This is a genomic window from Pseudomonas sp. R5(2019) (assembly GCF_009905435.1).
In the GTDB taxonomy this organism is placed as follows: Bacteria; Pseudomonadota; Gammaproteobacteria; order Pseudomonadales; family Pseudomonadaceae; genus Aquipseudomonas.
This window is the reverse complement of record NZ_JAAAMT010000010.1, coordinates 57,511-147,959: the sequence shown is the minus strand read 5'-3', so window position 1 is coordinate 147,959 and position 90,449 is coordinate 57,511. Positions and strand designations below refer to the sequence as shown.

Below are 90,449 nucleotides of genomic sequence, written 5' to 3'. Positions count from 1 at the left end.
CGCCCCATCGCGGCCAGGTCCGCTCCTACAAGTCCGCGCGGTTCGTGTAGGAGCGGACCTGGCCGCGATGGGGCGCGAAGCGGCCCCAAAATCGTAGATTCAATCCACACCATGCCGACGCAACGCCCATTCCACATGCTCGCGCACCAGCTCTGACGGGTAATCCCGGCGCGCCTTCAACGCCTCTATCACCGCAATCGTCGACGGCGCATTCCCCAGCCCCACCGCCAGGTTCCGCAACCAGCGCTCATACCCCGCCCGCCGCAACGGCGAGCCTTCGGTACTGCTCAAAAACGTCTCCTCATCCCACAAGAACAATGCTGCCAGTTGCGCATTGTCGAGGTTGTGCCGTGGCTTGAAATCGCTCTCGCCGGAAGGGCGGGCAAAGCGGTTCCACGGGCAAACGATCTGGCAATCATCGCAACCGAACACGCGGTTGCCGATCAGCGGCCGCAGCTCTTCGGGGATGGCGTTTTTCAGCTCGATCGTCAGGTAGGAAATGCAGCGACGAGCGTCCAGCACATAAGGGCCGACAAAGGCATTGGTCGGGCAGATGTCCAGGCAGGCGCTGCAACGACCGCAATGCTCGGTCGTGTGTGGAGCGTCGACCGGCAACGGCAAATCGACAAACAGTTCGCTGAGGAAGAAGTAACTGCCGGCCTTGCGGTTCAGCACCAGCGTGTTCTTGCCGATCCAGCCCAGCCCGGCCTGTTCGGCGATGGCCTTTTCCAGCACCGGGGCGCTGTCGACGAAGGCGCGGTAGCCAAACGGGCCGATCGCCTGTTGAATACGCTCGGCCAGTTGCTGCACGCGCTTGCGGATCAGCTTGTGGTAGTCGCGCCCCAGTGCATAGCGGGAAATGTAGGCCTTTTCCGGCTGGGCCAGGCGCTGGGCCATTTCGGTGTCGCCGGGCAGGTAGTCCATGCGCAGCGAAACCACGCGCAAAGTACCGGGTACCAGCTCCTCGGGGTGCGAGCGTTTGCTGCCATGGGCGCCCATGTATTCCATCTCGCCGTGGTAACCGGCGGCCAGCCAGCGCTCCAGGTGTTTTTCGTGCTCGCCGATGTCCAGGCCGGCAATGCCAACTTGTTGGAAGCCCAGTTCGCGGCCCCAATCCTTGATTGACTGGGCCAGGGCGGGGAGGTCGGCGGTGAGAGCAGGCATGCGAAGAAGGAAACCGGAGCTGAGGTGCGTATAATTCTGCCAGACATCGCCCTCCATAGTGGACTTATGCTGCCCTCTACCCCCTGTTTACCCGACGCTCTGTATACCGCCGCCCAGGTTCGTGATCTGGATGCCCGGCTGATCGCCGCCGGAACGCCGGGGTTTGAGCTGATGCAACGCGCCGCCCACGCCACCTGGCGCGCCGTGCGTCGGCAGTGGCCGCAGGAGCGGGTGTTGACGGTGTTGGCGGGGCGGGGCAATAACGCCGGTGACGGTTATCTGGTGGCTGAACTGGCTGAACGTGCCGGTTGGCAGGTGGAAATACTGGCGGTGGCGGATCCCGCCTCGCTGGTCGGTGACGCCGCGCAAGCCTGCGCCCAGGCTCGTGCCTGTGGCGTGGCGATCTGGCCTTGGGCCAACCACCGCAGCCTTGAAGGCATAGTGGTCGATGCCTTGCTGGGTACCGGCTTGAGCGGTGATGTACGCGGTCCGTACGTCTATGCGATCGAAGCGATCAACCAGAGCGGCTTGCCGGTGGTCAGTGTCGATATCCCCTCGGGCCTGTGTGCCGACACCGGGCGCGTGCTGGGTTGCGCGGTACAGGCTGACCTGACCGTCAGCTACATCGGCCTCAAGCTCGGCCTGTTCACCGCCCAGGGGCCAGATTGTGTGGGCCAACTGGTGTTCGATGACCTGCAGGCCGATCCGGTCATCGTGGCTCAGATGCCCCCTGTCGCCACACGCCTGGACATCGTCAATCTTCCGCGACTGCACGCACGCAAGCCCACGGCCCATAAAGGCCAGTTTGGCCGTGTACTGGTCATCGGCGGCGACAGCGGCATGGGCGGTGCAGCGCTGCTGAGCGCCGAAAGCGCCTTGCGTAGCGGTGCCGGCATGGTGTCGTTGGCGACCCGTGTCGAACATCTTTCCGCGGCGCTGGTCCGTATCCCGGAGGTGATGACGTCGGGTGTCAGCTCTGCCAATCAGTTGATGGCGCTGACCGAAGCCGCCTCGGTGCTGGTCGTTGGGCCCGGCCTGGGGCAGACCGGCTGGTCGCGCAGCCTGCTTTCGGCGGCTGCCGGCACGCCAAAGCCGCAAGTCTGGGATGCCGATGCGCTTAATTTGCTGGCCACAGGAACCGTGCGCCTGCCGGCAGGCAGCGTGATCACGCCGCACCCGGGGGAAGCGGCACGCTTGCTGGGAATCAGCACGGCGCAGGTTCAGGCGGATCGGGCAGGCAGCGCGCGAGCACTGGCGCATCAATTTGAAACGATTTGTTTGCTCAAGGGCGCCGGCACCTTGATCGCCGCCCCGGACGGGCGCCTGGCGTTGTGTGATCGCGTCCACCCGGCGATGGCCACGGCAGGTCTTGGGGACGTGCTGGCCGGTCTGCTGGGGGCTTTGCTCGCTCAGGGCTTGTCAGCCTGGGACGCCGCCTGCCTGGGTGCCTGGCTGCATGCCTGTGCCGGAGAGATTCAAGGGGAGCGGGGGCGTGGGCTGGCTGCCAGCGATCTTGTCCCCACCATTCGTCAGTTGCTTGAGGAGCACACACCGTGTCAGAAGTAACCCTGTTCCTGGCCGATGAACACGCCATGCACGAATTGGGAAAACGCATTGCCGAGGTCACTCGGGGGAATGGCTTGATTTTCCTCGAAGGGGACCTGGGGGCCGGTAAAACCACGCTTTCGCGAGGGATTATCCGTGGCCTGGGGCATACCGGAGCAGTCAAAAGCCCGACCTTTACCCTGGTCGAGCCCTACGAAGTCGGTGATGTGCGGGCATTCCACTTTGATCTGTACCGGCTGCTCGACCCCGAGGAGCTGGAATATATGGGCATCCGTGACTACTTCGACGGGGACCCCTTATGCCTGATCGAGTGGCCTGGCAAGGGTGAGGGCTTTTTGCCAAAGCCCGACCTGACCATTACCATACGCCCCCATGCAGGCGGGCGTTCGCTGAGCTTGTCGCCATTGGGGTCGCGTGGCGAGTCTTGGTGTGCCGTTCTGGCATTGGAATTCAAATAACTTAATGGGGATTGGTATGCGCATTCGCGCACTGGTTGCTGTCGTTGGATTACTGCTGACGGCCGTAACCGTGGACGCTTTGGCCGTCACGCAAGTCAAAAGCGTACGCTTGTGGCGAGCTCCGGATAACACTCGCCTGGTCTTTGACCTGTCGGGTCCTGTGCAACACAGTGTTTTTACCTTGACCTCGCCGGACCGGCTGGTCATCGATATCAACGGCGCGACACTGGCGGCACCGTTGCAGGTGTCGACCTCCAACACTCCGATCACCAGCATGCGCTCTGCCCAGCGCACGCCAACTGACCTGCGGGTGGTCATTGACCTGACCAAATCGGTCACGCCCAAAAGCTTCACCCTGGCGCCGAACCAGCAGTACGGCAATCGCCTGGTCGTCGATCTGTTCGACCAGGAAGCCGATGCCGCGCCTGCTCCGCCAACGCCTGCCGTTGCGACCGCGCCTGCCGTGCCGGTGACGCCTGCGCAGCCCGCGATCAAGCTCACCCCGGTGCCCAACGGCAAGCGCGACATCGTCATTGCCATCGATGCCGGTCATGGCGGCGAAGATCCGGGTGCGTCCAGCTCGCGTGGCCAGCACGAGAAAGACGTGGTGCTGTCGATCGCCAAGGAACTGCAACGCCAGATCAACACCGATAAAGGCTTCCGCGCCGAGTTGACCCGCACCGGCGACTACTTCATTCCATTGCGTAAGCGAACTGAAATCGCCCGCAAGAAAGGCGCCGACCTGTTTATCTCCATTCACGCCGACGCGGCGCCTTCAACGGCCGCCTTCGGTGCTTCGGTGTTCGCCTTGTCCGAGCGTGGCGCCACGTCGGAAACAGCTCGCTGGCTGGCCGACAGCGAAAACCGTTCCGATCTGATCGGAGGCGCCGGCAACGTCAGCCTTGATGATAAGGATCGTATGCTGGCGGGCGTCTTGCTTGACCTGTCGATGACTGCGTCGCTGACCTCCAGCCTTAACGTCGGCCAGAAAGTGCTGAACAACATCAGCCGGGTCACGCCACTGCACAAGCGCCGGGTCGAGCAGGCAGGCTTCATGGTGCTGAAGTCGCCGGATATCCCGTCGATCCTGGTCGAAACCGGTTTTATCTCCAACGCCAACGAAGCCTCCAAGCTGCAAACCACCAGCCATCAACAGGCGTTGGCTCGCTCGATTCACAGCGGCGTGCGCCAGTTCTTCCAGCAGAACCCGCCACCGGGCACCTACATTGCCTGGCTGCGTGACTCGGGCAAGATCGCCCAGGGGCCGCGCGACCATACCGTACGCCCCGGCGAAACCCTGGCCATGCTGGCAGTGCGCTACGAAGTGCCGATTGCGGCCCTGCGCAACGCCAACGAGCTGAAAACCGATGAACTGAAGGTCGGGCAGAACCTGAGCATTCCAGGCACCGCGCTGGCGGCCCAGCAATGAGCGCCTCAGCCCGCATCCAGCTGCTCAGCCCGCGGCTGGCGAACCAGATTGCCGCCGGCGAGGTGGTCGAGCGACCGGCCTCGGTCATCAAGGAGCTGTTGGAAAACAGTCTCGACTCCGGTGCCAAACGCATCGATATCGAGGTCGAGCAGGGCGGCGTCAAGCTGCTGCGCGTACGAGACGACGGCGGCGGGATTTCTTCCGATGACCTGCCGCTGGCCCTGGCACGCCATGCCACCAGCAAGATCCGTGATCTGGAAGACCTCGAAAGGGTGATGAGCCTGGGCTTTCGCGGTGAAGCCCTGGCGTCCATCAGCTCGGTCGCCCGATTGACCCTGACGTCGCGTACCCGAGATGCCGAACAGGCCTGGCAGGTCGAGACCGAAGGCCGCGACATGTCGCCCAGGGTGCAGCCAGCGGCTCACCCGGTCGGCACCTCGGTAGAAGTGCGCGATCTGTTCTTCAACACCCCGGCCCGGCGCAAGTTTCTCAAGACCGAGAAAACCGAGTTCGATCATCTGCAGGAAGTCATCAAGCGCCTGGCGCTGGCCCGCTTCGACGTGGGCTTCCACCTGCGCCACAACGGCAAGACCATCCTCAGCCTGCATGACGCCGCGGACGACACCGCGCGCGCTCGTCGGGTCGGGGCGGTCTGTGGCCCGGCCTTTCTCGAACAGGCCCTGCCGATTGAAGTCGAGCGTAACGGCCTGCACTTGTGGGGCTGGGTCGGTTTGCCGACGTTCTCTCGCAGCCAGGCTGACCTTCAATATTTCTACGTGAACGGCCGAGCGGTGCGCGACAAACTGGTCGCCCACGCGGTGCGCCAGGCTTATCGCGATGTGCTGTTCAATGGCCGGCACCCGACCTTCGTGCTGTTTTTTGAAGTGGACCCGGCCGTAGTCGACGTCAACGTCCACCCGACCAAGCACGAAGTGCGTTTTCGCGATGGCCGCATGGTCCATGATTTCCTGTACGGCACCCTGCATCGGGCACTGGCTGACGTTCGCCCTGAAGACCAGCTGGCGGCGCCGGCGACGGTCACCGAAATGGTTCGCCCAAGCGGCTTGCAGGCGGGTGAGTTCGGCCCTCAGGGTGAGATGCGCCTGTCCGCCAACCTGCTGGAACAACAGCGGGTCGAGCCAGCGGCGCGCATGCCGGGCACCGGCGCGGGTGCCGGTTACCAGTATTCGCCGCGGCCGTCGCAGCCTTCGCCAATCCCGCTGGCAGAAAGCCAGGGCGTCTACCGCGAGTTTTTCGCGCCGCTGCCCGGGGCGCCAGCATCCGGTGTGCCGGCCAATGGTTCACTGCCCGAAAGCCAGGGTGATATTCCGCCGCTGGGCTACGCACTGGCGCAACTGAAGGGCATCTACATCCTCGCCGAGAACGCCCAGGGGCTGGTGCTGGTGGACATGCATGCGGCGCATGAGCGCATTATGTACGAGCGTCTTAAAGTGGCGATGGCCAGCGAAGGCCTGAGCGGCCAGCCGTTGTTGGTGCCCGAATCCCTGGCCCTCAGCCAGCGCGAGGCCGATTGCGCCGAAGAGCACGCGGCCTGGTTCCAGCGCCTGGGCTTCGAGCTGCAGCGCCTGGGCCCGGAAACCCTCGCCATCCGCCAGATTCCGGCACTGCTCAAGCAAGCCGAGGCCAATCGGCTGGTGCAGGACGTGTTGGCCGATCTCATGGAGTACGGCACCAGTGACCGTATCCAGGCGCATCTGAACGAATTGCTCGGCACCATGGCCTGTCATGGCGCAGTGCGGGCCAACCGGCGTCTGGCAGTGCCGGAGATGAACGGCCTGCTGCGCGACATGGAAAGCACCGAACGCAGCGGCCAGTGCAACCACGGCCGCCCGACCTGGACTCAGCTCGGGCTGGATGATCTGGACAAATTATTCTTGCGCGGTCGTTGAATATGAGTGCTCTTCCCCCGGCGATATTTCTGATGGGGCCGACCGCCGCCGGCAAAACCGACCTTGCGATCGAGTTGAGCCGTGTGCTCCCGTGCGAACTGATCAGCGTCGATTCGGCGCTGGTCTACCGCGGCATGGACATCGGCACCGCCAAGCCCTCGAAAGAGGTATTGGCTGCTCATCCTCACCGTCTGATCGACATACTCGACCCGGCGCAAAGTTATTCGGCGGCGCAATTTCGCGCCGACGCACTGGCGGCCATGGCCGAGATCACTGCGCGTGGCAATATTCCGCTGCTGGTGGGCGGCACCATGTTGTATTTCAAGGCATTGGTGGATGGGTTGGCCGACATGCCGGCCGCCGATCCACGGATTCGTGCCGAAATCGAAGCCGAAGCCGAGCGTCTGGGATTGCAGGCATTGCACGAGCAACTGGCCGCGGTAGACCCGGTGTCGGCAGCGCGTATTCACCCCAATGATCCACAGCGACTGATTCGTGCGCTGGAGGTTTATCGGGTCAGCGGTATGAGCATGACTTCACATCGCGAGCGACAATCTGCGCAAAGTACCGCAGCCGCCGCATCGGGAAGCAGTCAATTGCCCTATACTGTCGCAAATCTGGCGATAGCACCCAATGATCGCCGGGTATTACATGACCGAATTGCACTGCGATTCGAACACATGCTGGAACATGGCTTCATTGACGAGGTCAGAGCGCTGCGGGTCAGAAGTGACTTGCATGCCGGTCTGCCGTCTATACGTGCAGTAGGCTACCGCCAAGTCTGGGATTACCTAGATGGCAAGTTGACAGCATCGGAAATGCAGGAGCGCGGCATTATTGCCACTCGCCAGTTGGCGAAGCGGCAATTTACCTGGTTACGCAGTTGGGCTGATCTTCACTGGCTGGACAGCCTGGCATGTGACAATCTGCCACGGACCTTGAAATACCTCGGAACGGTCTCCATATTGGACTGAGTCCTTGCAATTGCCGTCTATCCTTGGGGGTGGGGCGGCTTGAGCCATCAGATTTCTATTATTTTTTTACTATTGATCCTTACAGGAGTGCGGCATATGTCAAAAGGGCATTCGCTACAAGACCCTTACTTGAATACTTTGCGGAAAGAAAAAGTTGGGGTTTCGATCTATCTGGTCAACGGCATCAAACTGCAAGGCACGATCGAATCGTTCGACCAGTTCGTGATCCTGCTGAAAAACACCGTTAGCCAGATGGTTTACAAACACGCCATCTCGACAGTTGTCCCGGTTCGTCCGATCCGCCTTCCAAGCGCTTCCGACACTGAACACGGCGACGCTGAACCAGGTAACGCCTGATAGGAGTCTGCTTTGTTCTTTGAGCGCCACGGTGGTGGTGAACGGGTCGTTCTCGTTCATTTGGATGGTCAGGACCCTGAGGCGCGCGAAGACCCGCAGGAGTTCCAGGAGCTCGCAGTTTCGGCTGGCGCCGATACCGTCGCGTTCGTCAATGTGGCGCGGCATCAGCCCACAGCCAAATACCTGATTGGCAGCGGCAAGGTCGAGGAGTTGCGCGACCTGGTCAAAGCCGAACAGGTAGATCTGGTGATTTTCAATCACACCCTCACGCCCAGTCAGGAACGTAACCTCGAACGTGTTTTCGAGTGTCGCGTGCTCGACCGTACCGGGCTGATTCTCGATATTTTCGCGCAACGCGCCCGTACCCATGAAGGCAAGCTGCAGGTCGAACTGGCCCAGCTCGAGCACATGAGCACTCGCCTGGTGCGAGGCTGGACTCACCTTGAGCGGCAGAAGGGCGGTATTGGTCTGCGTGGCCCGGGTGAAAGCCAGCTGGAAACCGACCGGCGCCTGTTGCGGGTGCGCCTGCGGCAAATCAAGGCACGCCTGGAAAAGGTCCGCAGCCAGCGCGAGCAAGCGCGGCGCGGGCGCAAACGTGCCGATATCCCTTCCGTTTCGCTGGTGGGCTACACCAACGCCGGCAAATCCACGCTCTTCAACGCCGTGACCGAATCCGAGGTCTACGCGGCCGACCAGCTGTTCGCGACCCTCGACCCGACCCTGCGCCGGCTCGAGCTCGACGACGTCGGGCCGATCGTGCTGGCCGATACGGTAGGGTTTATTCGTCATTTGCCGCACAAGCTGGTCGAGGCGTTTCGAGCTACGCTCGAAGAGTCGAGCAACTCCGACCTGTTGCTGCACGTGATCGACGCCCATGAGCCTGAGCGCATGCAGCAGATCGAACAGGTCATGGCGGTGCTCGGTGAGATCGGGGCTGAAGGCTTGCCGATCCTTGAGGTGTATAACAAACTCGACCTGCTTGAAGGCGTAGAGCCACAGATTCAGCGTGATGCCGATGGCAAACCGCAGCGGGTCTGGGTTTCAGCCCGAGACGGACGAGGCCTGGACTTGTTGGCCCAGGCCGTTTCCGAATTGCTGGGTGACGATTTGTTCATCGGCACCTTGCACTTGGGTCAGCGTTTTGCTCGACTGCGGGCACAGTTCTTCGCGCTGGGGGCGGTTAAAAGTGAAGAGCACGATGAAGAAGGCGGTAGTCTGTTGGCGGTACGTTTGTCTCGAGTAGAGTTCAATCGTCTGGTCAGCCGCGAAGGGATGGAACCGCTGGAATTTATCGAGCAACACACTTTGCAATAAAAGCCTGACAAAGCGGTTGTACTGCTGTGACAGGCATTCTGTAGCATTGGTCGGCGCGCCGTGGGTGCGTCTTTGCTTTATCAGATGGAGAGCGCTATGGCTTGGAATGAGCCGGGTGGCAACTCGAATAATCAGGACCCTTGGGGTGGGCGCCGTGGCGGCGACAAGAAAGGGCCGCCGGATCTCGACGAAGCCTTCCGCAAGCTACAGGAAAGCCTGAACGGTTTGTTCGGTGGCAACAAGAAACGCAGTAACGACAGCCCAGGCAAGGGCGGCGGCTTTGGCTTGCTCGGTATCGGCCTGGCCGTGCTGGCGGCCATCTGGCTGTACAGTGCCGTGTATGTCGTGGACGAGCAGGAGCAGGCCGTTGTGCTGCGCTTCGGCAAATACTACGAAACCGTCGGTGCGGGTCTGAACATCTACTTCCCGCCCATCGATCGCAAGTACATGGAAAACGTCACGCGTGAGCGTGCCTACACCAAGCAGGGCCAGATGCTGACCGAAGACGAGAACATCGTCGAAGTCCCACTGACCGTGCAGTACAAGATCAGCAACCTGCAGGATTTCGTGCTGAACGTCGATCAGCCTGAAGTCAGCCTGCAGCACGCAACCGACAGTGCCCTGCGCCACGTGGTGGGTTCCACCGCCATGGACCAGGTGCTGACTGAAGGTCGTGAGCAAATGGCCGGCGAAATCAAGGAGCGTCTGCAACGCTTCCTCGATACTTACCGTACCGGTATCACCGTGACCCAGGTCAACGTGCAGAGCGCGGCAGCCCCGCGTGAAGTGCAGGAAGCCTTTGACGACGTGATCCGTGCCCGTGAAGATGAGCAACGTTCGCGCAACCAGGCTGAAACCTACGCCAACGGCGTTGTGCCGGAAGCCCGTGGTCAGGCCCAGCGGATCGTTGAAGATGCCAACGGCTATCGTGATGAAGTCGTCTCTCGCGCCAAGGGTGAGGCTGATCGCTTTACCAAGCTGGTGGGCGAGTATCGCAAGGCTCCGGAAGTAACGCGTCAGCGCCTCTACCTGGAAACCATGCAGGACGTCTTCAGTAATACCAGCAAAGTGCTGGTCAGCGGTGAAAGCGGTTCCAACAACCTGCTGTATCTGCCGCTCGACAAGATGGTCGAGGGTGCACGCGGCAGCGCTGCGTTGTCGAGCACGCCAACGGTCACCAACGAAGCGTCCAATCGCGCACCGGACAGTCCACAAGCGCGTGAGCCGCGTACCAGGGAGAGCCGCTGATGAGCAATAAATCACTGATCGCCCTGATCGTGGGCGTGGTGCTGGCGGTCGTGGCCTGGAACTGCTTCTACATCGTTGCCCAGACCGAACGTGCCGTGTTGCTGCAATTCGGTCGTGTGGTTCAGGCCGATGTCCAGCCTGGTCTGCACGTCAAAGTGCCATACGTGAACAAGGTGCGTCGTTTCGACGCGCGGCTGATGACCCTCGATGCGCCGACCCAGCGGTTCCTGACCCTGGAGAAGAAAGCTGTGATGGTCGATGCCTACGCCAAGTGGCGGGTGAAAGATGCCGAGCGCTTCTACACCGCGACCTCGGGCCTGAAGCAGATTGCCGACGAGCGCCTGTCGCGTCGTCTGGAGTCGGGTCTGCGTGACCAGTTCGGCAAGCGCACCCTGCACGAAGTAGTGTCGGGTGAGCGTGACGCACTGATGGCTGACATCACTGCTTCGCTCAACAAGATGGCCAATAAAGAGCTGGGTATCGAAGTCATCGATGTCCGGGTCAAGACCATCGACCTGCCCAAGGAAGTCAACCGCAGCGTGTTCGAGCGGATGAGTACCGAGCGTGAGCGTGAGGCGCGTGAGCACCGGGCCAAGGGTAACGAGTTGGCCGAAGGTATTCGTGCCGACGCCGACCGTCAGCGCCGCGTGCTGCTGGCCGAAGCCTACCGTGAATCGGAAGAAACCCGCGGTGACGGCGATGCGCAGGCAGCGGCGATCTATGCCAAGGCGTACGGCCAGGACCAGGAGTTCTACGCGTTCTACCGTAGCCTGCGTGCCTACCGTGAAAGCTTCGACAGCAAGAGCGACGTGCTGGTGCTGGATCCGAGCAGCGACTTCTTCAAGTTCATGAACAAGTTCAAGCCCTGATCGAACCACTCCGCCGGGCACCTAAAATGCCTGGCGGGGTGATCCTTTGAGAAAACGGGTGTATGATGCGGCAGCCGGGAAATTCCCGGCTTTTTTGCGTCTGCAAGATCGATTGGCCGTTTCAGGCCCCAGGTACTGCACAGCGCGCACCTAGCGACTGTCGTAGACGGCCTGGCAAGGATTTCGAGGATATTGGCCCAAGGTGACTGACTGAACAGCGGTCGCCGGATATTGTCTGCCGATATCTGCTTCACTCAAGGCCGCCCCGCAGGGTCGGTCGCCCGGATCATAGGGGAATGGCGTAATGGCAACGGTAGACCGCTGGCTGCTGCCAGATGGCATCGAAGAAGTATTGCCGCCGGAAGCGGCGCGTATCGAAGTGGCGCGTCGCCAGGTGCTGGATTTGTTCCAGAGCTGGGGTTACGAGTTTGTCGTCACCCCGCATATCGAATACCTGGAGTCACTGCTGACCGGTGCCGGCCAGGACCTGGATCTGCGCACCTTCAAGGTGGTTGACCCGCAATCGGGCCGGCAGATGGGCTTTCGCGCCGACATCACACCGCAGGTCGCGCGTATCGATGCGCATACCTTGCGCCGCGAAGGACCGAGTCGCCTGTGCTATGCCGGCAGCGTGCTGCATGCGCAACCGCGGGCGCTGTCGACCTCACGCAGCCCGATCCAGCTGGGCGCCGAGCTGTACGGCGACGCCAGCCCGGTCAGCGACGTTGAAGTGATCAGCCTGATGCTGACCATGCTGCAATTGGCTGACGTGCCGGATGTCCATATGGATCTGGGGCATGTCGGTATCTACCGCGGCCTGGCGCGCGCAGCCGGTTTGTCCGGCTCGGTTGAGCAGCAGCTGTTCGATGCCCTGCAGCGCAAGGCCATCGATGAAGTGATCGCCTTGACCGCCGACCTGCCAGCGGATCTCGCCGGCATGCTGCGGGCGCTGGTGGAGTTGTGTGGTGGTCGTGAGGTGCTTGAGGCTGCGCGTCTGCGTCTGGCTGATTCGCCTGCAGCGGTGTTGGCGGCGCTCGACGATCTGGTCGAGATTGCTGATCGCCTGGCGGCACGGTTTCCGCAGATCCCGCTGTATTTCGACCTGGGCGAATTGCGCGGCTATCACTACCACACCGGTGTGGTGTTCGCGGTGTTTGTGCCTGGCGTTGGCCAATCGATCGCCCAGGGTGGTCGTTATGACGATATCGGTGCCGATTTTGGCCGTGCGCGGCCAGCCACCGGTTTCTCTACGGATTTGAAGACCCTGGTCACACTGGGGCGTGCCGAGGTCGTGTTGCCCTCGGGTGGCATCTGGATGCCAGACAGTACGGACGCAGCCCTCTGGCAGCTGGTTTGCCAGCTGCGCAGCGAAGGTCAGCGCGTGGTCCAGGCCTTGCCTGGGCAGCCGCTGAGCGCCGCTGGAGAGGCGGACTGCGACCGACAATTGATTCAGCAGAACGGGCTTTGGCAGGTACTGCCGCTGGCTTCCTGAGTTTTCCCGCCGGCTTGCGGCCGGCGCCAAGTTTGCGCGAATGAGGACAAGTGTTATGGGTAAGAATGTCGTAGTCCTGGGCACCCAATGGGGTGATGAGGGCAAAGGCAAGATCGTTGATCTGCTGACCGAACATGCTGCCGCCGTAGTGCGCTATCAAGGTGGCCACAACGCCGGTCACACGCTGGTGATCGACGGTGAGAAAACCGTTCTGCACCTGATCCCGTCGGGTGTTCTGCGCGAAGGCGTGCAGTGCCTGATCGGTAACGGCGTGGTGGTTGCACCCGACGCGCTGATGCGCGAAATCATCAAGCTGGAAGAGAAAGGCGTACCGGTGCGTGATCGCCTGCGTATCAGCCCGTCCTGCCCGCTGATCCTGTCCTACCACGTTGCCCTGGACCAGGCGCGTGAAAAAGCCCGTGGCGAGCATAAAATCGGTACTACCGGTCGCGGCATCGGCCCGGCTTATGAAGACAAGGTGGCGCGTCGTGGCCTGCGCATCGGCGACCTGTTCCACCGCGAGCGTTTCGCCGCCAAGCTGGGCGAGCTGCTGGACTACCACAACTTCGTGCTGATCAATTACTACAAAGAACCTGCAATCGACTTCCAGAAAACCCTGGACGAGTGCATGGAATACGCCGAACAGCTCAAGCCAATGATGCTGGACGTGACTGCCGAGCTGCATCAGCTGCGTCGCGCTGGCAAGGACATCATGTTCGAAGGTGCCCAGGGTTCGCTGCTGGACATCGACCACGGTACCTACCCGTACGTCACCAGCTCCAACACCACCGCCGGCGGCATCGCTACCGGTTCTGGCGTTGGTCCGATGTACCTGGACTACATCCTGGGTATCACCAAGGCCTACACCACTCGTGTTGGCTCGGGCCCATTCCCGACTGAGCTGTTCGACGACGTCGGTGCCTTCCTGGCCAAACGTGGTCACGAGTTCGGTGCGACCACTGGCCGTGCTCGTCGTTGCGGCTGGTTCGATGCCGTGATCCTGCGTCGCGCCATCGACGTCAACAGCATCTCGGGCCTGTGCCTGACCAAGCTGGACGTGCTTGACGGCCTGGAAACCATCCGCATCTGCGTGGGTTACCAGAACGCCGACGGCGCCGTCATCGACGCGCCGACCGACGCCGACAGCTACATCGGCCTGGAGCCGGTGTACGAAGAAATGCCGGGCTGGAGCGAGTCGACCCTGGGTGCCAAGACCCTGGAAGAACTGCCGGCCAACGCCCGTGCCTACATCCAGCGTGTGGAAGAGCTGGTCGGCGCGCCGATCGACATCATCTCCACCGGCCCGGACCGCAACGAGACCATCGTTCTGCGTCACCCGTTCGCCTGATACAGCGTTGATGTAAAAGACAAAGGGCCCCGCTGGGGCCCTTTGTCGTTTCACGACGCTAACACCGCCGGTAAGCCGTACGTTGTAGGGGCTTTTGATGTAGGAGCCAGGCTTGCCTGCGATGAATTCAGCACAGTGGGCCAGCATCACCGCGGCGCCTTCATCGCGAGCAAGCTCGGCTCCTACAGCTTTTGTGTTAAAGGCTGTGGGGATTGCTTCCAGCCATAGAATCACCCACAAGATCAAAAGCGCCTCCGCTTGGCTGATGTGGCGAGGCCATGCGGCATGCCCAGCCACAGCGTTCAGGGGGCGGCTCAAGCGCTGCGCTGGCGCATCGGTCTGGGTCTGGCGCTTGTTGGTGCTGTTGGTGCTGTTGGTGCTGGCGGTGGTGCGGTGGCGGCCCAGCTCAAAGCCAGCCTGGGCCAGTTCCGCGCCTGATCAGGCGCGGTTCAGGTACATGCGGGTGGTCAGGATATACACCGGCAATCCGGACACCAGTACCAGCAGGGCGGCATAGGGCGCGGCTGCGGCAAACTCGACGTTGGCGGTGTGTGCCCAGACCTCGGTTGCGAGGGTGGTCATGCCGGTCGGGCTGAGCAGCAGCGTGGCGGTCAGTTCCTTCATGGCGTCCAGAAACACCAGGGCAAAGGCGGCAGCCAGCGCCGGGAAGATGATCGGCAGGGTGACTCGGCAGAACGCACTGAACGGCGAAGCGCCGAGGGTCCTTGCCGCCTCTTCCAGCTGCGGAGCAGCCTTGGTCAAGGCCGTGCGTACCGGCGCCTGGGCCAGGGGTAGAAACAGCAGCGCGTAGGCCAGCAACAGCAAACCGGTGGTCTGGTACAGCGCCGGCACATAGTGCAGCGCGAAGAACACCAGGGTCAGGGCGATGACCAGGCCCGGCAGTGCATGCAGCAAGTACGGCAGCCGCTCCGCCCAAATCGCCAGATGCCCACGGTAGCGCACCACCAACAGGCTCACCGGCAGTGCCAGCAACAGGCTCAGGCCTGCACCGCCCAGTGAGACCGACAGCGAGGTGAGCAAGGCGCGGGTAATATCGGCCACCGGAAACGCCGCTGACGAACCGACTTTCAGCCAGTAGGCCAGCATCGCCAGCGGTATGCCACTGCCCAGTACGGCCAGCAGCAGGCAATACAACTGCCCAACCGGCATCAGCGCACCCATGGTTAACGGCGCGGCGCGGCGGGCGACGCCCTGGCCGATCCGCACATGCCGCCCACTGCCTCGCACCTTCAGTTCCAGCCAGAGCATCGACAGGCACATCACCAGCAGCACTGCGGAAAGCATCGCCGCATTGGCGTTGCTGAATTCCAGCTCGAACTGTTGGTAGATGGCCGTGGTGAAGGTCTGCAGGCCCAGAATCGACAGGGCGCCAAATTCCACCAGCATGTGCAGGGCAATCAGCAGGCTGCCACCAAGAATCGACGGCCAGAGCAAGGGCAGGGTGATCCGGAAGAACACGCCCCAGCGGTTTTGCCCCAGGGTACGGGCCGATTCCTCAAGAGAGGTGTCGAGATTGCGCAGCGTCGCGGCGACCGGCAGGAACACCAACGGGTACTTTGACAGGCTCATCACCAGAATCGCGCCGCCCAGGCCTTCGAAGCGCGGGCTCAGCGATACCCAGGTGAAGCCGCTGACAAATGCTGGCATGGCGAACGGCAAGCACAGAATCACCCCCCAGAGGCGCCGTCCGGGCAAGTCGCAGCGCTCCAGCAGCCAGGCCAGCGACAGGCCGATCAACGCACAGGCCACGGTTACGCCGGCCATCAGTGCCAGGGTATTGCGCATCAAGCCCCAGACGAAAGGGCGCCAGAGCAGGTGCAGCGCTTCACGCCAGCCGGCTTCCCAGGTCTTCATGCCCACGTACAGCAGGGGCAACAGGCTCAGGCCAACCAGAAACAGCACAGGCAGGACGACCCAGATTGAGGGCCGTTTGCCGCGCGGTACGAATACCGCGGCGGCGGGCAGGGTCATGCTCATCAGAGCAGGCCAACTTCGCGTTCGAGGTCAAGGGCTTCCTCAGCGTTGCCCAGATCCGCGGGAGTGATTTTCGGCGGACGCAGGTCTTCGAAAGGCTTCAAGCCCTGATCCGAGACCATGCCTTTGTGCAGCGGGTACTCGGCGGTGGTCTGAGTAATGACCCGCTGGCCTTCTTCGCTGGCCATCCAGGCCAGCAGCGCCTGGGCTTCCTTGGGGTGCTTGCTGGCTTTCACCGCGGCTGCACTGGAGATGGTCACCAGACCGCCGGCGTCGCCATCGGCGAGGTAGTAAAGTTTCGAATCCAGCTGGCCGCGCTCTTTCTTGAGGGCGTACCAGTAGTAGTTGTTCACCAGCACGGCGGCGACTTCACCGTTTTCCACGGCCTTCAGTGCAACCATGTTGTTGGTGTAGGTTTTGCCGAAGGCCTTGAGGCCTGTCAGCCATTCTTCAGCCGCTTCGCGGCCATGCAGCTTGAGGATGGCGACCGCCTGTTCCTGGAACGCGCCGCTGGTAGGAACGAACCCGACCTTGCCGTCCCACTCGGGGTCGGCGAAGTCCATGACCGACGGTGGCAAGTCTTTTTCAGCGATGACTTTGGGGTTGAAGGCAACCACCCGGGTGCGTGCAGTCACGCCCATCCAGGTGCCGTTACCGGCTACGTATTCCTTGGGCAGCACTTGCAGGGTGCTATCGTCGATCTTTGCCAGCAAACCCAGTTCGCCCAGATTGTTCAAAGGTGGCGATTCTTCGGTGTAAATCACATCGGCAGGCGAGCGGTCACCTTCTTCGATGATCTGGCTGGCCAGCTGGTTGCTGCTGCCTTTGCGGATATTGATATGAATGCCGGTCTTGGCCTCGTAGGCCTTGGCGATGGCTTCGCCGATTTCCTTGTGCTGGCCGTTATACAGGGTCAGGGATACCGAATCGGCGGCCATGGCCTGAGGTGCACCGAGCATCAGGGCGAAAATGGAGAGCGCCAGGCCGCGCAAAGTCGGGCTATTGCGAAACGTCATGCGGGTATTTCCTCGCTTACGGGCTACAAATTTTGTAACAATAATAAACGATATCGTTTCTCAAGTGCGCTGATGAGGCAAATTTCATCAGCAACCTATCGAAGTTTTCCCGCTGTGGTCAGGCTTATTGCGAAGGGAGTTGTACGAAGAGAGGGGGGGGTAGAAACGAAAAAACCCGCTTTCGCGGGTTTGATCTGAATATGGTGCCCAGAAGAAGACTCGAACTTCCACGACCGTAAGGTCACCAGCACCTGAAGCTGGCGTGTCTACCAATTTCACCATCTGGGCAAATGAAGCGGTGTAGCTTGTAACGAAAACAGTGTAGCGTGTTGCAGTAAATTTCAGAAGCGCTTGGCAGTTCTGAAACTTGAAATTGGTGCCCAGAAGAAGACTCGAACTTCCACGACCGTAAGGTCACCAGCACCTGAAGCTGGCGTGTCTACCAATTTCACCATCTGGGCATTTCATTGAGGCTACAGGATGCTTAACATCGTGCCGCTTCTCAACTATAACGACGGTGGCCGTCGTTGTGGTGCGCACTATACGGATGCCCTTGAGGGCTGTAAAGCCCCGATCAAGAAAAATTTTCAAAATTCCAAGCTGTTGTTTCTTGGGCGCATTTTGGCTGCGCTCAGGGCCATGGTGAGGGGCTGTCCAAGCCCGAAATTTCCGGTTTCAATACGCCTATGCCAAACTAACCCTTATATAGACAAGGTGAACCCCTCCTAATGGCCGATTGGCAGTCCCTCGATCCCGAGGCCGCTCGTGAAGCGGAAAAATACGAAAACCCTATTCCTAGCCGTGAGCTGATCCTCAAGCGCCTCGACGAGCGCGGTTCGCCCGCAGCCCGAGAGCAGCTGGTGGAAGAGTTCGGCTTGACCACAGAAGACCAGATCGAGGCCCTGCGCCGCCGTTTGCGCGCCATGGAGCGGGACGGTCAATTGATCTACACCCGCCGCGGCACCTACGCGCCGGTCGACAAGCTGGACTTGATCCTGGGCCGCATCAGCGGCCACCGCGACGGTTTCGGCTTCCTGATTCCCGATGACGGTACGGACGACCTGTTCCTGAGCCCGGCGCAAATGCGCCTGGTGTTCGACGGCGACCGTGCCCTGGCCCGGGTCTCCGGCCTGGACCGCCGTGGCCGGCGTGAAGGCGTGGTGGTCGAAGTCATCTCCCGTGCTCACGAGCAGATCGTCGGTCGCTACTTCGAAGAAGGCGGCATCGGCTTCGTGACCCCCGACAACCCCAAGGTCCAGCAGGAAGTGCTGGTGACGCCTGGGCGTAATGGCGGGGCCAAGGTCGGTCAGTTCGTGGCGGTGAAAATCACCCACTGGCCGACTCCGCGCTTCCAGCCGCAAGGCGATATCGTCGAGGTGGTCGGCAACTATATGGCGCCGGGCATGGAAATCGACGTTGCCCTGCGCACCTACGATATTCCCCATGTCTGGCCTGAGGCCGTGCTCAAGGAAGCCGCCAAACTCAAACCGGAAGTGGAAGAGAAGGACAAGGAAAAGCGCGTCGACCTGCGCCACCTGCCGTTCGTCACCATCGACGGCGAAGACGCGCGTGACTTCGACGATGCCGTGTTCTGCGAACCGCTGAAAAAGTTGCGTCTGTTCTCCGGCGGCTGGCGCCTGTATGTGGCAATCGCTGACGTCTCCAGCTACGTGAAACTCGGCTCGGCGCTCGATGCCGAAGCCCAGGTACGTGGCAACTCGGTGTATTTCCCCGAGCGCGTCGTGCCAATGCTGCCTGAGCAGCTGTCCAACGGCCTGTGCTCGCTGAACCCGCAGGTGGATCGCTTGGCCATGGTCTGTGAAATGACCATCTCCAAGACCGGTCAGATGGTGGATTACCAATTCTATGAAGCGGTGATTCACTCCCACGCGCGCCTGACCTACAACAAGGTCAGCACCATGCTCGAGCACTCGCGCACTTCCGAAGCCAAGCAGCTGCGCGGCGAATACGCTGACGTGGTACCGCACCTCAAGCAGCTGTATGCGCTGTATCAGGTGTTGATCGGTGCGCGCCATATCCGCGGTGCGATCGATTTCGAAACCCTGGAAACCCGCATCATCTTCGGTTCCGAGCGCAAGATTGCGGAAATCCGTCCGACCATTCGCAACGACGCTCACAAGCTGATCGAAGAGTGCATGCTGGCGGCCAACGTCGCGACCGCGGAATTTCTCAAGAAGCACGAAATCCCGGCGTTGTACCGTGTCCATGATGGCCCGCCACCGGAGCGCCTGGAAAAACTGCGCGCCTTCCTGGGTGAGCTGGGCCTGTCGCTGCACAAAGGCAAGGACGGTCCGTCGCCCAAGGACTACCAGGCCCTGTTGGAGCACGTCAAGGACCGCCCGGATTTCCACCTGATCCAGACGGTGATGCTGCGTTCGCTGAGCCAGGCGGTCTACAGCGCCGATAATCATGGCCACTTCGGCCTGAACTACGAGGCGTACACCCACTTCACCTCGCCGATCCGGCGTTACCCGGACCTGCTGGTGCACCGCGCCATTCGCAGCGTGATCCGCTCCAACAAGGATACCCCGCACGCCAAGCGTGCCGGCGCCATGACAATCCCCAAGGCGCGGATCTACCCATACGACGAACCGGGCCTGGAGCAGTTGGGTGAGCAGTGCTCGATGAGCGAGCGCCGCGCCGACGAAGCCACCCGCGACGTCGTCAACTGGCTCAAGTGCGAGTACATGAAGGATCGCGTCGGCGAAGCCTTCCCGGGAGTGATCACGGCCGTGACCGGTTTTGGCCTGTTCGTCGAACTGACCGACATCTATGTCGAAGGCCTGGTGCACGTCACCGCGTTGCCGGGTGATTACTACCATTTCGATCCGGTCCATCACCGTCTTTCCGGCGAGCGCACCGGGCGCACCTTCCGTCTCGGCGACACGGTAGAAGTGCGGGTCATGCGCGTCGATCTGGATGAGCGCAAGATCGACTTCGAGATGGCTGAAAAAACCATCAATGCACCGATCGGTCGCAAGCATCGCCAGACTGAAGCGCCGGCTGCCAAAACAGCCCCAGCTTCCAAGGCACACGCTTCAAAGGCGCCGGCGAAAAAGGCCCCGACCAGCAAGGCGAGCGAGAACAAGGCCAGTGAGTCTGCGCCTATCAAGCCGCCGCGCCGGTCCAGCAAGTCCAGCGAAAGCAGTGATGCCTATCGCGCATCCGATGCGGCGGCGAAGAACGCCGAAGTGCGTAAAAGCCGCGAATTGAAAAAGGCGTTGCTGGCCGAAGCCAAGGGCAACCATGCCGCGGGCAAGACCTCCAGGGCGGCCGATGGCAAGCCATCCAAGCCGACCAAGCATCGCAAGGGCCCGTCCAAGGCGGGCAAACCCAAGGGTAAATCATGAGTCAGCTGGAAAAGATCTACGGTGTTCATGCTGTAGAGGCGTTGTTGCGTCACCACCCCAAGCGGGTCAAGCAAATCTGGTTGTCCGAGGGCCGTAGCGACCCGCGTGTGCAGCCATTGATCGAGCTGGCCGCGCAGAACCGTGTGGCGGTTGGCCAGGCCGAGCGGCGTGAGCTGGATGCCTGGGTGGAGGGTGTGCACCAGGGCGTAGTGGCAGATGTCAGCCCCAGCCAGGTCTGGGGCGAGGCAATGCTCGAAGAGTTGCTCGATCGCACTGAAGGTGCGCCGCTGCTGCTGGTGCTCGACGGCGTGACTGACCCGCACAACCTGGGCGCCTGCCTGCGCACTGCCGATGCGGCGGGTGCGCTGGCCGTGATCGTACCCAAGGACAAGTCCGCGACCTTGACGCCAGCGGTGCGCAAGGTGGCCTGTGGCGCGGCGGAAGTGATTCCGCTGGTGGCCGTGACCAACCTGGCGCGCACCCTGGAAAAACTCCGGCAACGTGGCCTGTGGGTCGTCGGCACCGCCGGTGAAGCCGAGCAGGAGCTGTACCAGCAAGACCTGACCGGCCCGACCATCCTGATCATGGGGGCCGAAGGCAAGGGCATGCGCCGCTTGACCCGCGAGCACTGCGATTACCTGGTCAAGTTGCCGATGGCCGGTAGTGTCAGCAGCCTCAACGTATCGGTGGCCACGGGCGTCTGTCTGTTCGAAGCCGTTCGTCAGCGTCAGATCAAGGCTGCCAAAGCGTCCTGATTTGATGTCGTGGTGAGTTCAATTCGCGGGTAAACCCGCTCCCACAAAGGCTCCCCGCACTATCAGCGGGAAATCCTGTGGGAGCGGATTTATCCGCGAATGAAGGCGCCGCAATTTCCAGCCTGCCACTGCTCAAATAATCACCAATTCCCTTGCGCGCCCTTGAGCGCTTCTCTACAATTGCGCCCCTTGCCATGACGGCAGGCGCGCATGTGCCTCACCCCAAGGCAAGACACACAGTGTCTTTTCACTCCTTGTCTGACCGCTCTGGCGGCAGGCTACAACCCGTAAGGAGCATTCATGCGTCATTACGAAATCATCTTTCTGGTCCACCCTGACCAGAGCGAGCAAGTCGGCGGCATGGTTGAGCGTTACACCAAGCTGATCGAAGAAGACGGCGGCAAGATCCACCGTCTGGAAGACTGGGGCCGTCGTCAACTGGCCTACGCAATCAACAATGTTCACAAGGCTCACTACGTGATGCTGAACGTTGAGTGCACCGGCAAGGCCCTGGCCGAGCTGGAAGACAACTTCCGCTACAACGATGCCGTGATCCGTAACCTGGTCATCCGTCGCGACGAAGCCGTTACCGGTCAGTCCGAGATGCTCAAGGCAGAAGAAAACCGCAGCGAGCGCCGTGAGCGTCGTGACCGTCCTGAGCATGCTGACAGCGCCGATGGCGATGACAGCGACACCAGCGACGCCAGCGATAACGCTGACGAGTAATCCACGGACCTTTTGAGGAGCCAATTACATGGCACGTTTCTTCCGTCGTCGTAAATTCTGCCGCTTCACTGCTGAAGACGTGAAAGAGATCGATTACAAAGATCTCAACACCCTGAAAGCTTATGTATCCGAAACCGGCAAGATCGTTCCAAGCCGTATCACCGGTACCAAAGCTCGTTATCAGCGTCAGCTGGCTACCGCTATCAAGCGCGCCCGCTTCCTGGCCCTGCTGCCCTACACCGACAGCCACGGCCGCTGAGACCGGGTCGTCGACAAGCAGCAAGGGATAGAGCATGCGAGCGTTAGCTGATTTCATCATGCGCGGTCGCATGCAGGCCACTCTGGTAGTGGTCGGTTGTGCGGCATTGCCGCTGTTGTTCTGGTTGAGTGCTGCCGCGGGAGCCCTGGTGTTTCTGCGGCGCGGAATGAGAGACGCTTCTGGCGTCCTCGTCTGGGCTCTGCTGCCGGCCTTGGTCTGGTGGTTTTTCGGTGAGCCGCGCACCTTGATGGTGCTGCTGGGAACACTGGGGTTGGCCGCCGTGTTGCGTGCCAGCGAGTCCTGGGTCCGCGTGCTGCTGGTCAGCATAGCGCTGGGCCTGGTGTACGCAGTGGTACTGGGCGCGGTGTTCCGCGAACCCATCGAAGCCATGGCGCAAGCGCTGGAAAAGCTCTTGCCGCAAATGCTCGATGGGATCTACCAACAGTTGTCGGTAGAAGAGCGAGCGCGCCTTGGAGCCCTTATTGCACCGGTGCTCACTGGCCTGATAGCGGCGTTGCTGCAAGCCGTCAGCCTGCTGGCCCTGATGTTGGGGCGTTACTGGCAGGCAGTGTTGTATAACCCGGGTGGTTTTGGCCGCGAATTTCGCGCCGTCCGAATCCCGAGGGGGCCAGCGTTGTTGTTGCTGGTGTGCATGCTGGTGGGGCCCAACTTCGGGCCACAGCTGGCCATGTTGACGCCGTTGTGCAGCATACCGCTGGTGTTCGCCGGGCTGGCCCTGATGCATGGGCTGGTGGCGCAAGGCCGACTGGGCAAGTTCTGGTTGGTGGGCTTGTACGTGACACTGCTGCTGTTTATGCAGCTGATCTATCCGTTGCTCGTGGTGTTGGCCATTGTCGACAGCCTGATTGATTTTCGCGGTCGGATGGCACCTAAAAATGGTGCTGATGACGGTTCCGCGAACGGTGAAGGTTAAAAGTTAAGAGGTTATTACCAAATGGAACTGATCCTGCTGGAAAAAATCGCCAACCTGGGCAACCTGGGCGATAAGGTAAATGTTAAGGCTGGTTACGGCCGTAACTACCTGCTGCCATTCGGCAAAGCCACCGCTGCGACCGCTGCCAACCTGGCTGCTTTCGAAGAGCGTCGTGCTGAGCTGGAAAAACTGGCTGCAGACAAGAAGGCTTCTGCCGAAACTCGCGCTGCCCAACTGGCTGAGCTGGAAGTGACCATCACTGCCACCGCTGGCGACGAAGGCAAGCTGTTCGGTTCGATCGGCACTCACGACATCGCTGACGCACTGACCGCCTCGGGCGTTGAAGTGGCTAAAGCTGAAGTTCGTCTGCCGAACGGCACCATCCGTAACGTTGGCGAATACGACGTAGCCGTGCACCTGCACAGCGACGTTGAAGCTACCGTACGCGTTGTCGTCGTAGCCGCCTAAGACTGACTGGCACCCTCGGTGTCGGGCAGTTAACATCGGGCACGATCCTGTTTACAGGTCGTGCCCTTTGTATTTTCTGTATCCCTAGAATTCCAAGTGGACATGAACGAGATAACAGCCCCCGAGCAATATGATCTGCAAACCGCTGCCCTGAAGGTACCGCCGCATTCCATCGAGGCCGAACAGGCCGTGCTCGGTGGTTTGATGCTGGACAACAACGCCTGGGAGCGGGTGCTCGATCAAGTTTCCGATGGCGACTTCTACCGGCATGACCACCGCCTGATCTTCCGCGCGATCCACAAGCTGGCTGACCAGAACACCCCGTTTGACGTGGTGACCCTGCACGAGCAGCTGGACAAGGAAGGCACCAGTTCGCAAGTCGGTGGCCTGGGCTACCTGGGCGAGCTGGCGAAGAACACCCCGTCGGTCGCCAACATCAAGGCCTATGCCCAGATCGTTCGCGAACGGGCGACCTTGCGTCAGCTGATCAGCATCAGCAACGAGATCGCCGACAGCGCTTTCAACCCGCAAGGGCGCAACGCCGCAGAGATCCTCGACGAAGCCGAGCGGCAGATTTTCCAGATTGCCGAGGCCCGGCCAAAAACCGGTGGCCCGGTGGGTGTCAACGAGCTGTTGACCAAGGCCATCGACCGCATCGATACCCTGTTCAACACCGACAGCGCCATTACCGGCCTGTCGACCGGCTACACCGACCTGGACGAGAAAACCAGCGGCCTGCAACCGGCCGACCTGATCATCGTCGCCGGTCGTCCGTCGATGGGTAAAACCACCTTCGCCATGAACCTGGTGGAAAACGCCGTGCTGCGCAGCGAGAAGGCGGTGCTGGTGTACTCGCTGGAGATGCCAGGTGAATCGCTGATCATGCGGATGCTGTCCTCTCTGGGTCGAATCGACCAGACCAAGGTTCGATCCGGCCAGCTGGACGACGACGACTGGCCGCGCCTGACCTCGGCGGTCAACCTGCTCAACGACCGCAAGCTGTTCATCGACGATACCGCCGGCATCAGTCCCTCGGAGATGCGCGCGCGTACCCGGCGTTTGGTGCGCGAGCACGGTGAAATCGGCCTGATCATGATCGACTACCTGCAGCTGATGCAGATCCCGGGCTCCAGTGGCGACAACCGCACCAACGAGATCTCCGAGATCTCCCGCTCGCTCAAGGCCCTGGCCAAAGAGTTCAACTGCCCGGTGGTGGCACTGTCGCAGCTCAACCGTTCCCTGGAACAGCGCCCGAACAAGCGCCCGGTGAACTCCGACTTGCGCGAATCCGGAGCGATCGAGCAGGACGCCGACGTGATCATGTTCGTGTACCGCGATGAGGTGTACCACCCGGAAACCGAGCACAAGGGCATCGCCGAGATCATTATCGGCAAGCAGCGTAACGGCCCCATCGGTTTCATCCGCCTGGCCTTTATCGGCAAGTACACGCGCTTTGAAAACCTTGCGCCGGGCAGTTACAACTTCGACGACGACGAGTGATGTTGTAGCGCCTGTTCGGGCCTCTTCGCGAGTAGGAGCAGAGCTTGCTCGCGAAGTGGCCAACACAATTTCCGACCGCTCTCGTCGGAATTGGTTAATTTTTGTGCTATTCTCCGCCCCCCGCGATTTTCCTATCTTCACCAACACCGGTCATCGACATGCAAGCAGCCAAGCCGTTATTCGACTATCCAAAGTACTGGGCCGAATGTTTCGGGCCAGCACCTTTCCTGCCCATGAGCAGGGAGGAGATGGATCAGCTTGGCTGGGATTCCTGCGACATCATCATTGTTACCGGTGATGCCTATGTCGACCATCCGTCGTTTGGCATGGCAATTATCGGCCGCCTGCTGGAAGCCCAGGGCTTTCGCGTGGGCATCATTGCCCAACCCGACTGGCAGTCCAAAGACGACTTCATGAAGCTCGGCGAGCCGAACCTGTTCTTCGGCGTCGCGGCCGGCAACATGGACTCGATGATCAACCGCTACACCGCCGACAAGAAAATCCGCTCCGACGACGCCTACACCCCTGGCGGCCTGGCCGGCAAGCGCCCGGATCGCGCCAGCCTGGTCTACAGCCAGCGCTGCAAGGAAGCCTACAAGCACGTGCCGATCGTGCTCGGTGGCATTGAGGCGTCGTTGCGCCGCATCGCTCATTACGATTACTGGCAGGACCGCGTCCGCCATTCGATCCTGATCGACGCCTGCGCCGACATCCTGCTGTACGGTAACGCCGAACGTGCCATTGTCGAAGTGGCCCAGCGCCTGTCCTACGGCGAGAAAATCGAAACCATCACGGACATCCGCGGTACCGCATTCGTACGTCGCGACACGCCTGAAGGCTGGTACGAAGTCGACTCCACGCGTATCGACCGTCCGGGCAAGATCGACAAGATCATCAACCCGTACGTCAACACCCAGGACACCCAGGCCTGCGCCATCGAGCAGGAAAAGGGGCCGGTTGAAGACTCGAACGAAGCCAAGGTCGTGCAGATTCTGGCGAGCCCGCGGATGACCCGGGACAAAACCGTGATCCGCCTGCCGTCTTACGAAAAAGTCCGCTCCGACGCGGTGCTGTATGCCCACGCCAACCGTGTGTTGCACCTGGAAACCAACCCGGGCAACGCGCGTGCGCTGGTGCAGAAGCACGGCGAAGTGGATGTGTGGTTCAACCCGCCGCCCATCCCCATGACCACCGAAGAAATGGACTACGTGTTTGGCATGCCTTACGCACGTATTCCTCACCCGGCTTATGGCAAGGAAAAAATCCCTGCCTACGACATGATTCGCTTCTCGGTGAACATCATGCGCGGCTGTTTCGGTGGCTGCACCTTCTGCTCCATTACCGAACACGAAGGCCGGATCATCCAGAACCGTTCGGAAGACTCGATCATTCGCGAGATCGAAGAAATTCGCGACAAGGTACCAGGTTTTACCGGTGTTATTTCCGACCTCGGCGGCCCGACCGCGAACATGTATCGCATCGCCTGCAAGAGCCCCGAGATCGAATCCGCTTGCCGCAAGCCGTCATGCGTGTTCCCGGGAATCTGTCCGAACCTGAACACCGATCATTCGTCCTTGATCCAGTTGTACCGCAGTGCCCGCGCCTTGCCTGGGGTGAAAAAGATCCTCATCGCCTCGGGCCTGCGCTATGACCTGGCCGTCGAGTCGCCGGAGTATGTGAAGGAGCTGGTTACCCACCACGTGGGCGGCTACCTGAAGATCGCTCCGGAGCACACCGAAGAAGGGCCGCTGAACCAGATGATGAAGCCGGGCATCGGCTCCTACGACAAGTTCAAGCGGATGTTCGAGAAGTATTCGAAAGAAGCGGGCAAAGAGCAGTACCTGATCCCGTACTTCATCGCCGCGCACCCGGGCACCACCGACGAAGACATGATGAACCTGGCCCTGTGGCTCAAGGGTAACGGCTTCCGTGCCGACCAGGTCCAGGCCTTCTATCCGTCGCCCATGGCGTCGGCGACGGCCATGTACCACTCGGGCAAGAACCCGCTGCGCAAGGTCACCTACAAGAGCGATGCGGTGACCATCGTCAAGAGCGAAGCCCAGCGCCGTCTGCACAAGGCCTTCTTGCGTTACCACGACCCGAAAGGCTGGCCGATGCTGCGTGAAGCGCTGGAGCGCATGGGCCGCGCCGACCTGATCGGGCCTGGCAAGCATCAGTTGATCCCGCTGCACCAGCCGGCGACCGACAGTTACCAGAGCGCACGCCGCAAGAACTCGACCCCGGCCGGTAGCCACAAGGTGGCGAAGGAGTCGAAGATCCTGACCCAGCACACCGGCCTGCCACCGCGTGGCAGCGACGGCGGCAACCCGTGGGACAAGCGCGAGCAGGCCAAGGCCGCTGCGTTCGCCCGCAACCAGCAGGCTGCCAAGGAGCGCAAGGAAGCCGCCAAGGGTGGCAAGGGCAAGAAGAAGCCCACGCGCCAGCCTGTCGTTCCTCGCTGATTCGGCAACCCTCGCGACTGTAGGAGCCAGGCTTGCCTCAATGCCGGTCAGTTAAGGCGAGATCCATGTGGGAGCGGATTTATCCGCGAATGAAGGCACCGCGCAATGCCAGAAAAACCGCGGTGTCTGGATTCGCGGATAAATCCGCTCCCACAGGTTTTCGGCGCTCTATTCCTTAGCTGACCGGCATTGAGGCTTGCCTGCGATGCAGGCGCTGCGGTTTGTCTGCATGACCTCGGTGAGGCCATCGCCAGCAAGCTGTGCTCCTACCCGGGTCCCCACGAACTTCCCCGATCGCTTCAATTCTGTGCAACTCTTGCACCGCAGGTTCGGCCGCGTGCAGTTTCAGTGCGCCGCCGTGCCCGATTGGCAAGGAATTGCCAAGCCGCGCTACATGGCACAAGTCTTGCGCGATTTGGCTATCATTCGGGGTTCGCAGGAGGCACGCCGTGTCGATTCATGTCGCATTGCATCACGTCACGCATTACCGCTATGACCGCGCCGTGGAGCTCGGCCCGCAAATTGTTCGCTTGCGCCCCGCTGCGCACAGCCGCACGCGGGTTCTGTCCTATTCCTTGAAAGTGTTGCCCGAGCAACATTTCATCAACTGGCAACAAGACCCGCAGAGCAACTACCTCGCCCGGTTGGTCTTTCCGGAAAAAACCGAAGAGCTGCGCATCGAAGTCGACCTGGTCGCCGAAATGGCGGTGTTCAACCCGTTCGACTTTTTCCTTGAGCCTTACGCCGAAAAAATCCCGTTCAGCTACGGGCGCGATGAAAAGCATGAGCTGGCGCCTTACCTGGAGCAGCTACCGCTGACGCCGAAATTCGCCGACTACCTGGCTGCCATCGATCGCAAGCCGACCGCCAGCGTCGATTTCCTCGTCGCCCTCAACCAGCGCCTCAGCGAAGACATTCGTTACCTGATCCGCATGGAGCCGGGTGTACAAACGCCTGAAGAGACGTTGGAGAATGCCTCAGGCTCTTGCCGTGATTCCGCCTGGTTGCTGGTGCAACTGTTGCGTCACCTGGGCCTGGCAGCGCGATTCGTTTCCGGCTACCTGATCCAGCTGACAGCCGATGTGAAAGCCCTCGACGGGCCATCGGGCACCGAAGTGGATTTCACTGACCTGCATGCGTGGTGCGAGGTTTACCTGCCGGGTGCCGGCTGGATTGGCCTGGACGCCACCTCCGGGCTGTTCGCCGGCGAAGGGCATATCCCACTGGCTTGCAGCCCCGATCCTACTTCCGCGGCGCCCATCACCGGCCTGGTTGAGCCGTGCGAATGTGAGTTCTCCCATGAGATGGCGGTGGAGCGGCTGTGGGAAGCGCCCCGCGTCACCAAACCCTATAGCGAAGAGCAGTGGGCGGCGATTGTTGCCCTGGGTCGGCAGATCGACGGCGACCTGCTCAAGCACGACGTGCGCCTGACCATGGGCGGCGAACCGACCTTCGTCTCGATCGACGACCCCGACGGCGCCCAGTGGAACACCGCGGCCCTGGGCGACGACAAGCGTCGCTTGTCGGCCGAGCTGTTCGAGCGCCTGCGCAAACGCTATGCGCCCAAGGGCTTGGTACATTTTGGCCAGGGCAAGTGGTACCCCGGCGAACAACTGCCACGCTGGTCGCTTAACTGCTTCTGGCGCCGCGACGGGCAGCCGGTCTGGCAAAACACTGCGCTGATCGCCGATGAAACCCAAAGTTACGGTGCCGACGCCGAGCTGGCCGGGCGCTTTCTGGCCAGTGTCGCCGAGCGCCTGAAATTGCCGGCCCGCTATGTGTTCCCCGCCTACGAAGACAACTTCTACTACCTCTGGCGCGAGGGCAACCTGCCGGTCAACGTCACCGCGCAAGACTCACGACTGGAAGACGAACTGGAGCGCCAGCGACTGCGCAAGGTCTTCGCCCAGGGGCTGGACAAGGTCATCGGCCAGGTCCTGCCGCTGGCGCGCACGGCCAGTGGTGAACGCTGGCAGAGTGGCCGCTGGTATCTGCGCGATCGCCACTGCCGGTTGGTGCCGGGCGATTCGCCATTGGGCTATCGCTTGCCACTGGCGTCGCAGCCCTGGGTGTCAGCGGCGGAATACCCTTTTGTCCACCCGGTCGATCAGAACCAGACATTCGCGCCGTTGCCTGCTCGAGAGCAGCTGCTGGGCGCAAGTGCCGGTGTCGATTCAGAAGAACGGGTGCCCAAGGTCGATCAGTCGGCTGACTGGCTGACCCGCACCGCACTGTGCGCCGAAGCACGGGACGGGCGGCTGTACCTGTTCATGCCACCGCTGGAGCGGCTGGAAGATTATCTGGAACTGGTCGCCACGGTCGAAGCGACTGCCCGGGAGCTTGATTGCCGGGTGCTGCTTGAGGGCTACGAGCCGCCGTCGGACCCGCGGCTGGCCAACTTCAAGGTCACGCCCGACCCGGGTGTGATCGAAGTGAACGTGCAGCCTTCGTCAAGCTGGGATGAACTGGTCGAGCGCACCGAGTTCCTCTACGACCAGGCCCGCCTGACGCGCCTGAGCAGCGAAAAATTCATGGTCGATGGCCGTCACACCGGCACCGGTGGCGGTAACCACTTCGTGCTCGGCGGCGCGACGCCTGCGGACTCGCCGTTCCTGCGTCGGCCAGACGTGCTGCGCAGCCTGATCAGCTATTGGCACAACCATCCCTCCTTGTCGTACCTGTTTTCCGGCTTGTTTATCGGCCCGACGTCCCAGGCGCCACGGGTCGACGAGGCACGCAACGACTCGCTCTACGAGCTGGAAGTGGCCTTCTCGCAATTCCCGCCGGTCGGTCAGGACTGCCCGCCCTGGCGGGTGGACCGGTTGTTGCGCAACCTGCTGATCGATGTCACCGGCAACACCCACCGGGCCGAGTTCTGCATCGACAAGCTGTACTCGCCCGACAGCGCTTCCGGCCGGCTCGGCCTGCTGGAATTGCGCGCCTTCGAAATGCCCCCTCATGCGCGCATGAGCCTGGTTCAGCAACTGCTGTTACGGGCGCTGGTGGCGCGCTTCTGGCGTGAGCCTTACGCGCCAGCCAAGCTCGCCCGCTGGGGCACCGAGCTGCACGACCGCTTCATGCTGGCGCATTTCATCGAGCAGGATTTTTCCGACGTGATCAATGAGCTCAATGCGGCCGGTTATCCGCTGCAGGCTGAATGGTTCGCGCCGCACCTGGAGTTTCGTTTCCCCAAGGTCGGCGACTACGCCGTCGCCGGGATCGAACTGGAGCTGCGCCAGGCGCTGGAGCCCTGGCATGTACTGGGCGAGGAGGGCAGCGCCGGCGGTGCCGTGCGTTATGTGGATTCGTCGCTTGAGCGCATGCAGGTCAAGGTCCGCGGGTTGTCGCCACAGCGTTATCAACTGACCTGCAATGGGGTCCCGGTACCGCTGCAGCCGACCGGCAAGGTGGGTGAGTATGTGGCCGGCGTGCGTTATCGCGCCTGGCAGCCGGCCAGCTGCCTGCAACCGACCATCCCGGTGCATGCACCTCTGGTGTTCGATGTGCTCGACACCTGGATGCAGCGTTCGCTGGGTGGCTGTCAGTACCACGTTGCGCACCCGGGCGGGCGTAACTACGACACCTTCCCGGTCAATGCCAACGAGGCCGAGAGCCGCCGCCTGGCGCGCTTCTTCCGCCTCGGGCACACACCCGGGCAGCAGACCGTTGTCCCGCTGCGGATCAACGACGAAATGCCGATGACGCTGGACCTTCGTTGGTACTAAGGAAGGAGGTGGCCGCATTCCGACCGTCATCGGAGTGCGGTACTCTGAGCGCTACCGCCGTTATTGAGCATTTCTATGGCTGACCTGCTGGATCACTACCCGCTGAACGCGGGCACCTATCATGAAATGCTCGACGCCAGCGGCGCCTTGCGACCGCACTGGCGGCGGATGTTCGAACAGCTGCAGCGCAGCGGCCCGGCGCTGATTGCCCAGCGCCAGGCGCTGTTGGCCCGGCAGATCCAGGAAAACGGCGTGACCTACAACGTCTACGCCGACCCCAAGGGCGCCGACCGGCCGTGGGAACTGGACCTGCTGCCGCACCTTATACCCGCCGAAGAATGGCGGCAGATTTCCGCGGGCATTGCCCAGCGCGCGCAATTGCTCAATAGCGTATTGGCCGATATCTACGGGCCGCAGCAGCTGATTGCCGATGGCCTGTTGCCAGCCGAGCTGGTCTATGGCCACAACAACTATCTCTGGCCGTGCCAGGGCATCACGCCGCCCGACGGGACCTTTCTGCATGTGTACGCCGTGGACCTGGCGCGCGCCCCGGATGGGCGCTGGTGGGTCACCGCCGACCGCACCCAGGCACCGTCGGGTGCCGGTTATGCGCTGGAGAATCGCACCATCGTCTCCCGGGCCTTGCCTGATCTTTACCGCGACTTGCGCGTGCAACACCTGGCCAGCTATTTCCGCACGCTGCAAGAAACCCTCGTGCGTCTGGCGCCTGTCGATAACGAGCCGCCGCTGGTGGTGCTGCTGACTCCAGGGCGTTTCAACGAGAGCTATTTCGAGCACTTGTACCTGGCGCGTCAGCTGGGCTACCCGCTGGTCGAGGGCGGTGACCTGACCGTGCGCGACGCCACGGTTTACCTCAAGACCCTCACCGGCTTGCGTCGGGTGCATGCGATCATGCGCCGGCTCGACGATGATTTTTGCGACCCGCTGGAGCTACGCACCGACTCGGCACTGGGCGTGCCCGGTTTGCTGCAGGCCGTGCGGCAGGGGCGGGTGCTGGTGGCCAACGCGTTGGGTAGCGGTGTGCTCGAATCACCTGGCCTGCTCGGTTTTTTGCCGACCATCAACGAGAAGTTGTTTGGCGAAGAGTTGATCCTGCCCACGATTGCCACCTGGTGGTGCGGCGAAGCCCCGGTGCTGGCCCAGGCGCTGGAAAAACTGCCGGAGCTGCTGATCAAACCGGCATTCCCGTCCCAGAGCTTTATGCCGGTGTTCGGCCGCGATCTGGACGACAAACAGCGCCAGGCTTTGGCCGGGCGCATCCAGGCGCGCCCCTACGCCTATGTCGCTCAAGCCCTGGCGCAGTTGTCCCAGGCGCCAGTTTGGCAGTCCGAAAAAGGCCAACTGCAACCGCGGGCCATCGGCATGCGGGTGTACGCCGTGGCCAGCGCCGATGGCTATCGGGTGCTGCACGGCGGGCTGACGCGGGTTGCGGCGCAAGCCGATGCCGAAGTGGTGTCGATGCAGCGCGGTGGTGCCAGCAAGGACACCTGGATTCTCGGCGATGCCGCACCAGTCGGTGACCAATGGCGTGCCCAGTGCACGCTGGGCGTGCGCGACCTGATTCGCCGGGACCCTTACTTGCCGTCACGGGTGGTGGAAAACCTGTTCTGGTTCGGCCGCTATTGCGAGCGCTGTGATGGCTTGGCGCGTTTGCTGCGGATCATCCTCGCGCGCTATGTCGATGGCGATGATCCGTTGGCGTTGCAGGCGGCTGTCGAACTTGCTGAAAGCCTGTCGCTGTTGCCCGAAGAGGGCACCTTGCCGGAGCGGCTGATGGCGGCCCTGCTGGGTGAGGACTGGGCCTTCAGCCTGCGCGCCAATCTGCAGCGGCTGCAATGGGCGGCCTCGCAGGTGCGCGGCAAGCTGTCGCGGGAAAACTGGCAGGCACTGGTCGAACTGCAACGCGAAGCCAGCGCGCTGGAGGCCGACGAGTCGGACTTTGGCGAATTGCTGGACTTTCTCAACCGCCTGGTGATGTCGCTGGCGGCGCTGTCCGGGTTCGCCCTGGACGACATGACCCGTGACGAGGGCTGGCGCTTTTTGATGACCGGGCGGCGCATCGAGCGCCTGCAGTTTCTCAGCGGCAGCCTGGCCGGCTTTCTGCGCGGCGTAGCCGTGTTCGACCAGGCCGGGCTCGAGTGGCTGCTGGAGCTGGGTAACAGCAGCATCACCTACCGCTCACGTTATCTGGCAGTGCCGCAGCTGATTCCGGTGCTCGACCTGCTTCTGCTCGACGAGCAAAACCCCCACGCCGTGCTGTTCCAGCTCAAGCTGGTGACTCGCTCGCTGGCGCGCCTGAACAAAGCGTTCGGCTCGCCCCGCGAGCCGGGCATGGCCATGCTCGCCGAGCGTCTCGGGCATTTCGACCTGGGTAGCCTGGAAAACCCGCTGTTCGGCGCCCCCAGCGTGCGCGCGGTGCTCGACGGCCTGGCCGACCTGCTGCAGACCATCTCCGACGCCAGCAATCAGGTCTCTGACCGTTTGGGCTTGCGCCATTTCGCCCACGTCGACGATGTCAGTCAGCAAACCGTATCGGTCTGAACCATGAGCGCCCATTACCAGATTATTCACGACACCCATTACCACTACGACAGCCCGGTGTCGCTGGCGCAGCAGCTGGCGCATTTATGGCCGCGGGCCTGCGACTGGCAGCAGTGCGCCAAGCAACAGTTGCAGATCAGCCCCCAGCCCTCCAGTCGTTTGGATGAGCTGGACGTGTTCGGCAACCCGTTGACCCGCCTGGCCTTCGAGCGCCCTCATGACGAACTGCGCGTCAGCGCGCATCTTTGGGTCGAAGTGCTGGAGCGCAAAGCGGTGGATTTCGATGCCTCGCCGGCCTGGGAGGCGACTCGTGATGCGCTGGCGTTCAGCGGCTTGCCGATGTTGCCGGAACATTTGCAGGCATGCCGTTACCGCTTCGAATCGCCGTATGTGCACTTGAAAAAGGGCTTCGTGCAGTTTTCCGACAGCTGCTTCCCGCCCGGTCGGCCGTTGCTGCTGGGGGCCCGGGCGCTGATGGAAAAGATTTTCAGCGAGTTCACCTTCGATGCCGAGGCGACTCAGGTCGCCACGCCCTTGCTCGAAGTGCTGGAGCGTCGGCGCGGTGTCTGTCAGGATTTCGCCCACTTGATGCTCGCCTGCCTGCGCTCGCGCGGGCTGGCGGCGCGCTATGTCAGCGGTTACCTGCTGACCCAGCCGCCGCCGGGGCAGCCACGGCTGATCGGCGCCGATGCCTCGCACGCCTGGGTGTCGGTGTATTGCCCGGCCGCTGGCTGGGTGGATTTCGATCCGACCAATAATATTCAGCCCGCACTGGAACACATCACCCTTGCCTGGGGGCGCGATTTCACCGATGTGTCACCGTTGCGTGGGATCATTCTGGGCGGCGGCAGCCATGACCCGGAAGTGCGGGTCACGGTCATGCCGGCGGAGGAGGGCTTGCTGTGAAAGATCGGTCGGTCATTCCGACCGGGTGAATTCGTGGGTGCTGCCGCAGGCGCCATAGGCATAGGCGGCGAGCAGGCTACGGAAAAGACTATTGAGGTGCATGGCAGACGCTCCGTTCGGGTGTTGTCTGATCATAGTGTCTCAAGGCATTATTGACCGATTGGTTAACTTGATGGGGGCCATAGAGGCAAACTCGCTGCTTGAACACCGTTGATGCAGGTCACTGGAACCGGCTCAGGATTCGGGCAGTTTTCATTCCAATAAAACCCTGCTTGGAGATGTACCATGCTTGCCAAAGTCATAGCGTTTTCCGTGCTGGCTGTCGCCAGTGGTCAATTGCTGGCCGCTGAATGCGCGGTAACCGTTGATTCCACCGATCAGATGGCCTTCAACACCAAGGCCATCGAAATCGACAAGAGCTGCAAGACCTTTACCGTCAACCTGGAACACTCGGGTTCCCTGCCGAAAAACGTCATGGGCCACAACTGGGTGCTGAGCAAAGAGGCTGACATGCAGCCGATCGCGACCGACGGCTTGAGCGCCGGTATCGACAAGGGCTACCTGAAGGAAGGTGATGCACGCGTTATCGCGCACACCAAGATCATTGGCGGCAAAGAGAAAGATTCGGTGACCTTTGATGTGTCCAAGCTGGCCGCCGGCGAGAAGTATGGTTTCTTCTGCTCGTTCCCGGGGCACATCTCGATGATGAAAGGCACGGTTACCCTGAAGTAATCGGCGGCCTCAAAAGATTCGCGGCGGTCCGCCGGACCGCCGCGAATGGGGCTCTGCCAAAGGCCCTGATTCAATCAAGGTGCAAACGGCAACTCACGCTTGTGCTGGGTCTTGCGGTAGGTCCCGGCGATAATCTCGAAGGCTTCCTCGCGCACCGGTTCACCGTGCAGGAACGCATCAATCTCCACATAGGTCACCCCATGCGAGGCCTCGTCCGGTTTGCCCGGCGCCAGGTCTTCAAGGTCTGCGGTCGGCACTTTCTCTACCAGTGATTCCGGCGCCCCGAAGCTGCGGGCGATGGCGCGCACCTGGTTTTTCACCAGGCCTGACAAGGGGGCCAGGTCGCAGGCGCCGTCGCCGAACTTGGTGAAAAAGCCCATCACCGCCTCAGCCGCATGATCGGTACCGATCACCAGCCCTTGATAGGCGCCAGCGACGGTGTATTGCGCGACCATGCGCATGCGCGCCTTGGTGTTGCCCAGCACGAAGTCCACCGCGGCCTCGTGACGCCCATCCAGAGCCTTCACTTCCGTGGCCAGGGATTTGACTGCCGGACCGATATTGATGGTGTGACATTCGTCCGGGGCGATGAAGTCGATGCAGGCCTGGGCGTCGTGTTCATCGTGCTGCACTTGATAGGGCAGGCGCACGGCGATAAAGCGGTAAGCCCCATCGCCCGTGCTGGCGCGCAGTTCCTTGACCGCGCGTTGCGCCAGCAGGGCTGCGGTCAGTGAGTCGACCCCGCCACTGATGCCCAGCACCAGGGTCTTGAGCCCGGCATTCTTCAGGCATTGCTGGATGAACGCGACGCGCCGGGCCACCTCGGCCTGCAATGCCTGGGCATCGGCGAAGGGCGGCTGGACATTGAGCGCGCGGGCAATCTCTTGCTGTACGGCTTGCATGGTTCACTCCTTGGGAGAATCGGGAACTTTGAAAACATGGCGCAGGTAGGCGACGAAGTTGGGGTCGCGACACTGGGTCTTGGCCGCTTCATCGGAAATCTTGGCAACCGGCGAGCCGTTGCAGTCGGTCATTTTAAGCACGATGCTCATGGGCGCCACCCCCGGAATGTCACAGGTCAGGTGGGTGCCAATGCCGAAACTGACATTGATGCGCCCGTGCAGGGCGCGGAATATTTCCAGTGAGCGGGGCAGGGTCAGGCCATCGGAAAACACCAGGGTCTTGGTCATCGGGTCGATGCCCAGGTGCTTGTAATGAGCGATGGCTTTTTCGGCCCAGCGCACCGGGTCGCCGGAGTCATGGCGCAGGCCGTCGAAGAGCTTGGCAAAGTAAAGGTCGAAGTCGCCCAGAAATGCATCCATGGTGAGGGTGTCGGTCAGGGCGATGCCCAGCAGCCCCCGGTATTCCCGGACCCAGCAGTCGAGCGCGGCAATCTGGCTGTCGATCAGCCGCGGGCCCAGTTGCTGGTGGGCCATGATCCACTCATGGGCCATGGTGCCCAGCGGCTTGATGTTCATCTCGCGGGCCAGGTGCACGTTGCTGGTGCCGACAAAGCGACCCGGGAAGTCGTGCTTGAGCACGCTGACCACTTCTTCCTGCACCCGGTAGGAAAACCGCCGGCGGGTGCCGAAATCAGCCACCTGCAAGCCATTGAGTTCGTCCTGGCTGGCGTTGGCGGTGAGCCAGTCGAACTTGCGATACAGCTGCTCGCGTACCTGTTCAAGCGTGATATCGGCATACCGGGAGCGGTTGCGCACTTCGGTGATGATGGCCAGCAGCGGCACTTCAAACAGGATCACATGCAGCCATGGCCCACGCAGGCGCAGGCACAGCTGGTCGTCTTCAATGCCCAGATGCAGGTAACGCAGGTTGAAGCGGAACAGGCCGAGAAAGCGCAGGAAGTCTGGCTTCAGGAAATGGATGGTTTCCAGGAATTCCAGCTGCTCGGCGCTCAGGCTCAATTCGCTGAGGCGCTCGATCTGGTGACGGATTTCGTCGAGATAAGGCCGAAGGTCTTCGCCGTTGCGGCAGCGCAACTCCCATTCCACGTCCACATTGGGGTAGTTGTGCAGCACCGCTTGCATCATCGTCAGCTTGTATAAATCGGTGTCGAGCAAGTTTTGCACGCTGCGATCGGCGAATGCGCTCTCGCTCATATAAGGCTCCCGGCGGGCTTGCGCTGGCAGACAGGCGCCGGCGCTCAGCAAGGTCTCCATTGTGCCAGCCTTTTTCCCGCTGTGCCGGGTCGAGCCGTTTAGAGCGCTGGCAACGTGTTTGGACCGGCAGTTACGGGGCAATCGTCTAGCCTGTAGTGGTGCGAGCTGTAGCAAATGCGCACCGTCAGTGTGCACTTCCGTTACGCACGTTGTTACAGGTTGGTTGCACGTAAACAGGTGTCCAGGTTGCAATGATGGCGCCTGAAGGTTGCGCCTTTTTGTCTCTTAAGGTTTCACCATTACCGTTCCAGACGGTTGCACGACCCATAACAAAAGGACCAAAACGCTCTAAGAACAAGTTGATAGCGACTTTTTCCAGAATAAAAAAACGATGGCACGGCGCTTGCTCGGACCTTCGTGCTAGATCGTGCTGAAGTTGTAGTGCCAACCAAAAAAACATCAGGAGCACCACTCATGTCGCAGACGTTTTACAGGAAAGGTTTTCTGGCGCTGGCCGTGGCTACGGCAATGGGCGTTTCTTCGTTTGTTCAGGCCGACATCAAGATCGGTGTGGCGGGGCCGATGACCGGTCCCAGTGCATCCTTTGGCGAGCAGTACATGAAAGGCGCGCAGCAGGCGGCCGACGACATCAACGCCGCAGGCGGTGTGAATGGCGAGAAGATCGTGCTGGTCAAGGGCGATGACGCCTGCGAGCCGAAGCAGGCCGTCGCCGTGGCCAACCGTCTGTCCGACCAGGACAAGGTGGCCGGTGTTGTCGGGCACTTCTGCTCGTCATCGACCATCCCGGCTTCTGAGGTTTATAACGAAGCTGGCATCATTGCCATCACCCCAGGCTCCACCAACCCTGCCGTTACCGAGCGCGGCCTGGACGCCATGTTCCGTATGTGCGGGCGTGACGACCAGCAAGGCATCGTGGCCGCTGATTACATCATTGACGTCCTCAAGGGCAAGAAAGTGGTCGTGCTGAACGACAAGGACACCTACGGCAAAGGTCTGGCCGATGCGACCTCGGCCCAACTGAAAAAACGTGGCGTCACGCCCGTGTTTGAAGAAGGCCTGACCCGTGGCGAGAAAGATTTCAACGCCGTGGTGACCAAAATCCGTCAGAACGGCGCTGATGTGGTGTTCTTCGGCGGCCTGCACCCTGAAGCCGGCCCGTTGGTCCGTCAGATGCGCGAGTCGGGCCTCAAGGACGTCCATTTCGTGTCTGACGATGGCATCGTGACCGACGAAATGGTCAAGACTGCGGGTGGCCCTCAGTTCGTTGACGGTGTCTACATGACCTTCGGCGCCGACCCGCGTCTGGTCCTGGACAGCAAGCAGGTTGTGGAGAACTTCCGCAAGACCGGCTACGAGCCCGAAGGCTACACCCTGTACGCCTATGCCTCGGTACAAACCCTGGCGGCCGCTTTCAACGGCGCCAAGTCCAACAAGGGCGAAGATGCCGCCAAGTGGCTGAAGGCCAACCCGGTGCAGACCGTCATGGGTAAAAAAGAGTGGGACTCCAAGGGCGACCTGAAAGTCTCCGACTATGTGGTCTACCAGTGGGACAAAGACGGCAAATACCACCAGCTGGAAAAACAGAAGTGACCGCTGCGCCGCGCCTGACCGAACGTCGGGCGCGGCGCGGTTTTATTGCCGCACTCGTCTTTTCTCGTAGATATGCACAAACCCTGCGCTGCGAGGACTGCTATCGGCCGTCCGCCGTGGTCAGCGCTTGTGCAATCTCATCACCGTGAGATTGCGTTATGGATGGTATTTTCCTGCAGCAATTGATCAATGGTCTGACCCTCGGGTCCGTCTATGGTCTGATCGCCATCGGCTACACAATGGTCTATGGCATCATTGGCATGATCAACTTCGCCCACGGCGAGGTTTACATGATTTCCGCTTACCTCGCGGCAATCAGTCTGGCCCTGCTGGCTTACTTCGGCATTGAGTCCTTCCCGTTGCTGATGCTCGGCACACTGGTCTTCACCATCGTCGTCACCGGCGTCTATGGCTGGGTCATCGAACGGGTCGCCTACAAGCCATTGCGCAACTCCACTCGCCTGGCACCGCTGATCAGTGCCATTGGTATTTCCCTGATCCTGCAAAACTACGCGCAGATCAGTCAGGGCGCACAGCAACAAGGTATCCCCACCCTGCTCGAAGGCGCCTTGCGCCTGGATGTTGGTGACGGTTTCGTTCAGCTGACCTACACCAAGATCTTCATTCTGATCGCCGCTTTTGTCGGCATGGGCCTGCTGACTTACGTCATCAAGTTCACCAAGCTTGGGCGTATGTGCCGCGCGACCCAGCAGGACCGCAAGATGGCCTCGATCCTCGGTATCAACACCGACCGGGTCATTTCCTACGTGTTTATCATCGGCGCCGCCATGGCCGCGCTGGCCGGGGTGCTGATCACGTTGAACTACGGCACCTTTGACTTCTATGCCGGCTTCATCATCGGCATCAAGGCCTTCACCGCAGCGGTACTGGGCGGTATCGGCTCGCTGCCGGGAGCGATGCTGGGCGGGATTGTGCTGGGTGTTTCGGAGTCGCTGTTCTCCGGCCTGGTCAACTCTGACTACAAAGACGTATTCAGTTTCTCACTGCTGGTGCTGATCCTGATTTTCCGTCCCCAAGGCCTGCTGGGTCGCCCACTCGTGGCGAAGGTGTAAGTATGTCTGCTACCGAAAACAACGCTATTGATATCAAGCGAAGCCTCATCGATGCCGTGCTCGCCGGGCTGATCTCGTTGATCGTGTTCGGCCCGATCGTGGGTGTGGTGCTGCAAGGCTACAGCTTCAATCTTGAGCCGGTGCGCGTCGCCTGGCTGGTGGGCGCGGTGATGGTCGGGCGCTTTTTTCTCAGCCTGTTCCTGCAAACGCCCAAGGGCTTGGGCATCCTGGAGGGCTTCGAGAGCAGCGGCTCCGGCGTGCACGTGCTGGCGCCGGACTACAAGTCGCGGCTGCGCTGGATCATCCCGGCGCTGATCGTGATCGCCATCGTCTTTCCGTTCTTCGCCAACAAGTACCTGCTGACCGTGGTGATCCTCGGGCTGATCTACGTGCTGCTGGGCCTGGGGCTGAACATCGTGGTGGGTCTTGCCGGTCTGCTCGACTTGGGTTACGTGGCGTTCTACGCCATCGGCGCCTACGGCCTGGCGCTGGGTTACCAGTATCTGGGGCTGGGGTTCTGGACGGTGCTGCCGCTGTCGGCCCTCGCTGCGGCGTTGGCGGGATGTTTATTGGGCTTTCCGGTGTTGCGAATGCACGGGGACTATCTGGCCATCGTGACCCTGGGCTTTGGTGAAATCATTCGCCTGGTGCTGAACAACTGGCTGTCGTTCACCGGTGGTCCGAACGGCATGCCCGTGCCGTCACCGACCTTCATGGGTCTGGAGTTCGGTCGCCGTGCCAAAGAAGGCGGAGTGCCGTTCCATGAGTTTTTCGGGATCGACTACAACCCCAACCTGAAATTCCTGTTTATCTACATCGTGTTGTTTCTGGTGGTGCTGGCGGTGTTGTACATCAAGCATCGGCTGACCCGCATGCCCGTCGGGCGCGCCTGGGAAGCGCTGCGCGAAGATGAAATCGCCTGCCGCGCCATGGGCCTGAACCACGTGCTGGTCAAGCTTTCGGCCTTCACCCTCGGGGCGTCCACCGCCGGGCTTGCCGGGGTGTTTTTTGCCAGCTACCAGGGCTTCGTGAACCCGTCCTCGTTCACCTTCTTCGAGTCAGCGCTGATCCTCGCCATTGTGGTGCTCGGTGGCATGGGCTCGACGGTGGGGGTGGTCATGGCGGCGTTTGTGCTGACCGTCGCGCCGGAACTGTTGCGCACCTTCTCCGAGTACCGGGTGCTGCTGTTTGGCGTGTTGATGGTGTTAATGATGATCTGGCGGCCACGCGGCCTGATTCGTATCAGCCGTACCGGTGTGACCCCACGTAAAGGAGTGGCGCCATGAGCGATGATGTCATCCTCTCGGTCGATAACCTGATGATGCACTTTGGCGGGATCAAGGCGCTCAGCGATGTCAGCCTGAAGGTCAAGCGCAATTCGATCTTCGCCCTGATCGGGCCCAACGGTGCCGGCAAGACGACGGTGTTCAACTGCCTGACCGGTTTCTACAAGGCTACCGGCGGGCATATCGAACTCAATGTGCGCGATACGAAAACCGACGTCATCAAGTTGTTGGGCGAACCGTTCAAGCTCACTGACTTTGTCTCGCCACCTCAATTTGCCAGCCGCCTGTTCTACAAAATGTTCGGTGGCACCCACCTGATCAACCGCGCGGGCCTGGCCCGTACGTTCCAGAACATTCGTCTGTTCAGGGAAATGTCGGTGGTGGAAAACCTGCTGGTGGCCCAGCACATGTGGGTCAACCGCCACCTGGTCTCGGGCATCCTCAACACCAAGGCCTACCGCAAAGCTGAGAGCGACGCGCTGGATCACGCGTTCTACTGGCTGGAAGTGGTGGACCTGGGGGATTGCGCCAACCGCCTGGCCGGGGAGCTTTCCTACGGCCAGCAGCGACGCCTGGAGATCGCGCGGGCCATGTGCACCCGGCCGAAAATCATCTGCCTGGACGAACCGGCCGCCGGCCTCAACCCGCAAGAAACCGAACGGCTCAGCGCGATCATCCGCCACCTGCGCGATGACCACGACCTGACCGTGGTACTGATCGAGCACGACATGGGCATGGTAATGAGCATTTCCGACCACATCGTGGTGCTGGACCACGGCAACGTGATTGCTGAAGGTGTACCTGAGCAGATCCGCAAAGATCCGAAGGTGATCGCGGCCTACCTGGGTGCTGACGAAGAGGAGCTGGTATGAGCGAACCGATCCTCGAATTCAAGGATGTCGACGTGTTCTACGGGCCGATCCAGGCCCTGAAAAAAGTCTCACTGCACATCAACGAGGGTGAAACGGTCAGCCTGATCGGCTCCAACGGCGCGGGCAAGTCCACGCTGTTGATGTCGATTTTCGGCCAGCCACGGGCCAGCCATGGGCAGATCACCTACCGTGGCACCGACATCACTCACAAGTCGGCCCACTACATCGCCTCCAACGGGATCGCCCAGTCACCGGAAGGCCGGCGGGTGTTCCCCGACATGACGGTGGAAGAAAACCTGATGATGGGCACCATCCCGATCGGGGACAAGTACGCCAGCGAGGACATGCAGCGCATGTTCGAGCTGTTCCCGCGGCTCAAGGAACGGCGCAACCAGCGGGCCATGACCATGTCCGGGGGCGAGCAGCAGATGCTCGCCATCGCCCGGGCCTTGATGAGCCGGCCCAAGCTGCTGCTGCTCGATGAACCGAGCCTGGGGTTGGCACCGATCGTGGTCAAACAGATCTTCCATACCCTGCGAGAGCTTGCCTCCACCGGTATGACCATCTTCCTGGTCGAGCAGAACGCCAACCACGCGTTGAGGCTGTCGGACCGGGGCTATGTGATGGTCAACGGGCAAATTCGCCTGACCGGCACGGGCAAGGAGTTGTTGGTCAACGATGAGGTGCGCAATGCCTACCTTGGCGGTCACTGACCACTGATAAGCGTCAAAAAAACGCCCTGGCCTTTAAAAGCCGGGGCGTTTTCTTTCATCCACAGTTTTGTGGACAACCCATTCGTCAAGTGCGCAAAACGCGACACAACGTCGCTGAAATTCATGCTTTTGTCATGAGGTGAAGTTGTCCACGGTTGCTGTGGAGCTGATTGTGGGTAACTTGGGAGCATATGGCTGGAGGCCTTTATTTCCGTGGCTTTGATAGGGGTGGTTGTTTTTTGATCAGCACTTTTTTGCTGGCCTGAAAGGGGTTTTGTCAATCCTTTTATCCACCACTGTCCAGGGCCGCTCATACGCATTCCAGGCTGTGGATAACTCTGTGGGCAATCGTTGGAAAGAGCGACGCAGACGGCGTAGTTGCTGGCCTGCGGCCATTGGATGGTGGCACTGGGTTGCACCCCTTTAGCGAACCTCGGCATTGGCAGCGGCAAAGTCAAGGACAATACTCAGATTCAGGCGCTTGATCCCTTGTGGACAAAGGCCTGTGGGCAATTTGAGTTGCCCCCGGTTTTTGTGGAACCGCTTGTGGATAAGATGAGCACAACCCGCGCCGGACCAGCCAGGGCAAGGCTTTGCGGTGGCTGTACATTTTTCGTACAGTTGCACTGACGACTTGCTGACGCGGCGGGGGCCGGGCATGCTTCAGGGCTTGCCGCCTGCCGCCACTTTTAGGAGAACACGATGACTTCCACTGTATTCATCACCGGGGCCACCTCAGGGTTTGGCGAAGCCTGCGCGCGCCGTTTTGCCAAAGCCGGCTGGTCGCTGGTGCTGACGGGTCGCCGCGAAGAGCGCCTCAATGCCCTGTGCGCGGAATTGTCCAGGCAGACCAAGGTGCTCGGCCTGGTGCTCGACGTGCGTGATCGCAAGGCGATGGAAGCGGCCATCGAAGGCCTGCCGCCGGAATTCGACAAACTGCGCGGGCTGATCAACAACGCCGGCCTGGCCCTGGGCGCGGACCCTGCACCCAAGTGCGACCTGGATGACTGGGACATCATGGTCGACACCAACGTCAAAGGCCTGATGTACAGCACCCGCCTGCTGCTCTCGCGCCTGATCGCCCACGGCAAGGGGGCCAGCATCGTCAACCTGGGTTCTGTGGCGGGTAATTACTCCTACCCTGGCAGCCACGTGTATGGCGGCACCAAGGCCTTCGTCGGGCAGTTTTCGCAGAATTTGCGCTGCGACCTGCAGGGGACGGGCGTGCGAGTCACTAACATCGAACCCGGCCTGTGTGAAAGCGAGTTCTCGCTGGTGCGCTTCGGCGGCGACAAAGCCCGCTACGACGCCACCTACGCGGGCGCTGACCCGATCCAGCCGCAGGACATTGCCGAGACCATCTTCTGGGTCATGAACCAGCCGGCTCACATCAACATCAACAACATTGAGCTGATGCCAGTGAGCCAGACCCTGGCCGGGTTTGCGATTGAGCGCAGCAAGGGTTGATACCTATTCGCAGGCAAGCCTCATGTAGGAGCGGACCTGGCCGCGATGGGCCGCGCAGCGGCCCCTTTGGCCAGTGACATCTGCGACTCAGCTTGCGAGTGCAGGTGGTTTCAGAATCGCCGGGGCCGCTTCGCAGCCCATCGCGGCCAGGTCCGCTCCTACAGGGACGTCTGTGACTGTACTAGGGCTTGCCCGCGAAGCTTTTAAAGGTCGCCCAATGCATCCTGCAGGCCGATATAGCAAGTTGCCAGGTGGTACGGCGTAGTCGATGGCATGTCATGCCGGCTGACCGCGCCACTGGCATCGCGGCATTCGTACCAGCCACCGGCATGCAGGAAATTCGCCTGCAGCGCCTCTAACTGCTCGAGCACGGTGGTTTCGCTGTTCGGGCGAAGGGTCAGCGCGCGGATGTATTCGGCCTTGGCCCAGATGCGCTGGGTGGCGTCACGGGCCTGGCCCTGAGCGTCCAGCATCGCCAGCACCGCGCCGTCGCGTACCCCATGGAGTTCGGCATAACCGAATGCGCGTTCCAGCGAGCGGTGCAGCGGGCTGCCATTGAGCAACGGCGACGATGCCAGCAGATAAAACCATTCGAACTGATGCCCTGGTTCAAACCAGTTATCCACAGCCCCGCGCGGTTTCTCCAGCATCACCCCATGGGTGGGCTCGATAAAGCCTGCCTGCATGGCGTTGGTCAGCGCCAGCAGCGCCTGTTTGACTGGCTCGTCTTCGCGCACTTGCAGCGTTGCCAGAAAGGCTTCGGCCAGGTGCATCAACGGGTTTTGCAACGGGCCGCTGCCCAGGGGCGACCAATCTTCATCCAGGCTCGCTTCATACAGGCCATCGCCTGTGGAAAACCGTTCGGCCACCACGCTCAGTGCGGCGTTGAGCGTCGATTCCACCAAGGGTTCGCGCACCTTGGCCCAGTAATGAGCGCAGGCAAAGACGATAAAGGCGTGGGTGTAGAGGTCCTTGCGCCGATCCAGCGGCTGGCCGCTGGGGTCGATGCTGTAGAACCAGCCACCGTGTTCGGCGTCGTGGAAGTGCCGTTGCAGCGAGCGGAACAGCGCGGCGGCGCGCTCGGCGGCGCCGGGTTCGTCGATTCGGCTGGAAAACAGGAACAGTTGCCGGGCGCAGGCCATGGCCCGATAGCGCTGCGGTGGCAGCGGCTGGTGCTGTGCATCCAGGGCCTCGAACGGCAGGGCAAGGTCTGCATTCCATCCCGGCCCTTGCCAGAGCGGCACGATCGTCTGCGCAAAGTGCTGTTGCACAGTGGCGAAGGTGGCGGACAGGGTGGCGCGCAAGGAAAGGTCGGGCATTGGCTGATGTCGTCACGGAGTTTGGGCGACATGGTAGCAGGAGGATGGGAGCGCTCCCACAATTGTGGGAGCCCTTGGTTACAGCGTCAGCCAGCCAACAACCACGCACCGGTCAGCGCCGAGGCCGCGCCGGCGAGGCGCACCAGCAGCGCGGCGGCCTGCGGCAGCACGCGGACCACGAAGAATCCGGCGGCGTGCAGCGCAGCGGTGGCGGCGACAAAACCGAAGGCATACGCCCACGGGCTGGTCATCTCGGGAATTTCCAGGCCATGGGCCACGCCGTGGAACAGCGCGAACAGCGCCGTCGCCAGTACCGCCAGGCTTACCGGTGGGCGAACCGCCAGCGCTACCGCCAGCCCCAGCGCCAGCACCGAGGCGGCGATGCCGCTTTCCATCGCCGGCAGTTCCAGCCCGCTAAAACCCAGCAAACCCCCCATCAGCATGGTGCCGACAAAGGTGCACGGCAGCGCCCAGCGGGCCGCGCTTTGTTGCTGTGCCGCCCACAGGCCGACCGCCACCATCGCCAGCAAGTGATCAAGCCCGCCAATCGGGTGGCTGATGCCGGCCACCAGGCCGTTGTCGCCATGGCCGGGGTGGGCGAGTGCCAGGCCAGGGGCGAGCAGCAGGGGTAACAGGCACAGCAGTTTTTTCAGCGACATCGGTCAGCTTCCTTGTAGTGAAGAGGTGATCAGGCTGCGGTCAACAGGCCTTGGCGTTCGATAAAGGCAATGATCTCTTCCAGCCCTTGGCCGGTTTTCTGGTTGCTGAACACGAAGGGCTTCTCGCCGCGCATGCGGCGGGTGTCGCCATCCATCATTTCCAGCGAGGCGCCCACCAGCGGCGCAAGGTCGATCTTGTTGATCACCAACAGGTCGGACTTGCAGATCCCCGGGCCGCCTTTGCGCGGCAGCTTGTCGCCGGCCGACACGTCGATCACGTAAATGGTCAGGTCCGACAGTTCCGGGCTGAAGGTAGCCGAGAGGTTGTCGCCGCCGGATTCGACCAGAATCAGGTCCAGGCCGGGAAAGCGCCGGTTGAGCTGGTCGACCGCTTCCAGGTTGATTGAAGCGTCTTCGCGGATGGCGGTGTGCGGGCAGCCGCCGGTTTCCACGCCAATGATCCGCTCCGGCGCCAGGGCCTGGTTGCGCACCAGAAAGTCGGCATCTTCGCGGGTGTAGATATCGTTGGTGACCACAGCCAGGTTGTAGCGCTCGCGCAGGGCCAGGCACAGGGCCAGGGTCAGGGCTGTCTTGCCGGAGCCGACCGGGCCGCCGATACCGACGCGCAGGGGTTGGGTATTCATCAGGGTTCTCCTAGGAACGGAACAGGCGGCTGTATTGGCGCTCATGGGCCATGCTCGCCAGCGACAGGCCGAAGGCGGCGCTGCCAAGGTGTTGGGGGTTGAGGTCGGTGGCGATCTGCCGGGCCTGTTGCAGCAACGGCAGCAGTTCGCTGGTCAGACGCTGAGCGGCTTGCTGGCCCAGCGGCAGGGTTTTCATCAACACGGCCAGCTGGTTCTCCAGCCAGCTCCAGAGCCAGGCGGCCAGGGCGTCCTGTGGGCTGATCTGCCAGGCACGCGCCGCCAGCGCCCAACCGAGGGCCAAGTGCGGTTCGTGGATGTCGGCGAGAAAGCGTCGGGCAGCCGTGTCCAGCTCCGGTAAGCCTTCGAGCAGCTGTTTGAGGGAATAGCCCATCTGCCGGCTTTCCAGGTGCAGTTCGCGGGTCTCGCGGCTGGCCCGGTGCTCGTCGCAACGCTGGAGCAACTCGCCCCAGTCTTCGGCCTCGGCGGCCACGCAATGAGCCAGTAACAGCGGTGCTTCGAAGCGCGCCAGATTGAGCAACAGCTGGTCGGCGATCCAGCGACGGGCGCTGGCCGGGTCGACCACGGTGGCCATTTCCACGGCCATCTCCAAACCCTGGGAATAGCTGTAGCCACCAATCGGCAGCTGCGGGCTGGCCAGGCGCAGCAGAGCCCAGGCCGGGCTCATGTGCGCACGCCGAACTGGTGCAGGCGCGGCGCGTAATTGAAATCTTCGTCACCGTGACGGGAGTGGTGATGGCCACCACCGTAGGCGCCGTGCTCGGGCTGGAACGGCGCCTCGAGGGTCTCGGTGTGAGCGCCGAGCTGCTCGAGCATGGCCTTGAGCACGTAATCATCGAGCAGGCGCAGCCAACCGTCACCCACTTGCAAGGCGACGTGGCGATTACCCAAGTGATAGGCGGCGCGGGTCAGTTCGAAGGCGCTGGCGCAGGTTACGTGCAGGAGTTTTTCCGGGCGGGCGCAAACGCGGACCACCCGGCCGTCTTCGGCTTGCAGGAATTCGCCGTCATGCAGCGGCGACTGGCCGCGCTCCAAAAACAACCCGACGTCCTCCCCCTCGGCACTAAAACAGCGCAAGCGGCTCTTGCTGCGGGCTTCGAAGGTCAGGTGCAATTCGGCCGACCAGTCAGGTTTGGGCGCGATCCGAGTGTGAATAACCAGCATGGCTAGGGCTTCCAGCTAAGTAAGAGCGATAGCCTATGCAGAGCAAGTGCCTTGCCAATCGGGGTATCTGAAGGAAATGCCCTACAAATGCGTGTGATAGCTGAAAGCGGGGGCGTGTTTTTGTCTTGAATCGGTGCGACGAACGGCGTTTTGCACCAAAAAAGGACCTAATTGATGCCTTGCCAATGGCGGGCGCCGACAAAGATAAAGCGCAATTGCTGAGTGATCTTGGCCTGGGGCATCAGGTGCGGGGGCAGGGGCGCAGCAGGGGGGTCGATCAGCTCGGGCAGGGTGGCGAACACGGTTTTCACCACCAGGTCGGCCATGACCGCCAGTGCCGCCGCATTCAGGTGTTGCCACTTGGCCATCAAACCAAGGTCCGCCGCCAGGTCCGAAGCGATGCCTTCGCGCAACACTGTGATCGCCTGGCGTACCGGCAACGAGCCGCCATACTGCTCGCGCGCCAGAAACAGGAACTGGCTGCGGTTAGCAGCGACGACATCGAGAAAGATCCGTACCGAGGCATCGGTGATGCCGCCGAGCACCACTTCGTTATGCCGGACCAGGCGAATGGTTTCGCGAAAGGTTTCGCCCACTTCGTTCACCAATGCCAGACCCAGTTCGTCCATATCGGTGAAGTGCCGGTAAAAACCGGTGGGGACGATGCCGGCAGCCTTGGCCACCTCGCGCAAACTCAGACTGCCAAAGCCTCGGCCACTGTCCATCAATTGACGGGCAGCGTGGAGCAATGCGTGGCGGGTCTGTTGTTTTTGTTCAGCGCGGGGGAGCATGGGGGCAGGCTTCAATTGGATCAGCTGTGCACTCTAGCAAATCGACTTTGACGGCGTCGAACCGCAAAACGCAGGGCTTCTTGAAAACCAAAGCCCGGTTGCAGGAACCGGGCTTTTTCCAAGGACCGCAAGGCCTTAGCTCAGACGCTGGTTTTGTTCGTGCAGACGGTCGGCACCGCCTTCGGCAATGGTCTTGCTGCGTTCGATCAGACGATCCGATCCGCCTTCAGCGACATCGTTGCGCTGCAAGGTACGGTCGGAACCGCCTTCAGCAATGGTGTTGCTGCGCTCGATCAGGCGATCAGAGCCGCCTTCAGCGAGGCTACCGATCGGTTGGCTGATCACGGTGGTGCTGGATTTGGCTTCGGCAGAAATGCCTTGGTCAGCGGCCGGAACAGCGAAGGCGTTGGCGGCCAGGACAGAAAGGGTAAGGCTGAGCAGCAATTGGCGTTTCATGAGAGGGCGCTCCTTGGAGGGCTGAAATGTGTCTACGGAGCCAATGCTACTCTCGAGAATTAGATATAAAAGTTCATAAAGGTAATGGTAACAATCAACGGAATTGATATTTGCCGCAGCCCTTGTGGCCCGCGGCTTTCACGGCATCGTCAAGCGTCTGTTGGGTTGGGGCGGGCGCGTCGGCCGGATAAATATTCGATTCCGGGGCAAGGCTTTCTAAACCTGTTCGGCTATGGGAAGCCCTAAGCAAATACCAGCGCCGCAGCAAAGCTGTCATCCGGAGAACCGTGCAATGACGCGCACTTCAAAAATACTGGCCTGGGTCCTTTCCAGTCTGCTGTCGATCCTGCTCATCGTGGGTGTCGTCATCACCCACCGCTAACTTCGCCACTGAAAAACTCGACCTGAAGATCATCCCGGAGTCCAAGGGCATTCGCCTGCTGTCGCTGCGCTCGCCGTTGTACGTGCGCGGCACCTTCAAGAAGCCCAACGCCGGCGTCCAGGCGGTACCGTTGATGCTGCGCGGTGCGGGCATGGTGACCCTGGGTGTGGCGGCGGGGCCAGCCGCGGGTTTGCTGGCTTTGATCGCGCCCAGTGGCGGCGAGCCGAATCAATGCACACCGTTGCTGCAGCAAATGAAGGCGGGCAAGGCGCCGAAATCGGCGGGGTAAGCGGTTGGCGTGTTCCATGAACTTTGTGGCGGCCCCCGCGTCTGGAAAGTTTTATCCGCTCGCCTTCTGGTTGGCCTGGTGCTGCTCACAGGTCATGAAGCCCTTGCCGTCCACGTGACCGGTGCCGTCAAAGGTGATGTAGTAGGGCTGCTGATGACCGTCGCGGTTGAGGATGTAGTTATTGCAGGTGCCGCCGTTGGGCAGATCCTTGAAGGTCGAAGGGGTGCCGCCAATGGCGATCACGCGTTGCATGGTCATGCCGTTTTCAACCTCCTTGACCAGCGGTTCGTTGCGAAAGGTGACCATGTCCACCGGGTTTTCAGGTGTGGTACTGCAACCACTCAGTGATGCCACGACGCACAGCGCTGCCAAAGTAGATTTGTACATGGTGTCGCTCCCTCGAATAGGCCGGCTGGCCTGATATCACTTTGAACCTCAGCGACGCGCAGGAGTTCGATGCTAGTGTTCACTCATGGATTCGGCTCAGGGATAGGTGCCCATGTCGCAAGCGCTGGCTACGCGTTATCCGTTGGTCTTGGTACCCGGCATGCTCGGGTTTGTGCGGCTGGTGCTTTACCCCTATTGGTTCGGTATTCCCTCGGCGCTGCGCCGGGGTGGGGCGACGGTGTTCGCGGTGCAGGTGTCGCCGCTCAACTCCAGCGAAGTCCGGGGCGAACAGCTGCTGGCGATCATCGAGCGCATTCGCCGGGAAACCGGGGCCGACAAGGTCAACCTGATCGGCCATAGCCAAGGGGCGCTATCGGCCCGCTATGCGGCTGCCAGGCGTCCGGAGTGGGTCGCTTCGGTGACGTCGGTGGCCGGTCCCCATCGCGGTTCGGAACTGGCCGATTTCCATACCCGTCTGTACCCGGCGGGCAGTCCTCAAGGCCGCCTGTTGGCATTCGGCCTGCGCTTGCTGGCGATGGTGATGTGGTTGCTTGAGACGGGACAGCGGGGCCCGTTGCTGCCGATCGATGTGAAGGCGGCGTACCAGTCGCTGACCCTTGACGGCGCGGCGCTGTTCAATCGTCAGTACCCACAAGGGGTGCCGACCACCTGGGGTGGGCCGGGCGCGGCCGAGGTCGCCGGGGTGCGCTATTACTCCTGGTCCGGTGTTGTCCAGGACCCGCGCACTCACCAGGGGCTCAATCGGTTCGATGGCAGCCACTACTTCTGCCGGCTGTATGCCCGCAGCTTTACCCGGGAAAAGGAATGCGACGGTATGGTCGGGCGCATCAGCTCGCACTTGGGTGAGGTGATCGGCGATGACTTCCCGCTGGATCACTTCGATATCGTCAATCAGTCCCTGGGCGCAATCGGCAAAGGCGCGGAACCTGTGCGGCTGTTCACCGAGCATGCGGCGCGCCTGAAGGCGGCCGGCTTGTAAGGGTTGGAGTGTAAAAAGTCTGTCTACACTGTTTTTCGAGGCTGCGGGTTCGCCGTGGCGCCGCAGGAGAGTGCTTCATGAACATACTGCATGTGCCCTTGCTGGTGCTGTCTTTGATGATGGCCGACCCGTTGTTCGCGGCCACGGCGCAACAGCAAAAGGTCCAAACCTGCCACGCCGACGCTACCGTCCAGGCCCTTGACGGCGACAAACACACCTTCATGAGTGACTGCCTGCAGAAAAAGTAGCGGCGCCGCCGGTCGCGCGGGCGTGGCGCTGGCGGCAGGATCGCAACCCCCACTGGTCGTGCCCCTGGAACGCTGGCAGACTGCCGGTCCCTTCATGCCGTTCGTTTCTGAGGCTGTATGCCCACGTTCACCGCGCGCCAAGTCGTTATAGCCAGTTGGATCATCGTGTTTACCGCATTGCTGCTGGTGTTGCCGCTCAAGCTGTTGCCGAGCCTGCTGGCCGGGTTGCTGGTGTTCGAACTGGTGAACATGCTGACGCCCAAGCTGCAGCACTTGATCGCCGGGCGCCGGGCGCGCTGGGTGGCGGTAGCATTGCTGGGCACGCTGGTGGTGAGCAGCCTGTCCCTGTTGTTCGCCGGGGCCATCAGCTTCCTGTTGCATGAAGCGGAAAACCCCGGTGCCTCGCTGGACAAGTTCATGCTGCTGGTCGATCAGGCGCGGACCCAGCTGCCACCCTTTATCGACGCTTATCTGCCCGCCAGCGCGGCGGAGTTTCGGGTCGCCATCGGCGAGTGGCTGAAAACCCACCTGGGCGAGTTGCAACTGGTGGGCAAGGGCGCGGTGCACATGTTCGTGACCATGCTGATCGGCATGATCCTGGGCGCGATCATCGCCTTGCATCGCGTCCCCGACCCGACCTTGCGCAAGCCGCTGGCGGCTGCATTGTTCGAACGGTTGATGCTGCTGGTGCAGGCGTTTCGCAACATCGTCTTCGCACAGATCAAGATTTCCCTGCTCAACACCTTCTTTACCGGGATCTTCCTGGCGGTGGTGCTGCCGATGTTCGGCATCAAGCTGCCGTTGACCAAAACCCTGATCATGCTGACCTTCCTGCTGGGGCTGTTGCCGGTGATCGGCAACCTGATATCCAACACGCTGATCACTATCGTTGGCCTGTCGTTGTCGATCTGGGTGGCGATGGCGGCGTTGGGGTACCTGATCGTTATCCACAAGGTGGAATACTTTCTGAATGCGCGGATTGTCGGCGGGCAGATCAGCGCCAGTGCGTGGGAGCTGTTGCTGGCGATGTTGATATTTGAAGCGGCGTTTGGCTTGCCTGGGGTGGTTGCGGGGCCGATCTACTATGCGTATCTGAAAAGCGAGCTGCGCCAGGCGGGAATGGTCTGATACAACGGCCCAAACACTTGTAGGAGCGGACCTGGCCGCGATGGGGCGCGCAGCGGCCCCAGGGGTCTGCTTCGCAGCCCATCGCGGCCAGGTCCGCTCCTACACCCGCCGCATGCAATCAGTGGAGGGCCGGCTGTGGGGTTCAGCCGTAACGCTTGCGCGCTTCGATCGCCAAACCGCTGCCGATGCTGCCGAAGATGTTGCCTTCCACGTGCCGTGCATTCGGCAGCATGGCCGCGACGCTGTTGCGCAGCGCCGGAATGCCGCTGGAACCACCGGTGAAGAACACCGTGTCCACTTGGTCAACACCCACGCCAGCCTGGTTCAGCAGGTTGCCGACACTGGCGCGCACGCGTTCGAGCAGGTTATCGATGGCGTCTTCGAACAGCGCACGGGTCAGGTTCACGCTCAGGCCTGGCTCGATACGGTCCAGTGCCACCAGCCGGCTTTCGGTTTCGGTCAGCTGGATCTTGGTCTCTTCCACTTCCATGGCCAGCCAGTGCCCGGCGCGCTGATCGATCAGCTTGAACAGGCGGTCGATACCGTCGGTGTCCTGGATGTCGTAGCGCATGCTGCCCAGGGCCAGCCTGGACTTTTGCGAGTACACCGAGTTGATGGTGTGCCAGGTCGCCAGGTTCATGTGATGGCTGGTGGGCATCAGCGCCTGGCTTTTCATCCGGCTGCCATAACCGAACAGTGGCATCACGCCCTGCAGGGACAGTTGCTTGTCGAAGTCAGTCCCGCCGATGTGCACGCCGCCGGTGGCGAGGATGTCGTCGTGGCGGTTATCGACCATGCGGCGCTCTGGCGACAGGCGCACCAGCGAGAAGTCGGAGGTACCACCGCCGATGTCGACAATCAGCACCAGCTCTTCGCGCTCGATGGTCGACTCGTAGTCAAATGCCGCAGCGATAGGTTCGTACTGGAAGGACACTTCCTTAAAGCCGATCTTCTTGGCGACTTCTTCCAGCGTATCCTGAGCCTCCTGGTCGGCCGCCGCATCATCGTCGACGAAAAACACCGGGCGGCCCAGCACCACTTCGTCGAAGTCGCGGCCGGCGTTCTGTTCGGCGCGCTTTTTCAGCTCGCCGATAAACATGCCCAGCAGGTCCTTGAACGGCAGGGCAGTGCCCAGCACGCTGGTGTCATGCTTGATCAACTTGGAGCCGAGCAGGCTCTTGAGCGAGCGCATCAGGCGCCCCTCGTAGCCTTCCAGGTATTCGTGCAGGGCCAGGCGGCCGTACGCCGGGCGGCGCTCCTCGATGTTGAAGAAAACCACCGAGGGCAGGGTGATCTTGCCGTCTTCCAGTGCGATCAGCGATTCCATGCCCGGACGGTGCCAGCCGACAGTGGAGTTGGAGGTGCCGAAATCGATACCGCAGGCATGGGCAGGGGCAGCGCTAGTCATGTCTTGAGCTTTCCGGAAAAAAACGGCCGCGCAGTGTATGCCAGTCGCGAACAGAATCGAAGGGCCAGTGATCCATCGGATACCTTGAAAGGCTATGCTTGACCCCAATCTTCAGATTTTTGCCGATTTAATCAGGATGGTGATCCTTAGATGGACTTCAAAGACTACTACAAGATACTGGGCGTAGAGCCGACGGCGGACGACAAGGCGATCAAGACCGCCTACCGCAAGCTCGCGCGCAAGTATCACCCCGACGTGAGCAAGGAGCACAACGCCGAAAACAAATTCAAGGAAGCCAGTGAGGCTTATGAAGCCCTGAGCAGTCCGGAAAAACGCGCCGAATACGACGAATTGCGCAAGTACGGCCAGCACGGCCGGCCGTTCCAGGGCCCGCCGGGTTGGGAAAGCCGTGGCGGTGGCTTTGGCCAGGAAAGCGCCGGCGATTTCTCTGACTTTTTCAGCTCCATTTTCGGCCAGGCCGGGCGTGGCAACAGCGGCGGCAACCCGTTCGGGCGCGGCCATCAACGCAGCGCCGGGCGGCGAGGGCAAGACGTGGAAATGGAATTGGCGGTATTTCTGGAAGAAACCCTGGCCCAGGAATCGAAAAAAATCAGCTTCCAGGTGCCGCAATACAATGCCGCCGGTCATCGCATCGGCGATACCACCAAGACCCTCAACGTCAAGATCCCGGCTGGGGTCAGCGATGGCGAGCGCATCCGCCTCAAGGGCCAGGGTGCGCCGGGCGTGGGCGGTGGGGCCAGCGGCGACTTGTACCTGATTATCCGCCTGGCACCGCATCCGCTGTTCGATGTCGAAGGTCATAACCTGATCATCACTGTGCCGCTGGCGCCGTGGGAAGCTGCACTGGGGACAAAGGTGGAGGTGCCGACCCTGACCGGCCGGATCCACCTGACCATCCGTGCCGACAGCCAGAGCGGCCAGCGCCTGCGGGTCAAGGGCAAGGGGTTGCTGGACAAACAGGGCCATCGCGGCGATCTGTTCGCACAATTGAAAGTGGTGATGCCGGCTCATTCCGACGAAGCCACCAAAGAGCTGTGGAAAACCTTGTCGGAGCAGGCGGCGTTCAATCCCCGATCTCTATGGAGTAGCTGACGATGAACAGTACCCTGATGGTTCAACTGGACATGAATAGCTTCTGTCAGGCGGTGGACCTCCCCCGCGCCTACGTGATCGAAATCGTCGAACACGGCATTCTTGAACCTCAGGGGCGAACGCCCGATGAGTGGCTGTTCGATGACTTCGCGCCGGTGGTCGCCAAACGCGCGAAAAAGCTGCACGACGACCTGGAACTGGAATGGGAAGGCGTGGCCCTGGCGATGGAGCTGCTGGAGGAGGTCCAGCAGCTGCGTCGGGAGAACGATCAGCTCAAGCGGCGCCTGAGCCGGTTTGTGCTTTAAGGACGACCCCCATTTCCGAGTCATGCCTTGAATAATGTGGGAGCGGATTTATCCGCGAATAGCCTCACCGTGTTTTGCCTGACACACTGCGGTGGAGCTGTTCGCGGATAAATCCGCTCCCACAATGAGTGACCTCTGCAGTTGGGTTAGAACAGGAAATAGCGCTGCGCCATTGGCAATTCGTCGGCCGGCTCGCACCAGAGCAGCTGGCCGTCGGCCTTGACCTGGTAGGTTTGCGGGTCGACGTCGATGTCCGGCAGGTAGCCGTTATGAATCAGGTCGGTCTTGCGCACCGTCCTGCAGCCTTTCACCACCCCTATCTTTTTCTTCAGCCCCAGGCTTTCCGGCACGCCGGCGTCCCGTGCTGCCTGGCTGATAAAGGTCAGGCTGGTGGCGTGGCGCGAGCCGGCATAGCTTGCGAACATCGGTCGGTAGTGAACCGGTTGCGGCGTCGGGATCGAGGCGTTGGCGTCGCCCATCAGGCTGGCAGCAATGGCCCCGCCCTTGAGGATCAGCGTCGGTTTCACACCAAAGAAGGCCGGGCGCCAGAGCACCAGGTCGGCCCATTTGCCCACTTCGATCGAACCCACTTCATGGCTGATGCCGTGGGTGATCGCCGGGTTGATGGTGTATTTGGCGATGTAGCGCTTGGCGCGGAAGTTATCGTTGCCGGGGCCGTCCTCGGGCAGGGGGCCGCGCTGCTTTTTCATCTTGTCGGCGGTCTGCCAGGTGCGGGTGATCACCTCGCCGACCCGGCCCATGGCCTGGCTGTCGGAGCTGATCATCGAAAACGCACCGAGGTCGTGGAGGATGTCTTCGGCGGCGATGGTTTCGCGGCGGATGCGGCTTTCCGCGAAGGCCACGTCTTCGGCGATGCTCGGGTCCAGGTGGTGGCAGACCATGAGCATGTCCAGATGTTCGTCGATGGTGTTGCGGGTAAACGGCCGGGTCGGGTTGGTGGAACTGGGCAGCACGTTCGGGAAGCCGCAGGCCTTGATGATGTCGGGCGCGTGGCCACCGCCGGCACCTTCGGTGTGGTAGGTGTGAATGGTGCGGCCCTTGAAGGCGTCCAGGGTGGCTTCGACGAAGCCGGACTCGTTGAGGGTGTCGGTGTGGATCGCCACCTGCACATCGTACTGGTCGGCCACGCTCAGACAGTTGTCGATCGACGCGGGGGTGGTACCCCAGTCTTCGTGCAGCTTCAGGCCAATGGCACCGGCCTTGACCTGCTCGATCAACGGCTCCGGCAGGCTGGCGTTGCCCTTGCCGGTAAAACCGATGTTCATCGCAAAGGCGTCGGCAGCCTGGAGCATGCGCGCCATGTGCCACGGGCCCGAAGTGCAGGTGGTGGCGTTGGTGCCGGTGGCAGGCCCGGTGCCGCCGCCGATCATGGTGGTGACGCCGCTCATCAGGGCTTCTTCGATCTGCTGCGGGCAAATGAAGTGGATGTGCGTGTCGATACCGCCGGCGGTGAGGATCATGCCTTCACCGGCAATCACTTCGGTGCTGGCACCGATGGCGATGGTCACGTCGGGCTGGATGTCCGGGTTGCCGGCCTTGCCGATGGCGGCGATGCGGCCGTCCTTGAGACCGACGTCGGCCTTGACGATGCCCCAGTGATCGATGATCAGGGCATTGGTGATCAGTGTATCGACCACTTCAGCGGCCAGCAGCTGGCTCTGGCCCATGCCGTCGCGGATGACCTTGCCGCCACCGAATTTCACTTCTTCGCCGTAGGTGGTGAAGTCCTGTTCGACCTCGATCCACAGCTCGGTGTCGGCCAGGCGCACGCGGTCGCCGACGGTGGGGCCGAACATGTCGGCGTAGGCTTGTCTGGAGATTTTCATTTCAATTCCTTGCTGGTTGCGACCGCTGTGCGGTCGATCGCGGGCAAGCCCTAATGCCTGTCAGTTAAGGAACAACGCAACCCTTGTAGGAGCGGACCTGGCCGCGATGGGCTGCGCAGCAGCCCCCAAGGCCGGTGATATCTACGACAAGCCCTGCGAATGCGGGCGGTTTCGGAATCGCCGGGGCCGCTTCGCAGCCCATCGCGGCCGGGTCCGCTCCTACATTAGGTGTTGCAGCGTTCTATTCCTTAACTGACTGGCATTAGGGCTAGGTCTTACAGGTCACCCATGACCCGCCCGGCAAACCCGAATACCCGCCGCAAGCCCGCCAGTTCCACCAGCTCGACCTCGCGGCTCTGCCCCGGTTCGAAGCGCACCGCCGTGCCGGCCGGAATATTCAGGCGCATGCCACGGCTGGCGGCGCGGTCGAAGGTCAGGGCGTCGTTGGTTTCGAAGAAGTGATAGTGCGAGCCGACCTGGATCGGTCGGTCGCCGCTGTTGGCCACGGTCAGGCTGAGGGTACGGCGGCCGACGTTGAGTTCGATCTCGCCGGGCTGGATCTGGTATTGGCCAGGGATCATGCAATCGGTCCTTGCAGAGTCTTGTAGTAGAGCGCGGTAGGGCGATATTGACCGTCGGGGCTGCAGGCATAGTCGGGGATCTGCCCGGCCTTGGTGTAGCCCATCGCACGGTAGAAGGCTTCGGCCGGCGATCCGGCTTCGGTGTCCAGGTACAGCAGGCCGCGCTGGTGCTGGCGGGCGTCGATTTCCATGGCGGTCATCAGTTGCTGGCCCAGGCCGCGGCGCCGGCATTCGGTATGCACCAGCAACTTTTGCACCTCGGCGCGGTTCAGGCCGTTGGCTTTCTGGCACAGCGACAATTGCACGCTGGCCAGCACCTGTTCGTCCCTGACCACCGCCCAGAGCAGCAGGCCGCCGCTGGCGATGCTGGCTTTGACTTCATCGAAGTAGCTGTTGGCCTGTTGCGCGTTCAAGTCGGCCATGAAGCCCACCGAGGCCCCCTGTCGAACGGCATCAATCAGCAGTTCGACCAGGCCCTGGCGGTAGTGGGAAAAACTCTCGACGGTGACGCGACGCAACTGGGCAGCATTCATGAAGGCTTACTCCGAAGGGTTCGCAGGCGGTTGAGCACCCGGGTTGAGGATCAACTGCATAAAGGTCAGGTCCAGCCAGCGGCCGAATTTGACGCCCACCTGGGGCATCTGGCCGGTGACGGTGAAGCCCAGGCGCTCGTGCAGGCGCACGGAGCCTGTGTTGCCGCTTTCGATGGCGGCCACCATCACGTGTTTATTGCAGGCCCGGGCGCGCTCGATCAGGGTGTTCATGAGCAGCGGGCCGAGGCCTTGGCCGCGTTGGTCGGCGCGGATATACACCGAATGTTCGACGCTGTGACGGAAGCCTTCAAACGGCCGCCAGTCACCGAACGAAGCGTAGCCGAGGACGGCGTTGTCGGCGTCGACGGCCACCAGGATCGGGTAACCCTGGGCCTGGCGTGCAGTGAACCAGGCCTGGCGGTTGTCCAGGTCCACGGGTTGTTCATTCCAGATCGCCGTGGTGTTGAGTACGGCGTCGTTGTAGATGTCGCGGATGCCAGGCAGATCGGCCTGGGCCGCATCGCGTACGGTAGGGGGCATGATCAAGGCTCAGGCGATGGGTTGGTGGACGGTGACCAGCTTGGTCCCGTCGGGAAAGGTGGCTTCGACCTGGATCTCGGGGATCATCTCCGGGATGCCTTCCATCACCTGCTCACGGCTGAGCAGGGTGGTGCCGTAGTGCATCAACTGGGCGACGGTCTGGCCGTCGCGGGCGCCTTCGAGCAGGGCGGCGCAAATGTACGCCATCGCTTCCGGGTAGTTGAGCTTCACGCCACGGGCCAGGCGCCGTTCCGCCACCAGGCCGGCAGTGAAGATCAACAGTTTGTCTTTTTCGCGTGGAGTCAGGTCCATGTCGGGTCCGTTTCGGTCTTTCGTTGAATTCAGGTGTGCCAGATGCGCGGGGCAACGGCTTCACGGCCAAGCAATGCCGGGCGCAGCAGGCGCCACAGGCTGATCAGCCAGTCGCGCGCGTGCAGGGCTTCACTGGCCAGGCAGCGCGCCACCAGCAAGCCGGGCAGCTGGGTCAGGTCGCCGCGTACCGGGGTGGTCAGCGCGCGGCACTGCTCCAGCAGGGTCGCATCAATAACGCCTGTCACCAACAGGGTTGCGAACACCGGTTGGCCGCCAAGCCCGATGGGCGAGTCGAGCAGGCCGTCGTCACCTTCCACGCGCTGGCGCTCGTGCCAGATCAACTGGCCGTCGCGGCGGATGTCCAGTTGCGACTGGAAGTGCCCGCGCTCGAAGCGTTCGCCACTGGCCGGACGCCCGAGGGCCACCACATCCCAGTAGAACAGCCTGGCGTCGCCACTGAGGTCGATCCGAGTGGTGAGCTCGGCCTGGGCCGCGCTGAAGACGATGGTCTCCTGGGGCAGCCATTCCAGTGTGGCGCCGGCGGCAACCTTGAGGCTCAGGTTCTGATAGGCGGGCCCGGCAGCGCGATACCACTTGGCGGCGCCGGGGCTGGTCAATTGCGCCCAGGCGTCGGCTTCGATGCGGGCGCTGATGTCCAGCCGGTCGCCACCGGCAATGCCGCCAGGCGGGTGGACGATGATGTGCTGGCACACCTGCGGGCCTTCGGCGTACAGGTGCTTTTGTACGCGCAAGGGCCCCAGGTGGCGGCGGCAGGTCGGGCGGGTTGCGTCACCGAAGCGGGCGTAGGCCAGCTCCAGCTCGGCATGCCAGCTCGGGGTGTAGACAGTGTCAAAGGCAGGCAAATTCATCTTCGTTATCGTTCTTCTGGGCAGCGCCTGGCAGGTTAGATGGTAACCAGCCCGCGCACACCTTCGGCTTCCATATTTTCGCCACGGCCTTGCTGGACGATCTCGCCACGCGACATCACCAGGTACTGATCGGCCAGCTCCGCGGCAAAGTCGTAGAACTGCTCGACCAGCAGGATCGCCATGTCACCGCGCGCGGCGAGCTTCTTGATCACCGCGCCGATTTCCTTGATCACCGACGGCTGAATGCCTTCGGTGGGTTCGTCGAGAATCAACAGGCGCGGACGGCTCGCCAGCGCTCTGCCAATGGCAAGCTGTTGCTGTTGGCCTCCGGAAAGATCGCCGCCGCGTCGGTGTTTCATTTGCTGCAGGACCGGGAACAGCTCGTAGATAAACGCCGGCACTTCCCTGGCTTCGGAGCCGGGGAAGCGCGACAGGCCCATCAGCAGGTTTTCTTCCACCGTCAGGCGAGCGAAGATTTCGCGACCCTGAGGCACATAGGCGATGCCGGCATGCACCCGCTGGTGCGGCTTGAAGCCGGTGATCGGCTTGCCTTCCCAGTTCACGCTGCCTTCCTTGGCCGGCAGCAGGCCCATCAGGCATTTGAGCAGGGTGGTCTTGCCCACGCCGTTGCGTCCGAGCAGGCAGGTGACTTCCCCGACCTTCACCTGGAAAGACAGGCCGCGCAGGATGTGGCTTCCGCCGTAGTACTGGTGAAGCGTGTCGACTTGCAGCATGTACGGATCCTTTTTTCTCTAGCGGCCCAGATAGACTTCGATCACCCGGTCATCAGCCTGCACCTGCTCCAGCGAGCCTTCGGCCAGGACACTGCCCTGGTGCAGCACGGTGACGTGGTCGGCAATCGAGCCGACAAAGCCCATGTCGTGTTCCACCACCATCAGCGAATGCTTGCCGGCCAGGGTCTTGAACAGCTCGGCGGTGAACTCGGTTTCGGCGTCAGTCATGCCGGCCACCGGCTCATCGAGCAACAGCAGTTGCGGGTCTTGCATCAACAGCATGCCGATCTCCAGAAACTGCTTCTGGCCGTGGGACAACAGACCTGCCTGGCGGTGTGCCGAGGGGCTCAGGCGGATGGTCTGCAGCACTTCGTCGATGCGGTCTTTCTGCTCGCTGGACAGGCGTGCGCGCAAGCTGGCCCACACCGACTTGTCGGTTTTCTGCGCCAGCTCCAGGTTCTCGAACACGCTCAGCGCTTCGAACACTGTCGGCTTCTGGAACTTGCGGCCGATGCCGGCCTGGGCGATCTGTACCTCGCTCATGTCGGTCAAATCCAGGGTTTCGCCGAACCAGGCCTTGCCAGCCGTCGGCCGAGTCTTGCCGGTGATGACGTCCATCATCGTGGTCTTGCCGGCGCCGTTGGGACCGATGATGCAGCGCAACTCGCCGACGCCGATGTACAGGTTCAAGTCATTGAGGGCCTTGAAGCCGTCGAAGCTGACGCTGATGTCCTCCAGCGTCAGGATCGTGCCGTGACGGGTGTTCAGGGCCTTGCCGTCGGTGCGCATGCCCAGGCCGATAGCGTCGCGGCTGCTGCCGGCGTCCTGATGGGGGTCGTAGGCCGGTTCCATCATGAACTCGGGGTGCACGGCCGGGAGTGGAACGCCTCTCATTGTTCGCCCCTCTTTTTCATCAGCCCGATGACGCCCGTGGGCAGGTACAGGGTGACCACGATAAACAGGGCACCCAGGAAGAACAGCCAGTACTCGGGGAAGGCCACGGTGAACCAGCTCTTCATGCCGTTGACCAGGCCTGCGCCCAGCAGCGGGCCGATCAGCGTGCCGCGCCCGCCGAGGGCCACCCAGACGGCGGCTTCAATCGAGTTGGTCGGCGACATCTCGCTGGGGTTGATGATGCCCACCTGCGGCACGTACAAGGCTCCGGCCAAACCGCACAGCACGGCGCTCAGCACCCAGATAAAGAGCTTGAAGCCCCGTGGGTCGTAACCGCAGAACATCAGGCGGTTCTCGGCATCGCGCAGCGCGGTCAGCACCCGGCCGAACTTGCTGCGGGCCAGGCGCCAGCCGAGCACGAGGCTGGCGACCAACAGCAACACGGTCAGCAGAAACAGCACCGCACGGGTGCCCTGGGAGGTGATGTCAAAGCCCAGGATGCTGCGAAAGTTAGTGAAGCCGTTGTTGCCGCCAAAGCCGGTCTCGTTGCGAAAGAACAACAGCATGCCGGCGAAGGTCAGGGCCTGGGTCATGATCGAGAAATACACGCCCTTGATCCGCGAGCGGAAGGCGAAGTAGCCGAACACGAACGCCAGCGCGCCGGGCGCCAGTACCACCAGGCACAGGGCCCAGAGGAAGTGGTCGGTGCCCACCCAGTACCAGGGCAGCTCGCTCCACGACAGGAAGGTCATGAACGCCGGCAGGCCGTCGCCGGCCGCTTCGCGCATCAGGTACATGCCCATGGCGTAGCCGCCCAGGGCGAAGAACAGGCCGTGGCCGAGCGAGAGCAGCCCGGCATAGCCCCAGACCAGATCCAGCGCCAGCGCGACAATGGCGTAGCAGAGGATCTTGCCGACCAGCGTCAGGGTGTAGGCCGAGACTTGCAGGCTGTTGTCTGCCGGCAGCAGCGACAGCAGCGGCAAGGCCAGCAGCACCAGCAGCACCAGGCCACCGACCGCGAGCGTCACCTTGGGGCCGGCCTTTTGCGCGGCGGTTACCATCAATGGCTGATTCATCAGTCGATCCCCCGTCCTTTCAATGCGAACAGACCTTGCGGACGTTTCTGGATAAACAGAATGATCAGCGCCAGGATCAGGATTTTGCCCAATACCGCGCCGATTTGCGGTTCGAGGATCTTGTTGGCGATGCCCAGTCCAAACGCGGCCGAGACACTGCCGGCCAGCTGGCCGACGCCGCCGAGCACCACCACCAGGAACGAGTCGATGATGTAGCTTTGGCCCAGGTCTGGGCCGACGTTGCCGATCTGGCTCAAGGCAACACCCCCGAGGCCGGCGATACCGGAGCCCAGACCGAAGGCGAGCATGTCGACCTTGCCGGTGGGCACGCCGCAGCAGGCAGCCATGTTGCGGTTCTGGGTGACGGCGCGAACGTTCAGGCCCAGGCGGGTCTTGTTCAGCAGCAGCCAGGTGAGCACCACCACAAACAGCGCGAAGGCGATGATTACCATGCGGTTATAGGGCAGTACGAGGTTGGGCAGTACTTGCAGCCCGCCCGACAGCCACGCCGGGTTGGCGACCTCGACGTTCTGCGCACCGAAGATCAGGCGGATGGCCTGGATCAGGATCAGGCTGATACCCCAGGTCGCCAGCAGGGTTTCCAGCGGACGGCCGTAGAGGTGACGAATCACCGTGCGCTCCAGCAGCATGCCGACGCCCGCGGTGAAGAAGAACGCCACCGGCAAGGCTACCAGCGGGTAGAACGCCAAGGCCCCGGGCGCGAGCTTCTGCATCAGCACCTGCACCACATAGGTGGCGTAGGCGCCGAGCATCAGCATCTCGCCGTGGGCCATGTTGATCACCCCGAGCAGGCCGAAGGTGATCGCCAGGCCCAGTGCCGCCAACAGCAGGATCGAACCCAGCGACATGCCGGTGAAGGCCTGGCCGATGATCTCGCCCAGCAGCAGCTTGCGCTTGACCTGGGCCAGGCTGGTTTCGGCCGCCGTGCGCACTCTCGCGTCGGTTTCCACGGCCGGGTCCAACAGGCTTTCCAGCCGTGTGCGGGCCATTGGGTCGCCGGTTTCACCGAGCAGTCTTACCGCCGCCAGACGGACTGCCGGGTCCTGATCGACCAGTTGCAGATTGGCCAGGGCCAGGCCGAGGGCGGCGTGCACGGCTTCGTTGTTTTCGGCGGCGAAGCGTCGGTCGAGGAAGGCGACCTGGGCCGGTTGTGCCGTTTTTTGCAGTTGTTGCGCGGCCGCAAGGCGCACCGCGGCATCATCCGCGAGCAGGCGATGGCTGGCCAAGGCATTGTCGATCAAGCCACGCAGGCGGTTGTTCAGGCGCAGCTTGCGCTCGTCATCCGGCAGGCGGCCTTGTTGCAGGGCTTCGAGCAGCGGCAGGCGCGCGGCTTCGGGTTGTGCCGCCCAGCCTTGCAGCAGGGTCGCCTGCCGGGACGGGTTGGCGGACATGAAATAGTCGGCTTCGCTGGCGTGTGCGGCCAGGGGCAGCAGCAGGAGAAGTCCGAGAAGGAGACGGTGGAGGGCCGTGAGCATATCGGTGTCCGTCAGGGGGTGGGAACAGCTTTGGAATGTGTGTTGCCTGGGCGGGCCTCTCGCGGGCAAGCCCGGCTCCTACAGGGGCCGGTCTCGACGCGGTTCTGTAGGCGCCGGCTTTAGCCGCGATGGGCCGCAAAGCGGCCCCAGGGGCTCACTCAGTTACCCTTCACCGCATAATCCGGACGCTTGTCATTGCCCGGAATGAACGGGCTCCACGGCTGTGCACGCAGCGGCTGCTCAGTCTGCCAGACGACGCTGAACTGCCCGTCATCCTGAATCTCGCCGATCATCACCGGCTTGTGCAGGTGGTGGTTGGTCTTGTCCATGGTCAGGGTGAAGCCCGACGGCGCCTTGAAGCTCTGGCCGGCCAGGGCTGCACGGACCTTGTCGACGTCAGTGGACTTGGCTTTCTCGACCGCCTGGGCCCACATATGGATGCCGACGTAAGTGGCTTCCATCGGGTCGTTGGTCACGGCCTTGTCGGCACCCGGCAAGTTCTTGGCCTTGGCGTAGGCTTTCCAGTCGCTGACGAACTGGGTGTTGACCGGGTTCTCGACCGACTCGAAGTAGTTCCAGGCGGCCAGGTGGCCCACCAACGGCTTGGTGTCGATGCCGCGCAGTTCTTCCTCGCCCACCGAGAACGCCACAACCGGTACGTCGGTGGCTTTCAGGCCCTGGTTGGCCAGCTCTTTGTAGAACGGCACGTTGGAGTCGCCATTGACGGTGGAGATCACCGCGGTCTTGCCACCGGCGGAGAACTTCTTGATGTTCGCCACGATGGTTTGATAGTCGCTGTGGCCGAACGGGGTGTAGACCTCTTCGATGTCCTTGTCGGCCACGCCTTTGGAGTGCAGGAAGGCGCGCAGAATCTTGTTGGTGGTGCGTGGGTAGACGTAGTCGGTGCCCAGCAGGAAGTAGCGCTTGGCGGCGCCGCCTTCTTCGCTCATCAGGTATTCAACCGCGGGAATGGCCTGCTGGTTAGGCGCCGCGCCGGTGTAGAACACGTTGGGCGACATCTCTTCACCTTCGTACTGCACCGGGTAGAACAGCAGCCCGTTCAGCTCTTCGAACACCGGCAGCACCGACTTGCGCGACACCGACGTCCAGCAGCCGAACACCACCGCGACCTTGTCCTGGGTCAGCAGCTGGCGGCCCTTCTCGGCAAACAGCGGCCAATTGGACGCCGGGTCCACCACCACCGGTTCGAGCATTTTGCCGTTCACGCCACCCTTGGCATTGATCTCGTCAATGGTCATCAAGGCCATGTCCTTGAGCGAGGTTTCAGAAATGGCCATGGTCCCGGACAACGAATGCAGGATGCCGACCTTGATGGTCTCGGCGGCCTGAAGGGTGAAGCTCAAGCCCATGGCGGCAATCGATGCCGAGAGGGTGAAAGCCTTGATCACGCTGCGACGCTTCATTGTGCAATCTCCGTTGACGATTTTTTTTAGTGGGCAGATGGCGACTTCTGAAGGGCTCTGTAGCAAGGGGTGTGCCGAAGTGTGTACAAACCCGTTGGTTCGGCGGTTACAGGATGTTGAGGGGCGCAGGGTTGCACCAGGTCGGGGCCTGACAGGGGTGCATTGCACATCGTCTTGCTCGGGGATGGTGCGTCGGGCTGGAATTGACTGGGAGAAATGCTGTTGTAGGAGCGGACCTGGCCGCGATGGGCTGCGAAGCGGCCCCGGCGATTCAGAAACCGCCAGCACTCGCAAGCTCAGTCGCAGATGTCACAGGCCCAAGGGGCCGCTGTGCGGCCCATCGCGGCCAGGTCCGCTCCTACATTAAGGGAAAACTAGGCGGTTTCGGCCTGGCGACCCAGGCGCGACAACACACCCCAATCCAGCAGCCACACCGTCAACAGGGACGCGCCCACCAGCGGAAACGCCACCCCCAGCCCGATCATGATCACGATCGCGGTCTTCCACTTCGGCAGATCATGGCGCAGCGGCGGCACACCGAAACTGCCTTGCGGGCGACGCTTCCACCACATCACCACGCCGCTGACGGCGCTCAGCAGAATCATCAGACAGATCAGCAGCACGATGATCTGGTTGACCGGCCCGAACATCTTGCCCTCATGCAGCATCACGCCCGTTTCAGTGGCGCGGGCAACCAGGTTGTAGTGTTCCCAGCGCACATCGGCCAGCACCTGGCCGCTGTACTGGTCCACGTGCAGGGTGGCATCGTTGCGCGGGTCGTCGGCAAACACGGCAATGGTGTACACACCTTCAGCGGTGGTCGGCAGGGTGATGCTGTAACCGGGTTCGACCTTGCGCTCGGTGGCGATGTCCTGGACTTGCTGCAGGCTGATCTGTGGCGCTGCCGGGCCGGCGCTGGGGGCGCCGTGGCCGGCGTGTTCGGCATGAGCGCCGGAGACCGGCATCGGGGTGTTTTCCATTGCCCAGGGCACGGTCTGGCGAGTGGCGGTGTTGAGGTCGCGGGCTTCGCGGTCGGACTTCGGTACATCGGTCCACATGGCCGCCGGAAAGGTGTTCCAGACCTGGGAGAATTGCTTGCCCCAGAAGCCGGTCCAGGTCATGCCGCTGAGCAGCATCACCAGCAGGAAGGCTCCGCCCCAAAAACCGATCACCGCGTGCAGGTCACGCCAGAACAGCCGGCCTCGGCTGTGCAGGCGCGGCCAGAGGACCCCTGCCGACGCCTTGCCACGCGGCCACCAGAGATACAGGCCGGACACCACCAGCACAATGCCCCAGCCGGCGGCGAGTTCGATCAAGCGGTCGCCGAGCGTGCCGATCATCAGCTCGCCGTGCAGGGCGCGGGCGATGGCTTGCAGGTTGTCCTTGGCATCCTGCTCGCCGAGCAATGCGCCGGTGTAAGGGTTGATAAACACATTGAGCTCACGCCCATCCTGGTTCACCACGAACTGGCTGCTGCGCTCGGCATTCAGCGGTGGCAGGTACTGGCTGACCTGGCCCTGTGGATAGGCGGCCTGGACCCGGTGCAGTTGTTCGTCGTCGGCGAGCGTGTGATGGCTGGCCGGGACCGTCATCAGGTCGCTGTACATCAAAGGGTCGAGCTGCGGCTTGAACAGATAGATGATGCCGGTGAGTGCCAGCAGCACCATGAAGGGTGCAACGAACAGGCCGGCATAGAAATGCCAGCGCCAGGCCAGGTTGTAGAACGATATTTTTGTTTGGCTCATGGGGAGCGCTCCTGGTGTTGCCATGGGGAGGGCGCAGCCGGCGGCTGCGCCTGCCGGGTAAATCAGAAACTGAAATCGACCTTGGTCCAGAGCGTGCGGCCCGGCTCCATGATCGCTTGCGGGTCATTGGCCGGGTAGCCGAAGCCGGCGTTGCCCGCCAGGTTCAGGTGCTCGGCGTAGGCCTTGTCGAACAGGTTGTCGACGCCGGCGCTGAGCTTCACGTTTCGGCTGACGCGGTACGCGCCGTTGAACGAGAACACCCCGAAGCCCGCGCTTTTTTCATAGTCCTTGCCGACCACGTTGCCGGCGTTCTGGTCGATGCGGTTTTGCGCCGCGACCAGTCGCCACAGCGCACCGGCACTCCAGGCATCCTGGCTGTAAGTCAGGCCCAGCCGGCTTTCCAGTGGCGGCATCTGCGGCAGCGCCTTGTCGTCGCTGCTGTTCTTGCCCCAGGCGTAGGCCAGGGTGGCGTCGGCCTTCCAGTTGGAGGTGAACTGCCAGGCCGCGCCCAGCTCGCCACCCATGATCCGCGCGTCGATGTTCTGCGCCTGGGAGGTGCTGCCCATCATGCCGGGGCGGTAGTCGAACAGGATGAAATCGCGGACCTGGCCGATATAGGCCGAAGCCCAGGCTTCGACGGTTTCGGTCTTGTACTGGGCGCCGAAGTCCAGCTGGGTGGTCTTCTCCGGTTTGATTGCATCGAAGGCATTGACCGAGCCGGTCGGACCCATGCCGGGGGAGAACAGCTCCCAGTAATCCGGGAAGCGCTGGGCATGGCCCAGGCCCGCATACAGAGTGGTCGGGGACTCGGCCAAGTCATGTTCATAGCGTACGAAACCGCTGGGCAGGGTCTCGGCGCGGGTCTGGTCGGCGGTCGGGTTGGGGCGGCTGGTCATTCCCGAGCCGGTGGTCTGGCGGTAATCCCTGGCCGAGGCCCGGTCCAACCGGGCACCGGTGATGACCCGGTCGCGTTCGCCGGCGTACCAGGTCAGCTCGCTGAACACGCCGTAGTTGTGGAAATCGGCGTCCTTGTTCCACGGCAGCTGCTTGTAGGTGTCGATGCCCATGGCGCTGCGTGCGCGGTGTTCGTTGGTCTGGGCATCGATACCGCCGATCAGCTGCACGTCGGTCCAGTGCCAGGTGGCCTTGATGCGCGCACCGAGGGTGCGGCGGTCGACGTTCGAGGCCATGGGGCCGGCCATCATGCCGGTGCCTGACGGGGTGCGCAGGCTGTAGTTGTCCATCACGTGGTCGGCGTAGTTGTAGTAGACCTGGGCCTCGACCTTGTCGAACACTTCGCCGAGGCTGGATTTTTCAAAGCGCAGGCCCAGGCTTTCACGCTTGAACTGCGAGCCGTCCATGCCGCGCCCGGCGTAGCGGGATTCGCCATCGCCCTTGCCCGCGGTCAGTTCCAGCAGGGTGTCGGCGTCCGGGGTCCAGCCGACAGCGACATCGCCGTTCCACTTCTGCCAGCGCGACGGCACGGTGTCGCCGTTACCGTCTTGATAGTCATCGGACTGCGACTGGTTGCCGACGAAGCGCACATAGCCCGTTTCATTGCCGGCCGCGGTGTCGAGCACCTTGTCGAAGCGGCCATTGGAGCCGGCCAGCACACCGGCATTGACCCGGCTGCCCAGCTCGCCGAACTGCTCCGGTTCACGCTCGAAGAGGATGGTGCCCGCCGAGCCGCCCGGCCCCCAGAGCACGGATTGCGGGCCCTTGATGACCGTCAGGCGGTCGTAGGTTTCCGGGGAAATATACGAGGTCGGTGCGTCCATCCGGTTGGGGCAGGCGCCGAGCATGATGCCGCCGTTGGTGAGGATGTTCAGCCGTGAGCCGAACATACCCCGCAGCACCGGGTCGCCGTTGGTGCCACCGGCGCGGATGGCCGAGAAGCCGGGAATGGTTTTCAGGTAATCGGCGCCATCACTGGCGGGCACCGGCTGGCGCGGGTCCTTGGGGTTGGTGACCACCGTCAGCGGCGAGCTGGGGGCGATCGCGGTGATGACCGTCGGGCTCAGCTCGGACAGTTCATGCACATGCTCCTCGGCCATGGCCGAGGGGCTGAGCAGGGTGCCGCAGACAGCAGCGAGGGTGCCTGGCAGGGACAGGCATAAGACAGCAGTGGAACGGGACATGAATTTACCAACAACAATCGGTCGAAAAGCCACGCGCAGCCCGCTGCCCGCGCAGGGCACGGGTCAGCAAGCAAACGGGGTGGTGTGAAAGTCAGACGCGATCGAGCTGGGGCGGGGCGCGGGTCCGGGCGCCGGGGAACACGGCTTGGCGGGCATGGCCCGCAAGCGGTTGGGCGCGGTGCAGCGTAGCGGCCGGGGGCGCCTCTACGGTGATAAGGCTCAGCGCCTGGGGCAGGGCCGGGCAGTGGAAGAACAGGGTGCAATAGCCGCATTTCTCCCATAACGCATGCAGCTCGGAGCCGCCGTGGGTACTGTGCCCGGCCTCATGTCCGCCATGCTCGATGGCCATGCTTGCCGGCATGTCCATCGAGGTTGGCATAGACATGCCCATGCGATGGTCCATCGGCACCGACTGGGACACCAGCGGGCCGACGAAGATCATCAGCATGGCGAACAGGCTCAACCAGGTCCCGCGTACGTGGCGGTAAAGACCTTGCTGGCTGTTGCGGCGAGCGTTCACGAGGGCCTTGGCTCAGGTTATTGGGCGTGCATGGACTTGGTCTGGTGACTTGGCGGTTCGCGCCGGACTTCGACATTGACAGTCAAGGCGCCGGCTTTTTCGAAGTGTAGAGTCAAGGGAAACTGCTTGCCGTCCTGCAGCAGGCTGCGGTCCTTGGGCGCCATCAACATCACATGGTGGGCGCCGGGGGCGAACACGGCCTGCTGGTGGGCGGGCACCTCGACGTTGGGCACCTGCCGCATTTTCATCAGGCCATCGGTGTTCACATGTTCGTGCAGCTGGGCGTTGTCTGACACCGGGCTGTCGACGCTGAGCAGGCGATCGGCCTGGGCGCTATGGTTATTCACCACGAAATAGGCCGCGACGTTGGGTGCGTTCGGCGGCAGCTCCTGGGACCAGGGCTGCGTGACTTCAAGATCCCCCACCTTGTAGTCCTGGGCCTGGGCAAAACAGACGGGCAGCATCAAGGCCGCCACGGCAAGTGCTTTCTTCAGCATGGTGTTTCTCCGGTCTATTGAAATACACGGTAGTGCAAGATGCGAATCAGGCCAGAGCAGACGCGCGCGGGGAGCAGGCGATTCAGGCATCAGCGAGCCGGTGTCGGGGCATGGGCGCATCCAGGGGATGGGGTAAATGTTGACTATTTAGCCAGATGTACCGCGACAAGTACAAATGCCGGACTGTGGTGATATGACGCAGATTCAGGATCAAGCTTTGTACGAAAAATCGCCGCGAGCGACAGGCAAAGTTTAGGTTCATCGCGCAATTGCGGGAAAGCCACACCGAAACCACACAGATCTAAAGCCGAACAAAAAGGCTGGCAACTCCAATCTCACAGGCCATGGCACGTTGCAACAAAATGTGGGAGCGGATTTATCCGCGAAGCGCCGCGCGGGCGGCGCTCGATTTCGGCAGCGCCGGAAAACCCAAGGCAAGCACTTGGAAGCCTTGATACGGTCCTCAGGCAACCCTCTTCATTCTGATGGAGGAGGGCGAGGGCCTGCCAGCCGATCGCATGAGCCGTGCGAGGTGCCTGCCTTGGTTTTTCCATTGCTCTTGAGATCGAGCGCCGCCCGCGCGGCGCTTCGCGGATAAATCCGCTCCCACATTTTGTTGCAACGTGCCATGGCCTGTGAGGTTGGGGTTGTCAGCTTTGCTTGTAGGGCGGGAGATCGCGGTGGCGCAGGGGCAAAAAAAAAAGTTTAGCCCCGGGCCAATTCCTGAAGTAACGCAATGGGCGAAGAAAACGTGCGTGACACTTCAGGCAGCCGCGGGCGCTTGAGAATCAACACCGGCACGCCTCTTTCCCGGGCCACTTCAAGCTTGGGCTCGGTGGCACTGCTGCCGCTGTTCTTGCTGATCAGCACATCGATTTGCCGGCGCTCGAACAGCGCACGCTCATCCTCCAGTTGAAACGGCCCGCGGGCACCGATCACCTCGCAACGCTCATTGCCCGGGCAGGCATCCAGCGCCCGCAAGGTCCAGAACTGCTGCGGCGGAATTTCGTCCAGGTGCTGCAAGGGCTCGCGCCCCAGTGTGAACAGCGGGCGTTTGAACGGTGCGAGCGCTTCGATCAACCCGGCCCAGTCGTCCACTTCGCGCCAGTCATCGCCGACCTGTGGCTGCCATGCCGGGCGGCGCAAGGCCCAGCAATCGATGCCAGCCATGTGCGCAGCGGTCGCGGCGTTCTGGCTGATTTGCGCGGCGTAGGGGTGAGTGGCATCGATCAGCAGGGTGATCCCTTCAGTGCGGATGTAGGCTGCCAGCCCGTCGGCGCCGCCATAGCCTCCGACGCGGACCTGGCAGGCGAGATCGCTCGGCACACGGCCAATGCCGGCCAGGCTGTAGACATGCTCGGGGCCCAGCGTGCGGGCGATGGCCAGCGCTTCGGTGACGCCGCCGAGTAATAGAATGCGTTTCATGCAAAGGCTCCTGCGTGGCCCACAATGCCGCCCTGGCGGTCGATGGCAAAGACTTCCACTTGCACCTGGGCAGGCACCACGCTTTGAGCAAACTCCAGGGCGTGACGGCAAACCTCATCGCCCAGTGCGATGCCGGCGGCGCTGGCCAGTGCCAGGGCTTGTTGGCTGGTGTTGGCCTGGCGAACCGCCTCTTGAAGCGCTTCATCAGCGCCGATGGCGGCCGCCCAGCCCGCCAGCTGGGGCAGGTCGATGCTCGAATGGCGGCTGTGCAAATCCATGTGCCCGGCGGCCAGCTTGCTGATCTTGCCGAAGCCGCCACACAGACTCAGCCGGGCCACCGGCACTTTGCGCAGGTGCTTGAGCACCGCGCCGACAAAGTCGCCCATTTCGATCAGGGCGATTTCCGGCAGGTTGTAGACCCCGCGCATGGTGTCTTCACTGGCGTTGCCGGTGCAGGCGGCAACGTGTTCATAGCCATTGGTCTTGGCCACATCGATACCCTGATGGATCGAGGCGATATAAGCCGCGCAGGAAAACGGCCGGACGATCCCGCTGGTGCCCAGAATCGACAGGCCGCCGAGAATGCCTAGCCGCGGGTTCATGGTTTTCAGCGCGAGCGACGCGCCATCCTGCACATTCACGCTCACTTCAAAACCGCCGCTGTAGCTGCAGTCTTCGGCCAGGCGCAGCAAGTGTTCAGTCATCATCTGGCGCGGCACAGGGTTGATGGCCGGCTCGCCGACTGCCAGCACCAGGCCGGGGCGGGTCACGGTACCGACACCGCTGCCGGCCTTGAAGCGTACGCCCGGTGTATCGAGCAAGCGGACCTGGCTGAAGAGCAGGGCACCGTGGGTCACGTCCGGGTCGTCGCCGGCGTCCTTGATCGTTCCGGCTTCGGCGCCATCGCCCAGCAGGCGGCAGAATTCCAGGCGCATCTGCACCCGCTTGCCCTTGGGCAAAGTGATTTCCACGGCGTCACTGACTTCGCCTGTCAGCAGCAGGCGTGTTGCCGCCAGGCTCGTGGCGGTGGCGCAACTGCCGGTGGTCAGGCCGCTGCGCAAGGGGCGCGCTTGTTCGCCGGTTTCGTTACGCATCGAGGGGTTTGGTCGCTTCAAGCAGGGTAATCGGCAGCGCCTGGCGCCAGGTGTCGAAGTTGCCCAGCGGTTGTGCCTGGGCGATATGGACGCGGGTCAGCTCGCCGCCATGGCGTTCCCGCCAATCGACCAGCGTCAGTTCGCTTTGCAGGGTGACGGCATTGGCGACCAGCCGGCCGCCAGGGCGCAGCTGTTCCCAGCAGGTGTCCAGCACGCCTTCGCGGGTGACGCCGCCGCCGATAAAAATCGCGTCTGGTCGCTCCAGCCCTGCCAGTGCTTGCGGCGCGCGGCCTCGAATCAGTTGCAAGCCGGGCACGCCCAAGGCGTCGCGGTTGTGTTCGATCAGCAACTGGCGACCTTCATCGGCCTCGATGGCCAGGGCACGGCAGCTGGGGTGGGCGCGCATCCATTCAATGCCGATCGAACCACTGCCGGCGCCGACATCCCAGAGCAGTTCACCCGGTTGCGGGGCCAGGCGCGCGAGGGTGATGGCGCGTACATCGCGTTTGGTGATCTGGCCGTCGTGGCGAAAGGCGTTGTCCGGCAATCCGCTCACCGGAGACAGGCGTGGCGCATCAGCGCCGGCCTGGCATTCGATGGCGACCAGGTTCAGTGCGGCAATATCCTCTGCCGGCCAGTCATTGGCGCTGCCCTCGATTCGTCGTTCAGTATCGCTGCCCAGATGTTCCAGCACGGTCATGCGGCTGGGGCCGAAACCGCGTTCGTTCAGCAGCGCGGCGATCGCGGCGGGGGTGCTGCCGTCGTTGCTCAGCACCAACAGGCGTACGCCGCTGTAAAGGTGCGTATTGATCGCCGCCAGCGGGCGGGCGACCACCGAGACAATCACCACATCCTGCAATGGCCAGCCCAGGCGAGCGGCCGCCAGCGAGCACGATGACGGCGCGGACAGCACGTTGAGCTCTTCGGCCGCCAGCTGGCGCGCCAGGCTGGCGCCGACGCCATAGAACATCGGGTCGCCGCTGGCCAGCACGCACACCGGCTGGCCGCGCCGGGTCAGCACCGGGGCCAACGAGAACGGGCTCGGCCACAACAGGCGTTCGGCAACGATGCAACGTGGCAGCAGGTCCAGCTGGCGCTGGCTGCCAAACACCTGCGTCGCCCCCAGCAACGCCCGCCGGGCGCGCTTGCCCAGTCCGGCGAAGCCGTCTTCACCGATTCCCACTACTGTCAGCCAGGGCGACATCCCACATCCTCATTCCACGCCAATCCGACAGGCAGGCTTTTCATGCCTTCGGACAAAGCAGGCATAATACCGCGCCTTCTACACACAAGCGCCTTTTCCACGATTGTCGGATGACCTTTTGAACGAGCCTGTTTCGGCCCGCGCCACCCCAGAATTGCCCCGTCCCTCGGCTTGCCCGGGGTTGTTGCGCATCGTCCAGGCGCTGGACGGCGGCATCTGCCGGGTGAAGCTGGCGGGTGGTTGCCTGACGGCCACCCAGGCACTGGCCATTGCCAACGCGGCCGAGCGACATGCCAGCGGGGTGATCGAAGCGACCAACCGGGCCAACCTGCAGATTCGCGGGGTCGGCAATCAGCACCCTGATCTGATCGACCTGCTGCTGGCGGCCGGACTCGGCCCCAGCCATGCCGGCGGCGACGATGTGCGCAACCTGATGCTCAGCCCCAGCGCCGGTCTCGATCCACAGATGCTGCTGGACACGCGCCCGCTGGCCGGGCAGATCCTGCAGTCACTTGAACGCACCGAACGCTTCCATCAGCTCTCGGCCAAGTTCGCCCTGCAGCTGGATGGCGGCGAAGGCCTGGCGATGCTCGACCACCACCATGATCTGTGGTTGTCGACCCTGCGGCTGGATGGCGAGATCTGGCTGGCCTTCGGGCTTGGCGGTTGCCCTGGCGAGGACTCGCCCGTGGGTGCGGTGCCTGTGGGTCAGGGGCATGCGCTGGTACTCGCTGTGCTGGAGCGTTTTCTTGATCTGGCCACTGCAGAACAGTCGCGCATGCGCCAGTTGCTGAGCGTGGTTTCCCTTGACGCGTTTATGGCCGGGCTGGAGCTTGAGGTGCGGCGCGATTCGGCGGTTGTGCAGTGGCGTCGCCCTGTGCACGCCGGCAGTGGGCATCTGGGGACTTATCCACAAGCCACCGGCGAAGCCGTCTCGATAGGTGCGGCACCTGAACTGGGTCGCTTCGATGCCCGCCAGTTGCGCGGCCTGGCCGACCTGTCCCAACGCTATGGCGACGGCACGCTGCGCCTGACGCCCTGGCAAAGCCTGCTACTGCCCAATGTGCCCGCCACGCAGGCCGCCGAATTGATAAAAGCTCTGCAGGCCCTGGGCCTGCTGGTCGATGCCCGGGCACCGCTGGCCCGCCTGCTGGCCTGTACCGGTTCTGCCGGCTGCGCGAAGGGGCTGGCCGACACCAAGGCCGATGCCCGGCAGTTGGCCAACCTGCTGAACAACAGCGACGCCGTTGCCAGCGTGCACCTGAGCGGCTGCCGTCGCTCCTGCGCCTGCGCCCACACGGCGCCGGCCACCCTGCTGGCGGTAGCGCCGGGCCGTTATGACTTATACCTGCGCGACGCGCGGCACCCGGGTTTCGGGGCCTTGCGGGCGAGCAACCTCACCTTGAAAGAAGCAGGCTTGACGCTCGACGCCTGCTCACGGAGCAACCTTGATGATTGATTACATCCGCGATGGTCAGGAGATCTATCGCAACTCCTTCGCGATCATTCGCGAAGAAGCCCGGCTCGACCGCATTCCGGCCGACCTGGAAAAGCTTGCCGTGCGGGTGATCCATGCCTGCGGCATGGTCGAAGTGGTCGATGAGTTGCGTTTTTCGCCGGGCGCCGGCAAGGCCGGGCGTGATGCGCTGGCTGCCGGCGCACCGATCCTCTGCGATGCGCGGATGGTGGCCGAGGGCATCACCCGTGCCCGTCTGCCCGCCAACAACGAAGTGATCTGCACCCTCAAGGATGACAGCGTGCCGGACCTGGCCCGGGAGCTGGGCAACACCCGCTCGGCCGTCGCCCTGGAACTGTGGCGGCCGCACCTTGAAGGCAGCGTGGTGGTGATCGGCAATGCGCCGACCGCCTTGTTCTACCTGCTGGAAATGATTGACGCCGGTGCCCCGAAACCGGCGCTGATCCTGGGCTTCCCGGTGGGCTTTGTCGGCGCTGCCGAGTCCAAGGCGATGCTGGCGGCCGATAGCCGTGGCGTGCCGTTCGTGATCGTCGAAGGTCGTCGTGGCGGCAGCGCCATGGCCGCCGCGGCAGTCAATGCCCTGGCCACGGAGGTCGAATGATGCAGGCGCGTGGACGTTTATTCGGCCTGGGCGTGGGCCCCGGTGATCCGGAACTGATCACCGTCAAGGCGCTGCGCCTGCTGCGTGAATCGCCGGTGGTGGCGTACTTCGTCGCCAAGGGCAAGAAAGGCAACGCTTTCGGCATCATCGAAGCGCACCTGCAGGCCGAGCAGCAATTGCTCCCGCTGGTGTATCCGGTGACCACCGAAGTGCTGCCGGCGCCGCTGTCCTATGAACAGGTCATCAGCGATTTCTACGATACCGCCAGCCTCGAGGTGGCGGCGCACCTGGACGCCGGTCGCGATGTGGCGGTGATCTGTGAAGGCGATCCGTTCTTCTACGGCTCCTACATGTACCTGCATGACCGTCTGGCCGAGCGCTATGACGCCGAGGTGATTCCGGGTGTCTGCTCGATGCTCGGCGGGGCTTCGGTGCTCGGTGCGCCGCTGGTGTACCGCAACCAGAGCCTGTCGGTGCTCTCGGGTGTGCTACCCCATGATGAGCTCAAACGTCGCCTGGTCGATGCCGATGCGGCGGTGATCATGAAGCTGGGCCGCAATTTCCCCAAGGTCCGTGAAGTGCTGAGCGAGCTGGGCCTGGCCGAGCGCGCGCTGTATGTGGAGCGGGCGACCATGGCCAACCAGAAGATCGTTGCGCTGGATGAAGTCGACCCGACCTCGTCGCCTTACTTCTCTTTGATCATCGTGCCCGGCGAACGGTGGCAAGGTTGATGACTCGACACACGCCCGCCATCGTCATCCTCGGCCAAGGCAGCCTCAACACGGCGCGCAAGATCCAGCAGCTGTATCCCGATGCCCTGATCCATGGGCTGGTCGAACGGGTTGAAGGCGCTGATCGCACCTACGTCGAGTTCGGCACGACCCTGCGCCAGCTCTATCAACAGGACACCCCGATCATCGCCCTGTGCGCGGCCGGTATTGTGATTCGCACCCTCGCCAGCGTCCTGCTGGAAAAGGGCGCCGAACCACCGGTACTGGCCGTTGCCGAAGACGGCAGCGCCGTCGTGCCATTGCTCGGCGGTCTGGGCGGTGTGAACCTGATGGCGCGAGAGATCGCTGCCGGTCTGGGCGTGGCGGCGGCCATCACCACCAGTGGCGAGCTTCGTTTCGGTACCTGCCTGCTCAGCCCACCCAGTGGCTATGCCTTGGGCGATCTGGAACTGGGCAAGCGCTTTGTCTCGGACCTGCTTGGCGGTGCCAGCGTGCGAGTCGAGGGCGATGCGCCCTGGTTGGCTCAGGCGCAATTGCCCGAGGACCCGCAGGCAGCGTTGACCATTCGAGTCGGTTGCGCTGAGCGCGAGCCTGCTGCCGATCAATTGCTGATCTACCCGCGTTGCGTCGCCGTGGCTGTGAGCGCTCGGTTGCCGGACGTGGCCGCTGCCGTGCGTGAAGCCTTGCACGCGGCACGCATCGCCTTGCCATCTTTGGCCTGCCTGCTGGCCGCCGACACCGATATGGCGAACCCCCTATTACACGACGCGGCGTCCCAGCTGGGGGTGGCCCTACGGTTTGTGGCGCCCGCCACCAGCATCAGCCAAATGGCTGAACAGGCCGTGCCGCAATTACTGCCGCCGATTGACGTCAGCGCGGACCTGGCCATCGCCGTCTGCCGTCAGCCACTGGACCCGCAGCAGATTGGCCGCGCCCGTGGTCGCCTGGCGGTGATTGGTCTGGGCCCGGGCTCCGACGAATTGATGGCGCCTGCGGTCAAGGCCGAACTTGCACGTTGCACCGATGTGCTGGGTTACGAAACCTACGTGCGCATGGCCGGCCCGTTCCGCGCCGACCAAGTGCAGCATTGCACGGACAACCGTGAAGAAATGCAGCGCGCGCGGCATGCCTTCGAGCTGGCGGCGCAAGGGCGTTCGGTCATTGTGGTGTCGTCCGGTGACCCCGGCGTCTTCGCCATGGCGGCTGCGGTGCTCGAAGCGCTGCATGAGTCCAGCGACCCGGCCTGGCATCAGGTCGACCTGCAAATCCTGCCGGGCATTTCGGCATCGCTGGCCACCGCCGCCCAGGCCGGTGCGCCGCTGGGCCATGATTTCTGCGTGCTGTCGCTGTCGGACAACCTGAAACCGTGGGAGATCATCGAGAAGCGCCTGGACCTCGCCGCTCAGGCTGACCTGGCCATGGCGTTCTACAACCCGATCTCGCGTTCGCGGCCCTGGCAACTGGGGCGGGCGCTGGAAATCGTCGCTCGCCACCGCGCGCCTGAAACGCCCGTGGTGCTGGGGCGCGACATTGCCCGCCCGGGGCAGAGCCTGCGGGTGACGACCTTGGGTGAGTTGACGCCCGAGCAAGTCGATATGCGTACGATGGTTTTGATCGGCTCTTCCTTGACCTGCGTGTTTGCAAAACCGGGCGGTGGTGAGTGGGTGTACACGCCGCGTTGGTATGGCGAGCGGCCGTAATCATTTGGGGAATATCGCGGCCTTGCAATAAGGCCGCCGGCAATCAGCTGCTGTAGTGGAAGTTGGTGCCAAGGTGTTCTGATTCTAGTGTTGAGGGCGGTGAAACTGTGTCATCGCATTTCTCAGGCTTAGGCTTTTGTTCGCTCCAAGCGTTGGAGTGAGCGAGGGCGGCACGAGCCGGGAAGCGTTTTAATACCTCTCTAGCTCGCGTATCTGCTGATTACTTTCAGTATTTTGGTGGTTTTTCAAAAGGCTGAAGTTATAGGATTTTTCCTACAAATAGCGGCAAATGCCTACATGATTCCTATTGTTTCTGCGCTTAACTCATTTCTTCCCTTCTGGTACAACGCCTTCTCCGCCATGCAGGGGCTCTGTTTTGGCGGCCAATAAAAATGCCCCGAAAACGGAGAATGACCTATGCCCAGGATCAGGAGTTTCAGCCTCTTAGCGGCTGCTCTGGCGTTTACCGCCAGTACAACGGCATTTGCCGCCCCCACCTTTATCAATATTCTTACCGGCGGCACCAGCGGCGTGTATTACCCCATTGGCGTGGGTTTGTCGCAGCTATACGGTAATGGTATTTCCGGGGTCAAGGTGTCGGTGCAGGCGACCAAGGCTTCGGTGGAGAATCTCAACCTGCTGCAGGCCGGTCGCGGCGAATTGGCCCTGGCGCTGGGGGATTCGGTGGCGGACGCCTGGCAGGGCAATGCCGAAGCGGGTTTCAAGGCTCCTTTGACCCAGCTGCGAGCGATTGCCAACACCTACCCCAATTACATCCAGATTGTTGCCAGTGAGGCTTCCGGCATCGTCGAATTGGCCGACTTGAAGGGTAAGCGCATTTCGGTAGGAGCCCCGAAGTCGGGCACTGAACTGAATGCCCGCGCCATTTTCAAGGCTGCAGGGCTGAGCTACGCAGACATGGCACAAGTGCAGTTTCTGCCCTATGCCGAATCGGTGGAACTGATCAAAAACCGTCAGCTGGACGCCACCCTGCAATCTTCCGGTTTGGGTATGGCCGCCATTCGTGATCTGGCCGCGACGGTGAAAATCCGCTTTGTCGCCATCCCTGAAGACGTCACCGTCGCGATAGGCAATGCGGCTTACCAGCCAGCGGTGATTCCTGCGGGCACCTATGACGGCCAGGACCGCGATGTTCCGACGGTGGCGATCAACAACATCCTGCTCAGTCATAGCGCAGTGTCGGACGAGTTGGCGTATCAAATGACCAAGCTGATGTTCGATAACCTCGCACGCCTGGGTACGGCTCACTCTGCCGCCAATGACATCACCTTGAAGACTGCCAGTCAGGGCCTGCCCATCCCCCTGCATCCGGGCGCCGAGCGCTTTTACCGAGAAGCCGGTGCTCTTTGATCCGCCGCTGCTGCCTGGCCCGTACTGCATGTTTCCGTGAATTTTTCAGATTGATGGATTTTTTATGAGTGAGCACCACCAGGGTTTGTCGGCAAGCCCGAGCAGTTGGCCGAAGACGTTGTTCTACGTTGCATTATTGTTTTCCATTTTCCAGATCATCACTGCGGCGTTTCATCCGGTGTCCAGCCAAGTGCTGCGGGCGGTTCACGTCGGCTTCCTGTTGTTGCTGGTGTACCTCTGCTATCCGGCAATGGGGCAACGCCGCCCGTGGCAACCGCTGGCCTGGGTGCTGGGGGTGTGTGGTCTGGTGACCGCCGCCTATCAGTGGGTGTTCGAAGCCGATCTGATCCAGCGCTCTGGTGAGTTGACGACAGCGGATCTGCTCATCGGTCTGATGCTTGTGACATTGGTGTTCGAGGCGGCAAGGCGGGTCATGGGCGTTGCCCTGCCTGCCATCTGTGCCATGTTTCTGCTCTATGCCCTGCTGGGTGAGTATTTGCCGGGTGACCTGGCGCATCGAGGCTATGAGCTGAGTCAGGTCATCAACCAGTTAGCGTTCGGTACCGAAGGGCTTTACGGTACACCGACCTATGTATCGGCGACCTATATTTTCCTGTTCATTCTGTTCGGTGCTTTTCTTGAACAGGCGGGCATGATCAAGCTGTTCACCGATTTTGCCATGGGGATGTTCGGGCATAAGATCGGCGGGCCGGCCAAGGTTTCGGTAGTGTCTTCGGCACTGATGGGCACGATCACGGGCTCCGGCGTGGCGAACGTGGTCACCACCGGCCAGTTCACGATCCCTTTGATGAAACGTTTCGGTTATCAACCCGCATTTGCCGGGGGCGTCGAGTCTACGTCGAGCATGGGCAGCCAGATCATGCCGCCGGTCATGGGCGCTGTGGCCTTCATCATGGCCGAGACCATCAACGTGCCGTTCCATGAGGTGGCCAAGGCCGCCTTGCTGCCAGCCTTGCTGTACTTCGGATCGGTGTTCTGGATGGTCCATCTGGAAGCGCGGCGCGCCAATCTCAAGGGGTTGCCCAAAGACCAGTGCCCGGATCCCTGGCAGGCCGTCAAGCAGCGCTGGTACCTGCTGGTGCCGCTGTCTGTATTGATCTATCTGCTGTTTTCCGGGCGTACACCCTTGTTTTCCGGCACCGTGGGGTTGGCGCTGACGGCGATTGTCATTCTGGGTTCGGCAATTATTCTGCGTGTCCCGTCCCTCGGTTTACGCTGCGCGTTCTGGGTGTCCCTGGGCTTGTTGTGCGCCGGCTTTTTCCAGTTGGGGATCGGCGTGGTGTTCGCGGTGATCAGCTTGCTGGTCGTCGTCTGCATGCTGATCAAGGGCGCGAGGCCGACGCTGACCCTGTGTCTGAATGCCTTGGTCGAAGGTGCCAGGCATGCGGTGCCCGTGGGTATTGCGTGCACGCTGGTGGGGGTGATTATCGGCGTGGTTTCGCTGACCGGGGTGGCTTCGGCATTTGCCGGCTACATTCTGGCGGTGGGGCAGGACAACCTGTTTCTGTCGCTGTTATTGACCATGCTCACCTGCCTGGTGCTGGGCATGGGTATTCCGACCATTCCCAATTACATCATTACCAGCTCGATTGCCGCGCCGGCACTGCTGGAACTGGGCGTGCCACTGATTGTGTCGCACATGTTCGTGTTTTATTTCGGCATTCTCGCGGACCTTACCCCACCGGTAGCCCTGGCGTGTTTTGCCGCCGCACCGATTGCCCGGGAGAAGGGGCTGAAGATCAGCTTGTGGGCCGTACGTATCGCCATTGCCGGTTTTGTGGTGCCGTTCATGGCCGTCTACGACCCGGCGCTGATGTTGCAGGGCGACAGTGTGTCGGCCACGTTGTATGTACTGTTCAAGGCGGTCGTGGCGATCGGTCTGTGGGGTGCGGTGTTTACCGGGTTCCTGACGCAAAGGATGTTGTGGTGGGAGCGGCTGGCGGGGCTATTGATCGGTATCAGCCTGGTGCTGGTAGTGCCATGGAGCGATGAACTGGGCTTTATCTGTGCGGCGCTGCTGCTGGCTCAGCACTTCTGGCGCGCGCAACGCAGGGAGCTGGTTTGCCCGTGACGGGATTGTGCATGGGTTGGGCCGGGGTGATTTGGGCGCAACTGGCGGTCACGGATTTCACCCTGGCCTGGCAGCACACGGTTGAAAAAGTGCGCTGGGAGGAAGATTACCATGTCGCTGCTCAGGGCATTCAACTGCTCAGCGCCAGGGTCAAGGGTTCCGGTGCGGGAATGGAGATACCACCCAGTGCCCGGTTCGGGGACGGCAGCTGGCACTATCAGCCCGTTATGCAGCCTTTGCAGCCTTTGCGCTTGGCTCGAACGCCCCAGGCAGGTGATTACCAGATATGCCAGGGAGACGGATGCCAACCCTTGAGTGACTGGCTGGGTCCACCTGATGCGGATCAGCCCGCAGTGGAACTCTGGGCTTGCCCTAATGCCGGTCAGTTAAGGAATTGAACGCTGCAACACCTGTAGGAGCGGACCTGGCCGCGATGGGCCGCGCAGCGGCCCCTTGGGCCTATGACATCTGCGAATCAGCTTGCGAGTGCCGGCGGTTTCAGAATCGCGGGGCCGCTTCGCAGCCCATCGCGGCCGGGCCGGGACGCCGGACCGCCGCTCCTACATGGACGTCTGTGCTCCGGTCCTTAACTGACTGGCATTGGGGCTTGCCCGCAGTCACAGGATCGGTGAAATAAGCCGGGCGACCCGCATGCCAAGCTGTTGCAGGCGGTGGGTTTCCCGGTCTTCTTCTTTGGCTATTTCGTGAGCTTGGGCTCAACCTTGGGCTGCCAGCAGGATCACTCGGGCGCGACGGCCGTCGCGCTGACTGATGGTGGCTGAGCGTACACGGCGGTTCAGGTCGGTCTTCTCTTCTGGGCTGAGGACAATCTCTTGGGCGTTCACTTGCGTTCCCCCGAGCGCTGGATGATAGGGAGAGTGTAGTCAAGACCGCAGAAAGATTATTTCGAAAACAGCACATTAGTGTTCCGTGGGGAATAAACTCCCCGCGGACTTTGTGGTGGACAGTTTTCGGTGGATTAATTAACGTTTGTCAGGCGGGCTCATGACGGGCCGCGATAACCAACCAAGGAAGTTGACGATGGACGATACGTTGAACTGGCGTGCGCCACGCATGGCCGCTCCGGCCGTGATGAATGATATCAATACTTATGTTCTGGATGATGCGCCGACGTCGTCGCAAGCGCAAGGCAGTGTGGCCGGTAAAGGCGTTATCTCTTTTGTTGCGGGCATGTCCGAACAAAATAAAGAAGATATCAAAAACAGTTTTCTGTTTGCCAGCCTGGTCGCCGACAAACAGTTTCATTCTGAAGCCGACGGTGAAAAGTGGTACGCGCAGTTCATGGCGGTGATGCAGAACTGCGGCTGGCTGATTGCCAAACGCTCCTATGAAAAGCTGAGCATTCAACAGCGCTCTTTCAAGATGGACAACGTCATCATCGATGCGCTGGCCACGGTGGTCGGTTCGGCGGCTGGTGCAGTGCCCGCGGCGGTTGTTCTGCCGAAGCTGGCACAGGACGGCCTGTCGGCCCTGGCCCGTAATCCCGGCCCGGTCAGCCTGTTCGAGAGCAAGTCGCGGGGGCTCAAGGGCGGGACATTTTCGGTGGGGGCCTGCACCGAGTCCAGCGACCAGGAAGTGGTCATGGCCCTGGGAACGATCAACTACACCACGCCGCACAAAAATACCAAGGTGCTGTTCTGGGAATATGACAGTTCCAGCGTAGAGCTGTACAGCGGTCAGGCATTCCTGGTGTTCAATCAGAAGTATTATGCCGACTTCAGCCGTCAGGCGATTCTTCAGAAGTTGGGTGATCGGGCCAGGTCGCTGATTGCCGATTACGACATCTGATATAAGCGTAGATTGAGCGCAGCCGCGGCGGCTGTGCTCAATTAACTTCGTTATCATGCAGGGTGCGCTATGGACAGCGATAACTACACGGTCTATGTAAATGGCGGCAGTCTTTTTCTGTTGTCTACAACACTTTCGCTCTCGGAGCGAAAAGATATTTTATATTCGAATTTATTTGCTCAGTTGGCCGCCAGCAAGAAAAACAACAAGGTGGCCGAGTATTCAAGTTGGTCGCACACGTATCGGGCGGCCTTGAGTTCGACGGGGTGGAGTTTTATTGATACTCGTTACAGCACCGTCCCGTTTGAGCCCGGAACCGAGCGATCGATCGGAGACCTTTTGCACGTTGCCCTGGCCGATGAGGGCGAGGCGCTGCCGTTTGCCTTGCTTGACCAGACAATTACCCAGTTGGCCAAGCTGCCGAACCACTCGACGGCGCAAACGCTGTTGCGCAACACCGTTCTGGGCAACAGAAAAACACCGCCCTTTGGTGTGGCCTTTCAGCTCAGTATCGCCCGCCCCGGGCACCTGCTCAGTTCTTGCTGCCTGACCCTGGAGACCCGCGAGGCGGTGGGGGGGGACTGGTTCAGTCGGCGCTTCGCTCGAGATCAGGTGATTGGCAACGTGTCTGTTCAGGTCGCCAAGGCTGAACTCAATAACACCGTAAATGGCTTTGCACGAGAGGCGATTGAAGCGCGGCTGGGCAGCAGGGCGCAGGAGTTGATTGTACCGTTGAGCCTGGCACCGGTTAAGGGAGGGCAGGGGCAATGACCGGCCCACTGGGTTTCAAAGACCGTGAGGAGTGCGTGCAGGCCATCAAGCTGCCTGACCCCAGAGATGCGGCCCGCAAGGCCCGAAGTGCGGGCCTGCAAGCTACCCGGCTGGAGGCGCCCCTTGCCGGTGTCGGCGCTCATGCTGCGGTGGCGGGTGGTAGCCTGGTGGCTTTTTCGCCGAGTGTCAGTGCCCAGGACAGGCAGGATATCTACCTGTGCAATCTGTTTGTACAACTGGCTGTACGTGAGCTCTTTGAAACCGGTTTGGTGACAGACTGGTTTCAGGAATACAAGAAGCAACTGACCGTCTACGGCTGGAACGCCACCCCGGCTCCGGAAAAGATCGACCTTGCAGGGGGCAGCGGTGTCGCCGCCCGCGATGCCATCGAACTGATCGACAAGGGGGCAGGCCCGGCCTATTCACAAGTGGCCAGCCGGGCATTTGAAGTGTTGGGGAGCAACAGCGAGGCGCAGCGAATTTTCGAACGGGGGAGTATTTCCGGAAGCTCAGGGGTATTTCAGGTCCTGCCCTGCCAGCAAAGCCGAAGTGGGCAGGTCGACCTTGCGCTTTACCACAAGGCCTACACCTTTACTGAAGAGACTCGCGGCTTTCTGTTTTTGAATACCCGCAGGACGATCAGCACGCTGGAAGAGCGGGTGGAGCAGGTGCAGTTCAAAACCCGTTATTACGGCCAGACCTATCGGGACCTGATTGCCAAAAGAATGCAAAAGCACCTGCAGGACTTCTTTCGGCACCTGGAGTTATGAGTCCGGCAGCAAGTAGCCCTTGATACCGGTGAAAATGATCTGCGCCGCCAGCGCGCAGACAAACAGCCCCATCAGCCGGCTGACGATCTCCAAGCCTTGATCGCCGAGGATCCGCTCGATCCGGTTGGACAGGTAAAGCACCACCCCCACCGTGACGCTGGCCAACGCAATGCCGACGATGGCGATCAGTTTATCGTCCCAGTGGGGCTGGCTCACCCCCATCACCAGCAGCGCACCGATGGTGCCGGGGCCGACCGTGAGCGGGATGGTCAGCGGCACGATGGTGACATCCTGCTGCACATTGTCGGTCTGCACGGCCGATTTCCCCTGAGCCATGCCCAACGCCGAAATAAACAGCACACTGCCCGCCCCGATGCGAAAGGCGTCCGCCGTGATGCCGAACACGCCAAAAATTACTCTCCCGAACAGGTACAACAGCACGCTGGCGATCAACACGCCTAGCGCGACACGCCATGCCAGGCGTTTGCGTTCCTTGAGCGAATAACCGCGGGAGAGCCCGATAAAACACGACAACACGAAGAACGGGCTGTAGAGCACAAGCATTTTCAGGTAAACGCTGAACAACACGTGGAGCATGGTTTGGGCTCGCGGCGGGTGAGGTCGGGGGGAGTGTATCAGGCGGCGCCGGGGCTCAGGAGGTATGGGCGTGCTGGTTGCCACGTTCGCGCTGGGCCACCCAGTGGTCGATCAGGTCGCGCAGTTGTGACAGCTCCACGGGTTTGGCCATGTGGCCATCCATGCCGGCCAGGCGGGCCCGCTCCTTGTGTTCGGCGAGGATATGCGCGGTCAGCGCGACCACCGGGGTACGCCTGCGCTGGTTGCCGGCCTCCCAGGCACGCAGCTGTTGGGTGGCGGAGAAGCCATCGAGGATCGGCATTTCGCAATCCATCAACACCAGGTCGTAGTGCTGGGCTTTCATGGCCCGCAGCGCTTCCTCGCCGTTGCTGGCGGTGTCCGGCTCCAGGTTGAGCTTGCCGAGCATGCCGCGAATCACCTTGGTGGAGATACTGTTGTCTTCGGCGACCAGGATGCGGAAGTCCGCCGGCACGTTCATCGGCGCCTGCACGGCGGTCAGTAGCGGCGCACTGGCCGGCAAGCCACGGGTGCGCTGGTTCAGCTCGTCCGCCAGAGTGGTCTTGAGGGTGTAGCCGGCCACGGGCTTGGCCAGGATCCGCTTGATCCCGGCGTTGCGGGCGATGATCTTGCTGGGCGCATTGCTGATGCCGGTCAGCATGATCAGCAGGATATCGTGGTTCAGGCTTGGGTCTTCCTTGATCTTGGTCGCCAGCTGCATGCCGGTCATGCCGGGCATGTTCTGGTCCAGCAGGACCACATCGAAATAGTCGCGCAGATGCGCCTTGGTGCGCAGCAGGGCCAGTGCTTCCTTGCCCGACGGCACGGCGCTGACATTCATGCCCCAGGCGCTGCATTGCTGCACCAGTACCTTGCGACAGGTGTCGTTGTCGTCCACCACCAGCACCCGGGCATCCTTGAGCGGGCCGTCGAGGTCGGCGGTGGGTTGTTCGAGACGCGCCGGGTCCAGCGGCAGGGTCAGCCACAAGGTGCTGCCCTGGTTGTGGCTGGTCTTGATGCCGAACTCGCCGTGCATGAGCATGATCAGCTGCTTGGCGATCACCAGCCCCAGGTGTCCGCCCAGTGGGTTGCCAGAGAGGAAGTGCTTGCTGTGCAGTTCAGCCTGCAGCAGTGCATCGCGCTCGGCGGCGGGCATCGGCTGGCCGCTGTCCTGTACGGCAATGCGCAGGCGCGGCTCGTTGCCGCGCTGGTCGAGGGCGACCACCAGCAGAATCTCGCCTTCATCGGTTTTCTTCAGGGCGTTTTCCAGCAGGCTCAGCAGGGTCTGGCGCAGACGCGTCGGGTCGCCGCTGATGACCCGTGGCACCTGTGGCTGAGTAAAGCTGATCAGCTCGACGTTCTGCTGCTCGGCCTTGGCCCGGAAGATATTCAGGCAGTCTTCGATCAAGGCGTTGAGGTCGAACTGCACATCGTCCAGTTCGATCTGCCCGGATTCGAGCCGGGAGATGTCGAGAATCTCGTTGATCAGTGTCAGCAGCTCATTGCCGGCACTGTGAATGGTCTGCACATAGTCACGCTGCTTGACCGACAGTGGCGTGCCCAGCAGCAGCTCGGTCATGCCGAGCACGCCGTTCATGGGGGTGCGGATTTCGTGGCTGATCTTGGCCAGGAACTCGGCCTTGGCATTGACCTCGGCGGTGCTGGCCGCCAGGGCCCGGCTGGCATTGAAGCGCGCCTCGCGGATAAAACGCTGGCGTTCACTGACGGCGATGTTGAGGATCAGACCGCTGACAGCGGTCAGTGCGACCAGGATAAACAGCAGCCATTGCACCGGCGTGCGGGTCAGCACCAGCAGCGCCGGCAGCACCACCAGGCAACCGAGGTTAAGCAGCAGCATCGCCAGCGCGAAGAAACGTGCTGGGCGGTAGCCCTTTTGCCAGTGATAAACGGACACTACCAGCATGCTCAGGCTACAGAGTGCGACCAGGGCGTAGGTCATCAGGTTTAGCGGCAAGGTGTCGATGAACAGCAACAGCAGGCCGCAAAGCGCTACCAGCAACACTTCATTGAACAGCACGCGGCTGAGCAGTTGATTGCCGCAGGGGGCGAAGAAGCGTTCGGTAAACATCAGGCTGCACAACGAGGCCAGCAGCACGCTGAAAAAGGCCGCGGGGGTTTGTGCCGGGTGCCAGAGATTGAGCCAGGGGCCACTGAGGTTCAGCAGGATCAGGCTGCTGACCAGCATCAACGCTTGATAACCGGCCAGCCACAAGGTAGTGAGTGAGCGGCCATAAGCGTTACGGGTCAGGTTATGCAGCACCAGCATGGTCAGGCAGCCGAACAGTAGGCCGAACAACAGCGGCTGGCGCTGGTCGGCGGCGGCAAGCGTGGCGGGTTGCAGGGTGATGCTGGGGCGCAGCTGGTGTTCAGACACCAGTCGCAGGTAAATATCCAGCGAGCGCTGGCTTTCCGGCAGCGGCAGCAGGTGATTGCTGTTGGCCAGCAATTGCTGGTCTTGTGCCGTGTGATTGCCACTGCGGATCTGTTTGACCAGCGTGCTGCCGTCGAGCACGTACAGGTCCAGCTGGGCCAGGTCCGGGGCGAAGATACTCAGCAGCTGTTCCGATTGGCCGGGCGCCAGTCGGTAATGCAGCCACAGCGCGTTGTTGGGTTCGGCGGCGTTGAGCTGGTTGAGTTCGATGGGGCTGAATTGATTGCGGTAGCGCTCGGAGCGCACGTCGCTTAATTGCAGACTGGCCTGTTCATCAAGCAATACCGCCCAGCCACTGCCTGATTCGGCGGATGCCGGATAGATGCAGAGCAGGGTCAGCAAGCTGACGATGAATACTGTGGCAGTCCTGAGCCAGCGCACGGCGAAATCCCTTCGTAGGTGAATGCCTGTTGATAACTATGCGCGGGGCGCCAAGCAGATGGCAAGGCCCCGGTTGGGGCTGCCATCTGGCCAGCCGTCGGGCGTTGCGGGGCAGGGCGGGCCTGCCTGCAACGCCCGGAGGGCTTACTCTTGTTCGCCACGCTCACGGGCAATGGCACGGTAGCCGATGTCCGTGCGGTAGAAACTGCCTTCCCAATTGACCTTTTTCGCCAGTGCATAGGCGGCCTGTTGGGCTGCGCCGACGCTGTCACCCAGTGCGGTCGCACAGAGTACGCGACCACCGGATGCAACGACATTACCGTCCTTGAGCGCGGTGCCGGCATGGAACACCTTGCCAGGCAGTGTAGCCGCATCGTCCAGACCGTTGATGGTTGCGCCTTTGGCGTAATCGCCAGGGTAGCCGCCAGCGGCCAGTACGATGCCCAGGCTTGGGCGTGGATCCCATTGGGCTTCGACCTTGTCCAGGGCCTTGGCCAGCGCGGCCTCGACCAGCAGCACCAGGCTCGATTGCAGGCGCAGCATGACCGGTTGGGTTTCCGGGTCGCCAAAGCGGCAGTTGAACTCGATGACCTTCGGGTTACCGGCCTTGTCGATCATCAGACCGGCATAGAGGAAACCGGTGTAGATATTGCCTTCGGCTTCCATTCCGCGAACGGTTGGCCAGATCACTTGTTCCATGACCCGGTCATGAACCTCGGCGGTGACCACCGGGGCAGGCGAGTAAGCGCCCATGCCGCCCGTGTTCGGGCCGGTGTCGCCG

General features: G+C 62.0%; 82 protein-coding genes, 2 tRNA genes and 4 pseudogenes (1 of these 88 running past the window's edge). 46 read left to right on the top strand and 42 right to left on the bottom strand.

Annotated features, from left to right (window positions below; translation table 11 throughout):
- Positions 1 to 99: 99 nt before the first annotated feature.
- A complete protein-coding gene (gene queG / locus GUY40_RS09480) occupies positions 100 to 1,164 on the bottom strand; it encodes a tRNA epoxyqueuosine(34) reductase QueG (protein WP_166568693.1) in 1,065 nt (354 codons plus the stop codon).
- Between the two features lie 66 nt (positions 1,165 to 1,230).
- Between queG and GUY40_RS09475 the strand changes: the two genes are divergently transcribed.
- From GUY40_RS09475 to GUY40_RS09420, 12 genes are all read left to right on the top strand, one after another.
- Entirely contained in the window at positions 1,231 to 2,730 is a 1,500-nt protein-coding gene (locus tag GUY40_RS09475) for an NAD(P)H-hydrate dehydratase (RefSeq protein ID WP_166568692.1), read from the top strand.
- Positions 2,718 to 3,188 carry a tRNA (adenosine(37)-N6)-threonylcarbamoyltransferase complex ATPase subunit type 1 TsaE gene (tsaE, locus tag GUY40_RS09470; protein ID WP_166568691.1) on the top strand — a complete coding sequence of 157 codons (471 nt, stop codon included), beginning with the start codon at positions 2,718 to 2,720 and terminating at the stop codon, positions 3,186 to 3,188. The genes GUY40_RS09475 and tsaE overlap by 13 nt, the downstream gene beginning before the upstream one ends.
- Before the next feature lie 4 nt (positions 3,189 to 3,192).
- Positions 3,193 to 4,617, top strand: a complete 1,425-nt coding sequence (locus GUY40_RS09465) for an N-acetylmuramoyl-L-alanine amidase (protein ID WP_218585439.1) — start codon at positions 3,193 to 3,195, stop codon at positions 4,615 to 4,617.
- Entirely contained in the window at positions 4,614 to 6,527 is a 1,914-nt protein-coding gene (gene mutL, locus GUY40_RS09460; protein WP_166568689.1) for a DNA mismatch repair endonuclease MutL, read from the top strand. Before GUY40_RS09465 ends, mutL begins: the two co-directional genes overlap by 4 nt.
- A 2-nt stretch (positions 6,528 to 6,529) precedes the next feature.
- Entirely contained in the window at positions 6,530 to 7,501 is a 972-nt protein-coding gene (gene miaA / locus GUY40_RS09455; protein WP_166568688.1) for a tRNA (adenosine(37)-N6)-dimethylallyltransferase MiaA, read from the top strand.
- Between the two features lie 96 nt (positions 7,502 to 7,597).
- Positions 7,598 to 7,858 carry an RNA chaperone Hfq gene (hfq, locus tag GUY40_RS09450; RefSeq protein WP_166568687.1) on the top strand — a complete coding sequence of 87 codons (261 nt, stop codon included), beginning with the start codon at positions 7,598 to 7,600 and terminating at the stop codon, positions 7,856 to 7,858.
- 12 nt (positions 7,859 to 7,870) lie between these two features.
- Positions 7,871 to 9,172 carry a ribosome rescue GTPase HflX gene (hflX, locus tag GUY40_RS09445; protein ID WP_166568686.1) on the top strand — a complete coding sequence of 434 codons (1,302 nt, stop codon included), beginning with the start codon at positions 7,871 to 7,873 and terminating at the stop codon, positions 9,170 to 9,172.
- A gap of 96 nt (positions 9,173 to 9,268) precedes the next feature.
- Complete coding sequence (gene hflK / locus GUY40_RS09440; RefSeq protein ID WP_166568685.1) at positions 9,269 to 10,420, top strand: FtsH protease activity modulator HflK; 1,152 nt, start codon at positions 9,269 to 9,271, stop codon at positions 10,418 to 10,420.
- Entirely contained in the window at positions 10,420 to 11,289 is an 870-nt protein-coding gene (gene hflC, locus GUY40_RS09435; protein ID WP_166568684.1) for a protease modulator HflC, read from the top strand. The genes hflK and hflC overlap by 1 nt, the downstream gene beginning before the upstream one ends.
- Positions 11,290 to 11,593: 304 nt before the next feature.
- A complete protein-coding gene (locus GUY40_RS09430; RefSeq protein WP_166568683.1) occupies positions 11,594 to 12,781 on the top strand; it encodes an ATP phosphoribosyltransferase regulatory subunit in 1,188 nt (395 codons plus the stop codon).
- Positions 12,782 to 12,836: 55 nt separating this feature from the next.
- Complete coding sequence (locus GUY40_RS09425; RefSeq protein WP_166568682.1) at positions 12,837 to 14,129, top strand: adenylosuccinate synthase; 1,293 nt, start codon at positions 12,837 to 12,839, stop codon at positions 14,127 to 14,129.
- A gap of 285 nt (positions 14,130 to 14,414) precedes the next feature.
- The gene (locus tag GUY40_RS09420; RefSeq protein ID WP_166568681.1) at positions 14,415 to 14,567 is read left to right on the top strand and encodes a hypothetical protein; all 153 of its coding nucleotides are present in this window, start codon (positions 14,415 to 14,417) and stop codon (positions 14,565 to 14,567) included.
- Here GUY40_RS09420 and GUY40_RS09415 read toward each other — a convergent pair whose 3' ends face one another.
- The 4 genes from GUY40_RS09415 to GUY40_RS09400 all read right to left on the bottom strand — a co-directional run bounded on the left by GUY40_RS09415 (position 14,568) and on the right by GUY40_RS09400 (position 17,601).
- A complete protein-coding gene (locus GUY40_RS09415; protein ID WP_166568680.1) occupies positions 14,568 to 16,127 on the bottom strand; it encodes an iron ABC transporter permease in 1,560 nt (519 codons plus the stop codon).
- Positions 16,127 to 17,140: an extracellular solute-binding protein gene (locus GUY40_RS09410; protein ID WP_166568679.1), complete on the bottom strand. Its 1,014-nt coding sequence runs from the start codon at positions 17,138 to 17,140 to the stop codon at positions 16,127 to 16,129. Before GUY40_RS09410 ends, GUY40_RS09415 begins: the two co-directional genes overlap by 1 nt.
- Positions 17,141 to 17,341: 201 nt before the next feature.
- Positions 17,342 to 17,428: transfer RNA gene (locus tag GUY40_RS09405), tRNA-Leu, on the bottom strand.
- 86 nt (positions 17,429 to 17,514) lie between these two features.
- Positions 17,515 to 17,601, bottom strand: a tRNA-Leu gene (locus GUY40_RS09400).
- A gap of 267 nt (positions 17,602 to 17,868) precedes the next feature.
- Here GUY40_RS09400 and rnr point away from each other — a divergent pair.
- The 12 genes from rnr to azu all read left to right on the top strand — a co-directional run bounded on the left by rnr (position 17,869) and on the right by azu (position 35,540).
- Complete coding sequence (gene rnr, locus GUY40_RS09395; RefSeq protein ID WP_166568678.1) at positions 17,869 to 20,511, top strand: ribonuclease R; 2,643 nt, start codon at positions 17,869 to 17,871, stop codon at positions 20,509 to 20,511.
- Positions 20,508 to 21,266, top strand: a complete 759-nt coding sequence (gene rlmB / locus GUY40_RS09390; protein ID WP_166568677.1) for a 23S rRNA (guanosine(2251)-2'-O)-methyltransferase RlmB — start codon at positions 20,508 to 20,510, stop codon at positions 21,264 to 21,266. The genes rnr and rlmB overlap by 4 nt, the downstream gene beginning before the upstream one ends.
- A 300-nt stretch (positions 21,267 to 21,566) precedes the next feature.
- Complete coding sequence (rpsF, locus tag GUY40_RS09385; RefSeq protein ID WP_166568676.1) at positions 21,567 to 21,992, top strand: 30S ribosomal protein S6; 426 nt, start codon at positions 21,567 to 21,569, stop codon at positions 21,990 to 21,992.
- 28 nt (positions 21,993 to 22,020) lie between these two features.
- Positions 22,021 to 22,251 (top strand): 30S ribosomal protein S18, encoded by a 231-nt coding sequence (rpsR, locus tag GUY40_RS09380; protein WP_009403887.1) that lies wholly within the window; start codon positions 22,021 to 22,023, stop codon positions 22,249 to 22,251.
- Positions 22,252 to 22,285: 34 nt separating this feature from the next.
- On the top strand, positions 22,286 to 23,185 hold the full coding sequence (locus tag GUY40_RS09375) for a hypothetical protein (protein ID WP_166568675.1): 900 nt from the start codon (positions 22,286 to 22,288) through the stop codon (positions 23,183 to 23,185).
- Between the two features lie 21 nt (positions 23,186 to 23,206).
- Entirely contained in the window at positions 23,207 to 23,653 is a 447-nt protein-coding gene (gene rplI, locus GUY40_RS09370; RefSeq protein ID WP_166568674.1) for a 50S ribosomal protein L9, read from the top strand.
- Between the two features lie 102 nt (positions 23,654 to 23,755).
- Entirely contained in the window at positions 23,756 to 25,153 is a 1,398-nt protein-coding gene (gene dnaB, locus GUY40_RS09365) for a replicative DNA helicase (protein ID WP_166568673.1), read from the top strand.
- A 158-nt stretch (positions 25,154 to 25,311) separates the two neighbouring features.
- Positions 25,312 to 27,615 carry a YgiQ family radical SAM protein gene (locus tag GUY40_RS09360; RefSeq protein ID WP_166568672.1) on the top strand — a complete coding sequence of 768 codons (2,304 nt, stop codon included), beginning with the start codon at positions 25,312 to 25,314 and terminating at the stop codon, positions 27,613 to 27,615.
- 449 nt (positions 27,616 to 28,064) lie between these two features.
- Positions 28,065 to 31,340, top strand: coding sequence for a transglutaminase family protein (locus tag GUY40_RS09355; protein WP_166568671.1), 3,276 nt, complete (start codon positions 28,065 to 28,067; stop codon positions 31,338 to 31,340).
- Positions 31,341 to 31,415: 75 nt separating this feature from the next.
- A complete protein-coding gene (locus tag GUY40_RS09350) occupies positions 31,416 to 33,902 on the top strand; it encodes a circularly permuted type 2 ATP-grasp protein (RefSeq protein WP_166568670.1) in 2,487 nt (828 codons plus the stop codon).
- Between the two features lie 3 nt (positions 33,903 to 33,905).
- A complete protein-coding gene (locus GUY40_RS09345; protein ID WP_166568669.1) occupies positions 33,906 to 34,808 on the top strand; it encodes a transglutaminase family protein in 903 nt (300 codons plus the stop codon).
- A gap of 285 nt (positions 34,809 to 35,093) precedes the next feature.
- Complete coding sequence (azu, locus tag GUY40_RS09340) at positions 35,094 to 35,540, top strand: azurin (protein WP_166568668.1); 447 nt, start codon at positions 35,094 to 35,096, stop codon at positions 35,538 to 35,540.
- Between the two features lie 74 nt (positions 35,541 to 35,614).
- Here the strand turns inward: azu and nadE are convergent, their stop codons facing one another.
- The 3 genes from nadE to GUY40_RS09325 all read right to left on the bottom strand — a co-directional run bounded on the left by nadE (position 35,615) and on the right by GUY40_RS09325 (position 38,117).
- Positions 35,615 to 36,442, bottom strand: a complete 828-nt coding sequence (gene nadE / locus GUY40_RS09335) for an ammonia-dependent NAD(+) synthetase (protein ID WP_166568667.1) — start codon at positions 36,440 to 36,442, stop codon at positions 35,615 to 35,617.
- 3 nt (positions 36,443 to 36,445) lie between these two features.
- On the bottom strand, positions 36,446 to 37,657 hold the full coding sequence (pncB, locus tag GUY40_RS09330; protein ID WP_166568666.1) for a nicotinate phosphoribosyltransferase: 1,212 nt from the start codon (positions 37,655 to 37,657) through the stop codon (positions 36,446 to 36,448).
- 184 nt (positions 37,658 to 37,841) lie between these two features.
- Positions 37,842 to 38,117: a hypothetical protein gene (locus GUY40_RS09325; protein ID WP_166568665.1), complete on the bottom strand. Its 276-nt coding sequence runs from the start codon at positions 38,115 to 38,117 to the stop codon at positions 37,842 to 37,844.
- 14 nt (positions 38,118 to 38,131) lie between these two features.
- Here GUY40_RS09325 and GUY40_RS09320 point away from each other — a divergent pair, with 14 nt between their 5' ends.
- The 5 genes from GUY40_RS09320 to GUY40_RS09300 all read left to right on the top strand — a co-directional run bounded on the left by GUY40_RS09320 (position 38,132) and on the right by GUY40_RS09300 (position 43,212).
- Positions 38,132 to 39,268, top strand: coding sequence for a branched-chain amino acid ABC transporter substrate-binding protein (locus GUY40_RS09320; RefSeq protein ID WP_166568664.1), 1,137 nt, complete (start codon positions 38,132 to 38,134; stop codon positions 39,266 to 39,268).
- 158 nt (positions 39,269 to 39,426) lie between these two features.
- Entirely contained in the window at positions 39,427 to 40,341 is a 915-nt protein-coding gene (locus tag GUY40_RS09315; RefSeq protein WP_166568663.1) for a branched-chain amino acid ABC transporter permease LivH, read from the top strand.
- Between the two features lie 2 nt (positions 40,342 to 40,343).
- Positions 40,344 to 41,627: a high-affinity branched-chain amino acid ABC transporter permease LivM gene (gene livM / locus GUY40_RS09310; RefSeq protein WP_166568662.1), complete on the top strand. Its 1,284-nt coding sequence runs from the start codon at positions 40,344 to 40,346 to the stop codon at positions 41,625 to 41,627.
- Complete coding sequence (locus GUY40_RS09305) at positions 41,624 to 42,499, top strand: ABC transporter ATP-binding protein (protein ID WP_166568661.1); 876 nt, start codon at positions 41,624 to 41,626, stop codon at positions 42,497 to 42,499. Before livM ends, GUY40_RS09305 begins: the two co-directional genes overlap by 4 nt.
- Positions 42,496 to 43,212, top strand: a complete 717-nt coding sequence (locus GUY40_RS09300) for an ABC transporter ATP-binding protein (protein ID WP_166568660.1) — start codon at positions 42,496 to 42,498, stop codon at positions 43,210 to 43,212. Before GUY40_RS09305 ends, GUY40_RS09300 begins: the two co-directional genes overlap by 4 nt.
- Here the strand turns inward: GUY40_RS09300 and GUY40_RS09295 are convergent.
- Positions 43,206 to 43,526, bottom strand: coding sequence for a hypothetical protein (locus tag GUY40_RS09295; protein WP_166568659.1), 321 nt, complete (start codon positions 43,524 to 43,526; stop codon positions 43,206 to 43,208). The two genes, GUY40_RS09300 and GUY40_RS09295, sit on opposite strands and share 7 nt — an antisense overlap.
- 388 nt (positions 43,527 to 43,914) lie before the next feature.
- Here GUY40_RS09295 and GUY40_RS09290 point away from each other — a divergent pair, with 388 nt between their 5' ends.
- Complete coding sequence (locus GUY40_RS09290) at positions 43,915 to 44,679, top strand: SDR family oxidoreductase (protein WP_166568658.1); 765 nt, start codon at positions 43,915 to 43,917, stop codon at positions 44,677 to 44,679.
- Between the two features lie 203 nt (positions 44,680 to 44,882).
- Here the strand turns inward: GUY40_RS09290 and GUY40_RS09285 are convergent, their stop codons facing one another.
- The 8 genes and pseudogenes from GUY40_RS09285 to GUY40_RS09250 form a co-directional block, all read right to left on the bottom strand.
- A complete protein-coding gene (locus GUY40_RS09285; RefSeq protein ID WP_166568657.1) occupies positions 44,883 to 45,998 on the bottom strand; it encodes an AGE family epimerase/isomerase in 1,116 nt (371 codons plus the stop codon).
- 86 nt (positions 45,999 to 46,084) lie between these two features.
- Positions 46,085 to 46,657, bottom strand: a complete 573-nt coding sequence (locus tag GUY40_RS09280) for a HupE/UreJ family protein (protein WP_166568656.1) — start codon at positions 46,655 to 46,657, stop codon at positions 46,085 to 46,087.
- Between the two features lie 29 nt (positions 46,658 to 46,686).
- On the bottom strand, positions 46,687 to 47,301 hold the full coding sequence (gene ureG / locus GUY40_RS09275; RefSeq protein WP_166568655.1) for an urease accessory protein UreG: 615 nt from the start codon (positions 47,299 to 47,301) through the stop codon (positions 46,687 to 46,689).
- A gap of 10 nt (positions 47,302 to 47,311) precedes the next feature.
- Positions 47,312 to 47,986 carry an urease accessory protein UreF gene (locus tag GUY40_RS09270; protein ID WP_166568654.1) on the bottom strand — a complete coding sequence of 225 codons (675 nt, stop codon included), beginning with the start codon at positions 47,984 to 47,986 and terminating at the stop codon, positions 47,312 to 47,314.
- Positions 47,983 to 48,483, bottom strand: a complete 501-nt coding sequence (gene ureE, locus GUY40_RS09265; RefSeq protein WP_166568653.1) for an urease accessory protein UreE — start codon at positions 48,481 to 48,483, stop codon at positions 47,983 to 47,985. The genes GUY40_RS09270 and ureE overlap by 4 nt, the downstream gene beginning before the upstream one ends.
- Before the next feature lie 167 nt (positions 48,484 to 48,650).
- Positions 48,651 to 49,274 (bottom strand): TetR family transcriptional regulator, encoded by a 624-nt coding sequence (locus GUY40_RS09260; RefSeq protein WP_166568652.1) that lies wholly within the window; start codon positions 49,272 to 49,274, stop codon positions 48,651 to 48,653.
- Positions 49,275 to 49,412: 138 nt separating this feature from the next.
- Positions 49,413 to 49,730 (bottom strand): annotated as a pseudogene (locus tag GUY40_RS09255) (hypothetical protein); the annotation flags it as partial.
- A gap of 94 nt (positions 49,731 to 49,824) precedes the next feature.
- Positions 49,825 to 50,007: a hypothetical protein gene (locus GUY40_RS09250; RefSeq protein ID WP_166568650.1), complete on the bottom strand. Its 183-nt coding sequence runs from the start codon at positions 50,005 to 50,007 to the stop codon at positions 49,825 to 49,827.
- A 97-nt stretch (positions 50,008 to 50,104) separates the two neighbouring features.
- Between GUY40_RS09250 and GUY40_RS09245 the strand changes: the two are divergent.
- Positions 50,105 to 50,401, top strand: a pseudogene (locus tag GUY40_RS09245) (AsmA family protein); the annotation flags it as partial.
- A gap of 51 nt (positions 50,402 to 50,452) precedes the next feature.
- On the opposite strand, the gene osmE reads toward GUY40_RS09245, so the two are convergent.
- Positions 50,453 to 50,788, bottom strand: coding sequence for an osmotically-inducible lipoprotein OsmE (gene osmE, locus GUY40_RS09240; protein ID WP_166568649.1), 336 nt, complete (start codon positions 50,786 to 50,788; stop codon positions 50,453 to 50,455).
- 112 nt (positions 50,789 to 50,900) lie between these two features.
- On the opposite strand from osmE, the gene GUY40_RS09235 reads away from it, so the two are divergent.
- From GUY40_RS09235 to GUY40_RS09225, 3 genes are all read left to right on the top strand, one after another.
- Positions 50,901 to 51,788 (top strand): triacylglycerol lipase, encoded by an 888-nt coding sequence (locus GUY40_RS09235; protein ID WP_166568648.1) that lies wholly within the window; start codon positions 50,901 to 50,903, stop codon positions 51,786 to 51,788.
- 77 nt (positions 51,789 to 51,865) lie between these two features.
- Positions 51,866 to 52,036: a PsiF family protein gene (locus tag GUY40_RS09230; protein WP_166568647.1), complete on the top strand. Its 171-nt coding sequence runs from the start codon at positions 51,866 to 51,868 to the stop codon at positions 52,034 to 52,036.
- Between the two features lie 117 nt (positions 52,037 to 52,153).
- Complete coding sequence (locus GUY40_RS09225; RefSeq protein ID WP_166568646.1) at positions 52,154 to 53,164, top strand: AI-2E family transporter; 1,011 nt, start codon at positions 52,154 to 52,156, stop codon at positions 53,162 to 53,164.
- Between the two features lie 142 nt (positions 53,165 to 53,306).
- On the opposite strand, the gene GUY40_RS09220 is transcribed toward GUY40_RS09225, so the two are convergent.
- Positions 53,307 to 54,572 carry an Hsp70 family protein gene (locus GUY40_RS09220; RefSeq protein ID WP_166568645.1) on the bottom strand — a complete coding sequence of 422 codons (1,266 nt, stop codon included), beginning with the start codon at positions 54,570 to 54,572 and terminating at the stop codon, positions 53,307 to 53,309.
- A 150-nt stretch (positions 54,573 to 54,722) separates the two neighbouring features.
- On the opposite strand from GUY40_RS09220, the gene cbpA reads away from it, so the two are divergent.
- The gene (gene cbpA / locus GUY40_RS09215; protein ID WP_166568644.1) at positions 54,723 to 55,685 is read left to right on the top strand and encodes a curved DNA-binding protein; all 963 of its coding nucleotides are present in this window, start codon (positions 54,723 to 54,725) and stop codon (positions 55,683 to 55,685) included.
- 2 nt (positions 55,686 to 55,687) lie between these two features.
- Entirely contained in the window at positions 55,688 to 55,990 is a 303-nt protein-coding gene (locus GUY40_RS09210) for a chaperone modulator CbpM (RefSeq protein WP_166568643.1), read from the top strand.
- A gap of 146 nt (positions 55,991 to 56,136) precedes the next feature.
- Here the strand turns inward: GUY40_RS09210 and ureC are convergent, their stop codons facing one another.
- The 18 genes from ureC to cbiE form a co-directional block, all read right to left on the bottom strand.
- A complete protein-coding gene (gene ureC, locus GUY40_RS09205) occupies positions 56,137 to 57,837 on the bottom strand; it encodes an urease subunit alpha (protein WP_166568642.1) in 1,701 nt (566 codons plus the stop codon).
- A 275-nt stretch (positions 57,838 to 58,112) separates the two neighbouring features.
- The gene (locus GUY40_RS09200) at positions 58,113 to 58,418 is read right to left on the bottom strand and encodes an urease subunit beta (protein ID WP_166568641.1); all 306 of its coding nucleotides are present in this window, start codon (positions 58,416 to 58,418) and stop codon (positions 58,113 to 58,115) included.
- Positions 58,415 to 58,951 (bottom strand): GNAT family N-acetyltransferase, encoded by a 537-nt coding sequence (locus GUY40_RS09195; protein ID WP_166568640.1) that lies wholly within the window; start codon positions 58,949 to 58,951, stop codon positions 58,415 to 58,417. The genes GUY40_RS09200 and GUY40_RS09195 overlap by 4 nt, the downstream gene beginning before the upstream one ends.
- A gap of 6 nt (positions 58,952 to 58,957) precedes the next feature.
- Positions 58,958 to 59,491, bottom strand: coding sequence for a GNAT family N-acetyltransferase (locus GUY40_RS09190; RefSeq protein WP_166568639.1), 534 nt, complete (start codon positions 59,489 to 59,491; stop codon positions 58,958 to 58,960).
- A gap of 9 nt (positions 59,492 to 59,500) precedes the next feature.
- On the bottom strand, positions 59,501 to 59,803 hold the full coding sequence (gene ureA / locus GUY40_RS09185) for an urease subunit gamma (protein ID WP_166568638.1): 303 nt from the start codon (positions 59,801 to 59,803) through the stop codon (positions 59,501 to 59,503).
- A gap of 29 nt (positions 59,804 to 59,832) precedes the next feature.
- The gene (locus GUY40_RS09180; protein ID WP_166568637.1) at positions 59,833 to 60,672 is read right to left on the bottom strand and encodes an urease accessory protein UreD; all 840 of its coding nucleotides are present in this window, start codon (positions 60,670 to 60,672) and stop codon (positions 59,833 to 59,835) included.
- Between the two features lie 35 nt (positions 60,673 to 60,707).
- The gene (gene urtE, locus GUY40_RS09175; RefSeq protein WP_166568636.1) at positions 60,708 to 61,406 is read right to left on the bottom strand and encodes an urea ABC transporter ATP-binding subunit UrtE; all 699 of its coding nucleotides are present in this window, start codon (positions 61,404 to 61,406) and stop codon (positions 60,708 to 60,710) included.
- 18 nt (positions 61,407 to 61,424) lie between these two features.
- On the bottom strand, positions 61,425 to 62,300 hold the full coding sequence (gene urtD / locus GUY40_RS09170; protein WP_166568635.1) for an urea ABC transporter ATP-binding protein UrtD: 876 nt from the start codon (positions 62,298 to 62,300) through the stop codon (positions 61,425 to 61,427).
- The gene (urtC, locus tag GUY40_RS09165) at positions 62,297 to 63,376 is read right to left on the bottom strand and encodes an urea ABC transporter permease subunit UrtC (RefSeq protein WP_166568634.1); all 1,080 of its coding nucleotides are present in this window, start codon (positions 63,374 to 63,376) and stop codon (positions 62,297 to 62,299) included. Before urtC ends, urtD begins: the two co-directional genes overlap by 4 nt.
- A complete protein-coding gene (gene urtB / locus GUY40_RS09160) occupies positions 63,376 to 64,872 on the bottom strand; it encodes an urea ABC transporter permease subunit UrtB (RefSeq protein WP_166568633.1) in 1,497 nt (498 codons plus the stop codon). The genes urtC and urtB overlap by 1 nt, the downstream gene beginning before the upstream one ends.
- Before the next feature lie 158 nt (positions 64,873 to 65,030).
- Positions 65,031 to 66,296 (bottom strand): urea ABC transporter substrate-binding protein, encoded by a 1,266-nt coding sequence (urtA, locus tag GUY40_RS09155; protein ID WP_166568632.1) that lies wholly within the window; start codon positions 66,294 to 66,296, stop codon positions 65,031 to 65,033.
- A gap of 374 nt (positions 66,297 to 66,670) precedes the next feature.
- Entirely contained in the window at positions 66,671 to 68,041 is a 1,371-nt protein-coding gene (locus GUY40_RS09150) for a PepSY domain-containing protein (RefSeq protein ID WP_166568631.1), read from the bottom strand.
- A gap of 62 nt (positions 68,042 to 68,103) precedes the next feature.
- Positions 68,104 to 70,179, bottom strand: a complete 2,076-nt coding sequence (locus GUY40_RS09145; protein ID WP_166568630.1) for a TonB-dependent copper receptor — start codon at positions 70,177 to 70,179, stop codon at positions 68,104 to 68,106.
- Positions 70,180 to 70,270: 91 nt separating this feature from the next.
- Complete coding sequence (locus GUY40_RS09140; RefSeq protein ID WP_371924758.1) at positions 70,271 to 70,699, bottom strand: DUF2946 domain-containing protein; 429 nt, start codon at positions 70,697 to 70,699, stop codon at positions 70,271 to 70,273.
- A gap of 17 nt (positions 70,700 to 70,716) precedes the next feature.
- A complete protein-coding gene (locus GUY40_RS09135) occupies positions 70,717 to 71,196 on the bottom strand; it encodes a copper chaperone PCu(A)C (RefSeq protein ID WP_166568629.1) in 480 nt (159 codons plus the stop codon).
- 705 nt (positions 71,197 to 71,901) lie between these two features.
- Positions 71,902 to 72,621: a cobalt-precorrin-6A reductase gene (locus tag GUY40_RS09130; RefSeq protein WP_166568628.1), complete on the bottom strand. Its 720-nt coding sequence runs from the start codon at positions 72,619 to 72,621 to the stop codon at positions 71,902 to 71,904.
- Entirely contained in the window at positions 72,618 to 73,715 is a 1,098-nt protein-coding gene (locus GUY40_RS09125; protein WP_166568627.1) for a cobalt-precorrin-5B (C(1))-methyltransferase, read from the bottom strand. The genes GUY40_RS09130 and GUY40_RS09125 overlap by 4 nt, the downstream gene beginning before the upstream one ends.
- Positions 73,708 to 74,919: a precorrin-6y C5,15-methyltransferase (decarboxylating) subunit CbiE gene (cbiE, locus tag GUY40_RS09120; RefSeq protein ID WP_166568626.1), complete on the bottom strand. Its 1,212-nt coding sequence runs from the start codon at positions 74,917 to 74,919 to the stop codon at positions 73,708 to 73,710. The genes GUY40_RS09125 and cbiE overlap by 8 nt, the downstream gene beginning before the upstream one ends.
- A gap of 118 nt (positions 74,920 to 75,037) precedes the next feature.
- On the opposite strand from cbiE, the gene cobG reads away from it, so the two are divergent.
- The 7 genes from cobG (at position 75,038) to GUY40_RS09085 (ending at position 83,289) form a co-directional block, all read left to right on the top strand.
- Positions 75,038 to 76,378, top strand: a complete 1,341-nt coding sequence (gene cobG / locus GUY40_RS09115; protein ID WP_166568625.1) for a precorrin-3B synthase — start codon at positions 75,038 to 75,040, stop codon at positions 76,376 to 76,378.
- Positions 76,371 to 76,997 carry a precorrin-8X methylmutase gene (locus tag GUY40_RS09110; RefSeq protein WP_166568624.1) on the top strand — a complete coding sequence of 209 codons (627 nt, stop codon included), beginning with the start codon at positions 76,371 to 76,373 and terminating at the stop codon, positions 76,995 to 76,997. The genes cobG and GUY40_RS09110 overlap by 8 nt, the downstream gene beginning before the upstream one ends.
- Positions 76,994 to 77,728 (top strand): precorrin-2 C(20)-methyltransferase, encoded by a 735-nt coding sequence (locus GUY40_RS09105; RefSeq protein ID WP_371924756.1) that lies wholly within the window; start codon positions 76,994 to 76,996, stop codon positions 77,726 to 77,728. Before GUY40_RS09110 ends, GUY40_RS09105 begins: the two co-directional genes overlap by 4 nt.
- Positions 77,728 to 79,428: a precorrin-3B C(17)-methyltransferase gene (cobJ, locus tag GUY40_RS09100; protein WP_166568623.1), complete on the top strand. Its 1,701-nt coding sequence runs from the start codon at positions 77,728 to 77,730 to the stop codon at positions 79,426 to 79,428. The genes GUY40_RS09105 and cobJ overlap by 1 nt, the downstream gene beginning before the upstream one ends.
- A gap of 417 nt (positions 79,429 to 79,845) precedes the next feature.
- The gene (locus tag GUY40_RS09095; protein ID WP_166568622.1) at positions 79,846 to 80,799 is read left to right on the top strand and encodes a TAXI family TRAP transporter solute-binding subunit; all 954 of its coding nucleotides are present in this window, start codon (positions 79,846 to 79,848) and stop codon (positions 80,797 to 80,799) included.
- Between the two features lie 64 nt (positions 80,800 to 80,863).
- Positions 80,864 to 82,891, top strand: coding sequence for a TRAP transporter permease (locus GUY40_RS09090; protein ID WP_166568621.1), 2,028 nt, complete (start codon positions 80,864 to 80,866; stop codon positions 82,889 to 82,891).
- Positions 82,888 to 83,289, top strand: a complete 402-nt coding sequence (locus GUY40_RS09085; RefSeq protein WP_166568620.1) for a DUF1850 domain-containing protein — start codon at positions 82,888 to 82,890, stop codon at positions 83,287 to 83,289. Before GUY40_RS09090 ends, GUY40_RS09085 begins: the two co-directional genes overlap by 4 nt.
- A 219-nt stretch (positions 83,290 to 83,508) precedes the next feature.
- On the opposite strand, the pseudogene GUY40_RS28765 reads toward GUY40_RS09085, so the two are convergent.
- Together GUY40_RS28765 and GUY40_RS09080 are read right to left on the bottom strand one after the other, a co-directional pair.
- Positions 83,509 to 83,604, bottom strand: a pseudogene (locus GUY40_RS28765) (hypothetical protein); the annotation flags it as partial.
- 6 nt (positions 83,605 to 83,610) lie between these two features.
- Positions 83,611 to 83,736, bottom strand: a pseudogene (locus GUY40_RS09080) (IS630 family transposase); the annotation flags it as partial.
- Between the two features lie 160 nt (positions 83,737 to 83,896).
- On the opposite strand from GUY40_RS09080, the gene GUY40_RS09075 reads away from it, so the two are divergent.
- The 3 genes from GUY40_RS09075 to GUY40_RS09065 all read left to right on the top strand — a co-directional run bounded on the left by GUY40_RS09075 (position 83,897) and on the right by GUY40_RS09065 (position 86,241).
- Entirely contained in the window at positions 83,897 to 84,700 is an 804-nt protein-coding gene (locus tag GUY40_RS09075; protein WP_166568619.1) for a hypothetical protein, read from the top strand.
- 69 nt (positions 84,701 to 84,769) lie between these two features.
- Complete coding sequence (locus tag GUY40_RS09070; protein ID WP_166568618.1) at positions 84,770 to 85,471, top strand: hypothetical protein; 702 nt, start codon at positions 84,770 to 84,772, stop codon at positions 85,469 to 85,471.
- On the top strand, positions 85,468 to 86,241 hold the full coding sequence (locus tag GUY40_RS09065) for a hypothetical protein (RefSeq protein WP_166568617.1): 774 nt from the start codon (positions 85,468 to 85,470) through the stop codon (positions 86,239 to 86,241). The genes GUY40_RS09070 and GUY40_RS09065 overlap by 4 nt, the downstream gene beginning before the upstream one ends.
- Here the strand turns inward: GUY40_RS09065 and GUY40_RS09060 are convergent.
- From GUY40_RS09060 to purD, 3 genes are all read right to left on the bottom strand, one after another.
- Complete coding sequence (locus tag GUY40_RS09060; RefSeq protein WP_166568616.1) at positions 86,236 to 86,838, bottom strand: MarC family protein; 603 nt, start codon at positions 86,836 to 86,838, stop codon at positions 86,236 to 86,238. The two genes, GUY40_RS09065 and GUY40_RS09060, sit on opposite strands and share 6 nt — an antisense overlap.
- Positions 86,839 to 86,893: 55 nt before the next feature.
- Positions 86,894 to 89,668: a hybrid sensor histidine kinase/response regulator gene (locus tag GUY40_RS09055; RefSeq protein ID WP_166568615.1), complete on the bottom strand. Its 2,775-nt coding sequence runs from the start codon at positions 89,666 to 89,668 to the stop codon at positions 86,894 to 86,896.
- 144 nt (positions 89,669 to 89,812) lie between these two features.
- Positions 89,813 to 90,449, bottom strand: partial view of a phosphoribosylamine--glycine ligase gene (purD, locus tag GUY40_RS09050; RefSeq protein WP_166568614.1) — the end only. The gene runs 656 nt beyond the window's last position; the window shows 637 of its 1,293 coding nt (coding positions 657-1,293); its start codon lies off the right edge, out of view — the gene reads right to left on this strand; its stop codon occupies positions 89,813 to 89,815.

What these genes read in the sequence shown, in the direction of transcription:
- queG (WP_166568693.1), bottom strand. Translation starts at nt 1,164, where the DNA reads ATGCCTGCTCTCACCGCCGACCTCCCCGCCCTGGCCCAGTCAATCAAG.
- GUY40_RS09475 (WP_166568692.1), top strand. Translation starts at nt 1,231, where the DNA reads ATGCTGCCCTCTACCCCCTGTTTACCCGACGCTCTGTATACCGCCGCC.
- GUY40_RS09465 (WP_218585439.1), top strand. Translation starts at nt 3,193, where the DNA reads ATGGGGATTGGTATGCGCATTCGCGCACTGGTTGCTGTCGTTGGATTA.
- mutL (WP_166568689.1), top strand. Translation starts at nt 4,614, where the DNA reads ATGAGCGCCTCAGCCCGCATCCAGCTGCTCAGCCCGCGGCTGGCGAAC.
- miaA (WP_166568688.1), top strand. Translation starts at nt 6,530, where the DNA reads ATGAGTGCTCTTCCCCCGGCGATATTTCTGATGGGGCCGACCGCCGCC.
- hfq (WP_166568687.1), top strand. Translation starts at nt 7,598, where the DNA reads ATGTCAAAAGGGCATTCGCTACAAGACCCTTACTTGAATACTTTGCGG.
- hflK (WP_166568685.1), top strand. Translation starts at nt 9,269, where the DNA reads ATGGCTTGGAATGAGCCGGGTGGCAACTCGAATAATCAGGACCCTTGG.
- hflC (WP_166568684.1), top strand. Translation starts at nt 10,420, where the DNA reads ATGAGCAATAAATCACTGATCGCCCTGATCGTGGGCGTGGTGCTGGCG.
- GUY40_RS09430 (WP_166568683.1), top strand. Translation starts at nt 11,594, where the DNA reads ATGGCAACGGTAGACCGCTGGCTGCTGCCAGATGGCATCGAAGAAGTA.
- GUY40_RS09425 (WP_166568682.1), top strand. Translation starts at nt 12,837, where the DNA reads ATGGGTAAGAATGTCGTAGTCCTGGGCACCCAATGGGGTGATGAGGGC.
- GUY40_RS09420 (WP_166568681.1), top strand. Translation starts at nt 14,415, where the DNA reads ATGCCCAGCCACAGCGTTCAGGGGGCGGCTCAAGCGCTGCGCTGGCGC.
- GUY40_RS09415 (WP_166568680.1), bottom strand. Translation starts at nt 16,127, where the DNA reads ATGAGCATGACCCTGCCCGCCGCCGCGGTATTCGTACCGCGCGGCAAA.
- GUY40_RS09410 (WP_166568679.1), bottom strand. Translation starts at nt 17,140, where the DNA reads ATGACGTTTCGCAATAGCCCGACTTTGCGCGGCCTGGCGCTCTCCATT.
- rnr (WP_166568678.1), top strand. Translation starts at nt 17,869, where the DNA reads ATGGCCGATTGGCAGTCCCTCGATCCCGAGGCCGCTCGTGAAGCGGAA.
- rlmB (WP_166568677.1), top strand. Translation starts at nt 20,508, where the DNA reads ATGAGTCAGCTGGAAAAGATCTACGGTGTTCATGCTGTAGAGGCGTTG.
- rpsF (WP_166568676.1), top strand. Translation starts at nt 21,567, where the DNA reads ATGCGTCATTACGAAATCATCTTTCTGGTCCACCCTGACCAGAGCGAG.
- rpsR (WP_009403887.1), top strand. Translation starts at nt 22,021, where the DNA reads ATGGCACGTTTCTTCCGTCGTCGTAAATTCTGCCGCTTCACTGCTGAA.
- GUY40_RS09375 (WP_166568675.1), top strand. Translation starts at nt 22,286, where the DNA reads ATGCGAGCGTTAGCTGATTTCATCATGCGCGGTCGCATGCAGGCCACT.
- rplI (WP_166568674.1), top strand. Translation starts at nt 23,207, where the DNA reads ATGGAACTGATCCTGCTGGAAAAAATCGCCAACCTGGGCAACCTGGGC.
- dnaB (WP_166568673.1), top strand. Translation starts at nt 23,756, where the DNA reads ATGAACGAGATAACAGCCCCCGAGCAATATGATCTGCAAACCGCTGCC.
- GUY40_RS09360 (WP_166568672.1), top strand. Translation starts at nt 25,312, where the DNA reads ATGCAAGCAGCCAAGCCGTTATTCGACTATCCAAAGTACTGGGCCGAA.
- GUY40_RS09350 (WP_166568670.1), top strand. Translation starts at nt 31,416, where the DNA reads ATGGCTGACCTGCTGGATCACTACCCGCTGAACGCGGGCACCTATCAT.
- GUY40_RS09345 (WP_166568669.1), top strand. Translation starts at nt 33,906, where the DNA reads ATGAGCGCCCATTACCAGATTATTCACGACACCCATTACCACTACGAC.
- azu (WP_166568668.1), top strand. Translation starts at nt 35,094, where the DNA reads ATGCTTGCCAAAGTCATAGCGTTTTCCGTGCTGGCTGTCGCCAGTGGT.
- nadE (WP_166568667.1), bottom strand. Translation starts at nt 36,442, where the DNA reads ATGCAAGCCGTACAGCAAGAGATTGCCCGCGCGCTCAATGTCCAGCCG.
- pncB (WP_166568666.1), bottom strand. Translation starts at nt 37,657, where the DNA reads ATGAGCGAGAGCGCATTCGCCGATCGCAGCGTGCAAAACTTGCTCGAC.
- GUY40_RS09325 (WP_166568665.1), bottom strand. Translation starts at nt 38,117, where the DNA reads ATGTTTTTTTGGTTGGCACTACAACTTCAGCACGATCTAGCACGAAGG.
- GUY40_RS09320 (WP_166568664.1), top strand. Translation starts at nt 38,132, where the DNA reads ATGTCGCAGACGTTTTACAGGAAAGGTTTTCTGGCGCTGGCCGTGGCT.
- GUY40_RS09315 (WP_166568663.1), top strand. Translation starts at nt 39,427, where the DNA reads ATGGATGGTATTTTCCTGCAGCAATTGATCAATGGTCTGACCCTCGGG.
- livM (WP_166568662.1), top strand. Translation starts at nt 40,344, where the DNA reads ATGTCTGCTACCGAAAACAACGCTATTGATATCAAGCGAAGCCTCATC.
- GUY40_RS09305 (WP_166568661.1), top strand. Translation starts at nt 41,624, where the DNA reads ATGAGCGATGATGTCATCCTCTCGGTCGATAACCTGATGATGCACTTT.
- GUY40_RS09300 (WP_166568660.1), top strand. Translation starts at nt 42,496, where the DNA reads ATGAGCGAACCGATCCTCGAATTCAAGGATGTCGACGTGTTCTACGGG.
- GUY40_RS09295 (WP_166568659.1), bottom strand. Translation starts at nt 43,526, where the DNA reads ATGAGCGGCCCTGGACAGTGGTGGATAAAAGGATTGACAAAACCCCTT.
- GUY40_RS09290 (WP_166568658.1), top strand. Translation starts at nt 43,915, where the DNA reads ATGACTTCCACTGTATTCATCACCGGGGCCACCTCAGGGTTTGGCGAA.
- GUY40_RS09285 (WP_166568657.1), bottom strand. Translation starts at nt 45,998, where the DNA reads ATGCCCGACCTTTCCTTGCGCGCCACCCTGTCCGCCACCTTCGCCACT.
- GUY40_RS09280 (WP_166568656.1), bottom strand. Translation starts at nt 46,657, where the DNA reads ATGTCGCTGAAAAAACTGCTGTGCCTGTTACCCCTGCTGCTCGCCCCT.
- ureG (WP_166568655.1), bottom strand. Translation starts at nt 47,301, where the DNA reads ATGAATACCCAACCCCTGCGCGTCGGTATCGGCGGCCCGGTCGGCTCC.
- GUY40_RS09270 (WP_166568654.1), bottom strand. Translation starts at nt 47,986, where the DNA reads ATGAGCCCGGCCTGGGCTCTGCTGCGCCTGGCCAGCCCGCAGCTGCCG.
- ureE (WP_166568653.1), bottom strand. Translation starts at nt 48,483, where the DNA reads ATGCTGGTTATTCACACTCGGATCGCGCCCAAACCTGACTGGTCGGCC.
- GUY40_RS09260 (WP_166568652.1), bottom strand. Translation starts at nt 49,274, where the DNA reads ATGCTCCCCCGCGCTGAACAAAAACAACAGACCCGCCACGCATTGCTC.
- GUY40_RS09250 (WP_166568650.1), bottom strand. Translation starts at nt 50,007, where the DNA reads ATGACAGCTTTGCTGCGGCGCTGGTATTTGCTTAGGGCTTCCCATAGC.
- osmE (WP_166568649.1), bottom strand. Translation starts at nt 50,788, where the DNA reads ATGTACAAATCTACTTTGGCAGCGCTGTGCGTCGTGGCATCACTGAGT.
- GUY40_RS09235 (WP_166568648.1), top strand. Translation starts at nt 50,901, where the DNA reads ATGTCGCAAGCGCTGGCTACGCGTTATCCGTTGGTCTTGGTACCCGGC.
- GUY40_RS09230 (WP_166568647.1), top strand. Translation starts at nt 51,866, where the DNA reads ATGAACATACTGCATGTGCCCTTGCTGGTGCTGTCTTTGATGATGGCC.
- GUY40_RS09225 (WP_166568646.1), top strand. Translation starts at nt 52,154, where the DNA reads ATGCCCACGTTCACCGCGCGCCAAGTCGTTATAGCCAGTTGGATCATC.
- GUY40_RS09220 (WP_166568645.1), bottom strand. Translation starts at nt 54,572, where the DNA reads ATGACTAGCGCTGCCCCTGCCCATGCCTGCGGTATCGATTTCGGCACC.
- cbpA (WP_166568644.1), top strand. Translation starts at nt 54,723, where the DNA reads ATGGACTTCAAAGACTACTACAAGATACTGGGCGTAGAGCCGACGGCG.
- GUY40_RS09210 (WP_166568643.1), top strand. Translation starts at nt 55,688, where the DNA reads ATGAACAGTACCCTGATGGTTCAACTGGACATGAATAGCTTCTGTCAG.
- ureC (WP_166568642.1), bottom strand. Translation starts at nt 57,837, where the DNA reads ATGAAAATCTCCAGACAAGCCTACGCCGACATGTTCGGCCCCACCGTC.
- GUY40_RS09200 (WP_166568641.1), bottom strand. Translation starts at nt 58,418, where the DNA reads ATGATCCCTGGCCAATACCAGATCCAGCCCGGCGAGATCGAACTCAAC.
- GUY40_RS09195 (WP_166568640.1), bottom strand. Translation starts at nt 58,951, where the DNA reads ATGAATGCTGCCCAGTTGCGTCGCGTCACCGTCGAGAGTTTTTCCCAC.
- GUY40_RS09190 (WP_166568639.1), bottom strand. Translation starts at nt 59,491, where the DNA reads ATGCCCCCTACCGTACGCGATGCGGCCCAGGCCGATCTGCCTGGCATC.
- ureA (WP_166568638.1), bottom strand. Translation starts at nt 59,803, where the DNA reads ATGGACCTGACTCCACGCGAAAAAGACAAACTGTTGATCTTCACTGCC.
- GUY40_RS09180 (WP_166568637.1), bottom strand. Translation starts at nt 60,672, where the DNA reads ATGAATTTGCCTGCCTTTGACACTGTCTACACCCCGAGCTGGCATGCC.
- urtE (WP_166568636.1), bottom strand. Translation starts at nt 61,406, where the DNA reads ATGCTGCAAGTCGACACGCTTCACCAGTACTACGGCGGAAGCCACATC.
- urtD (WP_166568635.1), bottom strand. Translation starts at nt 62,300, where the DNA reads ATGAGAGGCGTTCCACTCCCGGCCGTGCACCCCGAGTTCATGATGGAA.
- urtC (WP_166568634.1), bottom strand. Translation starts at nt 63,376, where the DNA reads ATGAATCAGCCATTGATGGTAACCGCCGCGCAAAAGGCCGGCCCCAAG.
- urtB (WP_166568633.1), bottom strand. Translation starts at nt 64,872, where the DNA reads ATGCTCACGGCCCTCCACCGTCTCCTTCTCGGACTTCTCCTGCTGCTG.
- urtA (WP_166568632.1), bottom strand. Translation starts at nt 66,296, where the DNA reads ATGAAGCGTCGCAGCGTGATCAAGGCTTTCACCCTCTCGGCATCGATT.
- GUY40_RS09150 (WP_166568631.1), bottom strand. Translation starts at nt 68,041, where the DNA reads ATGAGCCAAACAAAAATATCGTTCTACAACCTGGCCTGGCGCTGGCAT.
- GUY40_RS09145 (WP_166568630.1), bottom strand. Translation starts at nt 70,179, where the DNA reads ATGTCCCGTTCCACTGCTGTCTTATGCCTGTCCCTGCCAGGCACCCTC.
- GUY40_RS09135 (WP_166568629.1), bottom strand. Translation starts at nt 71,196, where the DNA reads ATGCTGAAGAAAGCACTTGCCGTGGCGGCCTTGATGCTGCCCGTCTGT.
- GUY40_RS09130 (WP_166568628.1), bottom strand. Translation starts at nt 72,621, where the DNA reads ATGAAACGCATTCTATTACTCGGCGGCGTCACCGAAGCGCTGGCCATC.
- GUY40_RS09125 (WP_166568627.1), bottom strand. Translation starts at nt 73,715, where the DNA reads ATGCGTAACGAAACCGGCGAACAAGCGCGCCCCTTGCGCAGCGGCCTG.
- cbiE (WP_166568626.1), bottom strand. Translation starts at nt 74,919, where the DNA reads ATGTCGCCCTGGCTGACAGTAGTGGGAATCGGTGAAGACGGCTTCGCC.
- GUY40_RS09110 (WP_166568624.1), top strand. Translation starts at nt 76,371, where the DNA reads ATGATTGATTACATCCGCGATGGTCAGGAGATCTATCGCAACTCCTTC.
- GUY40_RS09105 (WP_371924756.1), top strand. Translation starts at nt 76,994, where the DNA reads ATGATGCAGGCGCGTGGACGTTTATTCGGCCTGGGCGTGGGCCCCGGT.
- cobJ (WP_166568623.1), top strand. Translation starts at nt 77,728, where the DNA reads ATGACTCGACACACGCCCGCCATCGTCATCCTCGGCCAAGGCAGCCTC.
- GUY40_RS09095 (WP_166568622.1), top strand. Translation starts at nt 79,846, where the DNA reads ATGCCCAGGATCAGGAGTTTCAGCCTCTTAGCGGCTGCTCTGGCGTTT.
- GUY40_RS09090 (WP_166568621.1), top strand. Translation starts at nt 80,864, where the DNA reads ATGAGTGAGCACCACCAGGGTTTGTCGGCAAGCCCGAGCAGTTGGCCG.
- GUY40_RS09075 (WP_166568619.1), top strand. Translation starts at nt 83,897, where the DNA reads ATGACGGGCCGCGATAACCAACCAAGGAAGTTGACGATGGACGATACG.
- GUY40_RS09070 (WP_166568618.1), top strand. Translation starts at nt 84,770, where the DNA reads ATGGACAGCGATAACTACACGGTCTATGTAAATGGCGGCAGTCTTTTT.
- GUY40_RS09065 (WP_166568617.1), top strand. Translation starts at nt 85,468, where the DNA reads ATGACCGGCCCACTGGGTTTCAAAGACCGTGAGGAGTGCGTGCAGGCC.
- GUY40_RS09060 (WP_166568616.1), bottom strand. Translation starts at nt 86,838, where the DNA reads ATGCTCCACGTGTTGTTCAGCGTTTACCTGAAAATGCTTGTGCTCTAC.